The 97,179-nt window shown below is 66.8% G+C and carries 96 protein-coding genes, 2 tRNA genes and 2 pseudogenes; 69 read left to right on the forward strand and 31 right to left on the reverse strand.

Annotated elements, in window-relative coordinates; all coding sequences use genetic code 11:
• Positions 1-71 precede the first annotated feature (71 nt).
• Entirely contained in the window at positions 72-962 is an 891-nt protein-coding gene (locus HOP52_RS14485) for a phosphotransferase family protein (RefSeq protein ID WP_238978113.1), read from the forward strand.
• On the forward strand, positions 922-1,587 hold the full coding sequence (locus HOP52_RS14490; RefSeq protein ID WP_238978114.1) for a methyltransferase domain-containing protein: 666 nt from the start codon (positions 922-924) through the stop codon (positions 1,585-1,587). The genes HOP52_RS14485 and HOP52_RS14490 overlap by 41 nt, the downstream gene beginning before the upstream one ends.
• A 195-nt stretch (positions 1,588-1,782) precedes the next feature.
• Here the strand turns inward: HOP52_RS14490 and HOP52_RS14495 are convergent, their stop codons facing one another.
• The 6 genes from HOP52_RS14495 to HOP52_RS14515 form a co-directional block, all read right to left on the reverse strand.
• On the reverse strand, positions 1,783-2,328 hold the full coding sequence (locus HOP52_RS14495; protein WP_238978115.1) for a cupin domain-containing protein: 546 nt from the start codon (positions 2,326-2,328) through the stop codon (positions 1,783-1,785).
• Positions 2,329-2,361: 33 nt separating this feature from the next.
• A complete protein-coding gene (locus tag HOP52_RS14500; RefSeq protein WP_238978116.1) occupies positions 2,362-3,240 on the reverse strand; it encodes an FAD-binding oxidoreductase in 879 nt (292 codons plus the stop codon).
• A 127-nt stretch (positions 3,241-3,367) separates the two neighbouring features.
• On the reverse strand, positions 3,368-3,901 hold the full coding sequence (locus HOP52_RS14505; protein WP_238978117.1) for a hypothetical protein: 534 nt from the start codon (positions 3,899-3,901) through the stop codon (positions 3,368-3,370).
• Between the two features lie 162 nt (positions 3,902-4,063).
• Complete coding sequence (locus HOP52_RS14510) at positions 4,064-6,547, reverse strand: ATP-binding protein (RefSeq protein WP_238978118.1); 2,484 nt, start codon at positions 6,545-6,547, stop codon at positions 4,064-4,066.
• 184 nt (positions 6,548-6,731) lie between these two features.
• Positions 6,732-6,857 carry a hypothetical protein gene (locus tag HOP52_RS19635; RefSeq protein WP_275298219.1) on the reverse strand — a complete coding sequence of 42 codons (126 nt, stop codon included), beginning with the start codon at positions 6,855-6,857 and terminating at the stop codon, positions 6,732-6,734.
• On the reverse strand, positions 6,854-8,065 hold the full coding sequence (locus HOP52_RS14515) for an MFS transporter (RefSeq protein ID WP_238978119.1): 1,212 nt from the start codon (positions 8,063-8,065) through the stop codon (positions 6,854-6,856). Before HOP52_RS14515 ends, HOP52_RS19635 begins: the two co-directional genes overlap by 4 nt.
• Before the next feature lie 531 nt (positions 8,066-8,596).
• On the opposite strand from HOP52_RS14515, the gene HOP52_RS14520 reads away from it, so the two are divergent.
• From HOP52_RS14520 to HOP52_RS14545, 6 genes are all read left to right on the forward strand, one after another.
• Entirely contained in the window at positions 8,597-9,631 is a 1,035-nt protein-coding gene (locus tag HOP52_RS14520) for a histone deacetylase family protein (protein ID WP_238978120.1), read from the forward strand.
• A gap of 34 nt (positions 9,632-9,665) precedes the next feature.
• Complete coding sequence (locus HOP52_RS14525) at positions 9,666-10,022, forward strand: RidA family protein (protein WP_238978121.1); 357 nt, start codon at positions 9,666-9,668, stop codon at positions 10,020-10,022.
• A 1-nt stretch (position 10,023) separates the two neighbouring features.
• Positions 10,024-10,965 (forward strand): bifunctional Delta(1)-pyrroline-2-carboxylate/Delta(1)-piperideine-2-carboxylate reductase, encoded by a 942-nt coding sequence (lhpI, locus tag HOP52_RS14530; RefSeq protein ID WP_238978122.1) that lies wholly within the window; start codon positions 10,024-10,026, stop codon positions 10,963-10,965.
• 2 nt (positions 10,966-10,967) lie between these two features.
• Positions 10,968-12,140: a class II histone deacetylase gene (locus HOP52_RS14535; protein WP_238978203.1), complete on the forward strand. Its 1,173-nt coding sequence runs from the start codon at positions 10,968-10,970 to the stop codon at positions 12,138-12,140.
• Positions 12,124-13,092: a branched-chain amino acid transaminase gene (locus HOP52_RS14540; protein ID WP_238978123.1), complete on the forward strand. Its 969-nt coding sequence runs from the start codon at positions 12,124-12,126 to the stop codon at positions 13,090-13,092. The genes HOP52_RS14535 and HOP52_RS14540 overlap by 17 nt, the downstream gene beginning before the upstream one ends.
• A gap of 84 nt (positions 13,093-13,176) precedes the next feature.
• Positions 13,177-14,199, forward strand: a complete 1,023-nt coding sequence (locus HOP52_RS14545; protein WP_238978124.1) for an Lnb N-terminal periplasmic domain-containing protein — start codon at positions 13,177-13,179, stop codon at positions 14,197-14,199.
• Between the two features lie 218 nt (positions 14,200-14,417).
• Here HOP52_RS14545 and HOP52_RS14550 read toward each other — a convergent pair whose 3' ends face one another.
• From HOP52_RS14550 to HOP52_RS14565, 4 genes are all read right to left on the reverse strand, one after another.
• Positions 14,418-15,152 carry an RNA methyltransferase gene (locus tag HOP52_RS14550; RefSeq protein ID WP_238978125.1) on the reverse strand — a complete coding sequence of 245 codons (735 nt, stop codon included), beginning with the start codon at positions 15,150-15,152 and terminating at the stop codon, positions 14,418-14,420.
• Positions 15,153-15,261: 109 nt separating this feature from the next.
• Complete coding sequence (gene groL / locus HOP52_RS14555) at positions 15,262-16,905, reverse strand: chaperonin GroEL (protein ID WP_238978126.1); 1,644 nt, start codon at positions 16,903-16,905, stop codon at positions 15,262-15,264.
• A gap of 71 nt (positions 16,906-16,976) precedes the next feature.
• The gene (locus tag HOP52_RS14560; RefSeq protein WP_043518768.1) at positions 16,977-17,270 is read right to left on the reverse strand and encodes a co-chaperone GroES; all 294 of its coding nucleotides are present in this window, start codon (positions 17,268-17,270) and stop codon (positions 16,977-16,979) included.
• 226 nt (positions 17,271-17,496) lie between these two features.
• On the reverse strand, positions 17,497-18,003 hold the full coding sequence (locus HOP52_RS14565; protein ID WP_238978127.1) for an FxsA family protein: 507 nt from the start codon (positions 18,001-18,003) through the stop codon (positions 17,497-17,499).
• Positions 18,004-18,237: 234 nt separating this feature from the next.
• On the opposite strand from HOP52_RS14565, the gene HOP52_RS14570 reads away from it, so the two are divergent.
• Positions 18,238-18,999, forward strand: a complete 762-nt coding sequence (locus tag HOP52_RS14570) for an SDR family oxidoreductase (protein ID WP_238978128.1) — start codon at positions 18,238-18,240, stop codon at positions 18,997-18,999.
• Between the two features lie 128 nt (positions 19,000-19,127).
• On the opposite strand, the gene HOP52_RS14575 is transcribed toward HOP52_RS14570, so the two are convergent.
• From HOP52_RS14575 to phhA, 3 genes are all read right to left on the reverse strand, one after another.
• Positions 19,128-19,406 (reverse strand): ComEA family DNA-binding protein, encoded by a 279-nt coding sequence (locus tag HOP52_RS14575; RefSeq protein ID WP_238978129.1) that lies wholly within the window; start codon positions 19,404-19,406, stop codon positions 19,128-19,130.
• A 274-nt stretch (positions 19,407-19,680) separates the two neighbouring features.
• Entirely contained in the window at positions 19,681-20,019 is a 339-nt protein-coding gene (locus tag HOP52_RS14580; RefSeq protein WP_238978130.1) for a 4a-hydroxytetrahydrobiopterin dehydratase, read from the reverse strand.
• A gap of 53 nt (positions 20,020-20,072) precedes the next feature.
• The gene (gene phhA, locus HOP52_RS14585) at positions 20,073-20,909 is read right to left on the reverse strand and encodes a phenylalanine 4-monooxygenase (RefSeq protein WP_238978131.1); all 837 of its coding nucleotides are present in this window, start codon (positions 20,907-20,909) and stop codon (positions 20,073-20,075) included.
• A gap of 318 nt (positions 20,910-21,227) precedes the next feature.
• On the opposite strand from phhA, the gene HOP52_RS14590 reads away from it, so the two are divergent.
• Positions 21,228-22,796 (forward strand): sigma-54-dependent transcriptional regulator, encoded by a 1,569-nt coding sequence (locus tag HOP52_RS14590; RefSeq protein ID WP_238978132.1) that lies wholly within the window; start codon positions 21,228-21,230, stop codon positions 22,794-22,796.
• Here the strand turns inward: HOP52_RS14590 and HOP52_RS14595 are convergent.
• On the reverse strand, positions 22,788-24,785 hold the full coding sequence (locus HOP52_RS14595) for a RecQ family ATP-dependent DNA helicase (protein WP_238978133.1): 1,998 nt from the start codon (positions 24,783-24,785) through the stop codon (positions 22,788-22,790). The two genes, HOP52_RS14590 and HOP52_RS14595, sit on opposite strands and share 9 nt — an antisense overlap.
• Before the next feature lie 121 nt (positions 24,786-24,906).
• Between HOP52_RS14595 and HOP52_RS14600 the strand changes: the two genes are divergently transcribed.
• Complete coding sequence (locus HOP52_RS14600; protein ID WP_238978134.1) at positions 24,907-25,554, forward strand: dienelactone hydrolase family protein; 648 nt, start codon at positions 24,907-24,909, stop codon at positions 25,552-25,554.
• A gap of 39 nt (positions 25,555-25,593) precedes the next feature.
• Positions 25,594-25,896, forward strand: coding sequence for an MTH1187 family thiamine-binding protein (locus HOP52_RS14605; RefSeq protein ID WP_238978135.1), 303 nt, complete (start codon positions 25,594-25,596; stop codon positions 25,894-25,896).
• On the opposite strand, the gene HOP52_RS14610 is transcribed toward HOP52_RS14605, so the two are convergent.
• Positions 25,888-26,838 (reverse strand): LysR family transcriptional regulator ArgP, encoded by a 951-nt coding sequence (locus HOP52_RS14610; protein WP_238978136.1) that lies wholly within the window; start codon positions 26,836-26,838, stop codon positions 25,888-25,890. The genes HOP52_RS14605 and HOP52_RS14610 overlap by 9 nt on opposite strands.
• A 95-nt stretch (positions 26,839-26,933) precedes the next feature.
• Here HOP52_RS14610 and HOP52_RS14615 point away from each other — a divergent pair, with 95 nt between their 5' ends.
• The 21 genes from HOP52_RS14615 (at position 26,934) to HOP52_RS14715 (ending at position 47,864) form a co-directional block, all read left to right on the forward strand.
• Positions 26,934-27,566: a LysE/ArgO family amino acid transporter gene (locus HOP52_RS14615; protein WP_238978137.1), complete on the forward strand. Its 633-nt coding sequence runs from the start codon at positions 26,934-26,936 to the stop codon at positions 27,564-27,566.
• 236 nt (positions 27,567-27,802) lie between these two features.
• Positions 27,803-28,912: a 4-hydroxyphenylpyruvate dioxygenase gene (hppD, locus tag HOP52_RS14620; protein ID WP_238978138.1), complete on the forward strand. Its 1,110-nt coding sequence runs from the start codon at positions 27,803-27,805 to the stop codon at positions 28,910-28,912.
• 122 nt (positions 28,913-29,034) lie between these two features.
• Complete coding sequence (locus HOP52_RS14625) at positions 29,035-30,759, forward strand: ATP-binding protein (RefSeq protein ID WP_238978139.1); 1,725 nt, start codon at positions 29,035-29,037, stop codon at positions 30,757-30,759.
• Positions 30,756-31,487 (forward strand): response regulator, encoded by a 732-nt coding sequence (locus HOP52_RS14630; RefSeq protein ID WP_238978140.1) that lies wholly within the window; start codon positions 30,756-30,758, stop codon positions 31,485-31,487. The genes HOP52_RS14625 and HOP52_RS14630 overlap by 4 nt, the downstream gene beginning before the upstream one ends.
• A gap of 181 nt (positions 31,488-31,668) precedes the next feature.
• On the forward strand, positions 31,669-32,670 hold the full coding sequence (locus HOP52_RS14635; protein ID WP_238978141.1) for a tripartite tricarboxylate transporter substrate binding protein: 1,002 nt from the start codon (positions 31,669-31,671) through the stop codon (positions 32,668-32,670).
• Positions 32,671-32,794: 124 nt separating this feature from the next.
• Positions 32,795-33,280, forward strand: coding sequence for a tripartite tricarboxylate transporter TctB family protein (locus HOP52_RS14640; protein WP_238978142.1), 486 nt, complete (start codon positions 32,795-32,797; stop codon positions 33,278-33,280).
• Between the two features lie 40 nt (positions 33,281-33,320).
• The gene (locus tag HOP52_RS14645; RefSeq protein ID WP_238978143.1) at positions 33,321-34,817 is read left to right on the forward strand and encodes a tripartite tricarboxylate transporter permease; all 1,497 of its coding nucleotides are present in this window, start codon (positions 33,321-33,323) and stop codon (positions 34,815-34,817) included.
• Positions 34,818-35,250: 433 nt separating this feature from the next.
• The gene (gene urtA, locus HOP52_RS14650; RefSeq protein WP_422677722.1) at positions 35,251-36,552 is read left to right on the forward strand and encodes an urea ABC transporter substrate-binding protein; all 1,302 of its coding nucleotides are present in this window, start codon (positions 35,251-35,253) and stop codon (positions 36,550-36,552) included.
• Between the two features lie 220 nt (positions 36,553-36,772).
• Complete coding sequence (gene urtB / locus HOP52_RS14655) at positions 36,773-38,395, forward strand: urea ABC transporter permease subunit UrtB (protein ID WP_238978144.1); 1,623 nt, start codon at positions 36,773-36,775, stop codon at positions 38,393-38,395.
• Positions 38,396-38,400: 5 nt separating this feature from the next.
• Positions 38,401-39,531, forward strand: a complete 1,131-nt coding sequence (urtC, locus tag HOP52_RS14660; protein ID WP_238978145.1) for an urea ABC transporter permease subunit UrtC — start codon at positions 38,401-38,403, stop codon at positions 39,529-39,531.
• Positions 39,528-40,367, forward strand: a complete 840-nt coding sequence (gene urtD, locus HOP52_RS14665; protein WP_238978146.1) for an urea ABC transporter ATP-binding protein UrtD — start codon at positions 39,528-39,530, stop codon at positions 40,365-40,367. The genes urtC and urtD overlap by 4 nt, the downstream gene beginning before the upstream one ends.
• On the forward strand, positions 40,367-41,065 hold the full coding sequence (gene urtE / locus HOP52_RS14670) for an urea ABC transporter ATP-binding subunit UrtE (protein ID WP_238978147.1): 699 nt from the start codon (positions 40,367-40,369) through the stop codon (positions 41,063-41,065). Before urtD ends, urtE begins: the two co-directional genes overlap by 1 nt.
• Before the next feature lie 243 nt (positions 41,066-41,308).
• A complete protein-coding gene (locus tag HOP52_RS14675; protein ID WP_238978148.1) occupies positions 41,309-42,217 on the forward strand; it encodes an urease accessory protein UreD in 909 nt (302 codons plus the stop codon).
• Between the two features lie 27 nt (positions 42,218-42,244).
• Entirely contained in the window at positions 42,245-42,547 is a 303-nt protein-coding gene (locus tag HOP52_RS14680; RefSeq protein WP_238978149.1) for an urease subunit gamma, read from the forward strand.
• A gap of 10 nt (positions 42,548-42,557) precedes the next feature.
• Positions 42,558-42,932, forward strand: coding sequence for an urease subunit beta (locus HOP52_RS14685; RefSeq protein WP_238978150.1), 375 nt, complete (start codon positions 42,558-42,560; stop codon positions 42,930-42,932).
• Entirely contained in the window at positions 42,929-44,644 is a 1,716-nt protein-coding gene (gene ureC / locus HOP52_RS14690) for an urease subunit alpha (protein ID WP_238978151.1), read from the forward strand. The genes HOP52_RS14685 and ureC overlap by 4 nt, the downstream gene beginning before the upstream one ends.
• Positions 44,645-44,885: 241 nt before the next feature.
• The gene (ureE, locus tag HOP52_RS14695; protein ID WP_238978152.1) at positions 44,886-45,407 is read left to right on the forward strand and encodes an urease accessory protein UreE; all 522 of its coding nucleotides are present in this window, start codon (positions 44,886-44,888) and stop codon (positions 45,405-45,407) included.
• Positions 45,379-46,104 (forward strand): urease accessory protein UreF, encoded by a 726-nt coding sequence (locus tag HOP52_RS14700; protein ID WP_422677721.1) that lies wholly within the window; start codon positions 45,379-45,381, stop codon positions 46,102-46,104. The genes ureE and HOP52_RS14700 overlap by 29 nt, the downstream gene beginning before the upstream one ends.
• Positions 46,105-46,193: 89 nt before the next feature.
• A complete protein-coding gene (gene ureG, locus HOP52_RS14705) occupies positions 46,194-46,829 on the forward strand; it encodes an urease accessory protein UreG (protein WP_238978153.1) in 636 nt (211 codons plus the stop codon).
• 5 nt (positions 46,830-46,834) lie between these two features.
• Complete coding sequence (locus tag HOP52_RS14710; RefSeq protein ID WP_238978154.1) at positions 46,835-47,518, forward strand: HupE/UreJ family protein; 684 nt, start codon at positions 46,835-46,837, stop codon at positions 47,516-47,518.
• 118 nt (positions 47,519-47,636) lie between these two features.
• Complete coding sequence (locus tag HOP52_RS14715; RefSeq protein ID WP_238978155.1) at positions 47,637-47,864, forward strand: DUF1049 domain-containing protein; 228 nt, start codon at positions 47,637-47,639, stop codon at positions 47,862-47,864.
• A gap of 24 nt (positions 47,865-47,888) precedes the next feature.
• On the opposite strand, the gene HOP52_RS14720 is transcribed toward HOP52_RS14715, so the two are convergent.
• Both HOP52_RS14720 and HOP52_RS14725 read right to left on the reverse strand, forming a co-directional pair.
• Positions 47,889-48,818, reverse strand: a complete 930-nt coding sequence (locus HOP52_RS14720) for a YihY/virulence factor BrkB family protein (RefSeq protein WP_238978156.1) — start codon at positions 48,816-48,818, stop codon at positions 47,889-47,891.
• Positions 48,819-49,093: 275 nt separating this feature from the next.
• Positions 49,094-50,827, reverse strand: coding sequence for a PilZ domain-containing protein (locus HOP52_RS14725; protein WP_238978157.1), 1,734 nt, complete (start codon positions 50,825-50,827; stop codon positions 49,094-49,096).
• Positions 50,828-51,073: 246 nt separating this feature from the next.
• On the opposite strand from HOP52_RS14725, the pseudogene HOP52_RS14730 reads away from it, so the two are divergent.
• The 11 genes and pseudogenes from HOP52_RS14730 to dcd all read left to right on the forward strand — a co-directional run.
• Positions 51,074-51,323: pseudogene (locus HOP52_RS14730) on the forward strand (transposase); the annotation flags it as partial.
• A 78-nt stretch (positions 51,324-51,401) separates the two neighbouring features.
• Positions 51,402-51,668 (forward strand): annotated as a pseudogene (locus tag HOP52_RS19815) (EAL domain-containing protein); the annotation flags it as partial.
• A 411-nt stretch (positions 51,669-52,079) separates the two neighbouring features.
• Positions 52,080-52,754: a spermidine synthase gene (locus HOP52_RS14735; RefSeq protein WP_238978158.1), complete on the forward strand. Its 675-nt coding sequence runs from the start codon at positions 52,080-52,082 to the stop codon at positions 52,752-52,754.
• Position 52,755: 1 nt separating this feature from the next.
• The gene (locus tag HOP52_RS14740) at positions 52,756-53,358 is read left to right on the forward strand and encodes a DUF2459 domain-containing protein (RefSeq protein ID WP_238978159.1); all 603 of its coding nucleotides are present in this window, start codon (positions 52,756-52,758) and stop codon (positions 53,356-53,358) included.
• Between the two features lie 66 nt (positions 53,359-53,424).
• Positions 53,425-53,838, forward strand: coding sequence for an alternative ribosome rescue aminoacyl-tRNA hydrolase ArfB (gene arfB, locus HOP52_RS14745; RefSeq protein WP_238978160.1), 414 nt, complete (start codon positions 53,425-53,427; stop codon positions 53,836-53,838).
• 645 nt (positions 53,839-54,483) lie between these two features.
• Entirely contained in the window at positions 54,484-57,522 is a 3,039-nt protein-coding gene (locus HOP52_RS14750) for an ATP-binding protein (protein ID WP_238978161.1), read from the forward strand.
• Positions 57,500-58,762: an EAL domain-containing response regulator gene (locus tag HOP52_RS14755; RefSeq protein ID WP_238978162.1), complete on the forward strand. Its 1,263-nt coding sequence runs from the start codon at positions 57,500-57,502 to the stop codon at positions 58,760-58,762. The genes HOP52_RS14750 and HOP52_RS14755 overlap by 23 nt, the downstream gene beginning before the upstream one ends.
• A 187-nt stretch (positions 58,763-58,949) precedes the next feature.
• A complete protein-coding gene (locus HOP52_RS14760) occupies positions 58,950-59,702 on the forward strand; it encodes an RNA pseudouridine synthase (RefSeq protein WP_238978163.1) in 753 nt (250 codons plus the stop codon).
• A 123-nt stretch (positions 59,703-59,825) separates the two neighbouring features.
• Positions 59,826-60,959 (forward strand): coiled-coil domain-containing protein, encoded by a 1,134-nt coding sequence (locus tag HOP52_RS14765; protein WP_238978164.1) that lies wholly within the window; start codon positions 59,826-59,828, stop codon positions 60,957-60,959.
• A gap of 129 nt (positions 60,960-61,088) precedes the next feature.
• Positions 61,089-61,928, forward strand: a complete 840-nt coding sequence (gene apbC, locus HOP52_RS14770) for an iron-sulfur cluster carrier protein ApbC (protein ID WP_309674891.1) — start codon at positions 61,089-61,091, stop codon at positions 61,926-61,928.
• A gap of 315 nt (positions 61,929-62,243) precedes the next feature.
• Complete coding sequence (gene dcd, locus HOP52_RS14775; protein WP_238978165.1) at positions 62,244-62,810, forward strand: dCTP deaminase; 567 nt, start codon at positions 62,244-62,246, stop codon at positions 62,808-62,810.
• A 172-nt stretch (positions 62,811-62,982) separates the two neighbouring features.
• On the opposite strand, the gene purN is transcribed toward dcd, so the two are convergent.
• Both purN and purM read right to left on the reverse strand, forming a co-directional pair.
• Positions 62,983-63,714 carry a phosphoribosylglycinamide formyltransferase gene (gene purN, locus HOP52_RS14780; protein WP_238978166.1) on the reverse strand — a complete coding sequence of 244 codons (732 nt, stop codon included), beginning with the start codon at positions 63,712-63,714 and terminating at the stop codon, positions 62,983-62,985.
• Positions 63,711-64,787: a phosphoribosylformylglycinamidine cyclo-ligase gene (purM, locus tag HOP52_RS14785; RefSeq protein WP_238978167.1), complete on the reverse strand. Its 1,077-nt coding sequence runs from the start codon at positions 64,785-64,787 to the stop codon at positions 63,711-63,713. Before purM ends, purN begins: the two co-directional genes overlap by 4 nt.
• Before the next feature lie 157 nt (positions 64,788-64,944).
• On the opposite strand from purM, the gene HOP52_RS14790 reads away from it, so the two are divergent.
• On the forward strand, positions 64,945-66,021 hold the full coding sequence (locus HOP52_RS14790) for an AI-2E family transporter (RefSeq protein WP_238978168.1): 1,077 nt from the start codon (positions 64,945-64,947) through the stop codon (positions 66,019-66,021).
• Positions 66,018-66,719, forward strand: coding sequence for a DnaA regulatory inactivator Hda (gene hda / locus HOP52_RS14795; protein ID WP_238978169.1), 702 nt, complete (start codon positions 66,018-66,020; stop codon positions 66,717-66,719). The genes HOP52_RS14790 and hda overlap by 4 nt, the downstream gene beginning before the upstream one ends.
• A gap of 30 nt (positions 66,720-66,749) precedes the next feature.
• Here the strand turns inward: hda and ehuB are convergent, their stop codons facing one another.
• The 3 genes from ehuB to HOP52_RS14810 form a co-directional block, all read right to left on the reverse strand.
• Positions 66,750-67,610, reverse strand: a complete 861-nt coding sequence (ehuB, locus tag HOP52_RS14800) for an ectoine/hydroxyectoine ABC transporter substrate-binding protein EhuB (protein WP_238978170.1) — start codon at positions 67,608-67,610, stop codon at positions 66,750-66,752.
• A 102-nt stretch (positions 67,611-67,712) separates the two neighbouring features.
• Positions 67,713-68,267: a hypothetical protein gene (locus HOP52_RS14805; protein WP_238978171.1), complete on the reverse strand. Its 555-nt coding sequence runs from the start codon at positions 68,265-68,267 to the stop codon at positions 67,713-67,715.
• Positions 68,268-68,425: 158 nt separating this feature from the next.
• The gene (locus HOP52_RS14810; RefSeq protein ID WP_238978172.1) at positions 68,426-68,806 is read right to left on the reverse strand and encodes a phasin family protein; all 381 of its coding nucleotides are present in this window, start codon (positions 68,804-68,806) and stop codon (positions 68,426-68,428) included.
• A 289-nt stretch (positions 68,807-69,095) separates the two neighbouring features.
• Here HOP52_RS14810 and HOP52_RS14815 point away from each other — a divergent pair, with 289 nt between their 5' ends.
• Positions 69,096-70,475, forward strand: a complete 1,380-nt coding sequence (locus HOP52_RS14815) for a class II fumarate hydratase (protein WP_238978173.1) — start codon at positions 69,096-69,098, stop codon at positions 70,473-70,475.
• Between the two features lie 22 nt (positions 70,476-70,497).
• Here HOP52_RS14815 and glpD read toward each other — a convergent pair whose 3' ends face one another.
• Together glpD and HOP52_RS14825 are read right to left on the reverse strand one after the other, a co-directional pair.
• Positions 70,498-72,003, reverse strand: a complete 1,506-nt coding sequence (gene glpD / locus HOP52_RS14820; protein WP_238978174.1) for a glycerol-3-phosphate dehydrogenase — start codon at positions 72,001-72,003, stop codon at positions 70,498-70,500.
• 150 nt (positions 72,004-72,153) lie between these two features.
• A complete protein-coding gene (locus HOP52_RS14825) occupies positions 72,154-72,912 on the reverse strand; it encodes a DeoR/GlpR family transcriptional regulator (protein WP_238978175.1) in 759 nt (252 codons plus the stop codon).
• 302 nt (positions 72,913-73,214) lie between these two features.
• Here HOP52_RS14825 and HOP52_RS14830 point away from each other — a divergent pair.
• Both HOP52_RS14830 and HOP52_RS14835 read left to right on the forward strand, forming a co-directional pair.
• Positions 73,215-73,291: transfer RNA gene (locus HOP52_RS14830), tRNA-Val, on the forward strand.
• Positions 73,292-73,317: 26 nt separating this feature from the next.
• Positions 73,318-73,394, forward strand: a tRNA-Val gene (locus HOP52_RS14835).
• 89 nt (positions 73,395-73,483) lie between these two features.
• Here HOP52_RS14835 and HOP52_RS14840 read toward each other — a convergent pair.
• The 4 genes from HOP52_RS14840 to HOP52_RS14855 form a co-directional block, all read right to left on the reverse strand.
• On the reverse strand, positions 73,484-73,951 hold the full coding sequence (locus tag HOP52_RS14840) for a GAF domain-containing protein (protein ID WP_238978176.1): 468 nt from the start codon (positions 73,949-73,951) through the stop codon (positions 73,484-73,486).
• A 105-nt stretch (positions 73,952-74,056) separates the two neighbouring features.
• Complete coding sequence (locus HOP52_RS14845) at positions 74,057-74,869, reverse strand: MetQ/NlpA family ABC transporter substrate-binding protein (protein ID WP_238978177.1); 813 nt, start codon at positions 74,867-74,869, stop codon at positions 74,057-74,059.
• Positions 74,870-74,947: 78 nt separating this feature from the next.
• Positions 74,948-75,601: a methionine ABC transporter permease gene (locus HOP52_RS14850; RefSeq protein WP_238978178.1), complete on the reverse strand. Its 654-nt coding sequence runs from the start codon at positions 75,599-75,601 to the stop codon at positions 74,948-74,950.
• A complete protein-coding gene (locus HOP52_RS14855) occupies positions 75,582-76,655 on the reverse strand; it encodes a methionine ABC transporter ATP-binding protein (protein WP_238978179.1) in 1,074 nt (357 codons plus the stop codon). Before HOP52_RS14855 ends, HOP52_RS14850 begins: the two co-directional genes overlap by 20 nt.
• A 423-nt stretch (positions 76,656-77,078) precedes the next feature.
• Here HOP52_RS14855 and HOP52_RS14860 point away from each other — a divergent pair, with 423 nt between their 5' ends.
• From HOP52_RS14860 to HOP52_RS14925, 14 genes are all read left to right on the forward strand, one after another.
• On the forward strand, positions 77,079-77,705 hold the full coding sequence (locus tag HOP52_RS14860) for a riboflavin synthase subunit alpha (protein WP_238978180.1): 627 nt from the start codon (positions 77,079-77,081) through the stop codon (positions 77,703-77,705).
• 214 nt (positions 77,706-77,919) lie between these two features.
• Complete coding sequence (locus HOP52_RS14865; RefSeq protein ID WP_238978181.1) at positions 77,920-79,224, forward strand: NCS2 family permease; 1,305 nt, start codon at positions 77,920-77,922, stop codon at positions 79,222-79,224.
• A gap of 22 nt (positions 79,225-79,246) precedes the next feature.
• Positions 79,247-79,792, forward strand: a complete 546-nt coding sequence (locus HOP52_RS14870) for an adenine phosphoribosyltransferase (RefSeq protein ID WP_238978182.1) — start codon at positions 79,247-79,249, stop codon at positions 79,790-79,792.
• Between the two features lie 10 nt (positions 79,793-79,802).
• Positions 79,803-80,279, forward strand: a complete 477-nt coding sequence (gene gpt, locus HOP52_RS14875; RefSeq protein WP_238978183.1) for a xanthine phosphoribosyltransferase — start codon at positions 79,803-79,805, stop codon at positions 80,277-80,279.
• Between the two features lie 3 nt (positions 80,280-80,282).
• The gene (ung, locus tag HOP52_RS14880) at positions 80,283-80,987 is read left to right on the forward strand and encodes a uracil-DNA glycosylase (protein WP_238978184.1); all 705 of its coding nucleotides are present in this window, start codon (positions 80,283-80,285) and stop codon (positions 80,985-80,987) included.
• 157 nt (positions 80,988-81,144) lie between these two features.
• The gene (upp, locus tag HOP52_RS14885) at positions 81,145-81,774 is read left to right on the forward strand and encodes a uracil phosphoribosyltransferase (RefSeq protein WP_238978185.1); all 630 of its coding nucleotides are present in this window, start codon (positions 81,145-81,147) and stop codon (positions 81,772-81,774) included.
• A gap of 113 nt (positions 81,775-81,887) precedes the next feature.
• A complete protein-coding gene (locus HOP52_RS14890; RefSeq protein WP_238978186.1) occupies positions 81,888-83,132 on the forward strand; it encodes a uracil-xanthine permease family protein in 1,245 nt (414 codons plus the stop codon).
• A gap of 121 nt (positions 83,133-83,253) precedes the next feature.
• Positions 83,254-83,859 carry a molybdenum cofactor guanylyltransferase MobA gene (gene mobA, locus HOP52_RS14895; protein ID WP_238978187.1) on the forward strand — a complete coding sequence of 202 codons (606 nt, stop codon included), beginning with the start codon at positions 83,254-83,256 and terminating at the stop codon, positions 83,857-83,859.
• Entirely contained in the window at positions 83,856-84,440 is a 585-nt protein-coding gene (mobB, locus tag HOP52_RS14900) for a molybdopterin-guanine dinucleotide biosynthesis protein B (RefSeq protein ID WP_238978188.1), read from the forward strand. Before mobA ends, mobB begins: the two co-directional genes overlap by 4 nt.
• Entirely contained in the window at positions 84,437-85,699 is a 1,263-nt protein-coding gene (gene moeA, locus HOP52_RS14905) for a molybdopterin molybdotransferase MoeA (protein WP_238978189.1), read from the forward strand. Before mobB ends, moeA begins: the two co-directional genes overlap by 4 nt.
• Before the next feature lie 5 nt (positions 85,700-85,704).
• Complete coding sequence (moaC, locus tag HOP52_RS14910) at positions 85,705-86,517, forward strand: cyclic pyranopterin monophosphate synthase MoaC (RefSeq protein ID WP_238978190.1); 813 nt, start codon at positions 85,705-85,707, stop codon at positions 86,515-86,517.
• 2 nt (positions 86,518-86,519) lie between these two features.
• Positions 86,520-86,969 carry a molybdopterin synthase catalytic subunit MoaE gene (gene moaE / locus HOP52_RS14915; protein WP_238978191.1) on the forward strand — a complete coding sequence of 150 codons (450 nt, stop codon included), beginning with the start codon at positions 86,520-86,522 and terminating at the stop codon, positions 86,967-86,969.
• Positions 86,970-86,971: 2 nt separating this feature from the next.
• Positions 86,972-87,964: a GTP 3',8-cyclase MoaA gene (moaA, locus tag HOP52_RS14920; RefSeq protein ID WP_238978192.1), complete on the forward strand. Its 993-nt coding sequence runs from the start codon at positions 86,972-86,974 to the stop codon at positions 87,962-87,964.
• Between the two features lie 151 nt (positions 87,965-88,115).
• Positions 88,116-88,406, forward strand: coding sequence for an H-NS family histone-like protein (locus HOP52_RS14925; protein WP_238978193.1), 291 nt, complete (start codon positions 88,116-88,118; stop codon positions 88,404-88,406).
• 139 nt (positions 88,407-88,545) lie between these two features.
• On the opposite strand, the gene HOP52_RS14930 is transcribed toward HOP52_RS14925, so the two are convergent.
• Positions 88,546-90,138, reverse strand: coding sequence for a ribonuclease J (locus HOP52_RS14930; RefSeq protein ID WP_238978207.1), 1,593 nt, complete (start codon positions 90,136-90,138; stop codon positions 88,546-88,548).
• A 248-nt stretch (positions 90,139-90,386) separates the two neighbouring features.
• Between HOP52_RS14930 and purU the strand changes: the two genes are divergently transcribed.
• Complete coding sequence (gene purU / locus HOP52_RS14935) at positions 90,387-91,241, forward strand: formyltetrahydrofolate deformylase (RefSeq protein WP_238978194.1); 855 nt, start codon at positions 90,387-90,389, stop codon at positions 91,239-91,241.
• A 22-nt stretch (positions 91,242-91,263) separates the two neighbouring features.
• A complete protein-coding gene (locus HOP52_RS14940; RefSeq protein WP_238978195.1) occupies positions 91,264-91,935 on the forward strand; it encodes an energy-coupling factor ABC transporter permease in 672 nt (223 codons plus the stop codon).
• Between the two features lie 109 nt (positions 91,936-92,044).
• On the opposite strand, the gene dinB is transcribed toward HOP52_RS14940, so the two are convergent.
• Both dinB and lexA read right to left on the reverse strand, forming a co-directional pair.
• The gene (dinB, locus tag HOP52_RS14945) at positions 92,045-93,094 is read right to left on the reverse strand and encodes a DNA polymerase IV (RefSeq protein WP_238978196.1); all 1,050 of its coding nucleotides are present in this window, start codon (positions 93,092-93,094) and stop codon (positions 92,045-92,047) included.
• Positions 93,095-93,135: 41 nt separating this feature from the next.
• The gene (gene lexA / locus HOP52_RS14950; RefSeq protein WP_238978197.1) at positions 93,136-93,780 is read right to left on the reverse strand and encodes a transcriptional repressor LexA; all 645 of its coding nucleotides are present in this window, start codon (positions 93,778-93,780) and stop codon (positions 93,136-93,138) included.
• Positions 93,781-93,986: 206 nt separating this feature from the next.
• Between lexA and HOP52_RS14955 the strand changes: the two genes are divergently transcribed.
• From HOP52_RS14955 to HOP52_RS14970, 4 genes are all read left to right on the forward strand, one after another.
• Positions 93,987-94,652, forward strand: a complete 666-nt coding sequence (locus HOP52_RS14955; protein WP_238978198.1) for a TetR/AcrR family transcriptional regulator — start codon at positions 93,987-93,989, stop codon at positions 94,650-94,652.
• 2 nt (positions 94,653-94,654) lie between these two features.
• Positions 94,655-95,173, forward strand: a complete 519-nt coding sequence (locus HOP52_RS14960; RefSeq protein ID WP_238978199.1) for a L,D-transpeptidase — start codon at positions 94,655-94,657, stop codon at positions 95,171-95,173.
• A 130-nt stretch (positions 95,174-95,303) separates the two neighbouring features.
• Positions 95,304-96,317: a beta-N-acetylhexosaminidase gene (gene nagZ / locus HOP52_RS14965; RefSeq protein ID WP_238978200.1), complete on the forward strand. Its 1,014-nt coding sequence runs from the start codon at positions 95,304-95,306 to the stop codon at positions 96,315-96,317.
• A gap of 51 nt (positions 96,318-96,368) precedes the next feature.
• A complete protein-coding gene (locus HOP52_RS14970) occupies positions 96,369-96,947 on the forward strand; it encodes a hypoxanthine-guanine phosphoribosyltransferase (RefSeq protein WP_238978201.1) in 579 nt (192 codons plus the stop codon).
• Positions 96,948-97,179 lie beyond the last annotated feature (232 nt).

The following is a 97,179-nucleotide window of genomic DNA, read 5'->3' on the forward strand; positions in this document are numbered from 1 at the left end:
TCTGTGCGGCCCTTCGGGGCCGCACGGATGCGTCGACGGTCATCCGGTGTCCCGCTGCCGGGAGGAATACCATGGAAGCGCACACCCCAACGACTCACACCACGCCGTCAGACACCGCTCGTCTAGCCGAGGCATTGAGGCGCGCGGGACGTCCGCCGTCGTTCGCCGAGCCGGCAAAGGCGCAGTTCCTCGATGGCGGCCGCACCGGCGCCAGGGTCACCCGGCTGAGTTGTGCGGATGGCGCCAGCTTCGTGCTCAAGGTCATCCCCCGCCAGCGCGCCTTTCGGGAGGCGCTTGGCCACGACGGTGAAGCGGCCGCCTGGCTGGCAGGAACGACACGCGCCCTCCCGTCACCGCTGGTCAATCCCACCCTGGACGCCAGCTTCCATCCGGAGCGGGACGAATGGTGGCTGCTTATGGAGGACGTCTCCCCGGGCATCGTCTCCCGCAGTGGCTGGACCGAGGGGCACACCCGGCAGCTTTTCACGGCCATGGCGGGCCTGCACGCGGCCCACTGGGAGGACCCGGCGATACCCCGAGCAGGCATTGGGGACCTGGCCGCCACCACCGCGCTGCTCGTGGAGATTGCCCTGCACGAAGCGACGGGACGCGCCTCCGTCGAATGGGCGGCATCCAGCGCCGAACAGTTCCAGGTGCCCCGTGTACTGCTTCCCGGCTTTTTGGAAGCCGCCGGGGATCGCAATGCCGACTTCTACTTGGCGCTACTGCGACGTTGGCGGGATATCGTCTCGGCACTCGACGACTATCCCCCCACGCTGCTTCACGGTGACCTTCGGCGCGCCAACATCGCTTTTATGGATGAGCGGGTGGTGCTCTTCGACTGGGAATTGGCGGCCCGGGGATCGGCCGCGGCCGACCTGGCATGGCACTGGTTCCTGCATTGGCGCCGGCACCGGCCAGATGACCGTCGCCATCGCCCGGCTCGTTCGTTCCCAGGGTAGTGTGCACGCCCTGGATCTCTCGCCTGGCCTGCTCCAGCACGCCCACCGTGCCGCCTGGCAGGCGGGTGTCCAAGACCGCGTGGTGACAGAGGCGGGCGACGCCCGTGCAATGCCCTACCGCGATGGCGGTTTCGACGCCGCCATCTGCCGCTGGGTACTGCTGCATCTACCCGACCCAGAGCGAGTCGTCACGGAGATGGGCCGGGTGGTGCGCCCGGGCGGGCGCATCCTCTGTGTGGAGGCTGACTGGGAGACCCTGGCCGTGTATCCGGGCGATCCCGAGGTCACGCGCCGGGTCGTGCACGCCAACGTGGACCGCCAAGTAGACGGTCGCGTCGGCCGCAGGCTGGTACCGCTGCTGCGCTCCGCCGGCCTGCAAAGGGTCTCGGCAGTCCCCATCGTCGCCCTGGACCTGAGCGGCGACTGGCTGCCCTTCCTGCGTTCGCGTGTGGATATCGCGGCGCAGGCCGGGGTGCCGGCTCACACCCTGTCAGCCTGGTGGAGGGCGATCGAGGCCGCCGCCGACGCCGGCGACTACCTGTTCAGCTTCACGCAGTATGGCGTGGTCGGTACGGTGCCATCGCTCAGCGCCCGTGACTCCCGGGCCGGCCCAGGGCCCCGATGATCCCCCGGTCGCTGAACGACGCCCGTCACCGCGACCTCGGCATGGCGATGCCCGTGGCGGGTGTGTGGAGGAGGGGGAGCCGGGTGTTGTCGATGGCGTGGCGCATGGATCTGGACGGTGGTGGGCGAGGCGGGAGTGAGGCCGTGCGCTGCGGACTGCCGGACTCCCACCTCGTTTCATCCCGATCCACTGCCGTCAGTGCGTGGCGCCGATGGGCAGGTCGGGACAGCTCTGCTCGGGCTCGCGGGGCAGCGTCAGGCCCTGGCCGTTCTCGCCCTCGGGGGCGTTGAAGAAGGTCGCCACCACCACGGCGGCCTCGTCCTCGCTGGGGTTGAAAGAGCTGTGGATGTTGTCGAACCCCGGGTCGATGAACAGCTCACCCGCCGTATAGGGTCGCTCCACGCAGTCGTCAGGATAGACGTAGACCAGGGTGCCCTGGCGGATGGTGGCGATCACCGGGCCTGGGTGGGTGTGCCAGGGGAAGGCCGCCCCCGGCTGGACGGTGATCTCGGCCATGGCGACCCGCCCGGGGTCGGGCAGTTCCAGGACCTGGCGGTCCCGGCCCTCGACGGCGAGGCTGATCTGGATGCTCACCTCGTCGGTGATGGCGCTGCGCTCGGTCAGCTCCTGCACGGCGATAGGCGGTGGGTCGTCGCTCGCCGCCAGCGGTGGGGCGGTCAGCGCCAGGGCGCCGAGGGCAAGGGCAGCGAGGGTCAGGGGATGGGGCGCTTGGGGTTTCATCGTAATTCTCCTTCGTCTCGTTAGACGTGATGATCACGCCGGGGGCGCCGGCGGGATGTTGTGGTTGTGGCAGAACAGGTTGTGCGGGTCGTAGCGCGCCTTGATCTGGGCCAGGCGCGCGTAGTTCTCGCCATAGGTGGCCCGGATTCGGTCGTGGCCCTCGTCCATCATGAAGTTCACGTAGGCCCCGCCGGCCGAGCTGGGGTGTAGGGCCTCCCAGTAGCGCACCGCCCAGTCGCGCACGCGGTCGGCGTTGGCCGGGTCGGGGTCGATGCCCACCACCACGGCGTTCCAGTTGGCCTCCCGGTGGTGGAAGGCGCTCGCCTCCCGGCCGACCCGCTGGGCGGCCCCGTCGATGGGGTAGAGGTGCATGGTGGAGAGCGGGGTGGGCACCTCGGCGAAGCGTTCGTGAACGGCGATCGCCTCGTCGGTGATCTCCCTGAAGAAGTCGCCTCGCCAGTAGGAGTGCAGCCCCGGCGGGTAGAGGGGGTCGAAGACCGACTGCAGGGCCGGGAAGGGCACCTCGTGGATACCGTCCAGCAGCGGCCGGCCGAATTGGCGCACCGGCGCCAGGGTGGCATCGGCCGCGTCGGGATCGCCGCTGTAGACCCAGACGACGCCACAGACATGGCGACCCTGCAGGGCCTCGGGGAAGGGCGGCGCCGGCGGGACGGTGCCGACCAGGAAGAAGCCGTTGAGCGTCTCCGGCGCGGCGGGCAGGAACTCCCGGTACCAGCGCAGCACCTCCCCGGTATCGGCCAGGTCGTAGAGGACCGGTCCGGCCATGACGTTGCGCACCGGGTGGCAGCGGAACTGGAAGGCGGTGACTACCCCGAAGTTGCCGCCGCCGCCGCGCAGGGCGCCCTGCAGTGCCTCGAGGGCGGCCTGTGACAGTTCACCGTTGTTTGCCATGGGAGTGCCTCCTGATCGTTCGATGGGCGTCTCGAGCATGGACCGCACGGCGTTTGCCAGGCGTTCGGCAGGCGTTCGCCGCGCAGCGAGGGGCGTTCGTGTATGGTCGTGAATGAGGCGGTGGACGTCAGCCGTGGACCTGGTCGAGCAGGGCGTCTACGGCAGCCAGCTCGGCGGGGTTGCCGCCGGCGGCCTGGGCCCGCAGGGCGGCGAGCCGATCGCGGGCCGTCTCGGGGTGGTTGGCGGCGGGGCCGCGGCGCGCCAGGTCGAGGGCGGAGCGCAGTTGCAGGGCCAGTGCGCCCTGCTCGGTGGCGCAGGCCAGGGCCCGCTCGAGGTGGGGCTTGGCCTCACCCGCCGGACACAGGGTGGCCTCCAGCCGCCAGAGTTCGGCGAGCCACCAGCGGTCGCCGTGGGTCTCGGCCCAGGTCCGCGCCTCGCCCAGCACCCGGCGGGCCTCCTCGGGGCGGCCGGTCTCGGCGAGTACCTCGGCGAGTAGGGCCAGCCAGAACGGCAGGCGCGCGCCGGCATGTTGCTGGCGCAGCTGCTCGATGCCCTGGCGGATCAGCGCCTCGCCCGCTGCCCCGCCGGTCAGGCGACCGGCCAGAATCCGTCCCCACTCGCCGTAGTAGGCGAAGCCGTAACGCGTGCTCAGGCGCCGCACCCTGGCAGCATGCTCGTCGGTGCGCTCGGGGTCACCCAGCAGGTGGTGGGTGATCGCCGCATAGGCGTGGGCGATCGCCGCCTCGAAGGGATGGCCGGAGGCCTCGGCCAGCTCCAGGGCGGCGGTGGCGTTCGCCGCCGCGGCCGCGCTGTGGCCGAGCAGTCAGTGGAGATGGGCCCGGGCGCCGCGCAGCAGCACGCCGGCGCGAAAGCCGAACAGGGAGCGGTCATCCGCGTCCGCCTCCCGATCGAGGCGCTCGAGGCAGGCCAGCGCCTCGCGGTGGCGGCCGAGGGCGAACAGCGGCAGCGCCAGGGCCTGGGCGTACCAGCCGGCCGGCGCCGTTGGCGACGCCAGTCGCTGTCCCAGGTCGGCGGCCTCCTGCATGCGCCCCTGGACGAAGCAGTGCCAGCAGAGGGCGGCCTGGCCAAGCGCCGCCTCAGGCGTCTCGCCGAGCCGCTCGCAGAGCGCCACGCTATGCTCGATCGCCGCGCCGACCCGGGGGGCCGCATAGCCGAGCAGGCTGACCAGCGGTGGCACCTGGGCCTCGCGCAGCGTCAGCTCCTGGCGGTCGCGGGTCACGCTCGCCGGCTGGGCGGCCAGTAGGTCGAGCGCCCGGTCGTAGTGGCCGATGGCGTCGTCCAGGGCGAACACCGCCATGGCGGCCTCGGCGGCCCGGGCGTGGTGATGGAGCGCCCGCTCCGGCAGGCCCCCGGCCTCGAACTGCTCGGCGATCAGCCCCGCCACGACGAGCCGCTGATCGGTCCGCTGCTGTTCCAGGGTGAAGGCCAGGCGCCGGTGCAGCAGGCGGCGGTGCGGCGGGGTGAGCCGGCGATAGGCGGTATCGCGGAGCAGGTCGTGAGCGATGTCGTAGGTGGAGGGCGAGTGCTCGCGCAGCAGCCGCCGCTGCCAGAGCTCGTCCAGGGCGACCTGCAGGCTGGCCTCGTCCAGCTCGCTGGCGGCGGCCAGCAGTTCGAGGGAGACGTCCCGGCCCAGGGCGGCCGTCAGCCCGAGCAATTCCTCCGCCGCCGGATCCAGCCGGGCGAGTCGCTGCTCCAGGATCGCCTCGATCCGCGACGGGATCGTGCCCCCTTCCCGCAGCGACTCGACCACGAACAGCGGGAAGCCGCCGGTACGGGCGTGCAGGCGGCGGGCGCCCGCGGTGTCGAGCGGGGCCCCGTGCAGGGCGGCGGCGAGGTCGGCGGTCTGCGCCGCCGTCAGCGGCGTCAGCTCGATCCGCTGCAGCAGGCCCTGGGCCTGCAACCGACGGCAGCAGGCGACCAGCTCCCGGTTGTCGTCGAGCTCCTCGCTGCGCAGGGTGGTGAGCAGCAGCAGGGGGGCGGCCGGCTCGAGGTGCAGCAGGACCTCGAGCCAGGTCAGGGTCTCCCGGTCGCACCACTGCAGGTCGTCGAGCAGCAGTAGGGTGGGACGCCCAATGGCCAGGAGGGCCCGTGCCAGGCCCTCGAAGAACTGGCGGCGCTGCCAGGCGTCGGCCAGGGGGGCCGGCGAGGCGGTCTGGCCGCTGGCCAGTTCGGGCACCAGCCGGCCGACCTCGCCGCGCCAGGTCGATTCCAGCCGCTCGATGGCCGGTCGCAGCGCCGCGCTGCGCAGCCATTCGGCCACCGGCGCCAGCGCCAGGCGGACCCGGGAGGGAAAGCAGCTGGCCTGCAACACCGGGTCGCCCCGGCGGCGGAGGGCCTGGGCGAGCTCCGTCGCCAGGCGCGTCTTGCCGACGCCGGCCTCGCCGGCGATGGCGATCAGCCGCGGCCCCTGGGCGACCCTCTTCCAGGCGGCCTCGAGGGCGGCCTGCTCGGCGTCCCGGCCGATCAGCGGGGCCGCCGGGTGGCGCGCCGGTGTCTCGGCCGGGGGTGGTTCGTCGGGGGTCGACAGCTCGTCACGGAGGGCCTGGGTGGCGGCGGAGGGCTCGACCCCCAGGGTACGCGCCAGGACGTCGGCACAGCGCTGGCCGGTGCGCAGCGCCATGGCGCGGTCGCCGACGCGCGCCTGCAGCCGCATCAGGGTGCGATAGCCGGCCTCCTCGAGGGGTTCGAGCTCCACCCGTCGGCGGGCGTGCTCGATCGCCTCCGCCAGCCGGTCGCGTTCGGCCAGGGTGGCGACCAGGCGGTCGAGCAGGGCGACGCAGCGGTGGTGCAGGCGTTCGCGTGCCTCGAGCACCCAGTCGTTGTAGAGGGCGGGGAGCAGGTCGCCGCCGTAGGCGTCCAGCGCCCGCTGGGCGGCGGCCAGGAGGGTGTCGGCGTAGGCGTCCAGCGCCCGCTGGGCGGCGGCCAGGAGGGTGTCGGCGTCCTCGGCGTCTTTGGCCTCGTCGGCGGCCTGGCGGAAGGCGAGCAGGTCGAGGCGGCAGGGCGCCGCTTCGCGCCAGCCCAGGCTGTTGGCATCCACGGCGAGGCAGCGGTCCGGGTCGGGCAGGACGGCACGCAGCTGATGCAGCTCGCGGCGCAGGTTGGTCCGGGCCTGGGCCTCGCTGGAGCCGGGCCAGAACAGCCCCGCCAGCCGCTGGCGGGGCTGGGGCGTCCCGGCATGCAGCGCCAGATAGGCCAGCAGGCCCAGGGCCTTCGACGAGTGAATGGTCTCGACCGGCTTCCCTGCGGCCAGGACCCGCTGCTCGCCCAGCAGGCGGATTTCCAGCATGGCGCGCCCTCGTCACCGATGTTTCGGCCCGGCGGACTCGCCGGGCCGGATAAGCTGCCCTCGATTAGCCAGTATAGTGGCGGGGCCGATCCCGGAGCTCAGCCCGGGAGGGCGAACCTGGGTCGCGTCTGGCCAGCCGGTCGGTGCAGTCCGCGACACTCTGCGGGAGAAGGATAAGAGGGCTTTAGCAGAGCCGGCTGCCCAGCAGCAGCAGGCTGGCGTCGGCGACCTGCCAGCCCCACCAGCCAAGCACCAGGGCCGCGACGGTGAGGGCGGCCGCGGCGAGGCGTATCAGAACGAGACGGGTCATGCCTGGGCCTCCGTGGGAGTGGGGCGGTGAATCGGCTCCTCGCTGATGAACCAGTGCAGCAGGGCCGCCACCACCGAGAGCATAATGGCGATCTTCCAGACCACATCATAGTGGCCGGTGAGATCGTAGAGCCAGCCGCCCAGCCAGACGCCCATGAAGGAGCCGAGCTGGTGGAAGAGAAAGACGATGCCGCCGAGCATCGAGAGATGGCGCACGCCGAAGACCACGGCGACGATGCCGTTGGTCAAGGGGACGGTGGAGAGCCACAGCAGGCCCATGGCGATGCCAAAGGCATAGGCGCTGGCCGGGCTCAGCGGCACCAGGAACACGAAGGCGGTGATCACTACCCCGCGGGTCAGGTAGAGCCAGGTGAGCAGCCGCGCCTTGGAGAGGTGGCCGCCTAGCCAGCCGGCGGAGTAGGTGCCGATGATATTGAAGAGCCCCACCAGCGCCAGTACGGTGCTGCCCACGTGCACCGCCAGGCCGCTGTCGAACAGGTAGCCCGGCAGGTGCACGCCGATGAACACCACCTGAAAGCCACATACGAAGAAGCCCAGGCACAGCAGCCAGAAGCCGCGGTGGCCGGCGGCTTCATCCAGGGCGGCGCCCAGGGTGATATCGCTGGCGCGGCGTGGCGAGGGGCGGTCGCGCAGCATGCCACCTAGCGGCACCATCAGCGCCGCCATGGCGCCCATCACCAGCAGCGCCGCCGACCAGCCCAGCCACTCCAGCAGGCCTAGGGTGCCTGGCAGCATGGCGAACTGGCCGAAGGAGCCGGCGGCACTAACGATGCCCATGGCCATGCTGCGCTTTTCCGGTGCCACGGCACGTCCCACGGCGCCGAGGATCACCGAGAAGGTAGTGCCGGACAGGCCCAGCCCGATCAACACCCCAGCGGAGAGTGACATGCCCAGGGCGGTATCCGACAGCCCCATGAACATCAGGCCCACCGCATAGAGCAGCCCGCCGATCGCGGCGACTCTCGCGGCGCCGAAGCGGTCGGCCAGCGCACCGGTGAAGGGCTGCGCCAGGCCCCAGATCAGGTTCTGCAGCGCCAGGGCGAAGGCGAACACCTCGCGTCCCCAGCCCAGGTCGCTGCTCATCGGCTCCAGAAACAGCCCGAAGCCGTGGCGTAGGCCCATGGCCAGGGAGATCACGAGGCTGCCGACGAGGATCAGCAGCAGGGTGTGGCGGCGAAGGGCGTCCATGGGCGTACCGGTTTGCAGACTAATGATCTCCACTATCGCCTGTGGCGTCGGCGATGGCTACTGTCGCGTTATGGCGACAGTTGTGTAGCCGTGGCGCCACATGGGTAGCGTGGCCGAGCTTCGCTAGAATGCCATCCCCGTCAGATAACCAGGAGATTCCCCATGCCCCGGCGCCTGTTAACCCTTTGTATCGTTGTGCTAGCCGCCATCCTGGTGGCCGGCTGCAGCTACCAGCCCGCGCGCATCAAGTCGGAGCCGCTGATCGTCATCGACGATGACCGCGGCCATAAGGGACGCAGCAGCCATAAGGGACGCAGCCGCGGCTTTTGCCCTCCGGGGTTGCGTATGCAGGGCCGTTGCTAGCTAGATACCATCTCTGGAACCTTCGGTCTGTCCTTGATTAGGCAAGGTAAGCGGTTTGCCCTGCCACCGGCTAGGCTAAGCGTATAAGCTGAGCACCTATAGGCCTTGCCGCCGTGCAGGCCGCATAAGAACCCTGACCGATCATGCCGCTTCAGCAAGGACACCAGGATGAAGCTCTTCTATCACCCCGACCAGGAGCGCCACGCGCCCGCTACCTTCCTGCTGCGTGGTCAGCCGGCGCCGTCCCCCGAGGGGCCGCTGCGCGCCGAACTGCTCTCCCGTGGCCTGGCCGACATCGGGCTGTCGCTGACCGCCCCCGCCGAAGTCGACAGCCCGATCCTGCGCAGCCGACTGGCCAAGGTGCATACGCCGCGCTACCTGACCTTCCTCGAGACGATCCATGCCCGCTGGCAAGCGCTGCCGGGTGCGGCCGAACTGGTATCGCCCAACGTCCACCCCTGCGGCGGCGGTCATCACTATCCGCGCCATCCGGTGGGGCAGGCGGGCTGGCACCTGCATGACATGGCCTGCCCGATCGGTGCCGAGAGCTTTCATGGCATCCTGGCCAGCGCCGCCACGGCCCAGGCGGCGGCGGAAGCGCTGTTGAACGGCCACGGCACCACCTATGCGCTGTGCCGCCCGCCCGGCCACCATGCCGGGCCCGACCGGGCCGGCGGCTTCTGCTTTCTGAACAACTCGGCCCTGGCCGCCACGGTGCTGCGCGAACACTTCTCCCGGGTCGCCATCGTCGACGTGGACCTGCACCACGGTAACGGCACCCAGGATATCTTCTACTATCGTGGCGATGTCTGGACCGGGTCACTGCACGCCGACCCGGCGGACTTCTACCCCTTTTTCTGGGGAGGCGCCAACGAGGAGGGCATGGGAGAGGGGCTGGGCGCCAACGTCAACCTGCCGCTGGCGCTGGGCAGCGACGGGGCGGCTTTTCTTGCTGCCCTGGATACGCTGCTGGAGCGCCTGGCTGATTTCCGCCCCGATGCGGTGGTGGTGGCCCTGGGGCTCGACGCCCATCGCGACGACCCCCTGGCCGGACTGGCCCTGGAGACCGCCGACTTTGAGGCCGTGGGCCGGCGCCTGGCTCGCCTCGCGCTGCCCACGGTGCTGGTGCAGGAGGGCGGCTACCCGACCGATGTCCTGGGGCACAACTTGGCCGCCTTCATGGGTGGCTTCACTGACGCCTGAGCGTCGTTATACAACCTGAGAGAGACTTTTCGCCATGACCGTCAGCTATCACGACAGCAACGCCCGCATGAGCCAGATCACCGTGTACAACGGTACCGTCTACCTGGCCGGGCAGGTGCCCACCGATGCCACCGCCGACATGCGCGGCCAGACCGAGCAGGTATTGGGGCGCATCGATGCGCTGCTGGCCGAGGCCGGCACCTCCAAGGAGCACCTGGTTTCGGCGCAGATCTGGGTCACCAGCATGACCGAGTTCGATCAGATGAATGCCGCCTGGGATGCCTGGGTGGTGCCCGGACGGCCGCCGGTGCGCGCCGCGGTGGAAGCCAAGCTGGCCAAGCCGGAGTGGAAGGTCGAGATCATGGTTGTCGCTGCACTGCCGGAGGCCTGATATGCGCATCATCAGTGCCGACGAGGTTGCCGCTTCACTGCCCTGGCCGGCGCTGGTGGAGCGGTTGGCGACGACCTTCCGTCAGGGCGTGGTGTCGCCGCCACGCCACCATCACGCCATGCACCGCCCGGACGGCGAGGCCACCCTGCTGCTGATGCCGGCCTGGGAGCGGGACGGCTATATCGGGGTGAAGATGGTCAATGTCTTCCCCCAGAACGCCGACCACGGCCTTCCCGCCATTTCTGGGGTCTATTTCCTTAGCGAGGGCGCCCATGGGCGCCCCCTGGCCTGCCTGGATGGCAGCGAGCTGACCCGGCGGCGTACCGCGGCGGCCTCTGCGCTGGCGGCACGGGAGCTGGCCCGAGCCGATGCCGAAACCCTGCTGGTGGTGGGCACCGGCAAGCTGGCCCCGATGGTGATCGAGGCCCATGCCGCGGTGCGGCCGATCAGGCGCGTGCGCATCTGGGGACGTCATCCGGAGAAGGCCGAGCGGCTGGCCGCCGACTATGCCGACCGCTTCGATGCGGAGGCCGTCACCGACCTGGAACAGGCCGCCCGGGAGGCCGATCTGATCAGCTGCGTGACGCTTTCCAGCGAGCCGTTGATCCGCGGCGCCTGGCTGACCCCCGGCACCCATCTGGATCTGATCGGCGCCTTCCGGCCGACCATGCGTGAGACCGATGCCGACTGCCTGCGACGCAGCGAGGTGTTCGTGGATACCTACGCGGGGGCCAAGGGCGAGGCGGGCGACATTCTCCAGGCCATCGACGAAGGGGCCTTTGCCTTCAGCGATATTCGCGCCGAGCTGGCCGAGCTCTTGACGGGGCAGCGGCCGGGGCGCTCGTCGGATGACGCCATCACGCTGTTCAAGTCGGTGGGCGCCTCGCTGGAGGACCTGGCCGCGGCCATCGAGGTGTGGGAGCGGCTGGAGCGGGCGGAATGACGATGGGAGCGGACAGCGCAGGTTCGGCCCCGGGAGGGCGCGATGCCGCAGAGGCCACCGGCTTCTTCTGGCATGAGCGCTGTTTCTGGCATGACCCGGGCGCCATCGGTGTGTTCGCCTCGCCCGGCGAGTTTCTACAGCCCCAGCCGGCTTCCGAAAGCCCCGAGAGCAAGCGGCGGCTCAAGAACCTGCTCGAGGTGTCGGGGCTGATCGACGAGCTGGTGGTGCGCAAGCCGGCGCCGGCAAGCCGAGAGGATCTCGAGCGCTTCCATGCCCCCGGCTATCTCGATGCCCTGGAGGCCGGCGACCGGGCCCGCGGCGGCGACGGCGGCGACTGCGCCCCCTATACGCCGGGCAGCCTGGCGGCAGCGCGGCAATCGGCGGGGCTGGCCATCGCGGCGGTGGAGGCGGTGGCCACCGGCGAGCTGGCCAGCGCCTATGCGCTGTGCCGCCCACCCGGGCATCATGCCGAGGCCGACCGGGGCCGGGGCTTCTGCCTGCTGGGCAATATTCCGGTGGCGGTGATGCGTGCCCGGGCATTGGAACAGGTTGGGCGGGTGGCCATCCTCGACTGGGACGTGCATCACGGCAACGGCCAGCAGGCGGCCTTCTACGCCGATCCCGAAGTGTTCACCCTGTCGATCCACCAGGCCGGCAACTATCCTCTGGAGACCGGATATTTCGAGGAGCAGGGGGAAGGGCCCGGCCTGGGTGCCAACCTCAACCTGCCGCTGCCGCCGGGGTGTGGGATCGGCGCCTACGCCTACGCCATGGACGAGCTGGTCCTGCCGGCCATCGAAGCCTTTGCCCCGGAGCTGATCGTGGTGGCCTGCGGCTATGACGCCTGCGCCAAGGACCCGCTGGGCAAGATGCTGCTCAATAGCGCGGCCTTCGCCGACATGACCCATCGACTCAAGGCGCTGGCCGGGCGGCTCGGCAATGTCGGGCTGGTAATGATCCACGAGGGGGGCTATTCGGAAGGCTATGTGCCGCTCTGTGGCCATGCGGTGATCCAGGCGCTGGCCGCTAGCCGGATCACTGTGCCCGATTCCCAGAACGACGAGATTGCCGCCTGGGCCTACCAGGCGCTGCAGCCCCACCAGCGCGAGCTGATCGACGGCTGGCGTCGGGCCTGGGCCGTGCCAACGAGGAGAGACGATGACGCCACTGGATGATCGCGACGGCTGGATCTGGCATGACGGCGAGTGGCTGGCGTGGCGGGAGGCCCGTACCCACCTGCTGAATCATACCCTGCATTACGGCATGGGCTGCTTCGAAGGCGTGCGGGCCTATGCGGGCGCCGATGGCACCCACCTGTTCCGGGTGGCGGAGCACACCCGGCGCCTGGCCGACAGCGCCCATGCCCTGGACATGGCGCTCGATATCAGCGAGGCGGAGCTGATCGAGGCCCAGCGGCAATGTCTCGCGCGAAACGGCCTCACCAACGCCTACCTCAAGCCGACGGTGTTCTTTGGCTCCGAGGGCCTGGGGCTGCGCGCCAAGGGCCTCAGCGTGCATGTGATGATCGCCGCCTGGGACCTGGGCGACTATATCTCTCCCGAAGCGGCATCCATCGGGCTGCGCGCGTTGACCTCCTCCTGGGCGCGGCACCACGTCAACATCAGCCTGTGTCGCGCCAAGACCAACGGTCACTACGTGAATTCGATGCTGGCGCTGAACACGGCGGTCAAGGCGGGCTTCGACGAGGCGATCATGCTCGACCCCGAGGGCTATGTCGCCGAGGCCTCGGCGGCCAATGTCTTCCTGGTGCGCGACGGCGTGCTGCATACCCCCGAGGTGACCTCCTGTTTGCAGGGCATCACCCGGGACAGCGTGATTCGCCTGGCCCGCGAGGTGCTGGGGGTGGAAGTGCAGGAGCGCCGCATCACCCGCGACGAGCTGTATACCGCCGATGAGGCGTTCGTCACCGGCACCGCCGCCGAGATCCTGCCGCTTCGCGAGCTCGACGGTCGCCGCATCGGGGCACGTGCCGGCGCGCCGCCGCCCGATCATCCCATTCCCCAAGACGCTCTCACCGCACGGCTGCAGCACTGCTACCGACGGGTGACCCGGGGCGAGCTGGGCGACGACCTGCAGGGCCTTCGCCACTGGCTGACCCCGGCCTGACCGTGCTCGGCGGCTGTCCGGCGTTGAGGGCAGCCGGCCCGTGACGTGCTAGCCTGACCCGCTTCAGGGACGGGACGGATCGCAATGGTTGTGACACTCTTGGGGAACATCCTCTTCCTGCTTCTCACCCTGGGCATGGCCTGGGGGGCGGCGGCGCTCTGGTATCGGCTCTTGCTGCCGGCGCCCTGGCGACAGTTGACGCTGGGACTCTGGGGACTGGTGGCGGTGGGGCTGGTGGTGCTGGGACTGCAGGGGCAGCGGCTCTCGGCGCTGGGCGGGCAGCTGATACTGCTGGCGGTGCTGCTGGGCTGGTGGTTTCGGCTGCGCCCCACGCATGATCGCCCCTGGGCCGAGGACGTGCTGTTTCTGGCGACGGGCAGCGTGACAGGCTCGCGGCTGACGCTGGACCATGTTCGCCGCTTCGAGTGGCGTACCCGGGATGAGGCGCGGGTCCGCTGGGAGGCGCGCCATTACGATCTCGACCGGCTCGATTCGGTGGATATGATCGTCTCCAGCTGGGGGCGGCCCGCCATTGCCCATGTGATGGTCTCCTTCGGCTTCGGCGGCGAGGACTTCGTGGTCTTCTCGGTGGAGGTGCGCCGACAGAAGGGCGAGCGATTCTCCGAGATCGGCGGGTTCTTCCGCCAGTATGAGCTCGCCATCGTGGCCGCCGACGAGCGCGACGCGGTGCGGCTGCGCAGCAACGTGCGCGGCGAGCAGGTCCAGCTGTTTCGCATCGCCATGTCCCGGGCGGCCATGCGCTCGCTGCTGCTCGCCTATGTCGAGGAGGCCAACCGGCTGGCGGAGACGCCGCGCTTCTACAATACCGTGACCGCCAACTGCACCACCCTGGTCTTTGCCATGGTGCGCGGCATCGGTGTCGGTCTGCCGCATGACTATCGTCTGCTGCTGACCGGCAAGCTGCCGGACTATGCCTTCGAGATGGGCGGCCTGTGGCCGGGGTATTCGCTCGGCGAGCTGAAGCGTCGCGGGGGCATCGTCGAACAGGCGCTGGCGGCGGACGACGATCCGGCCTTTTCGCAACGCATACGCCGGGGTGTGCCGGGCTGGGAGCCGATCACGCTCCCGTCCGATGGCCCGACGTAAGAACGCCACGGGGTATGCCCCGTGGCGTAGCGACCTCCCTGGGCATCGTCCCGATGCCGAACACTCCCGGCCAGGCCTCCTGCCTGCGCGCGTCCGTGTCGTGAGGTGCGACAGTATCCCTTGTCTGTCCCCGTGGGGGACACGGCAGTTATCACACGCCCGGGTGACAAAGCCATAACGGTACGATGACGGGCGAGTGGCAGCGGCCTGATGACAGATTAGTCGCCGGGTCTGGTGTCTTCCAGTGCGCTGAGCAGGCCGCGCAGCAGCGAGAGCTCCTTGCGGCTTGGCTGGGCGCGGGCGAACAGCGCCTGAAGCTGGGACTCGGTGCGGGCGTGGGGCTGGGTCAGAAAGCCGCTTGCCTGCATGACCCGGGCGAGATGGGCGTGGAAGTGGTCGAGCTGCTCCCGGGTGGGCTGGCGCTCCGGGGTCGGTCGCGCAGGGCGGTAGTCGCTCCCCGGGCGCAGCCGCCAGGCCTTGAACACTTCGTAGGCGAGCACCTGCACCGCCTGGGAGAGGTTGAGAATCCCGTAGTCGGGATTGGCGGGAATGCTGACCTGATGGCTGCAACGGCGGATCTCGTCGTTGGTCAGGCCGAAGCGTTCGCGGCCGAATACCAGCGCCACCGGGTCCTCGGCGGCATTGCCTACCAGGGTTTGCGCCATGTCGGCCGGCTCGTCGAAATGGGGCAGCGGCAGGCTGCGCAGCCGGGCGCTGGCCCCCACTACCTGCACGCAGTCGGCCACCGCCTCCTCCAGCGAGCCGACCACCCGGGCATTGGCCACCAGGTCCTCGGCGCCCGCAGCCAGCCGGCTGGCCTCGGGGTCGGGAAACTGGCGGGGGGTGACCAGCACCAGGTCGGTCAGGCCCATGGTCTTCATGGCCCGCGCCGAGGCGCCGATGTTGCCGGGGTGGTAGGTCTGGACGAGGACGATGCGAATGTTGGCAAGCATGGGATAGGCCGCGGGAATCGAAAACGGCGATGGTACCAAAAAACAAGCCCCGCACGTGGCGGGGCTTGCTCAGTCTTGCCGGCCGGAAAGGCCGTGAGGGTGGGGCTGCTTACATCATGCCGCCCATGCCACCCATACCGCCCATGCCACCCATGTCCGGCGCGGCTTCCTTCTCGTCCGGATCGTCGGCGATCATGGCCTCGGTGGTGATCATCAGGCCAGCCACGGAACCGGCGGACTGCAGCGCGGTACGGGTCACCTTGGCCGGGTCCAGCACGCCCATGTCGAACAGGTCGCCGTACTCGCCGGTCTGGGCGTTGTAGCCGAAGTTGCCTTCACCCGCCTTCACCTCGTTGAGGATCACGGAGGCTTCCTGGCCGGCGTTGGTGACGATCTGACGCAGCGGGGCTTCCATGGCGCGCATGGCGATGGCGATGCCGTGAGTCTGGTCCTCGTTGTCGCCCTTGAGGTCCTTGATCTGGGTCAGCACGCGCACCAGGGCGGTACCACCGCCGGGCACCACGCCCTCTTCGACGGCGGCGCGAGTGGAGTGCAGGGCGTCCTCGACGCGGGCCTTCTTCTCCTTCATCTCCACCTCGGTGGCGGCACCGACGCGGATCACGGCCACACCGCCGGCCAGCTTGGCGACGCGCTCCTGGAGCTTCTCACGATCGTAGTCGGAGGAGGTCTCCTCGATCTGGGCGCGGATCTGGCTGACGCGGGCTTCGATGTCGGCCTCGGCGCCGGCGCCGTCGATGATGGTGGTGTTCTCCTTGGACATGGTGATGCGCTTGGCAGTCCCCAGGTGGTCCAGGTTGGCCTGCTCGAGGGTCAGGCCGACCTCTTCGGAGATCACGGTGCCGTTGGTCAGGATGGCGATATCCTGCAGCATGGCCTTGCGACGGTCACCGAAGCCGGGCGCCTTGGCGGCGGCGACCTTGACGATGCCGCGCATGGTGTTGACCACCAGGGTGGCCAGGGCTTCGCCTTCGATGTCCTCGGCGATGATCGCCAGCGGCTTGCCCGCCTTGGCGACGGCTTCCAGCACCGGCAGCAGTTCGCGGATGTTGGAGATCTTCTTGTCGACCAGCAGCAGGTAGGGGTCTTCCAGCTCGACCGCCATGGTGTCCTGGTTGGTCACGAAGTAGGGCGACAGGTAGCCGCGGTCGAACTGCATGCCTTCGACCACTTCCAGCTCGTCTTCCAGGCCACGGCCTTCATCGACGGTGATGACGCCTTCCTTGCCGACCTTCTCCATGGCGTCGGCGATGATCTCGCCGATGCGCGCGTCGCCGTTGGCGGAGATGGTGCCGACCTGGGCGATGGACTTGCGCTCGGTGCAGGGCACGGAGAGGGCCTCGATCTCCTTGACCGCGGCGATGACCGCCTGGTCGATACCGCGCTTGAGATCCATCGGGTTCATGCCCGCGGTCACGCCCTTCATGCCTTCCGTCACGATGGACTGCGCCAGCACGGTGGCGGTGGTGGTGCCGTCACCGGCCACGTCGGAGGTCTTGGAAGCGACTTCCTTGACCATTTGGGCGCCCATGTTCTCGAACTTGTCCTTCAGTTCGATCTCCTTGGCCACGGAGACGCCGTCCTTGGTGACGGTCGGGGCGCCGAAGGATTTTTCGATGACCACGTTACGGCCCTTGGGACCCAGGGTAGCCTTGACGGCGTTGGCCAGTACGTCAACGCCACGGGCCATGCGCTTGCGGGCATCATCGGAGAACTTGATCTGTTTCGCTGCCATTTTTCGTTACTTCCTGTGAGTTCGTGAACGTCGTATGGGGACGGAAAATATGCGTCGTCTCGCGGCGGCGCTTAGCCTTCCACCACGGCGAGAATGTCGGATTCGCTCATGATCAGGACTTCTTCGCCGTCGATCTTCTGTTTCTCGACGCCAAAGCCCTCTTTGAAGATCACGGTGTCGCCGACCTTGACGTCCAGGGGACGCACGTCGCCGCTGTCGAGAATCCGGCCGTTACCGACAGCGAGCACTTCGCCACGAGTCGGTTTTTCCTGGGCGTTGCCCGGAAGCACGATGCCGCCAGCGGTTTTCTGCTCTTCTTCAACGCGACGGACGACGACGCGATCGTGCAAGGGACGGATGTTCATTGCTCACGTTCTCCTGATGGTTTGCTGTGCCATGACGGGCATGGCGGTTTCATCTTCACCCTTCCCGCGAAGGCGGGAAGGCGGAGGCGAAGTCGCCTTCCTTGTCGAAGGTGCCGGACACTGTCCGGCACCGAAGCCTGTTGCTGAGCGTGAAATGGGGCCGGGCTGTTCCCTTTCAAGGGGAAGGGCAAAAAAATTTTGCCGCTGAGCTCGGGGCGCTCGCACCTTAGCGGCGGGTCTCGTCCCGGCCGATGAAGTCACCTTCCAGGGGCTGCTCCCGGCCGGCGTCATGATGCGGCTGATTGGCGCCAGCGCCGCGTTCGCCGCTGGCCTGCTGCCAGTCGTCGGCAGGGCCATGGCTGCGGGCGTCGCCCATGCCCTGGACCCGCACGTGAACGCGGGCCAGTAGCCGGGCCAGCCAGCGGCGTGCCCCGGGGATCACACAGAGAAAGCCCAGGGTGTCGGAGAGAAAGCCCGGTGCCAGCAGCAGAGCGCCGCCGAAGATCAGCGCGGCCCCGGTCAGCAGCTCGCCGGACGGCAGCTCCCCCCGGTCCAGGCGCAGTCGGGCGCGGGCCAGGGCGGCGGTGCCTTCACGGCGAATCAGGTAGAGCCCGATGAAGCCGGTGGCGAGTATCAGTAGCAGGGTGGTCAACAGGCCGATCCGGCTGCCCACCGTGAACAGGATGACGAAATCGAGCAGCGCGAAGAGGGTAAAGAGAAGCAGGAAGGGCATGGTGGCTCCGGGACAATCGGTTCCGAAGAGGATGGGGGCAGAGGCGGGGAAATCAAGAGGGGGGGCGGGGCTCGCCGGGTCGCAGTCGCGCGATAGGCGAGCCAGGAGTTAATGCTGCAATGCACAAGAAATGCTAGGCTGTACTCAAGACTAGCGGGATTTCGGCCGAAATAACGCTATGAGCGCCTATCGAAGCCGGCATTCAAGGGATCTAATAACATCGGGGGAAGTGGAATGAATCTGGACAAGAGCGTGATTGCCATTACCGGCGGGGCCCGCGGCCTCGGTCTCGCCATGGCGCGCCACCTGGGAGCGCAGGGCGCCCGGCTGGCCCTGCTGGACGTTGACAGCGGTGCGCTGGATCAGGCCATCTCGACGCTGCACAGCGAAGGGATCGAGGCGCGCGGCTTCGTGGTCAACGTGGCCGATGAGGCTTCCGTGAAGCAGACATTCGGCGATGTGGCGGCGTCGCTGGGGCCGATCAGCGGCCTGGTCAACAACGCCGGCATCCTGCGCGACGCGCTGCTGGTCAAGGCCAGGGACGGCAAGGTCGAGAAGACCATGTCGCTTGCACAGTGGCAGCAGGTGATCGACGTCAACCTCACCGGGGTCTTCCTGTGTGGACGCGAGGCGGCGGCGCAGATGATCGAGGCGGGCCACCAGGGGGTGATCGTCAATATCTCGAGCATCTCCCGGGCCGGCAATATGGGCCAGAGCAACTACGCCGCCGCCAAGGCCGCCGTGGTGTCGCTGACCACCACCTGGGCGCGAGAACTGGCCCGCTACGGGATTCGCGTGGGGGCCGTGGCGCCGGGGTTCATCGAGACCGACATGACCGCCTCGATGCGTGAGGATATGCTCGAGAAGCTTACCGCCGGCGTGCCGCTCAAGCGACTCGGGGGACCCGAGGATATTGCCGCGAGCGTGGCGTTCATCTTCGAGAACCAGTACTTTACCGGCCGCGTGATCGAGTGCGACGGCGGCCTGCGGCTGTAGCGCTAGCCTTTCACTGTCGTGAGTCACTTGCGGTTGTCCTGCCTCGTCTGTGACGCGGAGCCGATGCCCCCGCCATCCTGGCCGGCGGGGGCATCGGCTGAATCGCCCATCTGATGCCGGGCGTGGTGTCAGAACTCCACCTGGTCGCGCAGGCCATCCACGGTGGCGGAACCGATGCCGCTGACGCGGATCAGGTCATCGGCGCTTTCGAAGCCACCGTTGGCATCGCGCTCCGCGATGATCGCCTCGGCCCGGGTCGGCCCGATGCCCGGCAGCTCCGCCAGCAGCTCGGCATCGGCGGTATTGACGTTGATCGGTGCCAGCTCCTCGGCCAGGGCCAGCGGCGAAAGGGCCAGCAGCAAGCCCAGGATCATGCCCAGTGACGCACCCTTGAAGGTTCCTTTCATGTCGGTTCTCCATGTTGTCGGCAAGGCGACACCGCCCGGGTGTCCTCTTCCAGGCTAGTTGGCGCTAGGGTTCGGCGTCGTCGCCGGATGGCGATGGATTATGTAAGAAAATGTCGATTCAGCCCGCAGGCTCCATCCTCGATGGGCGCCGTTAACGTCGGGCGACTGCTGCCATCGCCCATCGCGTTCCATCACCGCGACACGAAAAGGCCGCATCACCGGTAGCGCGGTAATGCGGCCTTAGAGTGCGGCGAGCTTCGCTGGGCGGGTTGCCTCAGGCGGCGGCCTTGTCCGTGCGGGCGGCCAGGATAAAGTCGTTCTTGTGCAGGCCCTTCATCTCGTGGGACCACCAGGTCACGGTCACCTTGCCCCACTCGGTGAGCAGGGCGGGGTGGTGCCCCACCTCTTCGGCGATCTCGCCGACTCGGTTGGTGAAATCCAGCGCCTGCTTGAAGTTGCGGAACTTGAAGACGCGCTCCAGCTGCTTGACCCCGTCGCGCTCGACGATCTGCCAGTCGGGGATCTCCTGGCGATAGGCCTCGATCTCCTCGTCGGTCACGTGGGGGGCGTCCCAGCTGCAGGCCTCGCACTGCTGATCGGAAAGCTGGCTCATGATGGCTCCTTGTCGTCGTGGGGAACGGATCGTGGAATTAAGATGCTTAGCGCTCAGGCACCGGCCTGAGCGCGTTTCGGGGCAGGCTCGAAGCGGGGCTCGTGGAGCCCCAGCGCCATGGCCTGGTGAACCATGCCCATGATGTCCTGCCCTGCAAGGTCGTGCAGGGTCGAGAGGTCGTCAAGTACGTAATAGAGTGGCTGCAGGATGTCGATGCGGTAGGGGGTGCGCAGCGCCTCGAGCGGCTCGAAGGGGAGGTGCTCGGGTGCGTCGGACAGGGCGTGCAGGGTCTCCTTGGGTGAGGAGATGATGCCGCCGCCGTAGATGCGCCGCCCCGCCGGGGTATCCACCAGGCCGAACTCCACGGTCAGCCAGTAGAGGCGTGCCAGGTAGGCGCGCTCCTTGGGCGTGGCGTCCAGCCCCAGCCGCCCGTAGGTGGCGGTGAACTCGGCGAAGGCCGGGTTGGTGAGCATGGGGCAGTGGCCGAAGATCTCGTGGAAGATATCCGGCTCCTTGAGGTAGTCCAGCTCCTCCGGGGTGCGGATGAAGGTGGCGACCGGAAAGCGCCGGCTGGCGAGCAGGGCGAAGAAGGTGTCGAAGGGAATCAGCGCCGGTACCTGGGCGGTCTGCCAGCCCGTCGTGGCCTTGAGTACCCGGTCGATGTCGGCGAGCTGGGGCACTCGGTCATGGGGCAGTGCCAGGCGCTCCAGCCCGTCCAGGTACTCCTGGCAGACACGCCCTTCGATCACGCCCAACTGGCGCTGCATCAGCGTCTGCCAGGTGGCGTTGTCCTCATCCGGCCAGGCGATATGGCCCCGCTCGTCGGGTAGGCGGGCGCGATAGCCGGTCTTGCTGGCGACGTCGCTTAGCTGCGGGTTCGGTGTCGTCATGGTCACTCCCGTGGCGATTGTGCGTTGTTATGGCCTGCCTCGAGTCTAGGGGCGACGCTGGCCCCGGTGGGGGAGTGTTAAGGCGTGCGGGCAGCCCAAGCGGCCGGCAAGCTGTCATGTTTTATTGACAGTCGCGGGGGGGCGGTCGGTCAGGGGGCAGCAGATGCGGCATGGCGCGAATTGTCTCGGCCTTGCTGTCACGTTATCTTGACAGAAGAGTCACGCTGGATTGACGCACTTTTCGGCGTCGCCGGCGTGCCGTTGGTCTGAGCCTGACAAACAGTGAGCCCATAAAGCGCACCCATAAAGAGAGCCCCCATGAGACTGAGGTTTCACTGCCAGAACCGCATCGGCATCCTGCGCGATATCGTGTCCCACTTCGTCGACTACGGCCTCAACGTGGCCCGTGGGGAGGTGGGGGGGGAGCACGGCAACGCCATCTACCTGCACGTGCCCAACCTGCTCAATGCCCAGCTGGTGACCCTCAAGCCGGAGCTCGAGGCGGTCCCCGGGGTGTTCGGGGTGCGCCGGGTCACGCTGATGCCCAGCGAGCGGCGCCATCTTGAGCTCGATGCGCTGCTCTCGTCACTCTCCGACCCGGTGATGTCGATCGACATGGAGGGGCACGTGGTGGCCGCCAACCGGGCGGCGGGGCAGCTGCTCGGGGTGCGCATCGACGAGGTGCCCGGCCTGTCGCTGGACCGCTGCCTGCCCGACGTCGACCTGCCGGCGCTGGTGCGTCGCAACAATGCGCGGGTCAATGGCCTGCGCATCAAGCTGCGCGACGCCGTCTTCCTGGCCGATATCGCTCCGCTGCACCGCGAGCATCATGACGACGTGGCTTCGCTGGCGGGGGCGGTGGTGACCCTGCACAGCGTCGATCGTATCGGCGAGCGTATCTACCACGTCCAGCGCCAGGAGCTGCGCGGCTTCGAAGCGATCTTCCAGACCAGCCCCCGCCTGGCGGCGCTGATTCGCGAGGCGCGGCGAATGGCGCCGCTGGATGCGCCACTGTTGATCCACGGCGAGACCGGCACCGGCAAGGAGCTGCTGGCGCGGGCCTGCCACCTGGCCAGCGACCGCGGCCAGGCGCCGTTCATGGCGCTCAACTGTGCCGGCCTGCCGGAGTCCATGGCCGAGACCGAACTCTTCGGCTATGCCCCGGGCGCCTTCGAGGGGGCCCGACCCGAGGGCAAACTGGGCCTGCTCGAGCTCACCGCCGGGGGCACCATCTTCCTCGACGAAGTGGGCGAGATGAGCCCGCGGCTGCAGGTCAAGCTGCTGCGCTTCCTGCAGGACGGCGGCTTTCGCCGGGTGGGCAGCGACGAGGAGACCTACCTGGATGTGCGGGTGATCTGCGCCACCCAGCAGGACCTGCCGGGGCTGTGTGCCGAGGGGCAGTTCCGTCAGGACCTCTATCACCGGCTCAACGTGCTCTCCCTGGAAGTGCCGCCGCTGCGCGACTGTCTGGACGGCATCGAGGCGCTGGCCGCCCACTTCATCGACCGTGCCGCCCGCCAGATCGGCTGCGTGATGCCGGGATTGTCCCCCGCTGCCCTGGCGCGTCTCACTGCCTATCACTGGCCGGGCAACGTGCGTCAGCTGGAGAACGTGCTGTTCCAGGCGGTCTCGCTGTGCGAGGGCGGCGTCATCGAGCCGCGTCACCTGCGGCTACCCGATGTCGGGGCGTCACCGGGGCTGGCGGGCGTCGAGATGGACGGCACCCTCGCCGAGATCCTCGGCGAGGTGGAGCGGCGCGTGCTGACCGCCCTCTATCCTCAGCACCCTTCGAGCCGCCAGCTGGCCAAGCGCCTGGGGGTATCCCACACCACCATCGCCAACAAGCTCAAGCGCCACGGCATCGGCGGTGAGGAGCCGTCAGACTGAGTCCTGCCGGGCCAGGCCCGAGTGCGCCAGCCAATCACGCACTTCACCATAGCGATGGGCCTCCAGGGCGGCGAAGCCGGCCATCCGCCGTGCCTTGAGCCGTGTCAGCAGCGGGCTGGTCAGCCCGCACAAAAAGCGGGTCAGCAGGTCGGGCGTAACCGGGCGGTCGTCGCCGCTGGCGGCCAACTGCTGTAGTAGCGGCTGACAGAGCTCGGCCAGCGCCTGGGGTGCCGGCGGCGGTGGGGCCTCGCTGGCGGGCAGTCGCGCCACCTCGCCGCGGCAGGCGGAGCAGTGGCCGCAGCGCTGGGGGGCGCGGTCGTCGCCGAACCACTCGGCGAGCCGCCGGCTCAGGCAGGTTTCGGACTCGAACAGGGTGAGCATGGCGTGCAGTCGCGCGATCTCGGCCTGCTCCTTGCCCTGAAAGTAGGCGTGCAGCTTGTCGGCCAGCGCGGCGGGGTCGACGGGCGGTCGCAGGACCTCGTAGACCTCGGTCATCTGCTTGCTCTCCAGGGTCATCCAGCCCTTGTCGACGAAGTAGTCCAGGGCGGTGATCACCCGGGCGCGCCGGGTGTCGAGCCCCCGCTCGGTGCCCAGCTGGGTGAGGCTCGTAAAGTCCAGGGTGTACCAGGTGCGCGCCTGGCTGGCGGCGTCGAGGATCGTCTGCACGAAGGCGCGCCGTTCGCCTTCGAAGCGGGCGACCAGGGCCTCGGGTGCCTCGTGCAGCCGGAAGCGGTACTCGGCGAAATAGCTGTAGCGCGGCGCGATGATGCCGGCCAGTTCCAGCTGGACCAGCAGCGTCTTGAGCGGCAGCGGGCGGATATCGCTCTGCTGGGACAGGCTGCCCAGCATCAGCTCCCACTCGGCGCCCGGCGCTTGGCCACCGGCGTCGAGCATGGCGTCGATCACCCGGCGAATGGCGTGGCGCTCGGGCGTATCGCCGTAGACGAAGTTCTCCAGCACGTTGAGATGATCGCGCCCGGCCAGCATCAGGCACTCCGAGGGGTGGCCGTCGCGACCGGCGCGGCCGATCTCCTGGCTGTAGTTCTCGACCGACTTGGGCAGATCGAAGTGCACCACGTGGCGGATATCGGCCTTGTCGATGCCCATGCCGAAGGCGATGGTGGCGACGATGCACGGTGTCACGCCCGCCATGAAGTCGCCTTGAAGTCGCTCCCGTGTCTCGCTGTCCAGGCCCGCATGATAGGCCGCCGCCGGCAGTCCCGCCTTGCTCAGGTAGGCGGCCAGGCGCTCGGCGGTTTGCTGCAGGGTGACATAGACGATGGTGGGCCGGGGCGGGGTGGCGCCCAGCCGCGGGCGCAGCCAGTCCACCAGGGCGCGCGGCCGCTCGCCGGCGGCGACCGGGCTGACCTGAAGGTCCAGGTTGGCGCGGTAGAAGCCGGTGGCGGTCACGTCCTCCTCGGCGATGGCGAAGCGCTCGCGCATGTCGCTGATCACCTTCGGGGTGGCGGTGGCGGTGAGTAGCAGCACCTGGGGAATGGCGAAGTCGCGGCGGTAATCGGGCAGCTTGAGGTAGTCCGGCCGGAAGTTGTGGCCCCACTCGGAGATGCAGTGGGCCTCGTCCACCACCATCAGCGAGATCGGCACCCGGCGGATGAAGGCGCGAAAGCGCTCGTTCTTGAGCCGCTCCACCGAGATCATCAGGATGCGAATCTCGCCGCGCTTGACGCCCTCCATGACGGCGGCCGTCTGCTCACGGCTCTGGCCCGAGTCGATGCTGGCGGCGGCGATGCCGTGGCGGGCAAGAAAGGCCAGCTGGTCCTGCATCAGCGCCAGCAGCGGCGAGATCACCAGGGTCAGGTGAGGGAGGTGCAGCGCCGGCAGCTGATAGCACAGTGACTTGCCGGAGCCGGTGGGAAAGATCGCCGCGGCCGAACGGCCCCCCGCGATCGCCTCGATGACCGGCCGCTGGCCGGGGCGAAAGTCGGTGTAGCCGAAGACCTGCTGCAGGGTCTGGTCGATGTCGTGCATGCCGAGGCTCCTGAATCCGTCCATGGGAGACTCAGGGTACACCGCCTGCCGGTGCGGTTCATCGTGTCACCGGCGACTGGGCGAGCTGGACTACACTCAAGGCAGGACAGGAGGGCTCCTCATGGCCGCACCCCCCATCGCCATCGAGCTGCAGACCGCCGGGGTCGCCCTGGAGGGTGACCTGATCGTTCCCGATGGTGCCGCCGGTATCGTGCTCTTCGCCCACGGCAGCGGCAGCAGCCGCTTCAGTTCCCGCAACCGTCAGGTGGCGCGCTACCTCAGCGAACAGGGGTTGGCGACACTGCTGTTCGACCTCTTGACCGCCGAGGAGAATGTCATCGACGAGCGTACCCGTGCCCTGCGCTTCGATATTCCGTTGATCGCTGAGCGCCTGACGGGGGCGGTGGATTGGGTGGCCACGGCACCGGCCACCCGGGGACTGAGTCTCGGCCTGTTCGGCGCCAGTACCGGGGCAGCGGCGGCATTGATCACCGCCGCCGAGCGGCCGGGGCGGGTGCAGGCGGTGGTCTCGCGGGGCGGGCGTTCGGATCTGGCCGGCGACCATTTGCCGGCCGTCAAGGCGCCGACGCTGCTGCTGGTCGGCGGCCGCGATGGCCCGGTGATCGAGCTCAACGAGCAGGCCAAAGCGCGCATGAAGGCGCCCTGTGAGCTGGTCATCGTGCCCGGCGCCGGCCACCTCTTCGAGGAGCCCGGCAAGCTGGAAATCGTGCAGGAGCAGGCGGCGCGCTGGTTTCTCGACCACCTATGATAGTCTCCCATGCTCCCTCGTCTCTAAGGAGAGTCCCTCATGCATGTCATCATCGATCTCTGTGTGGTCCCGCTGGGCGTGGGCGTGTCGGTGTCATCCCAGGTGGCGGCCTGCCAGCGGGTGATTCAAGACTCCGGACTGGAGCACCATATGCACGCCTATGGGACCAATATCGAGGGCCCCTGGGAAGAGGTGATGGCGGTGGTCAAGCGCTGCCATGAGGTGGTGCACGAGATGGGCGCGCCGCGGATCACCACCACCATCAAGCTCGGAACCCGCACCGACCGCGACCAGACCATGGGCGACAAGGTCGCCAGCGTGGAGAGCAAACTGTCAGACTGAGCCCTGTATCTCTCCCGGCAGCGGCATCAGCCAGGCGTCCCCCAGGTGCAGCAGGTGGCTGGTGAGTGCGTCGAGGATTCTGCCGCCCTGACGCCAGTGGTGCCAATAGAGCGGTACGTCGATCGCATAGCCAGGTGAGAGATCGACCAGGCTGCCATCGGCCAGGTGCGGTCCTGCGTCGATTGCCTGCAAGCGTCCCTCGCTCAGCTCCCGCTTGGCTTGGCGTTCTGGAACCATGCCGTAACCCAGCCCGGCCAAGGCCAGTCCGACGAAGCCTTCCGACGAGGGGCAAAGATGGTGGGGAAAGGGCGGCTCCACCCCATGCATGGCCAGGTAGCGATGCTGTAGGCGGTCGTCGGGGCCAAACACGATGGCGGGCGCTTGGCGGAGTGCCTCTGGCGTCACGCCCTCGGGAAAGCAGCGTGCCACGAAAGCGGGGCTGGCCAAGGCGCGGTAGCGCATGCTGCCCAGGGCATGGCTGCGTGCGCCCTGGACCGGCTTTGGGGAGTCACAGATACAGCCCGCCACATCGCCATCCCGCATTCGCTTGAGCGCTACTTCCTGATCCTCCACCACCAGCTCGAACAGCACCTGGTGGCGCTCGCAGAAGCGGCCTACTGCCTCCGGCCACCAGGTAGCCAGGCTGTCGGCGTTGATCGCCAGGCGCAGACGCTGCTCGCCGCTGCCGAGTGCCGGCACCTCGCCGAGCAGATCACGCTCCAGCAGTCGCACCTGCTGGGCATGGTTGAGCAGCCTGCGGCCGAGTGCGGTTGGGGCAAGCCGTGGGCTGCGCACCAGTACCGGCTGCCCCAGGCGTGCCTCGAGCAGCTTGATGCGCTGGGATACCGCCGACTGGGTCAGGCCCAGGTGGCGTGCTCCGCGCTCGAAACCCGCCTGATCGATCACCGCGATAAGTGCCTCGAGCAGTTTATAGTCCAGCATCGATTTTTCTTATCCCCTAGTTCCTATATTCATTTCATTAATTTCTTGCGCAAGCTTAGCCTTGGCGGCATTGAGTGGCCAGGGAGAAACGGATCATGTGGGTGTCGTGGCTCAATGGAGTATTGATATGTGCCGGCTTGATCGTCGCTATCGGTGCGCAGAATGCCTTCGTTTTGCAGCAGAGCCTGCGCCGCCAGCATGCCTGGCTGGTGGCGGGTGTTTGCGCCCTATGTGACTGGCTGTTGGTGGGGCTCGGCGTACTGGGGCTGGGCTTGCTGATCGCCCAGCAGCAGATACTGATGGAGACGGCTCGCTGGGTGGGGGCGGCCTTCCTGGCCTGGCAGGCCTTCCTGGCCTGGCAGGCCTGGTTGGCGCTGCGCAGGGTACTGGCGGGCCAGGTGCTCACGGCGGGAGGCGGCAGTGTGCAATCGTGGCAGGCAGCGCTGGCAGCGACGCTTGCTGTAACACTGTTCAATCCCCAGGTCTACCTGGAAACCGTGGTGCTGTTAGGTGCCATCGGGGCGGTGCAGCCAAGCCCCTGGGGCTTCTTCCTCGGGGCGGCTATGGCCTCGTTCGGGTGGTTCTTTGGCTTGGCAGGGGCTGCAGGCTGGCTGGCGCCGCGGCTGGCGAGCCCGCGGGTGTGGCGAGCCATCGACCTGGTGATAGGAATAATCCTGGCTTGGGTGGCGTGGCGGCTGGCAAGCGGGGTCATGATGCCTCAGGTGTAAGAAAATTTTTACGGCGTGTCAGGATATCGAACCACTTTAGAGACCGCAGCGCTGGGCTTCTCAGGGGTGTAATGTTTTTCTTACAGCAGGGGTGGGGGCGGGTGCTGCATGACCCGGTGAAGCGGGTGTCGAGGCGTTCCGGCGGGGGCGTCCGCCCTCTAGGCTGGGGGTACCGCGTCACGCCGGACGACCGCGCCGGCGACACAACAACAGTCCGACCATCCCCTGGAGGTTTCATGAACGCACACGCCCAAACCGCTCACTCCGTCGAGCCCATCACCGCATCCAATCCCATCGGTACCGATGGCTTCGAATTCGTCGAGTACAGCGCACCGACCGCCGAGGGCATCGAGGCGCTGCGCGCACTGTTCGGGCGCATGGGCTTTACCGAGACCCGCCGGCACCGCTCCAAGCAGGTCTTCCTGTTCCAGCAGGAGGGCGTCAACTTCGTGCTCAACGCCGAGCCCGACAGCCACGCCGCCGAATTCGCCCGGGTGCATGGGCCCTCGGCCTGCGCCATGGCCTGGAAGGTGGCCGATGCCAAGCAGGCCTTCGACTACGCCGTGGCCCAGGGCGCCGAGCCCGTCGAGAACCCGGTCGGCCCGGGCGAGGTGGGGATTCCCGCGGTGAAGGGGATCGGCGGCTCGCTGCTCTACTTCGTCGACAACCAGGTCGACGGCCAAGGCCGCACCATCTACGACATCGACTTCGAGGCGATTCCCGGCCGGACGCCCCAGGACAACAGCGTGGGCCTCAAGGTGCTCGACCACCTGACCCACAACGTCGACCGCGGCCAGATGGACGTATGGGCGAATTTCTATACCGACATCGCGAACTTCCGCGAAAACCGCTACTTCGATATCAAGGGCAAGAAGACCGGGCTGCACTCCCGGGCGATGACCGCCCCCTGCGGCAAGATGCATATCCCGATCAACGAGTCCGCCGACGACAGCTCGCAGATCGCGGAATTCCTGCGCGAGTACAACGGCGAGGGCATCCAGCACCTGGCCATGGCCACCGACGATATCTACGCCACCGTGCGGGCGCTGCGCGCCAACGGCGTGACCTTCCTTTCCACCCCCGATACCTACTACGAGAAGGTGGACCAGCGGGTGCCCAACCACGAGGAGAACGTCGAGGACCTGCGCGAGCTGAGTCTGCTGATCGACGGCGGCCCGGACGAGGGCGTGCTGCTGCAGATCTTCACCGAGACGGTGATCGGCCCGATCTTCTTCGAGATCATCCAGCGCAAGGGCAACGACGGCTTCGGCGAGGGCAACTTCAAGGCGCTGTTCGAATCCATCGAGGAAGACCAGATCCGTCGCGGCGTGCTCAAGGACGACTGAGACGGTAGGCGCTGCCCCCGCCGGGCGATGCGTGGGGGCAGGCTACGAGTGGCGGCGGCAAGCGCGTTTGCCCGCTCCGACAGGCATGCGACAATGCAGGCAATGCCAGTGTGAGCAACGCCATGTCATCCCGTCGCACCGAAGCCATTGCCGACCTTCAGCGCTGGCGCCGGGCCCGCTCCCGGCGTAGCTGGCTGACCCGAAGCTTTCGCCTGCAGGTCATGCTGCTGGTGGGCGCGCTGCTGGCCGGCATGCTGCTGGCCCAGGGCGCCTACCTCAATCATCGCAAGGCCGAGATCATCGGCGATCAGATGGGCCAGCGTGCCCTGGCCGTCGCGCTCAGCGTGGCTAGTATCCCGGAGCTGATCGCCGCCTTCGACGACCCCGACCCCAGCGCGACCATTCAGCCCATCGCCGAGCGTATCCGTCGCGAGACCGGCGCCCGCTACGTGGTGGTGGGCAATACCGAGAGTCTGCGCTACTCCCACCCGCTGCCCGAGCGGCTCGGCCTGCCCATGGTGGGGGGCGACAACGATCGCGCCCTGATCGACGGCGACGCCTATGTCTCCGAGGCCACCGGCTCGCTGGGCGAGGCGGTACGCGGCAAGACCCCGGTGTTCGATGCCGACGGTGAGATCATCGGCATCGTTTCGGTGGGCTTCATGCTCGACCGGGTGGCCATGGACGTGGGCGAGCACACCAGCCTCGGCTGGTGGCTGGTGGCGCTGATGATCGTGCTGGGGTTCGCCGGGGCCTACGGGCTGTCGCGGCATCTCAAGAAGGTCATTCTGGGCCTCGAGCCCCATGAGATCGCCCGCCTGGCCATGGAGAAGGAGGCGATCCTGCAGTCGATCCACGAGGGCATCCTGGCCATCAATCGGGACGGGCAGATCACCCTGGTCAACCAGCAGGCGCGTCGCTTCCTGGGCCTGGCGCCGGCCCGCGAGGTGCTGGGGCAGCCGATCCAGGAGGTGGTGCCCAACTCGCGGCTGCTGGAGGTGCTGGAGCGTGGCGAGCAGCAGTTCGACCAGCAGATGTGGCTGGGCGACCACCCGGTGGTGGTCAACCGGGTGCCCATTCGCCATGCCGGCGAGGTCGAGGGGGCGGTGGCCACTTTCCGTAGCCGGCGCGAGATCGTCGAGCTCTCCCAGGCGCTGACTCGGGCCAGTCGCGATGTCGACATGCTGCGCGCCCAGGCCCACGAGTTCTCCAACAAGCTCTACACCATCTCCGGGCTGCTGCAGCTCGAACGGGTCGACGATGCCCTGGCGCTGATCCATCAGGAGAGCGAACGTGCCCAGGCACAGATGACTTTCCTGCGCGAGCATGTGGCCGACCCGGTGCTCAGCGGCACCCTGCTCGGCAAGCTGACCCGGGCCCGGGAAATGGGAGTGAGCCTGGAGATCGACGAGCACAGCTCGCTGGGGACCCCGCTCACCGAGTCGGGCCAGGAGGTGCTGATGACGGTGATCGGCAACCTGCTGGACAACGCCTGCTATGCCGCCGCTCAGGCCGAACACCGGGAGGATGCCGAGCCTCGGGTGCGGCTGTTCTTCACCGACCTCGGCGAGCAGCTGCTGATCGAGGTGGAGGATAACGGCCCCGGGGTGCCGCCGCCGCAGGCCGAGGCGATCTTTCGTGAGGGCTTCTCCACCAAACCGGGCAAGCACCGCGGCATCGGCCTGGCGCTGGTGTCCCGGCTCTGCCGCGAGCACGGCGGGGCCATCACCCTGGAGGAGAGTGAACTCGGCGGGGCGGCCTTTACGGTGGTGCTGGACAAGTCGCTGTGTCGTGACATCACGGCGGTGGGCGCTTTATCGGCAACGCATTTCAAGGAACCCAGATGAGCGAGCTCGACCACGGCATCCTGATCATCGAGGACGATTTTCGGGTTGCCGAGATTCACCGCGCCTTCATCGAGCGCAGTCCCGGTTTTCGAGTGGTGGGGGTGGCCAAGAGTGCCGCCGAGGCCAGGGCCATTCTCGAGACCCAGGCGACCCAGATTCAGCTGGTGCTGCTGGACGCCTATATTCCCGATGTCCAGGGACTGGAGCTGCTGTGGGAGCTGCGCCGCGAGCACGGCCGGCTGGATATCGTCATGATCACCGCCGCCCGTGAGGTGGACACCATCCAGGAGGCGCTGCGCGGTGGAGTCTTCGACTACCTGATCAAGCCCACCGAGGAGGCGCGCATGGCACAGATGCTCGAGCGCTTTCGCCGCGAGCGGGCCGCGCTGTCGGCCCGGGACGAGATGAGCCAGGAGGAGCTCGACCGTGCCTTGGCCCGGCTGCGGCCCGAGGGCTCCACGGCCAGCGGACCGCGACAGCTGCCCAAGGGCATCGACCGTTTGACGCTGCGCACGGTGATCGAGGCGCTGAAGGGTGCCGAGGAGCCCCTGGCGGCCATGCAGGTCGCCCGGGCCATGGGCGCCAGCCGCTCCACGGCCCGGCGCTACCTGGAATTCCTCGTCTCGGTGCAGGTCGTCGGGGCCGAGCTGGGCTATGGCGATGTGGGAAGGCCCGAGCGCCGTTACCGGCTCATCGGCGATACGGCGCCTTGGTGCGAGGAGGGCTGATCGGCTAGCAGGCCCAGGGTCGTGGACAGAATGGACAAAATGCCCAGAACGAACTTTTTATCGTTTATGGTCATAAGCTTGCGGCGTATAGAGGCGGTCTTCTAACGTTCAGTCCTGTTCGGCGGGTATGGATCCGCCGCTCGACACGCCACACAACAACGAGCCCATAGTGGAGACCGCCATGTTTGCCAAGCCGCATCTCGTCCGACTGACCGCCATTGCCCTGCCGCTGGCCGCCGCAGCCGGCATGAGCACTACTGCCCAGGCCGATGACTGGGCCCCAACCCGCTCCATCGAATTCATCGCCCCGGCCAACCCCGGTGGGGGCTGGGATACGCTGGTGCGCACCACCTCGCGGGTCATTCAGGAAGAGGGCCTGGCCGAGCGCAACTTTGCCGCCATCAACGTGCCCGGCGGCGGCGGCGCCGTGGCCTGGGCGCAGATCGCCCGCGACAGCGGCAACCCGCACAAGCTGTTCGCCACCAGCCCGCCGATCATCCTGGTGCCGCTGGCCGGGGCCTCGCGCTATGACCACACCGATTTCACCCCGGTGGCGCGGCTGATCACCGACTACTCCATCCTGCTGGTGCGCGACGACTCCGACTATGCCGATATCGATGATCTGGTCGAGGCCCTGCGCGAGCGGCCCAACCTCAGCGTCGGCGGCGGCAGCGCCCCGGGCTCCATGGACCATATCTCGATAGCGGGCTTCGCCTCGGCGGCGGGCCTGGACGCGGCGGCGGTGAACTATATTCCCTTCTCCGGCGGCGGCGAGGCCATGACCAACCTGATGGGCGGGCACGTCGAGGCGGTGATCACCGGCGCCGGTGAGGCCTCGGGCCAGCTGGGTGAAGGCAGCGAGCTGCGTGCGCTGGGGGTATCGTCGCCCGAGCGCCTGGGCGGTGTGCTGGCCGATATCCCGACCTACCAGGAGCAGGGCATCGACTACACCTTCGATATCTGGCGCGGCGTCATGGGCGCCCCCGACATGCCCGCCGAGGCCGTCGCCTACTACGAGGATCTCTTCGCACAGATGCTCGAGACCGACGGCTGGCAGCAGGCGCGCGACCAGCTGGGCTGGCTCGACGCCTATCAGAACAGCGAGGAGTTCGGTGCCTTCCTCGACGAGCAGAAGGAGCTGTTCAGCGAGGTGCTCACCGAGCTGGGCCTGATTGGCCAGTGAGGTAGCGCTCCCGCTGCCCGCGTGATCCGCCCGAGTTCCGGCCTGGCCGGGACTCGGGCCTTCCTCGACTGTGACACTTGAGCCGGCGGGACTCGCCGTCCCGGCCCCGTCTCGAGGTGGACCGATGATGAAACAACTCAACGTCAATCAGATCCTGGCGCTGATCATTGCGCTGTTTTCGATCGCCTATCTGGTGGTGGCCTTTCAGATCCCCACCTTCCCGCTACCCCGACCGATCGATTCCGACCTCTTTCCCAAGGTGCTGGGGTTTACCCTGCTGGGGCTTGCCGGCTTGCTGTTTCTGGAGAAGCCCAAGACCCAGGACATTCCCGATACCCCCGGTCCGGAGGCGCTTGCACAGCCGCTGCTGCTGCGCCCCTGGTCAAGGGTGGTGATCACTTCGCTGGCCATCGCCGCCTATGCCCTGCTGATGGTGCCGGTCGGCTTCGTAGTGGCCTCGACCGTGCTCGCCTTCGGGTTGGCCTGGTACTACGGCTATCGGCGACACGGCGTGAACCTGGCGACCTCAATTGGCGTGGTGCTGGCGCTCTACCTGACCATGACGCGCATCATGGACGTCTACCTGCCCACGGGCATCCTGCCGATCTGACGTCCCGCGACGCGATCGGCCAGCGAGAGAGAACCTGCTCATGGAAGCGTTCAACAATCTGATGTTTGGCTTCGGCATCGCGCTGGAGCCCATGAATATCGCCTACGTCTTCGGCGGCGTCTTCGCCGGCACCATCATTGGCATGCTGCCGGGTTTGGGACCGATCAGCGCCCTGGCGCTGATGATCCCGGTCACCTTCGCCATGGAGCCCTCGTCCGGGTTGATCCTGATGGCCGGCGTCTATTACGGGGCCATCTTCGGCGGCTCCAGCTCCTCGATCCTGCTCAACGCCCCCGGTGTGGCCGGTACCGTGGCCACCTCCTTCGACGGCTATCCCATGGCCAAGCAGGGCATGGCCGGCAAGGCGCTGGCGATTGCCGCCTATGCCTCCTTCATCGGCGGCACCATCTCCATCGTCTTTCTGATGATGGTGGCACCGCTGCTGTCCCGCGTTGCCGTGGCCTTCGGTCCGACGGAGTACTTCGCCCTGATGGTGCTGGGGCTGACCGCGGTGGTGTCGCTCTCCGATAAGTCGCTGGTCAAGGGGCTGATCGCCGCCGTGGTGGGGGTGATGATCTCGATCATCGGTATCGATCTGCAGACCGGCACGGTGCGTTTCGCCTTCGGCACCACCCACCTGCTCGACGGCATCGACTTCCTGGTGGTGGCGTTGGGCATCTTCGCCCTGGCCGAGGTCTTCTACATCCTGCTGCGCGGCGGCGGCGGCAAGGAGCAGCCGCGCAACGCCATCGGGTCGCTCAAGCTGACGCGTAAGGAGGCCGGGGAGATTGCCGGGCCGATCGGGCGTAGTTCGGTGCTGGGCTTCTTCACCGGCGTGCTGCCCGGTGCCGGCGCCACCATCGGCTCGTTTCTCGGCTACAGCATGGAGAAGCGCATCGCCAAGGACGGGGACACCTTCGGCAAGGGCAACATCAAGGGGGTGGCGGCGCCCGAGGCGGCCAACAATGCCGCCTGTACCGGCTCCTTCGTGCCGCTGCTGACCCTGGGCGTGCCCGGCTCGGGCACCACGGCGGTGCTGCTGGGAGCGCTGCTGGTGATGGGCATCACGCCCGGCCCGGCGATGCTGGCCGACCGCCCCGATGTGTTCTGGGGGGTGATTGCCAGCATGTATATCGGCAATATCATGCTGCTGGTGCTTAACCTGCCGCTGATTCCCTATATCGCCAAGATCCTCGAGATGCCGCGGCCGCTGCTGCTGTCGCTGATCCTGATCTTCTGCATGGTCGGCGTCTACGGCATGAGCTTCAGCGTGATCGACCTGTTGTTCCTGCTCGGCTTCGGCCTGCTGGGGCTGGGCATGCGGCTATTCGGCTTTCCGGCCGCGCCGCTGATCCTGGCGCTGATCCTGGGAGACATCATGGAGGAGTCCATGCGCCGGGCGCTGCAGATCTCCGGCGGGGACTGGATGGTCTTTATCGACAAGCCGATCTCCATGTGGCTGCTGATCATCGCTTCACTATCGCTGATCCTGCCGGTGGTCAAGCCGCTGCTGCAGAAGCTGCGCGCCAGGGGATAGCCGGACCGCCGGGCCACGGAAGTGCCCGACAGTTGACGACAGCGGGGGGACCGAAGGATCGGTCCCCCCGCTGTCGTTTGGTTGGCTGGCCCCCAGGCCGCCATGCTGGCTTCGCACCGCTGTGGTGCCCGGTGGCGGTGCAGGCTACCCGGCAGTGCACGGCAGCGGCCTGATAGCCTGCACTTCGTCGGTGCGGCCGAGTCGTGTCTACGGTAAGTAAGGTGCTATGCATTTGAAAATAAATAGATAATTCTAAATTCGTTCTAGCTGGCTCGTCCCTTGCAAGTGCTGGTGGCTGACACTCGCAGCGTGCCGTTGGCGCGGTGCCATGCCAACACAACGAGTTCTTCCCCATAGAAGACGCAAGGAGATTCACGTGAACGCACCCCGACGCAAGGCTCTGTCACATGCCGCTGGTCAACCGTCTCGCTGGCTGGCGGCCGCCCTGGTGTCCGCCGGTACCCTGGGTATCAGTGCCCAGGCGCTGGCCGAGGACCCCATCAAGGTAGGCATTCTGCATTCGCTCTCGGGCACCATGGCGATCAGCGAGACGGTGCTCAAGGACACCGTGGAGATGCTGGTCGAAAAGCAGAACGCCCAGGGCGGCCTGCTGGGTCGCCAGCTCGAAGCCGTGGTAGTGGATCCGGCCTCCAACTGGCCGCTGTTTGCCGAGCGCGCCCGGGAGCTGCTCGCCCAGCACGAGGTCGACGTCGTGTTCGGCAACTGGACCTCGGTGTCGCGCAAGGCGGTGCTGCCGGTGTTCGAGGAGCTCAACGGCCTGCTGTTCTACCCGGTGCAGTACGAGGGCGAGGAGTCCTCCGAGAACGTCTTCTATACCGGTGCGGCCCCCAACCAGCAGGCGATCCCGGCCGTGGACTACCTGATCGACGAGATGGGCATCGAGCGTTTCGCGCTGCTCGGCACTGACTATGTCTATCCGCGGACCACCAACCGGATCCTCGAGGCCTACCTCAAAGAGGAGCACGGGGTCGCGGACGAGGACATCCTGATCAACTACACGCCCTTTGGGCACAGCGACTGGCAGAACATCGTCGCCGAGGTGCGTCGCTTCGGCAGCGAAGGCAAGCCCACCGCGGTGGTCTCCACCATCAACGGCGATGCCAACGTGCCTTTCTATCGTGAGCTGGGCAACCAGGGCGTGGACGCCGGCGATATCCCGGTCATCGCCTTCTCGGTGGGCGAGCAGGAGCTCACCGGCATCGATACCGGCCCGCTGGTGGGTCACCTGGCCGCCTGGAACTACTTCATGAGCGTCGATACCGACGTCAACTACGACTTCATCGACGCCTGGATCGACTGGACCGGCGACGAGGAGGCGGTGACCAACGACCCCATGGAAGCCCACTACATCGGCTTCAACATGTGGGCCGAGGCGGTGCGCAAGGCCGGCACCACCGACCCCGATGCCATCAAGGACGCCATCATCGGCGTGACGGTCCCCAACCTTACCGGCGGCTATGCGGCAATGATGCCCAACCACCACATCACCAAGCCGGTGCTGATCGGCGAGATCCAGGACAACGGCCAGTTCGAGATCGTCTGGCAGACTCCCTCCACCGTGGCCGGCGACGCCTGGTCCGACTACCTGCCGGGCTCCCGTGACCTGATCGCCGATTGGCGCGCCCCGATGCGCTGCGGCAACTTCAATGTCTCGACCGGTCGCTGTGGCGGCAGCACCGCGGCCGAAGAAGCCGAGGCCGCCCTGGCCGAGTAACGCCCGCTTCCGGCGTCGCATCAAGCGAAAGGCGCCGGGGACAGGTCGAAGAGGGGGTCCTATGCCAGGGATGGCATCGGTAGCGCCCAGGGATGGGTTTACAGCGCCCCCTCGCAGGCCTGTCGCCGGAACAGCCTTGAGTGTTGCTGCCAGTTGCGATTTGGCGGGGCGCACGCCCGCTTTACCCCATTCGTGATTCCCCAACGCAAAGGATGAACCCATGAGGAGTCTCCTTTTTCTCTGGCTGCTGGTGCTGCTGGTCATGCCGTTGACCGTGCACGCTCAGACCTCGGCTAATGATGAGGCGGCCATCGAACTGCTCGAGGCGCTCGACGTCGACAGCTTTCCCGCCAAGGGTGAGGCCATCGAGGCGATCGTCGCCAGCGACCATGAGCGCGCCCGCTACTGGCTGCAGTCGCTGCTCGACGGTCGCCTGCAGCGCGCCGACGACGGTCGCTTCGTGGTGGTGCTCGACAACACAGGCCGCGACTGGCCGGTGGAAGACGCCCTGACCGGTGAGGCGCTCGGTGAGATGTCGCGCCGCGACCTGGATCGCATCAGCATCAACAATGCCCTGCGCAACCAGTTGCGCAGCGCCATCGCCGTGGTCGACCTCTATTCACCGGACCTCGAGCTGCGCCGTGCCTCCGCCGAGCGCCTGCTGGGCGAGGTCGACGCAGAGCTGGCCGAGCCGCTCGAGGCGCTGATCGCCGAAGAGGGGGATCGTCGCGTGTCACGCCGGCTCGCCCAGGCGCTAGCGATCCATCGCCTGGAGCAGGGCGAGGTCGAGGCGGTGGCCGAGCTGCAGGGCAGCCTGCATCCCCGGGTACGCGTTGCCCTGGCGCGCGCGGCTTCGGGCGCGTTCGATAGTCGTGCGGTCACGGGCGATGACCCAGTGGTCGCTGACGCCGCCCAGGCGGCGCTGGTGAGCATCGAGCAGAACCTGCGCCTCAATCGCATGGCCGAGACGCTCTACTTCGGTCTCTCCCTGGGCTCGGTGCTGGTGCTGGCGGCCATCGGTCTGGCCATCACCTTCGGGGTGATGGGGGTGATCAACATGGCCCATGGCGAGCTGATCATGCTCGGCGCCTACACCACCTGGATGATGCAGCAGCTGCTGCCCGGCCAGCCGGGGCTCGCGCTGGTGCTGTCGGTGCCCGCCGGCTTTTTGGTGGCGGCGCTGGCCGGCATCGCCATCGAACGCGGGGTGATCCAGTTCCTCAAGGGGCGCCCGCTTGAGACCCTGCTGGCCACCTTCGGTATCAGCCTGATCCTGCAGCAGCTGGTGCGCACGGTCATTTCGCCGCAGAACCGCACCGTGGTTTCCCCGGAGTGGATGAGCGGCTCGATTGCGATCAACGATGCCCTGTCGCTGACCCTGAACCGCATGGTGGTGATCGCCTTCGCTCTGGCGGTGTTCGCCGCGCTGCTGCTGATCATGCGGCGCACCCGGCTGGGGCTGGAGGTGCGCGCCGTGACCCAGAACCGCGCCATGGCACGCTCCATGGGCATCCGCGCCACCCGGGTCGATATCCTGACCTTCGCCCTGGGCTCCGGGGTCGCGGGACTGGCCGGGGTGGCGCTCTCCCAGCTCACCAACGTGGGGCCGAACCTGGGGCAGAGCTACATCATCGACTCCTTCATGGTGGTGGTGTTCGGCGGCGTGGGTAACCTCTGGGGCACCCTGGTGGCGGGCCTCTCGCTGGGGGTGATCAACCAGATCCTCGAGCCTTGGGCGGGTGCCGTGCTGGCCAAGATCATCGTGCTCGTCTTCATCATCCTGTTTATCCAGAAGCGCCCCCGCGGACTCTTTCCGCAGAAGGGCCGGGCGGCGGAGGGCTGATCCATATGTGGCTGACACGACCCTTCAACGAACGTGCGACGCTGACCTTCCTCGGCGTGCTGCTAGCGGCCATGATCCTGGTGACGCTGCTGCATGTGGCGGTGCCTCAGGGGCATCCGCTCCACGTCAATGCCTATACGGTCAACCTCTTCGGCAAGTACCTGAGCTATGCGCTGCTGGCCGTCGCCGTGGATCTGGTGTGGGGCTACCTGGGCATTCTGAGCCTGGGGCACGGCGCCTTCTTCGCCCTGGGCGGCTACGCCATGGGCATGTACCTGATGCGCCAGATCGGTGATCGCGGCGTCTATGGCCACCCGGAGCTGCCCGACTTCATGGTGTTCCTCAACTGGGACAGCCTGCCCTGGTACTGGGCCGGCTTCGACATGGCCTGGTTCGCCTTCCTGATGGTGCTGCTGGTGCCGGGGGCGCTGGCCCTGGTGTTCGGCTTCCTGGCCTTTCGATCGCGGGTCACCGGGGTGTATCTGTCGATCATCACCCAGGCGCTGACCTTCGCCCTGATGCTGGCCTTCTTCCGTAATGAGATGGGCTTCGGCGGCAGCGACGGCCTCACCGACTTCCGCGAGATCCTGGGTTTCAACCTGAGAAGCAACGAGGCGCGGCTGGGGCTCTTCCTGGCGAGCGGCGTGGCGCTCGCGGTGGGCTATGTGCTGTGCCGGGCCATTGTCGGCAGCAAGCTGGGCCGGGTCTGTGTGGCCACCCGCGACGCCGAAGCGCGCACGCGCTTTCTGGGCTACCGGGTCGAGCGTTTCCAGCTGTTCGTGTTCGTGGTCTCGGCGATGCTCGCGGGACTTGCCGGCGCCCTCTATGTGCCCCAGGTGGGCATCATCAACCCCAGCGAATTCTCGCCGCTGTTCTCCATCGAGATCGTGCTGTGGGTGGCCCTGGGCGGCCGCGCGACCCTCTATGGCGCGGTGATCGGGGCGATACTGGTCAACTACGCTAAGACGGTGTTCACCGGCGTGATGCCCGACGCCTGGCTGTTCGCTCTGGGGGCGATGTTCGTGCTGGTCACGGTGTTCCTGCCCAAGGGGGTGGCCGGCCTGCTCGCCTATCGGATAAAGCGTCGCCGACGCCCGGATGACGATGGGGCGACCGGCAAGGAGGTATCCGCATGAGTTTCCTGAGATCGCTGGCCGACCGTGAGCGCGTCTTCGACTTCCTGGTGCCTGCCGCCTCGCCGGTGGACGTGCGCCACGGCCCGATCCTCTATCTGGAGGACGTCACGGTGAGCTTCGATGGTTTCAAGGCCATCGACAACCTCAACCTGACCATCGACGACGGCGAGCTACGCTGCATCATCGGGCCCAACGGCGCCGGCAAGACCACCATGATGGACATCATCACCGGCAAGACCCGCCCCGATACGGGTCAGGTGTGGTTCGGCAGTCGTCACAACCTGCTGACCATGAACGAGCCGGAGATCGCGAGCCTGGGCATCGGGCGCAAGTTCCAGAAACCCACGGTGTTCGAGGCGCTGACCGTGTTCGAGAACCTCGAACTGGCCATGGCCGCCGACAAGCGCATCCTGCCCACCCTGACCGCCGGCATGAGTGGCGAGATTCGGGATCGTATCGATGAGGTGCTTTTGACCACCGGGCTCGCCGAGCTAAGCCGCCGGCCGGCGGGGATCCTCTCCCACGGCCAGAAGCAGTGGCTGGAGATCGGCATGCTGCTGATGCAGCGTCCGCGGCTGCTGCTGGTGGACGAGCCGGTGGCCGGCATGACCGAGCAGGAGATGGAACGTACCGCCGAGCTGCTGACGGGGCTGGCGGGGAAACAGTCCGTTGTCGTCGTCGAGCACGACATGGGCTTCGTGCGCTCCATCGCCCGCCAGGTGACGGTGCTGCACCAGGGCAGCGTGCTGGCCGAAGGCAACATGGATCAGGTCTCCTCGGATCCGAGAGTCATCGAGGTCTACCTGGGAGCCGATGCCGACGAGGAGGTCGCCTGATGCTGACGATCGACAAGCTCAACCAGTTCTACGGCGAGAGCCATACCCTCTGGGACCTCGACCTCGAGGTGCCGGCGGGAGAGTGCACCTGCATCATGGGGCGCAACGGCGTGGGCAAGACCACCCTGATGAAGGCGATCATGGGCGAGGTCGCCGTCGCTTCGGGCAGCATCCGCTACGCCGACGACGTGGAGCTGACCCGGCGGCGCATCGAGGATCGCTCGCGGCTGGGCATCGGCTATGTGCCCCAGGGCCGCCAGATCTTCCCGCTGCTCACCGTGGAGGAGAATCTGCGTACCGGGCTCGCCGCCCGGGGCGACGGCCGCCGCACCATTCCCGAGCGGGTCTACGAGCTCTTTCCGGTGCTCGAGGAGATGAAGCACCGCCGCGGCGGCGATCTCTCCGGCGGCCAGCAACAGCAGCTCGCCATCGGCCGGGCCCTGGTGATCGAGCCGCGGCTGCTGATCCTCGACGAGCCCGGGGAGGGCATCCAGCCCAATATCGTCACCCTGATCGGCGAGGTGATCCGCCGGCTGATCGCCGAGGACGGTCTCACCGTGCTGCTGGTGGAACAGAAGCTGCCCTTCGCCCGAAAGTATGCCGACCGCTTCGTGATCATGGATCGCGGCCGGCCGGTGGCGAAAGATGCGATCGCCGAGCTCTCGGATGCGTTGATCAAGGAGCATCTGACGGTATAGGCGCTGATGCATAGAGCGTTGGCAATAGGGGCGCCTTGCACCTATTTGGAGAGATTGCCCGGGCAGTCGCACCCGCGGGGTGCGTAACGGCCCCTGTGACGCACCCCGATAAGGCGAGCGAGTGGCTTCCTGTCCTCGGCAATCTTTCCAATAAGCTGAATTATAAGAATAATTTTATTAATTCACCATTCTGGTACACCCCTTGCTGATAGCTGGTCAGACACGCTGGATGATGAGCCGCCCATGACCGCTATCGAGACCTCCCTGGATGCCACTCGGCTGATGGATTCCGGCCACCGCTTTGACGGTGGCCGCCGCTGGCAGGCATCCCTCGAGCTGGGTTTCGTGTCGCGAGACGGGATCACGCGGATGGCAAGGGCGCGCCACCAGGGGCCGCTGCGGGTGCAGCGCCCCTTCTACCCGGAGGGGCGAGGCGCGGAAGGCCGCCCCGGACCCTGTCACGTCTACCTGCTGCATCCACCCGGCGGCCTGGTCAGCGGCGACGCCCTGACGATCTCGGCTCGGGTCGAGGCAGGCGCCCATGCGCTGTTGACCACGCCGGCGGCCAACAAGCTCTATCGCGCCGACAGCCACGGGGTGGCCTGGCAGCAGGCGACCCGGCTGGAGGTCGCCGATGGCGGGGCGCTCGAGTGGCTGCCCCAGGAGACGATCGCCTTCGATGGCTCCCGCGGGGAGCAGGCCACCACCATCGAGTTGGCCGGCAGCGCCAACTGCCTGGGCTGGGAAGTCCTGGCCCTTGGGCGTCCGGCAAGCGAACTGCCCTATGTTTCCGGCCGCATCGACCAGCGTTTTCGCCTCACCCGCGATGGCAAGCCGCTGTGGCTGGAGCGTCAGCCCCTGGACCCTGACCATCCGCGCTTCGTTGGGCGCTGGGGGCAGGGTAGGGCCAGCGTGCAGGCGACCCTCTGGGCGGTGGGGCTGCCCGATGAACGCGAGGCAGTCGAGGCGCTGCGCGAGCGTCTCCCCGCATCGACCCGCTGGGCGGTGACGGTGCGCCACGGGGTGCTGCTGCTGCGCTATCTGGGCGGAGAGCGAAACGAGGCCTGGGCGCTGTGCGAGGCCGCCTGGCGGGTGCTGCGGCCCCGGCTGCTGGGCCTTGCGGCCCACACGCCGCGTATCTGGCTGACCTGACTTCCTATTTTCGATGGAGATGCCGACATGGAACTGACCCCCCGCGACAAGGACAAGCTGCTGCTGTTCTCGGCGGCACAGCTGGCCGAACGCCGCCGCGCCCGTGGCCTGAAGCTCAACTACCCCGAGGCGGTGGCGCTGATCAGTTTCGAGATCCTGGAAGGCGCCCGCGACGGCCGCACCGTGGCCGAGCTGATGAGCTACGGCCGCGAGATCCTCAGCCGTGACGATGTCATGGAGGGGGTGGCGGAGATGGTGGATGAGGTGCAGGTGGAAGCGACCTTTCCGGACGGCACCAAGCTGGTCACCGTTCATAGTCCGATTGTCTAAGGAGCCCCCCATGATTCCCGGCGAATATCAGTTGAAGGACGGTGAGATCGCGCTCTGCGAGGGGCGTGAACGGATCGCGGTCGAGGTCGCCAATACCGGTGACCGGCCCATTCAGATCGGCTCCCACTACCACTTCGCCGAGGCCAACCCGGCACTCGTCTTCGACCGCGACCGCGCCCGGGGCTTCCGCCTCGATGTGGCCGCCGGCACCGCGATCCGCTTCGAGCCGGGCCAGACCCGTGAGGTGACGCTGACCCCCTTTGTGGGCCGGCGGCATGTCTACGGTTTTCGGGGCGAGGTGATGGGCAGCCTCGATCAACCTTCCAAGGTGCCCGGAGCCGCGCCGGGTCAGTCTCAGGCACCGGGTAAAGGAGGTCAGTCATGAAGCCGGTCAACAAGATCAGCAGACAGGCCTACGCCGATATGTACGGCCCCACCGTGGGCGACCGGGTGCGCCTGGGTGACACCGAGCTGTGGATCGAGGTGGAGCGCGACGCCACCCACTACGGCGAGGAGGTGAAGTTCGGCGGTGGCAAGGTGATCCGCGACGGCATGGGCCAGAGCCAGCGCCATGACGACAGCGTGATGGATACCGTGATCACCAATGCCCTGATCCTCGACTGGTGGGGCATCGTCAAGGCGGACGTGGGGATCCAGAAGGGGCGGATCGCCGCCATCGGCAAGGCGGGCAATCCCGACACCCAGCCCGACGTGGAGATCGTCATCGGCCCCGGCACCGAGGTGATCGCCGGCGAGGGCAAGATCCTCACCGCCGGCGGCATCGATGCCCACATCCACTTCATCTGCCCTCAGCAGGTGGAGGAGGCGCTGATGAGCGGCATCACCACCATGCTGGGCGGCGGCACCGGGCCGGCGACGGGGTCGAACGCCACCACCTGCACGCCCGGCGAATGGCATATCGGCAAGATGCTCCAGGCGGTGGACGACCTGCCCATGAACATCGGCTTTCTGGGCAAGGGCAACGCCAGCCTGCCGGAAGCCCTGGAGGCGCAGCTCGAGGCCGGCGCCATGGGCCTCAAGCTGCATGAGGACTGGGGTACCACCCCGGCCTCCATCGACAACTGTCTCGCCGTGGCCGAGCGCTACGATGTCCAGATCGCCATCCACACCGACACCCTCAACGAGTCGGGCTTCGTGGAGGACACCCTGGCCGCCTTCAAGGAGCGCGGCATCCACACCTACCACACCGAGGGGGCCGGGGGTGGCCACGCGCCGGATATCCTCACCGCCTGCTCGAAGCCCTATGTGCTGCCGTCCTCCACCAACCCGACGCGGCCCTACACGGTCAACACCATCGACGAGCACCTGGACATGCTGATGGTGTGCCACCACCTGGACCCCAACATTCCCGAGGACGTGGCCTTCGCCGACTCGCGCATTCGTCGCGAGACCATCGCCGCCGAGGACATCCTCCAGGACCTGGGGGTGATCTCGATGATCGCCTCCGACTCCCAGGCCATGGGCCGGGTGGGCGAGGTGGTGTGCCGCACCTGGCAGACCGCACACAAGATGAAGGTGCAGCGTGGGCTCTTGCCCGAGGACGAGGCAATCGGTGCAGACAACTTCCGCGCCCGGCGCTATATCGCCAAGTACACCATCAATCCGGCGATCACCCACGGGATCAGTCATGAGGTGGGCTCCATCGAGGCGGGCAAGCTCGCCGACCTGGTGCTCTGGAGCCCGGCCTTCTTCGGCGCCAAGCCGGCCCTGATCCTCAAGGCGGGCATGATCGCCGCGGCGCCCATGGGCGATCCCAACGCTTCGATTCCCACGCCTCAGCCGGTTCACTACCGGCCGATGTTCGGCGCCTTTGGTCGCGCCGCCAGTCAGACCCGGGTCAGCTTCGTCAGCCAGGCGGCGCTGGACGCCGGGATCGGCGAGCGGCTGGGGCTCGCCAGCCGGCTCTCGGCCTGCAAGGACGTGCGCGGCGTGCGCAAGGGCGATATGAAGCTCAACGACGCCTGCCCCGAGCTCTCGGTGGACCCCCAGACCTACGAGGTGCGCTGCGACGGGGAGCTCTTGACCTGCGAGCCGGCCACCGAGCTGCCCCTGGCCCAGCGCTACCACCTGTTTTGAGCAGATCGGGCAGGAAGTGTATGTGAGGGAGCCAGCTTGCCGGTGCGAAACCTCGCGTGGCCGCTGGCGAATCGGACGAGACGACGCGGTCGATCTTCAGGGATGAAGATCGAGGAAAGCCGGCACAGGGATGTGCCGTCTTTCCGACCGCGGGAGTCCGGCCGAGACGCCAGGGTTTCGGGCACGTGGCGTTGAGAGAGGGTAAGGCTGGCTCCGCCAAGCCACTCAGGAGCACTGAACGATGCTGAAACTGACCGAACGCCTGGGACCCATCGCGGCGGGCCAGGCCACCGATACCCTGACACTCCCCTTCGAGCCGCGCACCAAGGGGCGGCTCAAGGCGATGAGCGACGCCGGGCGCGAGCTTGGCCTGTTCCTGGACCGTGGCCCGGTGCTGCGGGACGGCGAGGGGCTGCGCGCCGAAAGCGGCGAGATCGTGCGCATCCGCGCCGCCGCCGAGCCGGTGGTGACTGCGCGCATTGCCGCCGGCCTGCCGCTGGCGCGGCTCGCCTATCACCTGGGCAACCGCCACGTGCAGCTGGCGCTGGGCGAGGACGAACAGGGTGGCTATGTGCGCTTCCCGCCGGATCACGTGCTGGAAGAGCTGGCCGAGCTGCTCGGGGCCACCCTGGAGCGCCATCAGGCCCCCTTCGACCCGGAACCCGGCGCCTACCAGCAGACGGGCGGGCATGGCCACAACCACGACCCTCATCACCATGACCATACCCACAGCCATGAGCACATCGACAGCCATGCCCATTGAGGCGGTGGCCGCGACGTCGGCGGGGCAGGGCGACGATCTGGCCCTGCTCGGCCTACTGCAGCTGGTCAGCCCGGCGCTGCCCATCGGTGCCTTCGCCTTCTCCCAGGGGCTGGAGAGCGCCTTCGAGCTGGGCTGGGTCACGGACGAGGCGAGCCTCGGCGACTGGCTGGAAGGGGTGCTCGAGGACGGCCTGACCCGCTGCGAGCTGCCGGCGCTGGCGCGCCTGCAGGCGGCTTGGGGGGCGGGCGACGGCGAGGCCGTGGTCGAGTGGGACGCCTGGCTCGCCGCCAACCGCGAGACCGCGGAGCTCGCCGCCGAGGATGCCCGGCTCGGCGCCTCGCTGGCGCGGCTGCTGGGCAGCCTCGAGCTGCTGCCCGAAGCGGGCACGCTACCGCCCGGCGCCGGCTACGTGACCCTGTTCGCCTGGACCGCGCAGGTCCGCGGCATTGCCCCGCGCCAGGCGCTGCTGGGCTTCGCCTGGGCCTGGTTGGAGAACCAGCTGGCCGTCGCCTGCAAGGCGCTGCCCCTGGGTCATACCGCCGCCCAGCGCCTGGTGGAGCGGCTGCGCCCGGCGCTGGTCGCCGCGGTGGACGAGGCGCTCTCGCTGCCCGATGACGAACTCGGCCCGGCACTGCCCGGCCTGGCCCTGGCCAGCGCCCTGCACGAGACCCAGTATTCGCGGCTGTTCAGGAGCTAGGGTCACGGCAGGCGGGTGCGGTGAGGCCAGTGTGTCGCCACTGCCGGGAAGCATGACGAATATTGAAGCCAGTATGAGGAGAGAACGACATGACACATTGCCTACGCGTTGGCGTCGGTGGCCCGGTGGGCTCCGGCAAGACGGCCCTGCTCAAGCAGCTCTGCCTGGCGCTGCGCGACCACTACGATATTGCCGTGGTCACCAACGACATCTATACCCGCGAGGACGCCGACTTCCTGCTCAAGCACGAGGCGCTGGCGGCGGATCGCATCCTCGGGGTGGAGACCGGCGGCTGCCCGCACACCGCCATCCGCGAGGACGCCTCCATGAACCTGGCGGCCATCGACGAGCTCCAGGCGCGTCACTCGGGCCTCGAGCTGGTGCTGGTGGAGTCCGGCGGCGATAACCTCTCGGCCACCTTCAGCCCCGAGCTCTCGGACCTGACCCTCTACGTGATCGACGTCTCCGCCGGCGACAAGATCCCCCGCAAGGGCGGGCCGGGCATCACCAAGTCGGACCTGCTGATCATCAACAAGATCGACATCGCCGAGCAGGTCCATGCCTCCCTCGAGGTGATGGAGCGCGACTCGAAGACGATGCGCGGCGAGCGCCCCTTCGTCTTCACCAACCTCTACGACGGCGTCGGGCTCGAGACCATCATTCGGTTCATCCTCGATCGCGGCATGTTGCCGGAGCGCCGGCCGCAAGCCCAAACCCCCGCCTGATTCCCATGAACGACACCGACCTGACCGGCAAGGAGACCGCCACCATGTCCCATCTCTCGCCCTCGCTCGCGAAGCCCGCCGCGCGTTCCGCGCGTTCCGCCCGGGCCGCTGCACTCGCCGCCGCACTCGCCGCCGCCCCCGTCCTGCTGCTCGTCGCCGGGGCGGCCCTGGCCCACCCGGGCCATCATCACCATGAAGGCGGCTTCGCCGCTGGCCTCGCCCACCCGCTGCTGGGCCTCGACCACCTGCTGGCCATGCTCGCCGTGGGCCTCTGGAGCCTGCGTCAGTCCCGGGCGCTCGGCCTCGGCGCGCCGCTGCTCGCCGCCGGCGGCATGCTGCTCGGCGCCAGTCTCGCCTGGGGTGGAATGGCGCTACCCGGCGTGGAGTTTGGCATCGCCATGAGCGTGCTGCTGGCCGGGGTGCTGATCGCCGCACTGGTCAAGGTGCCCACCGCCCTTGGAGCCGGCATCATCGTGCTGTTCATGCTCTTCCACGGCCATGCCCACGGCAGCGAGATGCCCCACGCCGCTTCCATGCTGGCCTACCTGGCTGGCTTCACCCTGGCGACCCTGGCGATCACCTTCGCCGGGCGGCTGCTAGGCGGTGTGCTGATGGCTCGCGAGAACCGCCTGCTGCGCGGCCTGGGTGTGGCCATTGCCGCGGCTGGGGCGCTCTTCGCCCTGGGATAGGCCCGCATCGCCTTACCGTCCGCGCCCGGCTTCGGCCGGGCGCTGTCGTGTACGGGGTTTGACAGCCGGCAGGGGGCCGGCCAGATTGGCAGTAGTCACTCGAACAGGGAGAACCGGCATGGACAAGCTATGGCTGGGACTGAAGATCGCCGTCACCCTGCTGGTGGTGGTCCTCTTCGTGCAGAATATCATGGTGGTGGAAGTACGCGTCCTGGCCTGGAGCCTGTCGCTGCCGCTGGCGCTGCTGCTGGTGGGGGTCTACGTGCTCGGCATGGTCAGCGGCAAGAGCCTGATGGGGCTGGTGCGGCGCCTGCGCGCTTCGCGTTCCCAGGAAGGGCCTCGTTGAGCGAGCCCCGCGGCGAGCCGGCGGTCAATCCACATGGGTGACCGCCTCACGACGCGGATCCACGTGCCAAGGCAGACCGATACGCGCATTGCGCTCCAGCTCGGCGATCACCTGGGCACCCAGCAACAGGATGATCGCGCCGACCTCCAGGCTCAGCAGCACCACGATCAGGGTGGCCAGGGAGCCATACACCACGTTCACGAATGACAGGTTGACGAAGTAGAACACCAGCAGCAGGCGCACCCCCTCCCACAGCAGCGCCGCCACGAAGCCGCCGACCACGGCGCGTCGCAGGGCGATGTGCGCCACCGGCAGCACCTTGTAGATGGCGCTGAACAGCAGAAAGATCCCAATGAAGCTGAACAGGTTGAGGGCCGGCTCCGAGAGCCCGGCCAGCGGCATCGGCTGCTCGAACAGCGCCAGCCACAGGGTGTTCATGGCGTCGGCCAGGGTCGCCAGCAGGGTCAGGGCCAGCAGCCCCGTGCCCAGCACCAGCATGAAGGCGTAGGGCAGCAGCACCGAGACCCACACGCTGCGGCGAGTGTGGTCGTCCGTGCCGTGGAAGATGATCGCCAGGGCGTCTTCGAGCATGCGAAACACGAAGGAGCTGAACACCAGTAGCACCAGAATGCCGAACAGGCCGATCACCTCGCGGCCCTCGAGCAGGGCGAGCACGGCGTCCAGCAGCACTTCGGCATGGGCCGGCGCCAGGTGCTGCGCCTGGACCCCGAGCACCTCGAGCAGCAGCTGCTCGTCGACCACCTGGGTCAGCAGCACGACCAGCAGCGCGAACAGCGGCACGATGGAAAGCAGCACGTTGTAGCCGACCCCGCCGGCCAGCAGGATGCCGCGGTTGCGCAGGAAGGCGCCCAGCACCCGCCACAGGAAGCGCAGCACCCGGGGCAGCAGGGTGAAGAGGGCAGCGCGCACGGCGGGGAGGCGAGGTGGCGTCATGGGCGAGCCTTAGGAGACGATTCCCCTTCATAGTCGAGGGGGGCGCGGTGATCGTCAACTGCTTCCAGTCAGGGCGCGATGGTGTAGGTCAACGTTATATCGCGATCCGATTGGAAAAGCATGAGGGCGCCGTCATCGACGTTGATCTCGCCCCCATCAGAACTGGTGGTGACCTAGCGGCCATTATGGTTTGTTCAATTTATGGACTAGGGCCGCCATTTTTCGGGACAATTCTAACCAACGGAGTGATTTTCTTCATCGCGAACGTGTCGCCTCTACACCCTGCCTACCTTCACCCCGTAATCTGAGGGGTTGACGATATCCTCCAGCTTTCCGATCTGCGAAAAGTCGCCTTTTTTGATCACGCTGTTGATGTTTGTGCCAGGAAATCGCAGGTTCTTGATAACATGAACCTGGCTCGGCATACCCTTACCGTCAATATCCATGACCCAGGCGAGAAAGCCGCCCGAGAACTTGGCCAGGCTACCGATCGGATACAGGCCATACACCTGTATATATTCCACCAATACTGTCTTGTCATATGCCGTGTCTGCCCCATGAATCCTGCGGTAGGCCTCGAGCGGCGAGTGTGGCGGTATGCCGTTACGCGCATGCATTAGCTTGTTGATCGCTTTTATCACCGAGACCAATCGAATCAGCTCCGAGAGATGATGGTCGCGCTTGCCCGCCGGGTAGCCGGAGCCGTCCAGGCGCTCGTTGGCATTCTCGATCACGTCACGGCAGGTGGGGCTGGGCTCCCAGCCAAGCTCGTGCAGTTTGTCGCATAGCACTACCACATGGCCTCTTAGAATAGTCTTCTGCGCCGGGTTCATGCTCACCTTGAGCGACGGCAATTGCGCGCTGATCAACAGTGGCTTACCCAGCGTATGCAGTAAGGCGCCCAGCACAGCCTCACGCACTTGGGGGGTATGCGGGTCACGGATCAGCAGCAGGTCGGTCAACTGACCGGCTACCTGAACAGCATGCCTGACCCAGTCCGGGTCGTCGCGCAGGAACGCCAGGGCATACAAAAAGGCCTTGCGGTCCTGCTTCACCAGGTAGAGCAGGGTATCGACACAGTCGTAGAAAATCTCACTGGGAAACAGGTGGCGGGTCTTCATGTACATCAGGCCCACCTGGAGCTGATGAGCCACATTTATCACACCGCGCTCCATCGGCGACTGGCGAGCGCGCTTCTCACGCTCCTGGGCTTCTCGCTGTAGGATCTTCTTCTCCTTGGTGCCTGGGATGAATAGGGAGGAGTGATCAGTGCACTTGTCGTTGGAACCAGCACGGTAGGAGGCCTCTCTTTCCGACTCATTCACGTACTGGAACAGTGCTTCTCTCTGGGGTGTGGTCAGGTTGAAGAACTGAACGCCAACCGCCGCGTAGCCATGGTTGCCAAAGGGGCGGATATGGCGAATTTTGCCTTCTGCAAAGAAACTCTCCCCGTTGGGAAACTCTAGCGTGAGCCCTGGGATCTCCTGATCAAGGCTCATCGAGAAGCTCTCCGCCAGGTCGATATCTACCATGCAGCCTCCGACCGAAAGGTTGCGCAGTCTGCCTGGCACGTTGAGTTCATGCAGGTAAACTTCAAGGGTGACCCGGGCCTGCATACCGAGGATGAATGGAATGCGGATTGCCCCCCGGTTCTCCTTGACGAAGACCGATTCCGGGAGTTGGCACTCCAGGCGATATAGGGTGCTGTCCGTCTTGAGCAGCTTGGCTACGACATTGCTGAGGCTGTAGGTCTCGCGCTCTATGGCCTGTGATCCCTTCAACGCCTCCAGGTCGAAGTTCAGCGTACCACTGTCCAGGTACCGCTCGATATCCGATCCGGCATACTCCACTTCAAGCACCAAGCGGCCGGTGCTCAGGTCTAGTTCCACCACCTCCGCCTTCAGGGAATAGGGCATGTCCTTGGCATATACAGACAACTCATTCGTATGCTGTAGCAACGAACGAATCACTTTTGCCGAGGTGTTTTCATGTAAGGCGGGGACAGCCATTTAAGACACCTACCCATGTGCATCGGTTATCTGATTACTGCCAATAATATAGATTTTTTATAAAAGTATAGATTATAAGCTTGTTGGCTATAATATGTTTTGGTGGAAGTTTACGTCCATGGATTGCGCCGCAATCCATGGAAGCACAGTGACCTGCCCACACATGGCAGACTAGTCATCACTTAAGCCGCTTGCCAGTGCGCTGGGTAATACCCAGCTGCGCTGATCTGAAGCATAGGTGACCCCATGGCAGGACGCTACGAGATCTCCGACAACGGCTGGACCCTCATCAAGGAGATCGTTTCGCCGCCACTGCGATGACCGCCAAGTGCTGAGCGGCATCCTCTGGATCCATTACTCAAGCGCCAAGTGGGGCGATCTGCCAGAACGCTATGGCCCGTGGAAGACTGTCTATGACCGCTTCCGCCAGTGGCGCGATGACGGCACCTTTGAAGCTATCCTTGCACGCCTCCAACTCCGCCTACGAGAAGATGGCCAGCAGCTTCAGGGTAATGGTATGCCTGGCGAGCATAGACCGCTGCCTACGTGCAGACGTTTTGGACGAAGCCTACATAGTCTTCTCATGGACCTCGTCAAGAGTGCTAACCTGAGTCCCAAACGCTTGGGAGTTGAAGTTGCCGGAAGTGCTTTTATCGGTGATATCGAGGCCGCAAATGATGCCATTCAGCGTATCCGTGATCTCGGGATCGGTGTGAGTGTCGACGATTTTGGTAGAGGGCTTTCTCCATTCAAGTGCCTGCGGAAATTGCCAATCGCGGTCCTCAAAATAGATCGCGTTTTGTCACGAATTTGGAGAGTGATAAGCGAGCGAGAAAGTTGATGGGCTGTATGATCGATATCGGCCATGCCTTGGGTCTTGGATTCAGGGTCTTATTGTGATTGCAGGAGGGGTCGAAACTTTCCAGCAGGAGAAGATTCTGCGTGAGCTAGGATGTGACTAGGCTCAGGATTGTATTAGTTGCCGGCTCTTCCCGCTACGGAATATTTTTCCTGGTGTGAGAGGTATAAAATGTGACTCTGAATCCTCGACCCGCCCCTGCTCGATGGCAGCACCCACCAACGTGGCTCGATCCGCCAGGCGTGATAGCGAGCTATCCTGCAGGTCCGTGGATCGAGCGGCCTCGGCCGCCTGCAGATGGCAAGTCGATGCCAGGGCCAGCATAATGAGCAGGCGACTCAGCCATCGACGCAGTGGGCGAGGGCTCCCCTTAATCCTCGACAGTGAGACAACATGGCCAAATTCGAGCAGATCGGCACGGCTAGCATACCCGGACAGGGCGGCGAGCTGCGCCTGCTGCAGCGCAATCAGGAGTTTTCCATCCGTATCGCCGGCAAGACCGGCGAGCTGATGAACACCCGCCTGCACGGTTCCGAGGATGCCCTGGCGGAACTCGCCTGTGAGCGCATCGCCGCGCGTCCCGAAGCGCGGGTATTGATCGGCGGGCTGGGCATGGGCTTTACCTTGGCGGCGGCGCTCAGGACGCTTGGCGCCGATGCCGAAGCGGTCGTCGCCGAGCTGGTCCCGGGCGTGGTGGAGTGGAACCGGGGAGCGCTGGGGGCGGCGGCCGGCTATCCGCTGAACGATCCGCGCACCCGGGTCAGCCTGGGCGACGTGGGCGAGGTGCTGCGCCGCGAGCCGGGCGGCTTCGATGCCATCATGCTCGACGTGGACAACGGCCCCGAAGGGCTGACGCGCAAGGAGAACGATCGGCTCTATTCGCCCGAGGGGTTGGCGGTGGCCCAGGAGGCGCTGCGCCCCGACGGGGTGCTGGCGGTATGGTCGGCGGGCCGGGACGCCGGGTTCAGCGAGCGCCTGCGCCGGGTCGGCTTTCTGGTCGAGGAAGTCACGGTGCGCGCCCACCGCCCCGGCAAGGGGGCGAAACACTGCATCTGGCTGGCCTTCTGACATGTTGCTGACGGCGTCTCTTCGCTGCCTGGCGCTGCTGCTTGCCGGTATGCTCCTGGCCGGCTGCGCGGGACGGGTGATACCGCCGCCGACGCCTGCCGAGCCGGTGGAGGTCTACCTGCTCGACCACGGCCGCCACGCCAGTCTGGTGCTGCCGCGCCAGCAGGGCGGCCTGGTGCGCTACAGCTACGGCGAGTGGGCCTGGTACGTGGAGGGACGTCGGCATGCGCTGGCCGCGGTTTCGGCGCTGTTCTGGCCGACGCCCAGCGGGCTGGGGCGTGGCGTGAGTGAGGAGGCGACCGGGCGCGCCGATTTAGGGCGGCTGGCCCCGGAAGGCGTGATGCGCGTCTATCCGCTCCAGGCCGATGCCCGGCGGGTCATGGCGCTGGAGCGCGAACTGGACGCCCACTTCGAGCGCGATGGCATCGAGCCGGTCTACAGCGAGGAGTTTGGCCTCGAGTTCGTGCCTTATCCCAGGGCCTATTGGTTCACCTACCAGTCCAACCTGGCCGTGGCCCGCTGGCTGCGGCGCCTGGGCATCGAGGTCAGGGGCATTCCGTGGCTTTCCAACTGGCGTATCGACGCCGCCGGTGGGCAGCGCTGAACGGCGCGCTCGCTTTTTTCCATTGATTGAGCCGTGATCCGTTCATGGCCGCGACAAGGTAGGACTATGCTGGAACTCTCGCGTCAGGTGCGCATTCCCGATCATGAAATCGAGATGGAGGCGGTGCGGGCTCAGGGGGCCGGCGGGCAGAACGTCAACAAGGTGGCGACGGCGATTCACCTGCGCTTCGATATCCGGGCCTCCAGCCTGCCCGAAGGGTTCAAGGAGAAGTTGCTGGCGCTTAGCGACCAGCGCATCACCCGTGACGGCGTGGTGATCATCAAGGCGCAGTCTCATCGCACTCAGGAGCGTAACCGGGCGGAGGCGCTGGCGCGGCTCAAGGCGCTGATCAAGGGCGTGATGTATGCGCCGAAGAAGCGTATCGCCACCAAGCCGAGCAAGGGGGCCAAGCAGCGTCGGCTGGACAGCAAGAAGAAGCGTGGCCAGCACAAGGCGCTGCGCGGCAAGGTCGATACCTGAACGACGTCCAAAGGCGGCAAGCGCTCCTGTAACCCCATCTTATTGAACTGATTGGCGCCGGCCATACTGGTGACCTCTGATCATCGGAGGGCGCCATGAATGAACTGAGCTCGACGCAGGCCTATTGGCTGGACCACCTTTTTCATGCCTCGTCCAGGCAATTGGCGTTGAGCGAGTATGCCGAGGAGCTGGGGCTGGCCTGACGGCACTGCTGTCGTGGGAGCGGCACCTGGCTGTGCAGGATGTGCCGGTGCCACCACGTCCTCGACCGATGCGCTTCGTCGCCGTGGAGGGGGGGCACTTCAACGCTGCCAACACTCAGCGAAGCGGACGAACTCGGATCATTGTTCCCTGGCGGTAGTGAGGACACCCTACCGACCTGAAGCAGGTCGGATCAGTAGGGGGTCGTAGAGCCCTAACCAAGTCGAAGTAAAGTTCTGGTAGGCTATGCTGTAATAGAATGGTACCCGAGTGACGCCGTGCTGCCGTCAAAGGGCTGCAGGCTGGCATGGAGGTGCCCCTCACTTGCGGCCCCGGATCCGTCATCGGGTTTAGGGGGGCTCTCACGGCAATTTTTGCTCGATGGAGCTTCTGTGGCGCAGAGATCAAGCATCCAGCCATCCGCCGACCGTACAAGAGTCATTCATGAAGCTGGTGACAGATGTGAACGATGACCTGGCGATCCGTGCCCGGCGCTTGACCCAGGCAGGTGTCGCGCTGGTCGCGCTGGTGATCCTGGCCATGGCCTGGACGCTATACAGCGCTACTATCAGTACTCGCAATGCAACCGAGGACATCCTGCAGTCGGAGCGTATTTCCGACGCACTCGAAACGATCAGCCGGGAACTCCACCGGGCCGAAGCCGCCCAGCGGGGGCATATCTTGAGCGGAGATTCGGCGTATCTGGCCATGCGCCACCAGGCCGTTGACGAGTTGCCGATCGCCATCGACAGGCTTCGGCAATATGCCGACCAGGACCCCCTCATCGGCCCCCAGGTCGAGCAGCTCGAGGAGCGGATCGAGAGCCGCATCGAGCTGATGAACGAGCACCTGCACCTCTTCCAGGAAGAAGGCCTTGCTGCAGCAGGACAGCTTGCCGCCTCACCCCGGCTCAGGGAAGCCGCCGCAGATACCCATGCGTTGATCCACCAGCATCTCGACCAGGAAAGGCAGCGCATCGAACGCCGACTTCACGCCCAGCAGAACCGCTACCAGTCCCAGATGATGGTGTTCTTCATCCTGGTGCCGGTCATACTGCTGACTCTCCTGCTGGGCTACCTTGCGCTGATTGCGCTACAGCGGGCCCGCCACCGGGCCGAGCGTGACCTCCGAACCATTACCGACAACCTTCCGGGGGCAGTCTATCAATACTGGCAACAGCCCAATGGCACCTGTGGTTTCTCTTTCGTCAGCGAAGGGATTCACGATCTGCTTGGCCTCGAGCCCGCGGCGGTAGTGGGTAGCCCCCGCGCCATGTTCGACCGGATTGCGGTGGACGACCTTCCTGGCTTGGAAGCGGCCATCGACGCCTCGGCCAGGACACTAGCACAATTCGAGTTCACTCACCGCGTCAGCCATGCGAATGGGAAAATACGCTCTATTAATGCTCGCTCCTCACCATATCGCCGGAAGGATGGCACCGTGGTGTGGAACGGTTATTGGTCAGATGTCACCGAGCAAATGGCCACGGAGAAGGAGCTGGTCATCAGTAAGCATCAGTTGCAGATGGCCGTCGAACTCAGCCAACTGGGCAAATGGCACTGGTCTATCCCCCGCGACGAACTGGACTGGTCACCACGCTGTTGCGAGATCTTCGGGGTGCCGCCAGACACGCCGCTGAATTTCGAGTTATTCCTCGGATGCACGCACCCTGATGATCGCACGCGGATTCAAGACGCCGTCAATACTGCGCTGCAGCAGGGAGTGCAGTACCAAGAGGAGTTTCGGGTCGTCTGGCCGGACGGCTCAGTACACTGGGTGGAAGCCGCGGGCCGCGCCCAGTATTCCCATGATGGCCACCCGGAATCCATGGACGGCATCGTCATCGACATTAATGCGCGCAAGAACATGGAGCTCACCCTGCGAGCCGCCAAGGAGTCCGCGGAAGTCGCCAACCGTGCCAAGAGCACCTTCCTGGCGACCATGAGCCACGAGATCAGGACACCGCTGAACGGGGTGCTGGGTATGCTGGAGGTGCTCAGCCTTACCGAGCTGAACCCGGAGCAGCGCACCACCGTGGAGGTCATACGCCAATCGAGCCGATCCCTGCAACGATTGATCGGCGACGTGCTGGACCTCTCGAAGATAGAGGCTGAGAAACTCGAGCTCCATCCCTGCGCGGCCTCGATCCAGCGGATCGTCGAAGACGTCCTGGCACTGTACAGCAGCACTGCCACCAGCCACGGCCTGACATTGAGCGCTACCATCGATCCCGGTATCAGCCCCGCCGTCATGGTCGACAGCCTGCGACTGAAGCAGATCCTCAACAACCTGATCAGTAACGCCTTGAAGTTCACAGAAGAAGGCGGCATCGAGGTAGATGTCGCCTGTATCCGGCGGGAAAAGCGGCGAGAGTGGGTGCAGATTACGGTCAAGGATACGGGCATCGGCATCGAGCCGGCGCTTCAAGCCCGCCTGTTCGATCCGTTCATGCAGGCCGAAAGCAGCATATCCACTCGCTACGGGGGCACCGGCCTAGGGCTGTCCATCTGCCAACGCTTGGCCAAGCTGATGGGTGGGGAAATCGAATTGACCAGTCAACCGGGTCAGGGCACGACCCTGACCTTGACCCTGCCCGTTGCACCCGCCGACCCGGCACAGCTCGTCGATGTCACCCGCGAACAACACCGGGAAGAGCTCAAGGCCGCCACCGCGAGGCGTACGCCACCGACACTCGAGCAGGCGGAAGAGGAGGGGACGCTGATTCTGGTCGTGGATGACCACCCCACGAACCGCCAGGTGCTGATGCGCCAACTCAACCTGCTCGGCTATGCCGCCGAATGTGCCGAAGATGGGCAGCAGGCCCTCGAACTGTGGCGACGCCGCCGATTCGGCTTGATCCTGGCCGACTGCAACATGCCACGCATGAATGGCTACGAGCTGGCGCGGGCCATCCGCCAAGACGAAGCCAGCGATACAGCGGCCAACCATATCCCGATCATTGCCTTCACCGCCAATGCCCTGGGTGGGGATGCATCGCGCTGCTTTGCCGCTGGCATGGACGACTACCTGAGCAAGCCGGCCGGTATGCTGCAACTGCGTAACATGATCGAGAACTGGCTGCCGCATCCCTCCGCTCGGGGGAGTGTAGCCGATACCCTCGCCGCCACGCCGCCTCCCTTGGATCCTGCGGCTGATGACCCCGTGGACCCGACCGCGCTGGACCTGGTTTCCGGTGATGACGGGGAGCTGGCGCGCGAGATCCTGCACGACTTCCGATGCTCGAACGAGCTCGATGCTAAGCGTCTCGAACAGGCGATATACGACAGCGACAGCACGACACTGGTGCGTGCGGCTCACCGGATCAAAGGGGCGAGCCGGCTTGTCGGTGCCCACCCGCTCGCCCAGACCTGCGAGCGCCTCGAGCGCGCTGGCCGCTCGGAGGCGTGGGGGGAGATCGTCGTTGGTCTCGAGGAATTCAGACAGGAACAGGAGCGTCTGCATGCCTATATCGACCGACTCTGAACAGACTACCGGGTTGCCTCCCGGCCTGCGCCTGCTGATCGTCGAGGACCATGACTTTCAGCGGCAGGTGCTGGCGGGCTTGCTTCGTCGTCTCGGGGCAGAGGAGATTCACGAGGCCGCTTGCGGCCACTCGGCACTCGAACTGATGGCCACCCTTGAGCCACCCGTGGATATCGTCATCAGCGATCTCGACATGCCCGGCATGGACGGCATGGAGTTCATACGGCGAGTGGGGGAGTCATGGCACGAGCCAGCACTGGTTATCGTCAGTGCTCTGGAGCCCTCGTTGATCCGTTCCGTTCGCACCATGGCTGCGGCCTATGGCCTCAGCTTACTGGACACCATAGAAAAGCCCCCCGCGCCACGCGAACTCTTGAGCGCGCTGCGCAAGTACAAGCCTGATCAACGGCGCCTCAGAGCACCGCCCATGGAGGAACACTACTCCGCCGCAGACCTTGAGGCTGCCATGGTAGGCGACCAGTTCGAGCCCTTCTTCCAGCCGAAGGTGGAACTGGCTACGGGGCGCCTGTGTGGCTTCGAAGCCCTGGCCCGCTGGCGCCACCCCGAGCACGGGGTATTGTCACCCCACGCCTTCATCGACACCATGGAGTCCCGGGGGCTGATCGATGCGCTCACCGATGTCATGCTCGACAAGGCGAGCGCCTGGTGTGCCTTTTGGCGAAATCGCGGTCTGGATATCAAGGTCTCGGTGAATATCTCCATCCAGTCCCTGGCCGATGTCGGGTTGGCGGAATCGCTGATCGAGCGAGTGCGTCGACAGGGGCTGGACCCCTGCTACATGATCCTCGAGATCACCGAAACGGCGGTCATGATTGAGGTGGGGCGCGTGCTGGAGAATCTTGCAAGGCTGCGCATGAAGGGGTTCGAATTATCGATCGACGACTATGGCACCGGCTACTCATCCATGCAGCAACTCACCCGTATCGCCGCCGGTGAGTTGAAGATCGACCGCACCTTCGTCAACTTCGCTTCGCACCAAAATGACGGTCGAGTGATCTTGAGATCCAGCCTGGAAATGGCCAGAAAACTGAACCTGACAACGGTGGCAGAAGGCGTCGAGACGCCTGAGGACTGGGCACTGCTGGCCGAATACGGCTGTGACCAGGCTCAAGGGTACCTGATAGCTCGCCCCATGGCGGCCGACACCGTGGCAGACTGGGCCCAACAATGGGATCCAGAGCGCTGGCTTACCGGCTTATCGCCTGAACTGAAGCAATGAGTGCAGCGCCTGTGGTGCTCAGGGCACCTGTGCTCCCCCTATCAGCTCAAGAAGAAGGGATTACTGGAGGGCTTACAAAAGGCGGGTACTATGTCTCCCCTCCAGTACAATGCCTCCCCACCAGGATGCAGCCCCTATTGCGCGCCCCGCTCTGAATTGTCACCACTCCACTGCCCGGAAACCGCCGATGCCCCGTCACGATACTGCCCTCTCAGAGCTGCCCGACAGCGAACGCCTCTCCAAGCGGCTGGCGCGCCAGCTTCCCTGCTCGCGCCGTGAGGCCGAGCTGTATATCTCCGGAGGCTGGGTGTTGGTCGACGGCGAGGTGGTCGAAGAGCCCCAGTTCAAGGTCGCCGGGCAGCGCGTCGAACTCGCCCCCGGGGCCAGGGCCGAACCGTTGGCACCGGCCACCCTGCTGCTCAACTGTCCCCCGGGGCATGACGCCACCGAAGGCGATGCGCTGGCCAGGACGCTGATCACGCTGGCGTCGCACTGGCCGGAGGATCCGGCAGGCCTGCGCCCGCTCAAGGCCTACTTCCGGGGCCTGGTGCCGATGCTGCCGCTGACGCCGGGCATGTCCGGCCTGCTGGTCTTCACCCAGGACCGGCGCGTCGCCAGGCGGCTCAATGAGGATACCGTGCGGCTGGAGCAGGAGTTCGTGGCTGAGGTACGCGGCACCCTGAGCGAGACGCAGCTCGAGGCGCTGCGCCGTGGCACGGCCGAACCGGGACGGCGGCTCGCGCCCTGCAAGGTGAGCTGGCAGAGCGAAACCCATCTACGCTTTGCCTTGAAGGGAATGGTGCCGGGCCAGCTCGAGGCCATGTGCGAAAGCGTTGGCTTGACGCTGTTGTCGCTGAAGCGCCTGCGGATTGGCGGGGTGTCCCTGGGGCGTGTGCCGCAAGGCCAGTGGCGCTATCTCAGCCACGGCGAGCGCTTTTGACGCGACATTCTGCTCCCTTTCCCGATTCGTTATCGCTCTGTATGCTGAAGTCGAGGTACCCATGCCGTCCGGCCTGAGCCGGCCGGCACCCGATTCGCAGCCTTAACCAGAAGGATATGTCGCATGTCGGAAAATCCCAAGAGCCCACTGTTCCAGGATAATCGCGTCAAGGCGCTGGCGGCCGTGGCGGTGGTTGGCGTGGTCTGGGCGATCTTCGCCCAGTCCAGTGCCAGCTCTCACCGCGACCACAGCGAGGCCCTCGAGTCGCAGCTGTCGGCGATGGAGAGCGAACAGCAGGCGCTGGTCAGCCAGCTGGAAGAGCGTGACGCGGCCGGCGAGGAGATCGAGGCGCTGGAAGCCCGCATTGCCGAGCTGGAGGAGGAGCGCCAGGCCGCCGCGGCGGCAGTAGAGGAAGAGCGTGAGGCTGCGGAAGCCGAGATGCAGACGCGCCTGGCCGAGCTCGAGGAGCAGCGGGCCGCCGCCGAAGCGGCCATGGCCGAGGAGCAGGAAACGGCGCGAGCCGAGCTGGAGCGAATCGAAGCCGAAGTGGCCGACACCGAAGCGCGCCTGAGTGAGCTGCAGGAAGAGCGTGCCGCCCTGGAGGGCGATATCGAGGCCTACCAGGCCGAAAAGGCCGAGGTCGAGGAGGCGTTGGCGGCGCTGCGTGGCGACTATGAAGCGGTGGATCAGGCCCGCAGCGATGCCGAGGCCGCACGCGCCGAGGCGGAAGAGGCGCGTCAGGAGGCCGAAGCAGCGCGTCAGGAAGCCGAAGAGCTGCGCGAGATTGCCGTCGATGAGCGTCAGGAAGCCGTGGTCGCCCGCAACCTGGCCGATAATGAGCTGGCCGCCATCGAAGACGAGATCGCCGCGGGCGACGAGCGACTGGCCGTACTGAACACCGAGATCGCCGACCGGGAATCCACCCTCGAGGCGCTGGAGAACGACATCGAGGCGCTGGAGGTCTGGCGTGACGAGGTGGAGCGTGAAGTGGGCGAGGCCCGCGACGAGCGTGACGAGGCGCTGGCCGCACTCGAACAGGCGCGGGTCGAGCGTGACGACCTGATGATCGCCATCGGCATCGGCCGTGACGAACTGGCCGATATCGAGGGTCGCGTCGAGCGCCGCGAAGAACAGCTCGAGCGGCTGGAGGGGCAGCTCGCCAACTGGCGCAGCGAGCTCGCCGATCTGGAAGCGCGGATGGAGGAGGTCGAGTCCGACACCGAAGCCGAGACCGAAGCGCAGACGGCCGACGACTGACACGCTGTTTGTCCCGCACTCCCCATACCCACGACGGCGAGCCTGGCTCGCCGTCGTGTGTTTGCAGACCGGTGTTGGGCCGCGGGGCGTCGCGCTATACTGGCCGCACAATCACCCCGGCAGGCTGGGGTGTCTTCATGCAGCAGTGCGAAGGAGCGAGTCGTGATCGAAGGGGTCAAGCACATCGTCGCCGTGGCGTCCGGCAAGGGTGGGGTGGGCAAGTCCACCGTCACCGTCAACCTGGCGCTGGCCATGGCCGCCGAGGGGTATCGGGTTGGCGTGCTCGACGCCGACATCTATGGCCCCAGTCAGGCCCAGATGCTGGGGGTCGGCGAGGGGGTGCGTCCCGAGTCGGCCGGCGAGAACCGCTTTCGCCCGCTTCAGGCCCACGGCCTCCAGGCCATGTCCATGGCCTTTTTGGTCGACATCCGCGAGCCCATGGTGTGGCGCGGCCCCATGGTGGCCGGGGCCTTTCAGCAGCTGCTTTCCCAGACCGCCTGGGAGGCGCTGGATTACCTGTTCATCGACATGCCCCCCGGGACCGGCGACGTCCAGCTGACCCTGGCTCAGAAGGTGCCGGTGGATGGTGCGGTGATCGTCACCACCCCCCAGGACATCGCCCTGCTCGACGCCCGCAAGGGCATCGAGATGTTTCGCAAGGTGAACGTGCCGGTGCTCGGCGTGGTGGAGAACATGAGCCTGCATGTCTGCACGAACTGCGGTCATGCCGAGCCGATCTTCGGCGAGGGCGGCGGCGAGCGTATCGCCAGCGAGTACCAGACCCGCGTGCTGGGCCGGCTGCCGCTGGCGCTCTCCATCCGTGAGCAGGTCGACGGCGGCCACCCCACGGTGGTGGCCGAGCCCGACGGCGAGGTGGCCGCCACCTTCCGCGACATGGCCCGCCAGGTGGCCGAGCAGGTTGCCGGACAGCAGGAGGAGGGCCCGAGCATCTCCTTCAGCGATGATTGACTCCCGAAGCGAGGGGCGCCGGGGGCAGGCCGAAGAGGAGGTCCTACGCCAGGGGTGAGGAGCACTGCTCCGAACGGGCTGGCCATGGATGGCCAGCACCGGCCCTGCGAGCGGAGCGGGACGCGAGAGCGAAGCAGGGCGTCGGTAGCGCCCAAGGAGGGGTTTACAGCGCCTCCTCGCAGGCCTGCCCCCGGGTCAGCCCCGTGTTGTTATCGAATACCCTTGGGCGGATGACGCTCGCCGCCGGGGCCGCTATGATAGCGGCCCCGGTTTTTTGGTTCTTACCCTTCGTTTTCAACCCAGCAGGATGTCCCGATGAGCATCAAGTCCGACAACTGGATCCGCCGCATGGCCGAGCGGGAAGGCATGATCGAGCCCTTCGAGCACGACCAGGTGCGCTATGTGAACGACCGTCGGGTGATCTCCTACGGGACCTCCAGCTACGGCTACGATGTGCGCTGCGCCGACGAGTTCAAGGTGTTCACCAACATCCACTCGGCGGTGGTCGACCCCAAGGCCTTCGACGAAAAGAGCTTCGTCGACATCAAGGGCGATGTCTGCATCATCCCGCCCAACTCCTTCGCCCTGGCGCGCACCGTGGAGTACTTCCGCATCCCGCGCAGCGTGCTGACCATCTGCCTGGGCAAGTCCACCTATGCGCGTTGCGGCATCATCGTCAACGTGACGCCGCTGGAGCCGGAGTGGGAAGGCCACGTGACCCTGGAGTTCTCCAACACCACCAACCTCCCGGCCAAGATCTACGCCAACGAAGGCGTGGCGCAGATGCTGTTCCTGGAGTCCGACGAGGTGTGTCAGACCTCCTACAAGGATCGCGGCGGCAAGTATATGGGGCAGCGGGGCGTCACCTTGCCTCGCACGTAAGGTAGCTATCAGGTACGAGGAGCGAGGTACAAGGGAACCCTCGACTCGCTCCTTATTCCTTCGATCAATACTGCCTCGAACCTCGAACCTCGAACCTCGAACCTCGAACCTCGAACCTCGAACCTCGAACCTCGAACCTCGAACCTCGAACCTCGAACCCCGAACCTCGAACCTACTCCTCGTCCAGCTCCTCCGCCGCGTCGGCGTGGGACATGCGCAGGCCGTGGGGCGGTAGCGGCATGCCGTCGAAGGTGGCGCCTTCGGCCTCGAGCTTCAGGCGCCCCTCAAGGAACCACTTCACCGCGATGGGATAGATCAGGTGCTCGCGGGCGTGCACCTTCGCCTTGAGGCTCTCCTCGGTTTCGTCGGCAGCGACGGCCACTTCGGCCTGCACCACCACCGGGCCCCCGTCGAGCTCCTCGGTGACGAAGTGCACGCTGCAGCCGTGCTCGGCCACGCCGTCGGCCAGCGCCCGGGCATGGGTATTGAGCCCCTGGTAGGCGGGCAGCAGCGAGGGGTGGATATTGAGCATCCGCCCGAAGTAGCGCTGCACGAAGCGCGGCGTGAGAATCCGCATGAAACCGGCCAGCACGATCAGGTCCGGCTCATGGCGTTCGATCACCTTGATCAGGGCGCCGTCGTAGGCGTCTCGGCTCTCGTACTCGCGATGGGGCAGGACCACGGCGTCGATGCCCGCGTCCCGGGCACGCTGCAGGCCGTAAGCTTCCGGCTCGTTGGAGATCACCGCGACGATCTCGCCACCCAGTCGATCATGGGTCTGTTCGTCGATCAGCGCCTGGAGGTTGCTGCCGCTGCCCGAGATGAGCACCACCACCCGACGCACCTCGCTGGGTTCCGGGGTGATATCGCGCAGGGTGTCGCTCTGATAGTCGGTGTCGGTCATGGCTTGAGGTTCTCCAGCCGGACCGGCTCCTCGTCGGCCTGCCGCGCCACGATCTCGCCGATACGGTGGACCGTTTCGCCCTGGGCCTGGAGATGGGCGCGGGCCTGGTCGGCCTGCTCGGCGGCCACCACCACCACCATGCCGATGCCGCAGTTGAGCACGCGATGCATCTCGTGTTCGTCGACGTTGCCCTGTGCCTGGAGCCAGTCGAACACCGCCGGCCGGGTCCAACTGGCCACGTCGATGCGCGCGCCGAGGGTGTCGGGCAGCACCCGGGGGATGTTCTCCAGCAGGCCGCCGCCGGTGATATGCGACAGCGCATGCACCTCGACGCCGCTCTCCTTGATCAGCGACAGCAGCGGCTTGACGTAGATGCGGGTGGGGGCGAGCAGGGCATCGCCCAGCGCCCGGCCGTCCAGGGCGGTATCCAGCGAGGCGCCGCTGACCTCGAGAATCTTGCGGATCAGCGAGTAGCCGTTGGAGTGGGGGCCGGAGGAGGCGATGCCCAGCAGCACGTCGCCCTCGGCCACCTTGCTGCCGTCGAGGATCTCGGATTTCTCCACCACGCCCACGCAGAAGCCGGCCAGATCGTAGTCGCTGCCCTCGTACATGCCCGGCATCTCGGCGGTCTCGCCGCCGACCAAGGCGCAGCCCGCCTGCTCGCAGCCCTCGCCGATACCGGTGACCACGTCGGCGGCGATGTCCACATCGAGCTTGCCCGTGGCATAGTAGTCGAGGAACAGCAGCGGCTCGGCGCCGGCCACCACCAGGTCGTTGACGCACATGGCCACCAGGTCGATGCCGATGGTGTCGTGCTTGCCGAGATCCATGGCCAGGCGCAGCTTGGTGCCGACGCCGTCGGTGCCGGATACCAGGACCGGCTCGCGATAGCCGCTGGGCAGCTGGCACAGGGCGCCGAACCCGCCGAGACCGCCCATCACTTCCGGACGCGCGGTGCGCTTGGCGACGCCCTTGATACGATCGACCAGGGCATTGCCGGCATCGATGTCGACGCCGGCATCCTTGTAGTTGAGCGAAGCCTTGGGCGGCTGGGCGGAAGTGGAGTCGGTCATGGCCTGTCCTGTGTGTGAATCGCTGTCGATGCAACATCGGCACGGGCGCGGCTCGCCGCCTGCCGGCCGACGGTCGGTGGGGAAGATCGGGGCGGAATTGTAGCATCACGGCGCACGGCCCGCATCGCCGTGACGAGGTCAAGGAGAGGAGCAAGCGATGCGCAGAGAGTGGTGGGTTCTGATCGGGGCCGTGGTGCTGGTCTGGCTGCTGTTTCAGCTGGAAGCCATGCTGATGCCGTTCATTGCCGGCATGATTCTCGCCTACCTGGCCGACCCCTTGGCCAACCGCCTGCAGCGCCTGGGCCTGTCGCGCCCGCTGGCGGTGTGCGCGGTGTTTCTGGTGATGATTCTGCTGCTGGTGCTGTCGCTGCTGGTGCTGATCCCCCTGGCGGCGCAGCAGGTGCGTCAGTTCGCGCTGGTGGTGCCGGGTATCTTCGAGTGGGTCGAAAACGTGCTGGCCCCGCAGATCCAGGCCTGGACGGGGCTGGACGTGGCGGCTGATCTGGACAATCTCCGCGAGACCCTGTCCGAGCACTGGCAGGATGCCGGCGGCTATCTGGCCCAGTTCCTGGGGCAGGTGGGGCGTTCGGGCATGGCGCTGATCACCTGGGTCACCTACGTGGCGCTGATTCCGGTGGTCACTTTCTACCTGCTGCTCGACTGGGAGCGCTTCATCGCCAACCTGCGCAACATGCTGCCGCGCCAGTGGGAGCCGGACGCGGTGCGCGTGGTGGAGCGCTGCAACGAGGTGCTGTCGGCCTTCCTGCGCGGCCAGCTGCTGGTAATGCTGACGCTCGGTGCCATCTATGCCATCGGCCTGACCCTGATGGGGGTGCGCTTTGGCCTGCTGATTGGCATCATCTCGGGGCTGGCGAGTATCGTGCCCTTCCTCGGGTTTATCGTCGGCATCAGCGTGGCGCTGATCGTGGCGTTTTTCCAGTTTGGCAGCTGGCTGGCGCTGCTCGGAGTCGTCGTGGTGTTCACCGTCGGCCAGATCATCGAAAGCACCCTGTTGCAGCCCAAGCTGCTGGGCAACCGAATCGGGCTGCATCCGGTGGCCGTCATCTTCGCCGTGCTGGCCGGAGGCAACCTGTTTGGCTTCACCGGGGTGCTGCTGGCGCTGCCGGCGGCGGCCGTGATCATGGTACTCTTGCGGGAACTCAAGGACCGCTACAAGCGCAGCAGCTTGTACGATGCCGGCCTACGCAAAAGACACGACGAGGATTCTCCATGAGCCGTGCACCGGCGCAGCTGCCGTTGGGAGTGGGGCTGCGCGATGATGCCACTTTCGCCAGCTTCCTGCCGGGGAGCAATGCCGGTCTCGTGGACCGGCTGACTCACCAGCTCGACGCAGCGGGGGAGCCCTTTGTGTATCTATGGGGGGCGTCGGGTACCGGTCGCACGCACCTGCTGCAGGCGGCCTGTCACGCGGCTTCCGACCGCGACCTGCGCGCCCTTTACCTGCCGCTCAACGAGCTGGGGCACTTTCCGCCGCTGATGCTCGAGGAAGCGGAGCGGCTCGACCTGGTGGCCATCGACGATGTCGACGTGGTGGTGGGGCGGCGACGCTGGGAGGAGGGCCTCTTCCACGCCTTCAACCGGCTCCGCGATGCCGGCAGGCGGCTGATCATGGCGGCCGATACCTCGCCCCGCCAGCTGCCGGTGAAGCTACCCGACCTGGCCTCGCGCCTGACCTGGGGAGTGACTTTCCATCTTCAGGGGCTCGACGACGCGCAGCGGCTTCAGGCACTGCAGCTGCGTGCCCGGGTGCGCGGCATGCAGCTGCCCGACGAGGTGGCCCGCTATATCCTGCACCGGGGCCCGCGTGGGCTCGGTGCGCTGTGCGAGGCGCTCGAGACCCTGGACCGCGCCTCGCTGTCCGCCCAGCGCAAGCTGACCATCCCCTTCGTCAAGCAGGCGCTGGGCTGGTAGGGCGAGCTGGGGAGCCGCCGTGCCTCGTGCTCAGCGCTGACACAGCTGTTCGGTGCGGTACTTGAAGGAGTTGAGCACGTCTTCCTGGGCGAAGCCGTTGTCCACCAGGGTCTGTTCCCAGGCGCGGGTTGGCTTGAAGGCCAGAAGTGCCTCGTTGACCGCATCGCGAAGCGCTTCGGATTCGGGGCCGAAGGCGAAGCCGCCCCAGCTGCGCACCTCCTCGCCGTCGAGGATCGGGTCGATGAAATCCATGGCCGCCTCCACCTCCTGGCTCTGCTGGTCCAGGGCGGTCACCGTCAGGCCGGTGGCCGCATAGGCGTCGGCAGCGCCGTTAAGGATGGCGTCGATGGCCTGCTCGTTGCGCTCGATGGTGACGATTTTCTCCTCCGCCACGCCGAGCGCCTTCAGGGTATCGGCTTGATCGGCGCCCGCCATGACCGCGACCCGAAAGTCGTTGCGCTTGGCGAAGTCCTCATAGGCCTGCAGTTCGAGGGGGTTGCCGGCCCGCACCAGCAGCCCCTCACCGTAGGTGGTGTTGGGTTCGGAGTAGAGGATCAGCTCGCAGCGGTGGGGCAGGATGGCCATTTCGGCGGCAGCCATGTCGAAGCGCCCTTCGCGCAGGCCCGGGATGAGGTCGCTGAAATCGGTGACGATCCACTCGATGTCATCGACGCCGATTGCCTCCATGAGGTGCAGGGCCACCTCCGGACCGGCACCGCGAGGCTCACCGTCACTGTCCAGGTAGCCGTAGGGCACTTCGTTGGCCACGGCGATCCGGATGCCGTTCTCGCGTATCTCGTCCAGGCTGGCGGCGCTTGCCGGCACCAGGCCGATCATAAGCGTCCCGATGGCCAGCCGTATCGGCCAGCCGGCACTGTTGACGTGACTCATCTCCGCCCCTCCGGTGTGTCGGGTTGCATGGCCCGGTGGCGCTTGGGCCCGGGCCTTTGGCCACAACATAGGCGACACGCCGGTGGACCGCCAGCCGGGGCCTCAGCGGGTGAGGTTGACCTGCAGCGACCGGCCGTTGCTCAGGGTGACCTGGCGGATGATGATCTGTCGCTGACCGCTTGCCGGGTCGACCATGCTGCCCGAGACATAGAATTCGCCGGGGGGCAGGCCGTTCAGGGTGAAGTTGCCGTTGCCGTCGGTGCGGGTGGTGTGGGTATATTCCCGGGCCCGGGGGTCCGCCGGCTCCACGGCGCGCCCGGCCAGGGCGTTTTCCGCGGCCTCGGCGGAATAGGTGGTGACCGGGGCCACCGAGACGGTTTCGCCGGCGGCGGCCACGCCGTTCAGGGCCAGGCGGCCGCTTACCGTGGCGTTGCCGGTTCTGGGCAGCGCCGCATACTCCGCCTCGGGAAAGCTGACCTGTCGGGCGACCCGACCGGGGGAGGGCGCGGTGGGGGCATCCCGCTCGATCTCCGGCGCCGGCTGGGTGCCGATATCGATGACTTCGATGCGCTCGGGAGGCAGGACAGGGCGGGGCTCCATCATCTGACAGCCCGTGAGGGCCAGGCCAAGCAAGGCCACCGGTATCCAGGCTTTCATGGTATCGCGTCCTCGTGTTTGGGCCCCGTGCAATCGCAGCATATACGATCCGCCAGGACCCGCAACAGGCCGAGTGGCCGGCCCAACGCAAGAAACCCGCCGACCGGCGGGTTTCTTGCGTTGGGCCTGCGATGCCGGCGAGTGGCCGGCCAGCGGGCTTACTTGGCGGTCTTGGTGGCCGCTTCCTGCGCCTGCTTGACGTTGGACTCGGCCAGCTTCTGGCTCTGCTGGACGAAGTCCTGCTGCAGGGAGACGACCTTCTCGGCGTCGCCCTTCAGGCGCTCGGTTAGCTCCTTGGCGACGTTCTGCTGGCCTTCCAGGTAGCTGCGCAGGCCTTCGGCATCCTTGACGTTGAGCAGGTTGCGCACCTGAGCCAGGCCAGTGTCGGTGTAGGCCTTGGTGGCGTCGAGCTGGGCATTGACCAGCTTCTCGGTGAAGTCGACGCTCAGGGCGGCATAGGCGCGGGCCGGAGCGAAGAAGATCGACTCGAACTGCTTGGTGTCGAACTGCTTGGGATCGATGTTGAACTGGCTGATCATGATGAAACCTCCGGGGCTCATTGGGTGACGTCGAGCGGGAGACCCCGCTCTGATGCAGTGCACAATATCAAAGTGAATTTTGCGGTGCAACATAGTTTTGCCATTAGCCCGAAGCTGCACGGAGAAGAGAGGGGAGGCGCCCGTCTGGGTCCGGCCCTGCCGCCGTTGGCAGCAGGCGGCAGGCCGGTAATAGTCGCTATGTAGAACGAGCGGTGTGAACCATGCTTGCATGGGGCGCGTGGCGCAACCAAGGTAAGGTAAGTCATCGATACCGACCAAGGAGGTCACCATGAGCGAGCATCGCATCGAGCGCGACAGCATGGGGGAGCTCAGGGTCCCCAAGGGTGCCCTCTATGGCGCCCAGACCCAGCGCGCCGTGAACAACTTCCCGGTATCCGGTCAGTCCATGCCCGTGGCCTTTATCCACGCCATCGCGCGGATCAAGCTGGCCGCGGCGCGGGTCAATCACGACCTGGGGCTGCTCGACGCCGAGCGGGCCGAGGCCATCGTCGCCGCGGCCCAGGCGATCATCGAGGGCCGCCACGATGACCAGTTTCCCGTGGACGTGTTCCAGACCGGTTCGGGGACCTCGAGCAATATGAACGTCAACGAGGTGATCGCCCACCTGGCCAGCGCCGACGGCGTGGCGGTGGGGCCCAACGATCATGTCAACATGGGGCAGTCGAGCAACGACGTGATCCCCACCGCCATCCACCTCTCGGCGGCGCTGGAGGTCACCGCGCGGCTGCGCCCGGCGCTGCTGCACCTGCGCGACACCATCGATGCCCGCGCCGATGAGCTGGACGGGGTGGTCAAGACCGGCCGGACCCACCTGATGGATGCCATGCCGCTGCGGCTCAGCCAGGAGCTCGGCGGCTGGTCGAGCCAGGTGGGGCAGGCCGTGGAGCGCCTCGATGGGGCCATGCTGCGCCTGACGCGGCTCGCCCAGGGCGGCACCGCGGTCGGCACCGGTATCAACGCCCATCCCGAGTTCGCCGCGCGTATGGCCCGGGAGCTGGGCGAGCAGACCGGGCTTTCGCTGTCGCCCAACGACAGCTTCTTCGCCAGCCTGGCCTCCCAGGACGCCGCCGTGGAGCTCTCCGGCCAGCTGCGCGGCCTGGCCTGCGTGGTGATGAAGATCGCCAACGATCTGCGCTGGATGAATTCCGGGCCGCTGGCGGGGCTGGGTGAGATCGAGCTGGAGGCGCTGCAGCCGGGCAGCTCCATCATGCCGGGCAAGGTCAATCCGGTGATCCCCGAATCGGCGGCCCAGGCGGCGGCCCAGGTCATCGGCCTGGATGCGGCGGTCACGGTGGCCGGCCAGAGCGGCAACTTCCAGCTCAACGTCATGCTGCCGCTGATCGCCCACAACCTGCTGACCTCGATCACCCTGATGAGCAATACCGCCCAGCTGCTGGCCGACCGGGCGATCGCCGGTTTCCGGGTCCGTGAGGACAACCTCTCGGCTCCGCTGGCGCGCAACCCCATCCTGGTCACCGCCCTGAACGGGGTGATCGGCTATGACGCTGCGGCGGCGATCGCCAAGCAGGCTTACCAGGCCGGGCGCCCGATCATCGAGGTGGCCGAGGAGCAGACCGAGCTGAGCCGCGAGGAGCTGGAGCGCCTGCTCGACCCCGCCCGGCTGACCCACGGCGGGATTCCGGAGTAGCCGGCCAGCCAGGCCGGGCCTCTCAGGCGGCCGCCAGCGCCCGGCGCCGCGCCGCCATGTAGTGCGAGAGGCGCTCGCTTTGCTGGGCGTCCAGTCGCAGTCCCAGCTTGGTGCGACGCCACAGGATGTCGTCGGCGCTCACCGCCCACTCCTGGTCGATCAGATAGTCGACCTCGGCGGCGCTCAGCCCGGCGCCGAAGTCCTCGCCGAGATCCGCGTCTTGCCCGCTATCCCCCAGGAAGTGCAGGCACAGGGTGCCGTAGCTGCGGGCGAAGCGGCGCGCCCGCGCGGCGCCGAGCCAGGGGTAGTCGGCCAGCAGGCGGGCGGTGAAGGCCGCCTGGCTGCCGATATCGCCGCCCGGCAGCCGCGCCTTGGCCGTCCAGGCGGGGCCCATGGCGGGCAGGTAGGGGGCCAGCCGCCCCAGGGCGGCCTCGGCCAGCTTGCGGTAGGTGGTGAGCTTGCCGCCGAATACCGAGAGCAGCGGGGCGCCGTGGCAGTCCAGGTCGAGGGTGTAGTCGCGGGTCATCGCCGCAGGCTCCGACGACTCGTCGTCGCATAGCGGCCTGACGCCAGAAAAGGTGGTGACGATATCGTCGCGGCTCAGCTGGCGGCGGAAGTGCTGGTTGACGACCCCGAGCAGGTAATCCACCTCGGCGTCGCTGGCGGTGGCGCGCGCCGGGTCGCCGGAGTAGCGCCGGTCGGTGGTGCCCACCAGGCTGAAATCCTCCTCGTAGGGCAGCACGAAGACGATGCGGCGGTCGCTGTTCTGCAGGATATAGGCGCGCTCGTCGGCGTTGAGGCGGGGGACCACCAGGTGGCTGCCCTGGATCATGCGAATCGCATAGCGTGAGTCGCGCCCGGCCTGCTCGCGCACGATGCGCTCCACCCAGGGGCCGGCGGCGTTGACCAGCGCCCTGGCGCGTCGCTGGAAGCGCACGCCGCGCTGGGTGTCCTCGAGTTCGAGGCACCAGTGGCCCTGCTCTTCACGGGCGGCAATGCAGCGCGTGCGGACCAGGACCTCGGCACCCTGTTGGCGCGCCTGAAGGGCATTGAGCAGCACCAGGCGGGCATCGTCCACCCAGCAGTCGGAATATTCGAAACCGCGCACGATGTCGGGCTTGAGCGGCGCATCGGGGCCGAAACGCAGGCTCCGCGAGCCGGGCAGGCGCCTGCGTCGTCCCAGATGATCGTAAAGGAATAGCCCGGCACGAACCATCCAGGCCGGACGCAGGTCGGCGCGGTGCGGCAGGATGAAGCGCAGCGGCCAGATGATATGGGGCGCCTTGTCGAGCAGGCGCTCCCGCTCCCGCAAGGCTTCGCCTACCAGGCGGAACTCCCGGTGCTCCAGGTAGCGCAGCCCCCCGTGAATCAGCTTGCTGCTCGCCGATGAGGTGGCGCTCGCCAGGTCGGCCTGCTCGCACAGGGCCACGCTGAGGCCGCGCCCGGCCGCATCGTTGGCGATGCCGGTGCCGTTGATGCCGCCGCCGATGACGAAGAGGTCGAGCAGGTCGGGAGGGGGATCGGCCATGGTGAGGCTCCGGTCGACTGGGGTGCGCGTGACCCATGTCGATCATGGGATGTTTGAAATCGAAAATAGAACAATCGGAATCGAACATCAAGCGCCATCACTGAGGTGCCCGCCGCTGCGGGCAATGTGGCCGAGCCGGTGGGTGCGGGATCAGGCGATATGCAGGGCGACGTCGTGGGCCCGCAGCAGTCGGGCGATGGCCTCGGGGGGCTCGCGGTCGGTGAACAGGGCGTTCAGCTGGGCAATGTTGCCCTGGCGCACCACCGGGTTGCGATGGAACTTGGAGTGGTCGGCGGCCAGGAACACCTGGCGTGAGTTGCGGATGATGGCCTGGGCCACGCGCACTTCCTGATAGTCGAACTCGAGCAGCGAGCCGTCCTCGTCGATCCCGCTGATGCCGATGATGCCGTAGTCCACCTTGAACTGATTGATGAAGTCGATGGTGGCCTCGCCGATGATGCCGCCGTCCCGAGAGCGCACCTGGCCGCCGGCGATGATCACGTTGAAGTCCTCCTTGTGCTGGAGGATTGCGGCCACGTTGAGGTTGTTGGTGATCACCTCAAGCCCTTCGTGCTCCAGCAGGGCCTCTGCCACCACCTCGTTGCTGGTGCCGATGTTGATGAACAGGGAGGAATGATCGGGAATCTGCGCGGAGAGCAGGGCGGCGATGCGACGCTTGGCCTCCAGGTTCAGGTTCTTGCGGGTGCTGTAGGCGGTGTTGACGGTGCTGGATTCGAGACCGGCGCCGCCGTGGACGCGCCGGATCAGCCCCTCGCCGGCAAGGGCGTTGAGGTCGCGGCGAATCGTCTGGGGGGTGACGGCAAAATGTTCGGTAAGCTGTTCGATGCTGGCATAGCCCTGGCGGCGAACCAGGTCGACGATGGCATCCTGACGTAGTTGCTGATTCATGGCGGCTCCCTGTAGATCGCCCCATTGTAGGCTATCGTCGCTGCCCTCGGCAGGCATGCGAATGTCGAAAGGCTATCAATGTCGTGACAGGGTGCGCAGAAGCGAACATCACATTCGTGGGTGCCGCGAGGCGCTGCGGCGTTGCCGTGAACCGGCAGGCAACTGCCTGATCCACAAGATGTTATATCGGGCTTGCATTCGTCCGGCGAATGGGTAGAATACGCATCCGTTGCCGCAGCGAGCCGGCTTGGTCGGGAACCGAGTTTCCTTCCTGGCAAGCTGCAGGGTAAGAAGCGCACAGCAGGACCATAGCTCAGTTGGTTAGAGCGCCACGTTGACATCGTGGAGGTCGGCGGTTCAAATCCGCCTGGTCCTACCAGCCTCTCTGCTCGCATCGATCCCTTCAGGACCATAGCTCAGTTGGTTAGAGCGCCACGTTGACATCGTGGAGGTCGGCGGTTCAAATCCGCCTGGTCCTACCAGATTCCGAGACGCCCCCGCTGCTCCTGGCCGCGGGGGCGTTTTGCGTTGGCGCCACCGGCCCGGTCGGGCGGCCGGTCCGTGGCGGGTTTCAGGGCGTGCCCGAGAGGTCCGTGCCGGCCACGAAGACCGCAACCAGCGCTTCGATGCCCGTCTGGTCCGCGGCGCTGAAGCGGCCCTTTCGCGGGCTGTCCAGGTCCAGCACGCCCCACAGCCGCCCGTCGGCCACGATCGGGACCACCAGTTCGGCGCGGGAGTCGGCATCGCAGGCGATATGGTCGGCGACGGCGTGGACGTCGTCGATGCGCTGAGTCTGCCGGCTGCGTGCGGCCGCGCCGCACACTCCCTTGCTGAAGGGGATCGGATGGCAGGCGGGCTTGCCCTGGAAGGGGCCGAGCGACAGCAGCTCGGGTTCGCGCTGCAGGTAGAAGCCCGCCCAGTTCAGGTCGGGGATCTCCTGCATCACGAAGGCGCAGGTCTGGGCGCTGTTGGTCAGCCAGTCGCGGCTGTCGAGCAGGGCCTCGAGCTGGCGGGCGAGCAGCGCGTAGTTCGGTGTCATGGTGGCTCCTCGACGATAGGAGCCGGCGCAGTGGCCGGCCCCAAACCTTATACAGAATCAGATAGGGAAATATCGATATTCGTCACGAGCGCAGTCGAATATCCCTTATTCCCAGCCGGGTACCGCGCCACCATCAAACAGCTCCAACGCCTTGGCGGCCACCTCCTCGCTCTGGTAGGCCGAGACCAGCTGCTGGATCGCTTCGCGCTCCTCGTCACCGGCGCGCACCGCGATCAGGTTGACGTAGGGCGATTCCGGCCCTTCCTTGATCAGGGCGTCGTCGAGGCTCAGGCCGGCGGGCTGGGCGAAGGTGTTGTTGATGAAGGCCAGGTCCACGTCGGGCAGCACCCGGGGCAGCTGGGCGGCCTCGATCTCACGGAAGCGGAAGCCGTGAGGGTTGTCGATCACGTTGACCGGCGTCGCCTCTAGGTTGTCCGGGTCGTCCAGGGTGATCAGGCCGTGGTGGTGCATCAGCAGCAGGGAGCGGCCGCCGTTGGTGGGGTCGTTGGGCAGGGCGACGATGGCGCGCTCGGGCAGCTCATCCATGCTGGCGTGCTTTTCCGAGTAGGCGCCGATGGGATAGACGAAGGTGTAGCCGGCCACGACCAGGTCATAGCCGCGATCCTCCACCATGCTGCGCAGGTAGGGCTCGTGCTGGAAGGCGTTGGCATCCAGGCTGCCGTCGGCCAATGCCGCATTGGGTGAGACGTAGTCGGTGAACTCGATGATCTCGACATCGAGATCGTAGCGCTCCTTGGCCAGCTGCACGGCGACCTCCATCACCTCGGATTCGGGGCCGGACATGGTGCCGACCTTGATGGCGCGGGTGTCATCGGCGCTGTCGTTGCCGCAGCCGGCCAGCAGTACGCTACCGGCCAGGGTGGCGGCGCCGAGCAGTCGGGTCAGGGTAGAGGGCATCGGTGTGTCTCCTTTGTCGTGTGCCGCCGTCGGCGGCGTGTCCGCGGTTCTGTCTCCGCTTGTCGTTGGGGGCAAGCGCTACTTTCTGTCGCTCTTGCGCACCAGGTAATCGCCCAGGCTCTGGAAGCCCTGCACCATCACCACCAGGATCGCTACCGTGATCAGCATGACCGTGGGGTTGAAGCGGTTGTAGCCGTAGCGGATGCCCAGGTCGCCCAGGCCGCCGCCGCCCACGGCGCCGGCCATGGCCGAGTAGCTGACCAGGGTGACCACGGTGATGGTCAGGCCGGTGATGATGCCGCCGCGGGCCTCCGGCAGCAGCACCTTGCCAATGATCTGCCAGGGCGTGGCGCCCATGGATTGAGCGGCTTCGACCAGTCCCGGGGATATCTCGTTGAGGGCGCCCTCCACCAGGCGCGCAACGAAGGGGATGGCGGCAATGGTCAGGGGGACCACGGCGGCGTTGGTGCCGATCGAGGTGCCGACCAGCATTCGCGTGAAGGGAATGATCGCCACCATCAGGATGATGAAGGGAATCGAGCGGCCGATATTGGTGGCGATGCCCAGCACCCGATTGAGGTGGGGGTGCGCCATGATCTGCCCCGGGCGCGTCACATACAGCAGAACGCCGAGCGGCACGCCGAGCAGGGCGGCCACCACCCCGGAGACCGCCACCATATAGAGGGTGTCGAGGGTGGCGCGTAGAATCAGCTCAATCATCGCGCTGGACATGGCCGAGCACCTCCACGTGTAGGTCATGGGATTCGAGATAGTCGATGGCCTGGCGGGTCTTGTCGGCCGGCCCCAGCAGCTCGGCGATCATCAGCCCCAGGGTGCGCTCCTGGATCGACTCCACCTTGGCCTGCAGGATGCTGACGTCCACCCCGCACTCCCGGGCCAGGCGTGAGATCAGTGGCGTCGCCACGGCATCGCCGGAGAAGGCCAGGCGTACCACCGGGTGGGTGCGGGCGCCGGGGGTTTCCTCGAGGCGCTCGATCAGCGCCTTGGGCGGTTCCAGCTGCAGGAAGTCGTTGAGAAACTCGCGGCCGAGCCGAGTGCGCGGGGCGGTGAAGAAGTCGCCCACCTCGGCCTCTTCGACCAGTTCGCCGTCGGAGATCAGGCTGACCCGGTGGCAGATCGACTTCACCACCTCCATTTCATGGGTAATCAGCAGGATGGTCAGGCCGAGTCGCTGATTGATGTCGCGCAGCAGCGCCAGGATCGAGCCGGTGGTCTGGGGGTCAAGGGCCGAGGTGGCCTCGTCGCAGAGCAGCACCTTGGGCTCGCTGGCCAGCGCCCGGGCGATCGCCACGCGCTGTTTCTGGCCGCCCGAGAGCTTGGCCGGGTATTGGTGCGCCTTGTCGTCCAGGCCCACCAGCTCCAGCAGCGGCAGCACCCGCTCGCGGATGGCGGCGCGCTTCATGCCCATCAGCTCCAGCGGCAGGGCCACGTTGTCGAAGACGTTGCGGGTGGTCAGCAGGTTGAAGTGCTGGAAGATCATGCCGATGCGGTGGCGGGCCTGGTTCAGCGCCGCGGCCGACAGACGGGTCATCTCCTGGCCGTCGACGCACACGCTGCCACCGCTGGGGCGCTCGAGCAGATTGACGCAGCGTATCAGCGTCGACTTGCCGGCGCCCGACAGGCCGATCACGCCGTGGATGCTGCCCTGGGGAACATGCAGGTCAACGTTGCTGAGGGCGACCACGGCGGCCGGGTCGCTGTCCGCGCCGGCCCTCCGTCGCCCCTTGGGGTAGTAGGTCTTGGAGACGTTGCGTAGTGTGATCATCTTGGCTTCCGCTCGCCGGGGCCGTGTGGACGCGGGGCGCGGCAGCGGGCAGCAAAAAAAAAGGCCACCCTGACGGGTGGCCATCAACGCTGGACACACCCTTTTAGCTGCACTTCACGCCGAGAAGCTCTCGACGTGGGCGCCCGCAATCCGGGTACAAATCGGCGCCTTGAATGTTGGCGGTGATAGTACGACCAAAGACGAAGGCTGTCAATTCGTGCGGTGTATGTTTCGGGTGATATGGCGTTTGAGTAGAAAAATACTCTGGGTAAGCGCTGAAGTGTCTTTCGATCATCTTGTGAGTTCCGAGGGGGTGGCGCGCGAATGGACGCCGTGCCGGTGAGTTCCTACACTGCTTCTCTTTCGGTCCATCCACCTTCAGTTCATCCACCCGCCACGGCGGGAGCAGCGTGAGGAGCGCCCATGTTCACAGGCATCGTTCAGGGAACGGCAGAAATCGTCGCCATCGAGGAGGCCGAGGCGTTTCGTACTCACGTCGTGGCGCTGCCCGAGGCACTGCGCCGAGGGCTTGAGCTCGGCGCCTCGGTGGCCCACAACGGCGTCTGCCTGACGGTGACCGCCATCGACGGTGAGCGGGTCAGCTTCGACCTGATGCGCGAGACCCTGGCGGTGACCAACCTTGGGGCGCTCGAGGTGGGGGATCGTGTCAATATCGAGCGGGCGGCGCGCTTCGGCGATGAGATCGGCGGCCATGCCATGTCCGGCCACGTGATGGCCATGGCCGAGCTGGTGGAGCTGGACGAGACGCCCAACAATCGCCGGCTGTGGTTCCAGGTGCCCCAGGCGCTGGTACGTTTCCTATTCGACAAGGGCTATGTGGGGGTCGACGGCATCAGCCTGACCATCGGCGAGGTGCGCCACGTCGCCGGGCAGGGCCCGCGGTTCTGCGTCAATCTGATCCCCGAGACCCTGGCGCGCACCACCCTGGTGGACCGGGTGCCCGGCGACCGGGTCAATATCGAGGTCGACCCCCAGACCCAGGCCATCGTCGAGACCGTCGAACGGGTGCTGGCGGCGCGCGGCGTGTGAGCGGCGTGTGAGCGGCGCGCTGTTTTGACCGTTTCGTCAAGCCTGCGTTGGTAGCCGGGCTGGCGCTTGGCCCGCGGTTTGCTTATACAGAGCCAACCGTGCCGTATCATGGTGGCAGTCGGCAGCCTCGCATCAGCGGCGGCCTTTGGGTACCATGTGCGGCTTTTCTCGCTCCCACTGGACGACGAGCCAGCCCCAGCGCAGGAACGCCATCATGTTGAATCGCCTGATCGACAAGCATTTCAAGCTGACGGAACACAATACCAGCGTGAAGACCGAGGTCATTGCCGGGATCACCACCTTCCTGACCATGGCCTACATCATCTTCGTCAACCCCAGCATCCTCTCCGAAGCCGGCATGGATTACGGTGCGGTCTTCGTTGCCACCTGCCTGGCAGCGGCCATCGGCTGTCTGATCATGGGGCTGTGGGCCAACTACCCGATCGCCCAGGCGCCCGGCATGGGCCTCAACGCCTTCTTTACCTACGGGGTCGTGCTGGGCATGGGCTATACCTGGGAGGCCGCGCTGGGCGCGGTGTTCTTCTCCGGTTTCTGCTTCTTCCTGCTCAGCGTCTTCAAGGTGCGCGAATGGATCATCCACTCGATTCCGCTCTCGCTGCGCCTGGGGATCGCCGCCGGCATCGGCCTGTTTTTGGCCATGATCGCGCTGAAGAACGCCGGCATCGTGGTCGCCAACCCGGCCACCTACGTGGCGCTGGGTGACCTCTCCGAACCCGCCGCCATCTACGCGCTGCTGGGGTTCTTCGCCATTACCGCCATGGCCTACCTGCGCATCACCGGGGCGGTGATGATCGGCATCCTCGGCGTCACCGTGGTGGCCATCGTGCTGGGGCATAACGAGTATGGCGGCCTGATGTCGATGCCGCCCTCCATAGCGCCGACCTTCATGGCCCTGGACCTGAGGGGGGCGCTGGACGTGGCGATGCTCAGCGTGATCTTCGCCTTCCTGTTCGTCGACCTCTTCGATACCTCCGGCACCCTGGTGGGGGTGGCCCACCGCGGCAAGCTGCTCGACAAGGACGGCAAGCTGCCGCGTCTGGGGCGCGCAATGATGGCCGATAGCGGCGCCTCCATGGCGGGCTCGCTGCTGGGCACCTCGACCACCACCAGCTACATCGAGTCCACGGCGGGGATCGCCTCCGGGGGGCGCACCGGGCTGACCGCCGTGGTGGTGGCCGGCCTGTTTTTGATCAGCCTGTTCTTCGCGCCCTTGGCCGGCTCGATTCCCGCCTACGCCACCGCCGGCGCGCTGCTCTATGTGGCGGTGCTGATGGCCGGCAGTCTGGCCCATGCCAACTGGGACGACCCCACCGATGCCGCTCCGGTGCTGATTGCCGCCCTGGCCATGCCGCTGACGTTCTCGATCGCCGAAGGCATCGCCCTGGGCTTTATCAGCTACGCTGCCATCAAGGCGCTCTCCGGGCGTTTCCGGGACCTCAATCCGGCGGTGGTGGTGCTGGCGATTCTGTTCGTGCTGAAATTCCTGTTCCTTGATTGATCACTTTCCACCGAGACCCGCGATGAGTATCTACGGCGACTACATCAAGTCCGTGATTCGTACCGTCCCCGACTGGCCGCAGCCCGGGGTGAACTTCCGCGACATCACCCCGCTATTGCAGAACCGGTCGGCCTTTCGCAAGCTGATCGACAGCTTCGTGCACCGCTATCAGGACATGGAGCTGGATGCCATCGCGGCCATCGATGCCCGGGGCTTCATCATCGGGGCCCCGGTGGCCTACGAGCTGGGCTGCAGCTTCGTGCCGGTGCGCAAGAAGGGCAAGCTGCCCTTCAAGACCATCAGCGAGACCTACACCCTGGAATACGGTAAAAGCGAGGTGGAGCTGCACTCGGACGCCTTCCGCGAGGGTGACCGTATCCTGGTGATGGACGACCTGATCGCCACCGGCGGCACCATGCTCGCCGCGGCCAAGCTGATCACCCGCAGCGGGGGTCAGGTGGTGGAGACCGCCACCATCATTGACCTGCCGGAGATCGGTGGGTCGCAGAAGATTCGCGAGGCGGGCTTCGGCGTCTTCGCGGTCTGCTCCTTCAACGAAGACGAGTGAGACAACGGCAATGAGCAACCGCTACCACCAGCATTTCACCGTCTCCTGGGATCAGCTGCATCGCGACGTGCGCGAGCTGTGCCATCGCCTGGTCGAGCGCGACTTCAAGGGGATCGTCGCCATCACCCGGGGCGGGCTGATCCCCGCGGCGCTGATCGCCCGCGAGCTCAACGTACGGTTGATCGACACCGTGTGCATCAAGAGCTACGACCACATGGACCAGGGCGGCCTCGACGTCATGAAGGGCGTCGATCACGACGGCGAAGGCTGGCTGCTGGTCGATGACCTGGTCGACACCGGCAAGACCGCGCGCAAGGTGCGCGAGATGATGCCGCGGGCCCACTTCGTCACCGTCTATGCCAAGCCCGAGGGGCGGCCGCTGGTCGACCAGTACCTCACCGAGGTGGCCCAGGACTGCTGGATCCAGTTCCCCTGGGACATGGGCATCGCCTACGTCGAGCCGCTGGTCGACCAGGTCAAACGCTGAGCCATGGGCGCGCCGCTTCCCGACAGTTGGCAGCAGTGGCTGGGCGAGGAGTTCCAGGCGCCCTATATGCAGGCGCTGCGTGACTTTCTGGCCGCCGAAAAGGCCGCCAGGAAGGTGATCTACCCGCACTCCTCCCACTGGTTCCGGGCCTTCGAGCTGACCCCACTGGACCGGGTCAAGGTGGTGGTCCTGGGGCAGGACCCCTATCACGGCCCCGACCAGGCCCACGGGCTGTGCTTCTCGGTGCGCCCGGGGGTGCGGGTGCCGCCTTCGCTGGTGAATATCTACAAGGAGCTGGCCGCCGACGTGGGCGCACGCCCGGTCGACCACGGCTGCCTCGAGCACTGGGCGCGGCAGGGCGTGCTGCTGCTCAACACCTCGCTGACGGTGGAGCAGGGCAGGGCGGGCTCCCACCGCGGCCAGGGCTGGGAAACCTTCACCGACCGCGCTATCGCCGCGGTGAGCGAGCACGCCGAGCCCTCGGTGTTTCTGCTGTGGGGCAGCCATGCTCGCCAGAAGAAGGCCCTGGTCGATACATCGCGTCACCTGGTGCTGGAGTCGCCGCACCCCTCGCCGCTCTCGGCCCATCGCGGCTTCTTCGGCAATCACCACTTCTCCCGGGCCAACGCCTTTCTCGCCGAGCGGGGCCGCACGCCCATCGACTGGCAGTTGCCGGAGGCTCCCGAGCCGTACTCAACTCGGGGCTGATCCGGCCTGTTCCCGGCGCCCCTCATCGGGTGTTGCTAGCCTGAGAGCCTGGCTTAACCTCAACGGGGGATGCGGGTAGAATGGCGCGCAATTTGTCGACGCCGTCCATGCGACGAAGGTCGCCACCGTTCACCCCCGCCCGAGAAGAGGTCCGCCCATGAGCGTCCACGCCATCCAACATCCGCTGGTCCAGCACAAGCTGGGGCTGATGCGTGAAGCCGGTATCAGCACCAAGAGCTTTCGCGAACTGGCCGGCGAGCTGGCCAAGCTGCTTACCTACGAGGCGACCCAGGACCTGGAGGTCGAGACCCAGGAGATCGACGGCTGGAGCGGTGACAAGATCCCGGTGCAGCTGCTCAAGGGCAAGAAGGTGACCATCGTTCCCATCCTGCGCGCCGGGCTGGGGATGCTCGACGGAGTGACCGACCTGATTCCCAGCGCCCGGATCAGCGTGGTCGGCCTCTATCGCGACGAAGAGACCCTCGAGCCGGTGCCCTACTTCGCCAAGTTCGCAGGCGAGCTCGACGAGCGCCTGGCCATCGTCATCGACCCCATGCTCGCCACCGGCGGCACCATGGTCGCCACCCTCGACATGCTGCGCGATCGCGGCTGCAAGCACATGAAGGTGATCGTGCTGGTGGCCGCCCCGGAAGGCATCAAGCGGGTACAGGATGCCTACCCGGACATCGAGATCTACACCGCCGGGGTCGACGACCATCTCGATGAAAACGGCTATATCGTTCCCGGGCTGGGCGATGCGGGGGACAAGATTTTCGGCACCCGCTGATGTTTGGCAGGAACCTGGCTGCGTGATCCCGCGCCCCTGAGATGTTCGATCCGGGGGCGTTTTTCTGCCGACGCAGGCCCCCTCTACCTCGATTATCACATTGGAGACCTTCCATGACGGACCATTCGGCGGCCGCGCCGGTACCGCTCGACTCCCCGCTCAAAACCCTGTTGACCGGGGCCCAGATGCTCTTCGTGGCCTTCGGTGCCCTGGTGCTGGTGCCGCTGCTCACTGGCCTCGACCCCAGCGTGGCGCTGTTTACCGCCGGGGTCGGCACCCTGGTGTTCCACGGCGTGACCCGTGTCACGGTGCCGGTTTTCCTGGCGTCTTCCTTCGCCTTCATTGCCCCGATCCAGGGCTCGGTGGCCAACTTCGGCATCCCGGCCACCATGGGCGGGCTGCTGGCCGCGGGCCTGGTCTACGTGGTGATCTCCCAGGCGGTGCGCCTCAAGGGCACCGCCTGGCTGCATCGCCTGCTGCCGCCGGTGGTGGTGGGGCCGGTGATCATGGTGATCGGCCTGGCGCTGGCGCCGGTGGCGGTGAGCATGGCCACCGGTGAGACCAGCGACCATATCGACTACGGTGCGGCCATCTTCCTCTCCATGGCGAGCCTGCTGGTGACCCTGGTGCTGGCGGTGTTCGGTCGCGGCCTGCTGCGGCTGATTCCGATCATGGGCGGCATCGCCACCGGCTATGCGCTGGCACTGCTGATGGGGGTGGTGGACTTCTCGCCGGTGAATGAGGCCGCCTGGCTGGCGATACCCAGCTTCACCGCCCCGAGCTTCCACTGGGCGGCGATCCTGTTCATGATCCCGGTGGCCATTGCCCCGGCGGTTGAGCATATCGGCGACATGGTGGCGATCGGCTCGGTGACCCGCAAGAACTACCTGGAGAAGCCCGGCCTGCACCGCACCCTGCTGGGCGATGGCCTGGCCACTTCCACGGCGGCGCTGTTCGGCGGCCCGCCCAACACCACCTATTCCGAGGTCACCGGGGCAGTGACCCTGACCCGCGCCTTCAATCCCAAGATCATGGTGGTGGCCGCCTGCATCGCCATTGGCCTGGCCTTCGTCGCCAAGCTCGGGGCGCTGCTGCAGACCATTCCGGGGCCGGTGATGGGCGGCATCATGACCCTGCTGTTCGGCTCCATCGCCGTGGTGGGCATGAACACCCTGGTGCGCGCCGGTCACTCGCTGACCGCGCCGCGCAACCTGGTGGTGGTGTCGCTGATCCTGGTGTTCGGCATCGGCGGCATGCAGTTCGGCGGCGGCCAGTTCACCCTGCAGGGGGTGAGCCTCGCCGCCCTGGTGGGGATCGTGCTCAACTGGGTGCTGCCCGGCGCCGACGAGGACGAGTAAAGGGTGGTGACGCCGGCGAGAGCACCCCGTTGGGCGGCTGTCACTACCTCTCCGGTGTCATGGCACCCACGGCTTGCCTGAGGCATCATGACGGTATGATACGGGTACAGCAGGAAATTCGATGACTCCTCAGCGCGATGTGACCGGCCTGATCCTGGCCGGCGGCCAGGGGCGCCGCATGGGTGGCCGCGACAAGGGGCTCGAACCCTTAGCGGGACGCCCGCTGGTGACCCATGTGATGGATCGCCTAGTCGGCCGGGTGGCCAGCGTGATGATCAATGCCAACCGCCATCTCGAGGCCTATGCGGGCTTTGGCGATCGGCTGGTCACCGATCTCGAGGGTGGCTATCAGGGGCCGCTGATGGGCATCTACAGCGGCCTGCGTGCCGCCGAGACCCCCTGGGTGCTGGTGGTGCCCTGCGATACGCCGGCGCTGCCCATGGCGCTGGTACCGCGCCTGGTCGCCGGCCTTGGCGACTGTGATATCGCGGTGGCCCACGACGGCGAGCGCCTGCACCCGGTGGTGGCGCTGCTGCGCACTCGTCTGGCCGACGACCTGGGCGAGGCGCTGGCGGCCGGCGAACGCAAGATCGACCGCTGGTATGCCCGCCATGCCTGGTGCCCGGTGGATTTCCATGACTGCCCCGAGGCCTTCACCAATCTCAATACCGAAAGCGACAAGCGGCGCCACGAGGCGCGCCTGGACGAGGAGAGCCGCACGCCATGAGCGCCGTGATCGACGTCCCCCTTGGCTTTGACGACCGCTTGCCGCTGCTCGGCATTGCCGCCTGGAGCGGGACGGGTAAGACTACCCTGCTCGAGCGGCTGCTGCCGGAGCTTAGCCTGCGCGGCCTGCGAACCGCGGTGATCAAGCATGCCCATCACGGCTTCGACGTGGACCAGCCGGGCAAGGACAGCCATCGCCTGCGCCAGGCGGGGGCCTCCCCCATGCTGGTGGCATCGCGTCGGCGCCTGGCGCTGATGATGGAGACCCCGGAGCAAGAGGAAGCCGACCTTGCCCAGCTGATCGAGATGATGCGGCCCCTGCGCCCCGACCTGGTGCTGGTGGAAGGCTTCAAGGCCTGGCCGCTGCCCAAGTTGGAGCTCTACCGGGAAGCGCTCGGCAAGCCGCTACGGGTGGCCGAGGATCCCTGGGTCAAGGCGGTGGCCAGCGCCGAGCCCCTGGCGCTGCCCGAGGGGGTCGAGGCGCTGGATCTCAACGACCTGGCGGCGATTGCCGACTGGGTAGCGGCCTGGCCGGCTCGCTGGAGCCGCGAGTGCTCGCCGCGGGAGGTGCTGGGCGCATGAGTCTCTCCTGTTTCGATTTCGGTGAACGCATGCTGAGCGTGGAGGAGGCCAGGGCGGCGGCGCTCGAGCTGGTCGCGGCGCCCCTGGCCGAAGAGTGGTGTCCACTGGCGGCACTTTGCGGCCGCGTGCTGGCCCAGCCAGTGGCTTCGCCCATCGATGTTCCCCAGAACACCAATGCCGCCATGGATGGCATTGCCCTGGCCTGGCCCGCCGAGGACGCGGCGCGTCCCGAGACCTGGCCGCTGGTCGGCGAGGTGCTGGCCGGTCACTGCCGCGAGGCCGCGCTGTCCGCCGGTGAATGTGTCACGATCATGACCGGTGCGCCGCTGCCCCCCGGGGCCGACACGGTGATCATGCGTGAACAGCTCGAGTTCGAGGGGAGCCGGGTACGGGTTCACCATGCCGAGAGCGTGCGCCGCGGCCAGCACGTGCGCCGGGCCGGGGAGGACATCGCCCGCGGGGTCACGGCGCTTGATGCCGGGACGCGCGTAGGGGCCGCCGAGCTTGGCCTGCTGGCCTCGCTGGGACTGTCCGGCGCCGCTGTCCATCGCCGCCCGCGGGTCGCCCTGTTTTCCACCGGCGACGAGGTCACCGCGCCCGGCGAGGCGCTGCCGCCGGCGGGCATCTTCGATGCCAACCGCTTCTCGCTGCGCGGCCTGCTGATCGAGCAGGGCGCCGAGCTGCAGGACCTGGGCATTTTGCCCGATGACCGGGGAGCCCTGGTGGCGGCCCTGGCGGCGGCGGCCGAGGAGGCCGATGTGGTGATCACCAGCGGCGGCGTTTCGGTGGGCGACGCCGACGAGGTGCGCCAGGCGCTGGCCGAAGTGGGCGAGCTGGGATTCTGGAAGATCGCCATCCGCCCCGGCCGCCCGCTGGCCTGCGGTCGGCTCGGCTCGTCGCACACCCCCTTCTTCGGCCTGCCCGGCAATCCGGTAGCGGCCATGGTCACCTTCCTGCAGTTCGTCGCCCCGGTGCTGGGGCGACTGCAGGGGCGCCGTGAGCTGGCCGCGGCGCGGCTCACGGCGCGCTGTGAAGCGACACTGCCGAGTCGTGTCGGTCGCGTCGACTTCCTGCGCGGCGTGCTCTACTGCGATCCCGAGGGCCAGCTTTGGGTGCGCAGCACCGGCCACCAGGGCTCCGGCATCCTCTCCTCCATGGTCGCCGCCAACTGCCTGATCGAGATCGCCGCCGAGTGCGACGGCGTCGCCTGTGGCGAAGCGGTCATCGTTCAACCGCTTGCTGACATCTTCCGAGGCTAACCGATATGACCCTGACCCATCTCAACCCGCGCGGCGAAGCCCATATGGTGGATGTCGCCGACAAGGCGGAGAGCCGTCGCGAGGCGACCGCCTCCGGCCGTATCCAGATGAAGCCCGAGACCCTGGCCCTGCTCGCCGAGGGAGGGATGCCCAAGGGCGACGTGCTGGCCACCGCGCGTATCGCCGGCATTCAGGCCGCCAAGCGCACCCATGAGCTGATTCCGCTCTGTCATGCCCTGCCGCTCTCCAAGGTGAGCGTCGACTTTCGACTCGACGAGGCGGCCTCCAGCGTCGAGGTGACGGCGACCTGCCGCCTCAACGGGCGCACCGGGGTCGAGATGGAGGCCCTGACCGCGGTCTCGGTGGCCTGCCTGACCCTCTATGACATGTGCAAGGCCGTCGACAAGGACATGGAGATCGGGGGCATTCACCTTGATGCCAAGAGCGGCGGCAAGTCCGGCGACTATCGTCGCGATGCGCTGGCATCGGCGCCCCCTCCGATCGTCACGGGAGGCAGTTCGGCCGGCGAGGTGTCGGTGGGGCCGCGCTGTGACATCGCCGTGCCTTGCGTGCGGGTCAAGTGCCTGGCCGAGCTGCGCGAACGCCTGGGGATCAGTGAGATATCCCTGCCCCTGGACAGTCTGCCCAGTGCCGACGTGGGCGGCCTCAAGGCCGCGCTTCGACAGCACGACGAGCGCTTCGCCGGGCTTTCCGAGGGGCGCGTGCTGTGTGCCGTCAATCAGGTGATGGCCAATGAGACCACGCCGCTTACCAATGACGACGAAGTGGCCTTCTTTCCGCCGGTCACAGGGGGCTGACGATGATACGTGTGCAGCAGGCGCCCTTCGATGCGGGGGCCGAACAGCGGGCACTGCTGGCGGGACGTAGCGATATCGGGGCGGTGGTCAGTTTCACCGGGCTGGTGCGCGACTTCAATGAACGTCCCGAGGTCAACGCCCTGACCCTGGAGCACTACCCGGGAATGACCGAAGCCGCCCTCGGCGAGATCGTCGCCGAGGCCGAGTCCCGCTGGCCGCTGCAGGGGCTGCGGGTCATTCATCGGGTTGGACGCATGACCCCCGGAGACCCTATCGTACTGGTGGTCGTGGCCAGCGCGCACCGGCGTGCCGCCTTCGAGGCCTGCGACTTCATCATGGACTACCTCAAGACCCGAGCCCCTTTCTGGAAAAAGGAGCACAGTGCCAGCGGTGACTACTGGGTCGCCGAACGTGAATCCGACCATCGGGATGCGGGTCGCTGGGAGAGCTGAGCATGGCAGAAGCGTTGATCGACGATTTTGGTAGACGAGTCCGCTATGTGCGGATCTCGGTAACGGACCGCTGCGATTTCCGCTGCGTCTACTGCATGAGCGAGGAGATGACCTTTCTGCCTCGTGCCCAGATACTCACCCTGGAGGAGCTGGCCATGGTGGCCCGCGCCTTCGTCGAACTGGGCGTGGAAAAGGTGCGTCTGACCGGCGGGGAGCCGCTGGTCAGGCGCAATATCGATCACCTGGTGAGGGAGATCGGCAGTCTGCCCGGGCTCCGGGATTTCGCCATGACCACCAATGGGGCGGGGCTGGTGAAGCAGGCGGCTCGCCTGCGCGACGCCGGGCTCAAGCGTCTCAATATCAGCCTCGATACCCTGGATCCCGAGCGCTTCCGCCAACTGACCCGCACCGGCGAGCTCGAGCGCGTGCTCGCGGGTCTCGGGGCCGCCCGCGAGGCGGGATTCGAGCGCATCAAGCTCAATGCGGTGATTCTCAAGGGGCGCAACGACGATGAGGTCCTCGATCTGGTGGCGTTCGCCCGCCAGGAAGGGGTCGATATCAGCTTCATCGAGGAGATGCCGCTGGGGGATGTCTCGGACCACTCCCGCGCCGAGACCTTCTGCTCCAGCGATGAGGTCCAGGCCCAGATCGAGCGTCGCCATACGCTGATTCCCACCACTGAATCCACGCTCGGGCCGTCGCGCTATTTCCGCATGAGCGACAGCGAGACCCGAGTCGGCTTCATTTCGCCGCACAGCCACAATTTCTGCGCCAGCTGCAACCGGGTGAGGGTGACGGTGGAGGGGCGTCTGCTGCTGTGCCTGGGCAACGAGCACTCCGTGGACCTGCGCGCGGTGCTGCGCCGCTACCCGGGGGATCTCGACGCGCTCAAGCAGGCCATTGTCGCGGCCATGCCGCTCAAGCCGGAACGCCACCATTTCACCACCGACGGTGATGTCCAGGTGGTCCGTTTCATGAACATGACCGGCGGTTGAGGGAGCCTGGGGAGCGTTTTGCCGCCTCCCATTGGCAAAAAAAGGCAACGCAATTGCTCACGCTTTTCTTGCCAATTGAGTATCAAGGCATATACTTTTGACGAGTGGAGCCTATGGGTTCACTCGTCGAATTCCTGCATGGAGGAGGCTAATGTCCAGCGAAACTCTGGAGCGCATCGCCCGCAACAAGAACGTGGCTCGTGCCGCTGCCCGTCAGCTGAGTATGGAGCAGCTGCACAAGCTCTCCGATGTCATCGGTGAAGTCATCGAGCAAAAGAAAGAGGAAGAAAAGTTACGCGAGCAGGAAGAGGCGGACAAGGAGCGCAAGCTGGCCGAGATTCGTGAGGCCATGACCGACGCCGGCCTCTCCGTGGAGGACCTGGTGGGAGAGCCGCCGCGGCGTCGTCGCGGTCGCCCGCCGAAGAATGCCTCCGGCTCCTGATCCCGCGATGCCTGTGACGGAGCCGCGTAGGGAGTAGGAAGAGCGTAGAGTAGGGAATAACGAAAGAGTAGGAAGAGCGGGGCGAACCTCTGGGTTCGCCCCGCTACGTTGGTAGCGCTTGGCGGGTTTCTGGCGCCGGTTAATGCGAGGCGTCGAAGAGCGGCGTTTCCACCGCAAGCAGCTGCAGGTGCACGTCGGGAAGCTGGCGAAGGTGTTCGCCCAGCCAGGCGATGATCAGCGGCTGAAGAGCCTGGCGAAGTTCCGGCAAGGTTTCCGCTGCCAGGCCGTCGAGACGCTCGTCGAGCCAGTCGATAAAGGCGTCTTCGTCCAGCTGACGCATGCGGTGTGCATCGAGCATCAGGCGGCCGATGCGTGTCCAGCCGCCGCCGGTGGAGGCCACCGGCAGGGCGAGGTAGAGGGTGCCGTGACGCGGCGAGCCCTGCTCGGCGGCTAGCCCCGGCAGCGGGGTCACGGCATTCTGGCTGACGATGCAGGGGCGCTGGGGATGGCGCGCCTCCAGCGTCAGGCCGCCGGCATCGAGGCGTATCATGTCGCCGTTGGTCGGGGTCAGCGGCGCCTGGATGCCGAGTCGCTGCGCCAGGGCCTGGTGTGCCCGCTGATGGCTGGGCTCGCCGTGCACCGGCAGCAGATGGCGTGGCCTGACCCAGCCGTAGAAGGTGCGCAGCTCCTCCTGGGCGGGGTGGCCGGAGGCGTGCAGCTCGGGGTGGTTGAATTCATCCCAGAGGGTTACCTCCAGGCGCCTGAGGCCCTGCTTGAGGCGCTCGATCAGCGGCTCGTTGCCGGGAATGGCCTTGGCAGAGAAGATCACGGTGTCGCCGGCCATCAGCTCGAAGCTGGGATGGCGGCCCATGGCCAGCCGGCTCAGGGCGGCCCGCGGCTCGCCCTGGCTGCCGGTGGCGATGACCAGCACCTCTTCCGGCGGCAGATAGCCCAGGTCGCGTACCGGCACCAGCGGCGGCATCTCATCGAGATAGCCGAGCCCGCGGGCGACCCCGACCATGCGCTCCATGGAGCGCCCCATCAGGCTCACCCGTCGCCCGCAGCGCTCCGCCGCCAGGGCGATGGCCAGCACCCTGGCCAGGTTGCTGGCGAAGCAGGAGACCACCACGCGCCCGGCGCACTGGGTAAGCGTACTCTCCAGCGCCCTGGCCACCTCGCCCTCGCTGCGGGAGTGACCGGGCAAGGGGGCGTTGGTGGAGTCGCCCACCACCAGGTCCACCGGCGCCAAGGCACGGAACAGGCTGGCGCTCACCGGCGGGCCGATCAGGGGTTCCGGGTCGAGCTTCCAGTCGCCGGTATGCAGCACGCGATGCTCACCGGCGGCGATCAGCAGCGCACAGCTTTCCGGTATCGAATGGGTCAGCGGCAGGTAGCGCAGGGTGAAGGGACCGGTCTCCAGCGCCTCGCCCGGGTCGATGATGTGAATGGCGTCGCTGGACAGGCCCTGCTCGGTGAATTTTGCCCGCAGCAGGCCGGCGGCCAGCGGGGTGGCATGGATCGGGCAGCCCCATTGCGGCCATAGCCAGGCGGCGGCACCGATGTGGTCCTCGTGACCGTGGGTGATGATCAGGGCGCGGGGGGCGATGCCCAGGGCCTGGGGGGTGTCCAGGCTGGGCACCTGGAGCGGGCTGTCGGGCAGGTCCTGGCGAATCATCATGCCGCAGTCGACGGCAATCCAGTCGCCGTCGTGCCCGTAGAGCGCCAGGTTCATGCCGATCTCGCCGCAGCCCCCCAGCGGCAGGAAGTGCAGCGGAGTGCGGCGGCGGGGGCGAATCGTCACGCGGGGTGGGTGCATCGGCATGTCATGAATCAGGCAGTGGATCAATCACTATACGGGAACGGCGGGACCCTCCACAATGACGGACCCGCACCGGGCCGCAGGCCATTCGACGTGTCGCCGGATGGCGAGTTCGCTACAATGCGCGCTTTCGAAACTTGCACAACACGGCGGCAGCTACCATGTCACACTACTATCGTCTGGTCGTTTCCTGCCCCGATCGTCGGGGCATCGTGGCTCGGGTGTCCGGTTTCATCGCCGGCCACGGTGGCTCCATCACCGAGGCGAGCCAGCACTCCGACCTGGAGTCGGGGCGCTTCTTCATGCGCTACGAGATCCTCGCCGACTCCATCGGCATGACCGCCGAGCAGCTGCGTGAGGCGTTCGAGCCGGTGGCCAAGGAGTTCGAGATGCAGTGGGCGCTGCGGGATACCCGGCGCCGGCCGCGGGTGGTGGTGATGGTCTCGCGAGAGTCCCACTGCCTGGTGGACCTGCTCTACCGCTGGACGGCGGGGGAGCTGGATGGCGATATCGTCGGGGTGATCTCCAATCACGAGGACATGCGCGGGCTGGTGGAGTGGCACGGGCTGCCCTATCACCATGTGCCGGTGCCGGCGGATGACAAGGCGGCGGCCTTCGCCCGGGTCGAGGAGCGGGTGGAGGCGCTGGAGGCCGACATCGTGGTACTGGCGCGCTACATGCAGATCCTGCCCCCCGCGGTCTGCGAGCGCTATGCCGGCCGGGTGATCAACATTCACCACAGTTTCCTTCCCTCATTTGCCGGGGCGCGCCCCTACCATCAGGCGCATGCCCGTGGGGTGAAGCTGATCGGCGCCACCTGCCACTATGTGACCGAGGAGCTGGATGCCGGGCCCATCATCGAGCAGGACATCCATCGCGTCAGCCACTGCCATACCACCGCCGACCTGGTGCGCTTCGGCCGCGATGTGGAGAAGGCGGTGCTGGCCCGCGGCCTGCGCTGGCACCTGGAGGACCGGGTGCTGATTCATGGCAACAAGACCGTGGTCTTCGCCTGAGGCCTGATTGCCGGAGAGGGGTATGTCGTTTTCCGAACTCATGCTGGCGCCCTGGCTGGTGCTCTGCTGCGCCCTGGTGGCCCTGGCCGTGGTCGGATTGGCGCTGGCCCAGCGCCCCTGGCAGGCGCTGCTGGCCGACCGGGCCCTGCAGCACCGCTGGCTGGCCGCCACCGTCTCCGTGATGCTGCTGTGGCAGCTACGTGCCCAGGCGGTGGACTGGCTGACCCTGCACCTGATGTTCACCGCGCTCTTGACCCTGGTGTTCAAGGCACCGTTGGCGCTGCTCTCCAATTTGCTGGTCAACCTCTCGCTGGCGGTGCTGGGCAAGGCGGCCTGGCCGCTGCTGGGGGTGAACGTGCTGATCACCGGGGTGGTGCCGATGGCGATCACGGTGGTGGTGTGGCGGCTGGTGGATCGCCGTCTGCCGGACAACCTGATGGTGTTCCTCTTCGTGTGCGGCTTCTTCGGCACCGCGCTGGCCACCCTGGGCACCGGCCTGGCCGGGCTGGGGCTGGTAATGCTGGGGTCCAGCGACCCGGAGGCGGTCTACCTGGCCCGTGAATATGTCCGCTTCCTGCCGCTGCTGATGCCCTCGGAGGCCTTCATCACCGGGATGCTGCTGAGCATCCTGATGGTCTATCACCCCAGCTGGGTGGCCACCTTCAACGACCACCGCTATATCGATACGAAATAGGGGCGAGAGGCGAGGTGCGAGAGGCGAGGGGCGAGAGGCGAGGTGCGAGGTGCGAGGTTCGAGAGGCGAGGTTCGAGGTTCGAGGTGCGAGGCGGTGGCTTGCTCGAACCTAGAGGTTCAGCGCCAGCTGGCGGCGGGCGTCCTCGGGCACCAGCCGTACCCCCACCCCCAGCAGGCGCACCGGCCGCTTGCGGCGTGCCCAGGCCTGGTCGAGTAGGGCGGCGAACGTCTCCTGAGTCGGTGTGCCGCTGCGCCCCTCCAGGGTCGTCAGGCTGAAGTCGTCGAAGCGTACCTTGACGAACAGCCCCGTCAGGGGCGGATGGCCGTGGCGGGCCAGTCGCGCCTGCAGGCGTTCGCACAGCGCTGCTAGGGCGGCATGGCAGTGGGCCAGGTCGGGCAGGTCTTGGGCGAAGGTGGTCTCGACGCTGACCGACTTGCGCTCGCGCTCGATCCGCACCGGCCGGTCGTCGATGCCGCGGGCCAGTTCGAAGAGCCGGTGGCCGAACTTGCCGAACTCCTGAACCAGCTGCGTCAGTGGCAGACGCTGCAGGTCGGCACAGGTGGCGATGGAGAGGGCCGCCAGCCGGGCCGCCGTGGCGGGGCCCACGCCGTGCAGCCGAGTCACCGGCAGATCGTGCAGGAAGGTCTCGACGCCCTCCGGAGGGATGACGGTGAGGCCGTCAGGCTTGTCCCAGTCGCTGGCGATCTTGGCCAGGAACTTGGCGGGGGCGGCCCCAACCGATACCGTGATGCCGGTGCGAGCCAGGCACTGCTGCTTGAGCCACTGGGCCATCCAGGTGGCGCTGCCGGAAAAACGCGTGACCTCGCTGACATCCAGAAAGGCCTCGTCGAGCGACAGCGGCTCCACCAGCGGGGTGAGTTCGCGGAAGATGGCCTGGATCTGCTGGGACACCGCCCGGTAGCGTTCGAAGTCGCCGGGCAGCAGCCTGAGCTGGGGACATAGCCGTAGCGCCCTGGCCGTGGGCATGGCGGAGTGAATGCCGAAAGCGCGTGCGGGGTAGTTGCAGGTGGCGATCACCCCGCGCCGCTCGGCGCTGCCCCCGATGGCCAGCGGGATGTCGCGCAGACTGGGGTCGTCACGCATCTCCACCGCGGCGTAGAAGCAGTCGCAGTCGGCGTGAAGGATCTTGCGGCTCATGGTGAATTAACCGGCCTGGCGGAGCCGAGCGCAGCCAGCGCTTACCCCAGAGCCTGGCCGTTGCCGCCGCGAATCACCCCCACGCCAATCCCCTCGATCTCCAGGGCTTCATGGCGCAGGTCCACCTCGATGGGGGGGAAGTCGGGGTTCTCGGCGGCCAGGGTGACCCGGTGGCCGAGGCGCTGAAAGCGCTTGACCGTGACCTCGTCCTCGAGTCGGGCGACGACGATCTGACCGTCGCGCACGCGCTCGGTGCGGTGCACGGCCAGCAGATCCCCCTCGAGGATGCCGATATCCTTCATCGACAGGCCGCGCACCTTGAGCAGGTAGTCCGCCCGTGGAGTGAAGTACTCCGGCGGCAGCGGACAGTAGCGGTCGATGTGCTCGGCGGCCAGGATCGGGCTGCCGGCGGCCACTTCGCCGATGATCGGCAGGCCCTCGGCGCTGGGCTCGGTGCTCGACTCGACCTCCTGGGCCGGCAGGCGGATCCCGCGGGAGGTGCCGCGGATGACCCGGATGACGCCCTTGCGTTCCAGGGCGCGCAGGTGCTCCTCGGCGGCGTTGGGGGAGCGAAAGCCCAGCGCGCGGGCGATCTCGGCCCGGGTCGGCGGATAGCCGAACTCGTTCATGGTCTTGACGATGAAGTCGTAGACGTTCTGCTGGCGCGCGGTGAGGGGGCGTGTCATGCGACCTCCGAGTGGGCGAGTCATGGCGTATTGTTCAAGTATACAGCATGGAAGCCCATCCAGTAAAAGCGTCAGGGGGAGCTCCCCCTGTCTCGGGCCTTGCAGCTGTTTCAAACGGTTTGGCGGAGATGCGAATTGAGAAAATACTCCGCTTCACGTAGGATTCAACTACGTTTAAAACAGCTGTTTCCAGCGGAGCCAGGCCGATGGCCCAGACCGATACCGTCACCCGGATTCTCGATACCGCCGAGGTCCTGTTTGCAGAGCGCGGTTTTGCCGAGACCTCGTTGCGGACCATCACCAGCAAGGCCAGGGTCAACCTGGCTGCGGTGAACTACCATTTTGGCTCCAAGAAATCGCTGATCCAGGCGGTCTTCTCCCGCTATCTGGATCCCTTTACCGAGCGCTTTCATCTGGCCCTGGATGAGCTCGAGGCTCGCTATGCCGGCGAGGTCATTCCCCTGGAGACGCTGCTGGAAACCATGGCGCGCACGGTGCTGGAGGTGCCGGCCGAGCGCAATAGCCTCAAGGTTTTCATGAAGCTTCTGGGGTTGGCCTACAGCCAGGCGCAGGGGCATCTGCGCCGCTATATCCAGCAGGAGTACGGCGGCGTCTTCACGCGCTTCACCGAGCTGGTGCGCCAGGCGACGCCGCAGCTGCCCGATGCCGAGCGCTTCTGGCGTCTGCACTTCGTGCTGGGCACTGTCATCTTCACCCTGTCGGGCCTGGATGCGCTGCGCGATATCGCCGAGAAGGACTACCAGGAGCATGTCACGGTGCGCGACCTCATCCGTCGCCTGCGGCCGGTGGTGGTGGCGGCGATGAATGCCCCCCTTCCGCCGGCGCCTTCCGTGCAGGCCGAGGCCGGCTGAGCATGCGTACCCCGCGCCTGTTGGAGCTCCCTCCGCCGGATGGGGTCTGGCTCGAGGTCGACGTCGCCGACCAGCGTCTGGTGGCCTGGCGGGGCGAACAAGCGATCGGCCAATGGCCGGTCTCCACCGCCGCCGCGGGCCCCGGTCAGGCCGAAGGCAGCGGCGGCACGCCGCTCGGCTGGCACTATATCCGCGCCGCCATCGGCGCCGACCAGCCGGTTGGCTGTGTGTTTCGCGGCCGCCGGCCCACCGGCGAGATCTTCTCTCCCACCCTGGCCGCCGAGCACCCGGAGCGCGACTGGATCCTGACCCGCATCCTGTGGCTGTGCGGCCTGGAGCGAGGCGTCAACCGCGGCGGCAGCGTCGACAGCCAGCGCCGCTACATCTATCTGCACGGTACGCCGCCGAGCGAGCCGATGGGGGTGCCGCGCTCCCATGGCTGCATCCGCCTGCTTGACCGGGCGCTGCTGGAGCTCTTCTCCCTGGCTCCGCCCGGCACCCCCGTCTGGCTGCACGATTAGGCGTTGCCGGTGTCGCCATCGACGCCGACTTGATCCTGTGCAACAAGCGCTTCGATCCTGGATGACACGCCTATTCCCGCCGTTGACTTTGGTCTAGAATCGGCCCCCTTCAAGTCCCGAGGAATTGCTCATGACCCAGTCTCTCGGCCCGGTGATGCTGGATCTGGAAGGCACGCAGCTCAGCGATGACGAGCGTCGTCTGCTCACGCGTCCCGAAGTGGGGGGCGTGATTCTTTTCGCCCGCAATATCGAGGATGCGCGCCAGGTGCGTGCCCTGTGTGATGCCATTCGCGGCGTGCGTCCCGAACTGCTGCTGGGTATCGACCAGGAGGGGGGGCGGGTGCAGCGCCTGCGCCAGGGGGTAACGCGCCTGCCGCCCATGGGGCGGATCGGCCGTGACTTCGTGGCAGCACCCGAGGTGACGCAGCGCTTCTGCCTGGATGCCGGCTGGCTGATGGGCATGGAGATGGCCGCCTGCGGGCTGGATCTCACCTTCGCGCCGGTGCTCGACGTCGATAGCGGCATCTCCAGCGTGATCGGCGACCGCAGCTTCTCCGCCGACCCCACCGCGGTGGCTGCCATGGCCGGCGCCTTCGTGGCTGGGCTGCACGAAGCGGGGATGGCCGCCGTCGGCAAGCACTTTCCCGGTCACGGTGGCGTTGCGGCCGATTCCCATCGGGAGCTGCCGGTGGATCCACGGCCGCTGGAAGCCCTGCGCGCCCACGACCTGGTGCCGTTCGCGGCGCTGGCCACACGGCTGGACGGCGTAATGCCGGCCCATGTGGTCTATCCCGCCTTCGATGCCCGCCCGGCCGGCTTCTCCGCCAGCTGGCTGGGCATGCTGCGCGAATCCCTGGGCTTCAAGGGCACCCTGTTTTCCGATGACCTGGGCATGGCTGCGGCCGGCTTTGCCGGTGGGCCGGGGGAGCGGGCCCTGGCGGCACTGAAGGCCGGCTGTGACATGGTGCTGGTCTGCAACGACCGGGCCGCCGCCCTCGAGGCGCTGGATGCCTGCCACGGCCGCGCCTTCCGGCCTGCCGCCCGGCTGCGCTATGGACGCGCCCGCCCCGACCTGGACGCCCTCGAAGCCCTGGGGCGCTGGCGCCGGGTGCATGCCCGCCTCGAGGCCATGGCCGGCGAGTAACGCCACGCCGGCCGCCTTTCCTTTTCCCTTTCGTCGACACGAGCCGTCCCGATGCCGAAACTCGACCCCCAGACCCATGAGTCCCTGGCCACCATGCGTGACGTCATGGACAGCGCCGACTGCCTGATTACCCAGCAGGAGGTCGAGCGCGCCCTGGACCGCATGGCCGCCGAGATCACCGAGGATCTCGGCGATAAGCTGCCGGTCTTCTACTGCGTGATGAACGGCGGTTTGATCACCACCGGCCACCTGTTGACCCGGCTGGGCTTTCCCCTGGAGGTCGACTACCTCCATGCCACCCGCTATCGCGGCGGTATTCGCGGCGGTGAACTGTTCTGGCGTGTCTCCCCGGAGGTGCCCATGGCCGGCCGTCACGTGGTGATCGTCGACGATATTCTCGACGAGGGGGCCACCCTTGCGGCGATCCTCGACTACTGCCGGGAGGCGGGGGCGGCCAGCATCTCCACGGCGGTGCTGGTGGACAAGCAGCACGAGCGCAAGGCGGTGCCCGGGCTCAGGGCCGACTACTGCAGCCTGGAAGTGGTCGACCGCTATGTGTTTGGCTTTGGCATGGACTACAAGGGCTACTGGCGCAACGCCCCGGGGATCTTTGCGCCCAAGGGACTTTAGGCCCTTCGGGCAGGTACGGGATACGCGGCGCGAGGGGCAAGGCGCGAGGTGCGAGGAAAACGCTGATCAGGCACATATTCGTGTCATAGCGCTGGCAGGGGCACAATCCTGCTCGAACCTCGAACCTCGAACCTCGAACCTCGAACCTCGAACCTCGAACCTCGAACCTCGAACCTCGAACCTCGAACCTCGAACCTCGAACCTCGAACCTCGAACCTCGAACCTCGAACCT

Source organism: Billgrantia campisalis (assembly GCF_022341425.1).
GTDB classification, from domain to species: Bacteria; Pseudomonadota; Gammaproteobacteria; order Pseudomonadales; family Halomonadaceae; genus Halomonas; species Halomonas campisalis.

Coding starts and splice junctions, on each gene's coding strand:
- HOP52_RS14605 (WP_238978135.1), top strand. CDS start 25,594: ATGCATGTCATCATCGATCTCTGTGTGGTCCCGCTGGGCGTGGGCGTG.
- HOP52_RS14595 (WP_238978133.1), bottom strand. CDS start 24,785: ATGCACGACATCGACCAGACCCTGCAGCAGGTCTTCGGCTACACCGAC.
- ehuB (WP_238978170.1), bottom strand. CDS start 67,610: ATGAGTCACGTCAACAGTGCCGGCTGGCCGATACGGCTGGCCATCGGG.
- ung (WP_238978184.1), top strand. CDS start 80,283: ATGGGCGCGCCGCTTCCCGACAGTTGGCAGCAGTGGCTGGGCGAGGAG.
- HOP52_RS14550 (WP_238978125.1), bottom strand. CDS start 15,152: ATGCTTGCCAACATTCGCATCGTCCTCGTCCAGACCTACCACCCCGGC.
- HOP52_RS14490 (WP_238978114.1), top strand. CDS start 922: ATGACCGTCGCCATCGCCCGGCTCGTTCGTTCCCAGGGTAGTGTGCAC.
- HOP52_RS14685 (WP_238978150.1), top strand. CDS start 42,558: ATGATTCCCGGCGAATATCAGTTGAAGGACGGTGAGATCGCGCTCTGC.
- HOP52_RS14615 (WP_238978137.1), top strand. CDS start 26,934: ATGTGGGTGTCGTGGCTCAATGGAGTATTGATATGTGCCGGCTTGATC.
- HOP52_RS14635 (WP_238978141.1), top strand. CDS start 31,669: ATGTTTGCCAAGCCGCATCTCGTCCGACTGACCGCCATTGCCCTGCCG.
- moaA (WP_238978192.1), top strand. CDS start 86,972: ATGGCAGAAGCGTTGATCGACGATTTTGGTAGACGAGTCCGCTATGTG.
- HOP52_RS14720 (WP_238978156.1), bottom strand. CDS start 48,818: ATGACGCCACCTCGCCTCCCCGCCGTGCGCGCTGCCCTCTTCACCCTG.
- glpD (WP_238978174.1), bottom strand. CDS start 72,003: ATGGCCGATCCCCCTCCCGACCTGCTCGACCTCTTCGTCATCGGCGGC.
- dcd (WP_238978165.1), top strand. CDS start 62,244: ATGAGCATCAAGTCCGACAACTGGATCCGCCGCATGGCCGAGCGGGAA.
- HOP52_RS14565 (WP_238978127.1), bottom strand. CDS start 18,003: ATGCCCTTCCTGCTTCTCTTTACCCTCTTCGCGCTGCTCGATTTCGTC.
- HOP52_RS14600 (WP_238978134.1), top strand. CDS start 24,907: ATGGCCGCACCCCCCATCGCCATCGAGCTGCAGACCGCCGGGGTCGCC.
- HOP52_RS14840 (WP_238978176.1), bottom strand. CDS start 73,951: ATGACACCGAACTACGCGCTGCTCGCCCGCCAGCTCGAGGCCCTGCTC.
- moeA (WP_238978189.1), top strand. CDS start 84,437: ATGAGTCTCTCCTGTTTCGATTTCGGTGAACGCATGCTGAGCGTGGAG.
- urtC (WP_238978145.1), top strand. CDS start 38,401: ATGTGGCTGACACGACCCTTCAACGAACGTGCGACGCTGACCTTCCTC.
- urtB (WP_238978144.1), top strand. CDS start 36,773: ATGAGGAGTCTCCTTTTTCTCTGGCTGCTGGTGCTGCTGGTCATGCCG.
- HOP52_RS14735 (WP_238978158.1), top strand. CDS start 52,080: ATGGCCAAATTCGAGCAGATCGGCACGGCTAGCATACCCGGACAGGGC.
- HOP52_RS14850 (WP_238978178.1), bottom strand. CDS start 75,601: ATGTCCAGCGCGATGATTGAGCTGATTCTACGCGCCACCCTCGACACC.
- HOP52_RS14760 (WP_238978163.1), top strand. CDS start 58,950: ATGCCCCGTCACGATACTGCCCTCTCAGAGCTGCCCGACAGCGAACGC.
- HOP52_RS14540 (WP_238978123.1), top strand. CDS start 12,124: ATGACGCCACTGGATGATCGCGACGGCTGGATCTGGCATGACGGCGAG.
- HOP52_RS14725 (WP_238978157.1), bottom strand. CDS start 50,827: ATGGCTGTCCCCGCCTTACATGAAAACACCTCGGCAAAAGTGATTCGT.
- HOP52_RS14765 (WP_238978164.1), top strand. CDS start 59,826: ATGTCGGAAAATCCCAAGAGCCCACTGTTCCAGGATAATCGCGTCAAG.
- moaE (WP_238978191.1), top strand. CDS start 86,520: ATGATACGTGTGCAGCAGGCGCCCTTCGATGCGGGGGCCGAACAGCGG.
- HOP52_RS14755 (WP_238978162.1), top strand. CDS start 57,500: ATGCCTATATCGACCGACTCTGAACAGACTACCGGGTTGCCTCCCGGC.
- HOP52_RS14855 (WP_238978179.1), bottom strand. CDS start 76,655: ATGATCACACTACGCAACGTCTCCAAGACCTACTACCCCAAGGGGCGA.
- lhpI (WP_238978122.1), top strand. CDS start 10,024: ATGCGCATCATCAGTGCCGACGAGGTTGCCGCTTCACTGCCCTGGCCG.
- mobA (WP_238978187.1), top strand. CDS start 83,254: ATGACTCCTCAGCGCGATGTGACCGGCCTGATCCTGGCCGGCGGCCAG.
- HOP52_RS14545 (WP_238978124.1), top strand. CDS start 13,177: ATGGTTGTGACACTCTTGGGGAACATCCTCTTCCTGCTTCTCACCCTG.
- HOP52_RS14675 (WP_238978148.1), top strand. CDS start 41,309: ATGACCGCTATCGAGACCTCCCTGGATGCCACTCGGCTGATGGATTCC.
- HOP52_RS14815 (WP_238978173.1), top strand. CDS start 69,096: ATGAGCGAGCATCGCATCGAGCGCGACAGCATGGGGGAGCTCAGGGTC.
- HOP52_RS14860 (WP_238978180.1), top strand. CDS start 77,079: ATGTTCACAGGCATCGTTCAGGGAACGGCAGAAATCGTCGCCATCGAG.
- urtE (WP_238978147.1), top strand. CDS start 40,367: ATGCTGACGATCGACAAGCTCAACCAGTTCTACGGCGAGAGCCATACC.
- HOP52_RS19635 (WP_275298219.1), bottom strand. CDS start 6,857: ATGACCCGTCTCGTTCTGATACGCCTCGCCGCGGCCGCCCTCACCGTC.
- gpt (WP_238978183.1), top strand. CDS start 79,803: ATGAGCAACCGCTACCACCAGCATTTCACCGTCTCCTGGGATCAGCTG.
- HOP52_RS14610 (WP_238978136.1), bottom strand. CDS start 26,838: ATGCTGGACTATAAACTGCTCGAGGCACTTATCGCGGTGATCGATCAG.
- groL (WP_238978126.1), bottom strand. CDS start 16,905: ATGGCAGCGAAACAGATCAAGTTCTCCGATGATGCCCGCAAGCGCATG.
- ureE (WP_238978152.1), top strand. CDS start 44,886: ATGCTGAAACTGACCGAACGCCTGGGACCCATCGCGGCGGGCCAGGCC.
- HOP52_RS14845 (WP_238978177.1), bottom strand. CDS start 74,869: ATGCCCTCTACCCTGACCCGACTGCTCGGCGCCGCCACCCTGGCCGGT.
- HOP52_RS14790 (WP_238978168.1), top strand. CDS start 64,945: ATGCGCAGAGAGTGGTGGGTTCTGATCGGGGCCGTGGTGCTGGTCTGG.
- HOP52_RS14940 (WP_238978195.1), top strand. CDS start 91,264: ATGTCGTTTTCCGAACTCATGCTGGCGCCCTGGCTGGTGCTCTGCTGC.
- HOP52_RS14955 (WP_238978198.1), top strand. CDS start 93,987: ATGGCCCAGACCGATACCGTCACCCGGATTCTCGATACCGCCGAGGTC.
- ureC (WP_238978151.1), top strand. CDS start 42,929: ATGAAGCCGGTCAACAAGATCAGCAGACAGGCCTACGCCGATATGTAC.
- HOP52_RS14890 (WP_238978186.1), top strand. CDS start 81,888: ATGACGGACCATTCGGCGGCCGCGCCGGTACCGCTCGACTCCCCGCTC.
- HOP52_RS14645 (WP_238978143.1), top strand. CDS start 33,321: ATGGAAGCGTTCAACAATCTGATGTTTGGCTTCGGCATCGCGCTGGAG.
- hda (WP_238978169.1), top strand. CDS start 66,018: ATGAGCCGTGCACCGGCGCAGCTGCCGTTGGGAGTGGGGCTGCGCGAT.
- purM (WP_238978167.1), bottom strand. CDS start 64,787: ATGACCGACTCCACTTCCGCCCAGCCGCCCAAGGCTTCGCTCAACTAC.
- upp (WP_238978185.1), top strand. CDS start 81,145: ATGAGCGTCCACGCCATCCAACATCCGCTGGTCCAGCACAAGCTGGGG.
- HOP52_RS14960 (WP_238978199.1), top strand. CDS start 94,655: ATGCGTACCCCGCGCCTGTTGGAGCTCCCTCCGCCGGATGGGGTCTGG.
- HOP52_RS14590 (WP_238978132.1), top strand. CDS start 21,228: ATGAGACTGAGGTTTCACTGCCAGAACCGCATCGGCATCCTGCGCGAT.
- HOP52_RS14710 (WP_238978154.1), top strand. CDS start 46,835: ATGAACGACACCGACCTGACCGGCAAGGAGACCGCCACCATGTCCCAT.
- HOP52_RS14805 (WP_238978171.1), bottom strand. CDS start 68,267: ATGAAAGCCTGGATACCGGTGGCCTTGCTTGGCCTGGCCCTCACGGGC.
- HOP52_RS14970 (WP_238978201.1), top strand. CDS start 96,369: ATGCCGAAACTCGACCCCCAGACCCATGAGTCCCTGGCCACCATGCGT.
- HOP52_RS14510 (WP_238978118.1), bottom strand. CDS start 6,547: ATGCTGGAAATCCGCCTGCTGGGCGAGCAGCGGGTCCTGGCCGCAGGG.
- HOP52_RS14870 (WP_238978182.1), top strand. CDS start 79,247: ATGAGTATCTACGGCGACTACATCAAGTCCGTGATTCGTACCGTCCCC.
- HOP52_RS14560 (WP_043518768.1), bottom strand. CDS start 17,270: ATGAACATCCGTCCCTTGCACGATCGCGTCGTCGTCCGTCGCGTTGAA.
- phhA (WP_238978131.1), bottom strand. CDS start 20,909: ATGACGACACCGAACCCGCAGCTAAGCGACGTCGCCAGCAAGACCGGC.
- HOP52_RS14640 (WP_238978142.1), top strand. CDS start 32,795: ATGATGAAACAACTCAACGTCAATCAGATCCTGGCGCTGATCATTGCG.
- urtD (WP_238978146.1), top strand. CDS start 39,528: ATGAGTTTCCTGAGATCGCTGGCCGACCGTGAGCGCGTCTTCGACTTC.
- HOP52_RS14625 (WP_238978139.1), top strand. CDS start 29,035: ATGTCATCCCGTCGCACCGAAGCCATTGCCGACCTTCAGCGCTGGCGC.
- HOP52_RS14930 (WP_238978207.1), bottom strand. CDS start 90,138: ATGAACCTGGCGCTCTACGGGCACGACGGCGACTGGATTGCCGTCGAC.
- purU (WP_238978194.1), top strand. CDS start 90,387: ATGTCACACTACTATCGTCTGGTCGTTTCCTGCCCCGATCGTCGGGGC.
- nagZ (WP_238978200.1), top strand. CDS start 95,304: ATGACCCAGTCTCTCGGCCCGGTGATGCTGGATCTGGAAGGCACGCAG.
- HOP52_RS14680 (WP_238978149.1), top strand. CDS start 42,245: ATGGAACTGACCCCCCGCGACAAGGACAAGCTGCTGCTGTTCTCGGCG.
- HOP52_RS14810 (WP_238978172.1), bottom strand. CDS start 68,806: ATGATCAGCCAGTTCAACATCGATCCCAAGCAGTTCGACACCAAGCAG.
- HOP52_RS14580 (WP_238978130.1), bottom strand. CDS start 20,019: ATGAGCCAGCTTTCCGATCAGCAGTGCGAGGCCTGCAGCTGGGACGCC.
- HOP52_RS14570 (WP_238978128.1), top strand. CDS start 18,238: ATGAATCTGGACAAGAGCGTGATTGCCATTACCGGCGGGGCCCGCGGC.
- HOP52_RS14630 (WP_238978140.1), top strand. CDS start 30,756: ATGAGCGAGCTCGACCACGGCATCCTGATCATCGAGGACGATTTTCGG.
- HOP52_RS14715 (WP_238978155.1), top strand. CDS start 47,637: ATGGACAAGCTATGGCTGGGACTGAAGATCGCCGTCACCCTGCTGGTG.
- ureG (WP_238978153.1), top strand. CDS start 46,194: ATGACACATTGCCTACGCGTTGGCGTCGGTGGCCCGGTGGGCTCCGGC.
- HOP52_RS14925 (WP_238978193.1), top strand. CDS start 88,116: ATGTCCAGCGAAACTCTGGAGCGCATCGCCCGCAACAAGAACGTGGCT.
- purN (WP_238978166.1), bottom strand. CDS start 63,714: ATGACCGACACCGACTATCAGAGCGACACCCTGCGCGATATCACCCCG.
- moaC (WP_238978190.1), top strand. CDS start 85,705: ATGACCCTGACCCATCTCAACCCGCGCGGCGAAGCCCATATGGTGGAT.
- lexA (WP_238978197.1), bottom strand. CDS start 93,780: ATGACACGCCCCCTCACCGCGCGCCAGCAGAACGTCTACGACTTCATC.
- arfB (WP_238978160.1), top strand. CDS start 53,425: ATGCTGGAACTCTCGCGTCAGGTGCGCATTCCCGATCATGAAATCGAG.
- HOP52_RS14525 (WP_238978121.1), top strand. CDS start 9,666: ATGACCGTCAGCTATCACGACAGCAACGCCCGCATGAGCCAGATCACC.
- dinB (WP_238978196.1), bottom strand. CDS start 93,094: ATGAGCCGCAAGATCCTTCACGCCGACTGCGACTGCTTCTACGCCGCG.
- HOP52_RS14500 (WP_238978116.1), bottom strand. CDS start 3,240: ATGGCAAACAACGGTGAACTGTCACAGGCCGCCCTCGAGGCACTGCAG.
- HOP52_RS14515 (WP_238978119.1), bottom strand. CDS start 8,065: ATGGACGCCCTTCGCCGCCACACCCTGCTGCTGATCCTCGTCGGCAGC.
- HOP52_RS14535 (WP_238978203.1), top strand. CDS start 10,968: ATGGGAGCGGACAGCGCAGGTTCGGCCCCGGGAGGGCGCGATGCCGCA.
- HOP52_RS14825 (WP_238978175.1), bottom strand. CDS start 72,912: ATGAATCAGCAACTACGTCAGGATGCCATCGTCGACCTGGTTCGCCGC.
- HOP52_RS14700 (WP_422677721.1), top strand. CDS start 45,379: ATGAGCACATCGACAGCCATGCCCATTGAGGCGGTGGCCGCGACGTCG.
- HOP52_RS14495 (WP_238978115.1), bottom strand. CDS start 2,328: ATGAAACCCCAAGCGCCCCATCCCCTGACCCTCGCTGCCCTTGCCCTC.
- mobB (WP_238978188.1), top strand. CDS start 83,856: ATGAGCGCCGTGATCGACGTCCCCCTTGGCTTTGACGACCGCTTGCCG.
- HOP52_RS14520 (WP_238978120.1), top strand. CDS start 8,597: ATGAAGCTCTTCTATCACCCCGACCAGGAGCGCCACGCGCCCGCTACC.
- HOP52_RS14750 (WP_238978161.1), top strand. CDS start 54,484: ATGAAGCTGGTGACAGATGTGAACGATGACCTGGCGATCCGTGCCCGG.
- HOP52_RS14740 (WP_238978159.1), top strand. CDS start 52,756: ATGTTGCTGACGGCGTCTCTTCGCTGCCTGGCGCTGCTGCTTGCCGGT.
- HOP52_RS14485 (WP_238978113.1), top strand. CDS start 72: ATGGAAGCGCACACCCCAACGACTCACACCACGCCGTCAGACACCGCT.
- hppD (WP_238978138.1), top strand. CDS start 27,803: ATGAACGCACACGCCCAAACCGCTCACTCCGTCGAGCCCATCACCGCA.
- HOP52_RS14865 (WP_238978181.1), top strand. CDS start 77,920: ATGTTGAATCGCCTGATCGACAAGCATTTCAAGCTGACGGAACACAAT.
- HOP52_RS14575 (WP_238978129.1), bottom strand. CDS start 19,406: ATGAAAGGAACCTTCAAGGGTGCGTCACTGGGCATGATCCTGGGCTTG.